Source organism: Stenotrophomonas sp. PFBMAA-4 (assembly GCF_030053215.1).
Taxonomy (GTDB): Bacteria; Pseudomonadota; Gammaproteobacteria; order Xanthomonadales; family Xanthomonadaceae; genus Stenotrophomonas.
This window is the reverse complement of sequence record NZ_JASGBW010000018.1, coordinates 1-100175: the sequence shown is the minus strand read 5'-3', so window position 1 is coordinate 100175 and position 100175 is coordinate 1. Positions and strand designations below refer to the sequence as shown.

The following is a 100175-nucleotide window of genomic DNA, read 5'->3' as shown; positions in this document are numbered from 1 at the left end:
GCTTACCGCCGCCCCGGGCCCCCTTTTTCTTTGCTCTGGCTCTATTGGGCGGTTTTTCCTGCCTCCCTTCCTCGGGGGGCCCCCCCCCCCCCCCCCCCCACCCTCGACTCTACAAATAAAGAACGGGCGCCCTGGGCGCCCGTTTCTCATTTGAACTTGTAGACCACGTTCATCGTGGTCAGCGTATCGGTCCGGCGCTTGTCGTCGGCCACATCGCTGTTGTAACGGGCCTGCCAGCCGGCCTTCAGGGCCAGGTGTTCGTTCATGCTCACCGACACGCCGAAATCGTTCTGGCCGAAGGTGTTGTACGAGCCCGATTCGACCAGCAGGTTGTTGACCAGGTCGGTGTTGCCGGTGATGGCGAACTTCAGCTCGAACTGGCCCTGGCCGATCAGGCCGGTGCGGGTGCGGTCGTCCTCGGTGCTGTGGGTGCGGCTGACACCCGGGCCCAGCAGGGCGTCGAAGGAGAGGCGCTCGGTGTTGATCAGGCGGGTACCGTAGCCCAGGCCGAACGAGCTGCGGCGATCATAGGTGGCGAAGTCATCGCGCTCGGTACGCACCTTGGCGAACAGCTGGCGGTGTTCGCCCAGCTGCAGCGCACTGCCGGCGGCGCCGGTATAGCGGTTGGCCGTGGTGTTGTCGCGGCGGGAGGTGCTGCCGTCGTCGTTGGTCTCGGTCACCTTGGAGCTGGAGCGCAGGCCGAACAGGTCCATGGTGTGCACCCAGTCGCCATCGGTGTAGCGCAGGCGCAGGGCGCCGTTGAAGCTCTCGGTGCTGCTGTTGCCGCTGGCTGCGGCAAAGCCCAGTTCGCCACCGCTGCCGCTCCACGGCGAAGTCATCGCCGCCAGTTCGGAGGCATCCTGGGCATACGCCAGCGGCGCGCACAGCAGGAGGGGCACAAGCAGGGTCACGCGCAGGGACATCAAGGCTTCTCCGAAGCGGTTAACAACCCGTGATGATACTGGATGCGCCATAGCCGCCAGAACCGGTCGGAAGCACCGCTTCAGCAGGCGTTACCGCCATCGCCCATTCAGGGGCGCTCGATGCGCAGTGCCGGGTCGTTGAAGCGCGAGTAGCGCAGGCGCAGCTGGTACGGACGCCCCTGGTTGCTGCCGCTGCGCACGATCTGCCGCGGCAGCCCCTGGTCGTCCACCCAGTATTCCAGCCGCTCGCCGGCCTCGCCCAGCAGGCGGTAGTGGCGGGTATCCACCCCGTCCAGCGACTGCCGGCCCAGGTCCTCGGCCCGCAGCTCGGCTGCGGGGGCATCCTTGGGCAGCGGGCTGCGCCACTGCTCCATCAGGCCCGGCGGGGTCGGTACCTGCTGGATGGCGCTGCCGGCCTGCAGGAACATGGTGTCGCCGATGATCGTCTGCTGGCCGGCCGGGGTCTGCACCCGGAAGCGGTCGGGCGCGACGAAGTCCATGGCGCTGCGCACCGGCTGCGCCGCACCCTGCAGGTCCAGTTCGGCGTGGAAGCTGCGCAGGCCGGCCAGGCGCTCGCTGGCGGCCAGCACCGCGTGCGCCGGCTCGGCGGCCGGTACCGGGGCGTCGGCGGCCGCCGGAGCGGGGGCGCGATCACAGGCGGCCAGCAGCAGGCAGGCCAGCAGGGGCAGGGCAGGCAGGCGGCGCATCGGGCGCTCCATGGGGCGGGGGGCGCCCACGATAGCCCAAAGCCCCCACACAACGCCCGCGACTCGGACATAATCAGGGGCATGGACCGATACGAACGCATCACCGCCCTGCATCGTCTGCTCAAGTCCGCGCGCTATCCGGTGACGGTGGCGACCCTGCAGGACAAGCTCGGTTGTTCCCGTGCCACCGTCTACCGTGATCTGGCCTTCCTGCGCGACGCGCTGATGGCCCCGATCGAGGGCGACGGCGAGGCCGGCTTCCGCTACATGGCTGACGAGAGCGATCGCTTCGAGCTGCCCGGGCTGTGGCTCAGCTCGGAGGAGCTGCACGCCCTGCTGGCCTCGCAGCACCTGCTGGCGCGTACCGGCGGCGGCGTGCTGTCGTCGGTGCTGGCCCCGCTGCAGCAGCGCATCGAAAGCCTGCTGGCGGCCCAGGCCGGTGTCTCCAACTGGCCGGTGGACCGGGTGCGGGTGATCCCGCACCGCGGCCGCAAGTTCGATGAAGGCAGCTTCCGCACCGTTGCCTCGGCCGTGCTCGAGCGCAAGCAGCTGGCGTTCGAGTACCGCGCCCGCTCCACCGATGAGTCGACCCGGCGCACCGTCTCGCCGCAACGCCTGACCCACTACCGCGACAACTGGTACCTGGATGCCTGGGACCACGACCGCGAAGCCCTGCGCAGCTTTGCCGTGGACCGCGTGCACAAGGCGCGGGTGGTCGACAGCGGTGCCCGCGACGTGGCCGAATCCGAGCTGGACGAACAGCTGGGCGCCAGCTACGGCATCTTCTCCGGCCAGCCCAAGGGCTGGGCGACCATCCTGTTCAGCGCCAAGGCCGCGCGCTGGGTGGCCGACGAGCACTGGCATTCCAAGCAGCAGGGCCGTTTCCTGCCTGATGGCCGCTACGAGCTGAAGGTGCCCTACAGCGTCTCGCGCGAGCTGCTGATGGACGTGCTGCATTACGGTTCCGATGCCGAGATCGTCGAGCCGGTGATGCTGCGCGAGCAGGCCAAGGCGCTGCTGGACCTGGCCCTGTCCAACTACGAAAACCCCTGATCCTCCCCCCGAGAGACCCGTTGCCCCCATGAAGAAGACCCTGTTGCTGCCCCTGTTCGCCGCTGCGCTGGCCCTGACCGCCTGCGGCAAGTCCGGTGAGCCTTCGCAGAAGCTGGTGGTGGCCGCCACCGCCGTGCCGCACGCGGAGATCCTGGAGGTGGTCAAGCCGATCCTCAAGGAGGACGGTGTGGACCTGGACGTGCGCGTGTTCAACGATTACGTGCAGCCCAACGACCAGCTCGTGCAGAAGCAGGTGGACGCCAACTACTTCCAGACCGAGCCGTATCTGGATGCCTACAACCGCGACCGCAAGACCGACCTGACCAAGGTGATCGGCGTGCACATCGAGCCCTTCGGTGCGTACTCGCGCAAGGTGAAGTCGCTGGCCGACCTGCGCGAAGGCGCCGACGTGGTCATTCCCAACGACCCGAGCAACAACAGCCGCGCGCTGATCCTGCTGCACAAGGCCGGCGTGATCGAGCTGAAGGACCCGAGCAACGCCCTGTCGACCCAGCGCGACATCATCGCCAACCCGAAGAAGCTGAAGTTCCGCGAGCTGGATTCGGCGATGCTGCCGCGCGTGCTGGACCAGGTCGACCTGGCCCTGATCAACACCAACTACGCGCTGGATGCGGGCCTGAACCCGACCCAGGACGCGCTGGCGATCGAGAGCAAGGACTCGCCGTACGTGAACTTCCTGGTCGCGCGCCCGGACAACAAGGACGACGCCCGCGTGCAGAAGCTGGCCAAGGCACTGACCAGCCCGCAGGTGAAGGCCTTCATCGAAACCAAGTACAAGGGCGCGGTGCTGCCGGCGTTCTGATGTTGGGGTAGCGCCGGGCCATGCCCGGCGGAATGGGTGTTCGCCGGGCATGGCCCGGCGCTACCGCCTTCAATCGACGTGGAAGGCGAGGGTGGCGGCCACGGCCTGCTGCCACCCGGCATACAGCCTCTCGCGTCGCGCCGGGTCCATCTTCGGCTCGAAGCGCTGGTCCAGGCCCCACTGCGCGGCAATCTGCTCGCGGCTTTCCCAGAACCCCACCGCCAGGCCGGCCAGGTAGGCCGCCCCCAGCGCGGTGGTTTCGGTCAGCCGTGGTCGCAGCAGCGGTACGCCGAGGATGTCGGCCTGGAACCCGGCCAGGAAATCGTTGCCGATCGCACCGCCATCGGCGCGCAGTTCGCTCAGGGCAATGCCCGCATCGGACTGCATCGCATCGAGCACGTCACGCGTCTGGTAGGCCATCGCCTCCAGCGCAGCGCGCACGAAGTGCGCCTTGCTGGTGCCCCGGGTCAGGCCGAACATCGCCCCGCGCACATCGCTGCGCCAGTACGGCGCGCCCAAGCCGACGAAGGCCGGCACGAGATAGACCCCGCCGCTGTCGTCCACCTTCGCTGCCAATGCCTGGCTGTCGCTGGCGTGGTCGATCATGTGCAGCCCGTCGCGCAGCCACTGCACCACCGATCCAGCAATGAAGATCGACCCTTCCAGCGCATATTCCACGCGCCCGCCGATGCCCCAGGCGATGGTGGTCAGCAGGCCGTTGCGCGAGCGCACCGCCTGCGTGCCGGTGTGCATCAGCATGAAGCAGCCGGTGCCATAGGTGTTCTTGACCATGCCCGGCTGGAAGCAGGCCTGGCCGAACAGCGCCGCCTGCTGGTCACCGGCGATGCCGGCGATCGGGATCGGGTGGTCGAAGAAGAACTGGGGCCGCGTATGTGCGTACACCGCGCTGGAATCGCGCACGCTGGGCAGCATCGCGCGCGGGATGTCCAGCAACGCCAGCAGGTCGTCGTCCCATTGCAGGGTGTGGATGTTGAACAGCAGGGTACGCGCGGCGTTGCTGTAGTCGGTCACGTGGGCCTGGCCGCCGCTCAGGTTCCAGACCAGCCAGCTGTCGATGGTGCCGAACAGCAGTTCGCCACGTTCGGCGCGCTGCTGCGCACCGTCCACGTGGTCGAGGATCCAGCGCACCTTGGTGGCCGAGAAGTAGGCATCGATCAGCAGGCCGGTGCGCTCGCGGATCAGGGCTTCATGGCCATCGGCGCGCAGCCGCTCGCAGATGGCCTGGCTCTGCCGCGACTGCCAGACGATGGCATTGTGGATCGGCTGGCCGGTGGCGCGGTCCCACACCACGGTGGTTTCGCGCTGGTTGGTGATGCCCAGTGCGGCAATCTGCCGTGGGTCGATCTGCTCGCGGCTGAGCAGTTCGGTCATGGTTGCGTAGACGCTGGTGAGGATCTCGCGCGGATCGTGTTCCACCCAGCCCGGCTGCGGGAACACCTGGCTGAATTCACGCTGCGCGCTGCCGACGATGTTGCCGCCACGGTCGAACAGGATCGCGCGCGAACTGGTGGTGCCCTGGTCGATGGCCAGCACGTAGCGGGGCGTCATGGGGCGTCTCCGGTGGTGGTGTTGGTAGAGTCGAGCTTGCTCGACTGGATCTTGCGTCAGTCGAGCAGGCTCGACTCTACCGTTTCTGCATCCACGCCTGCAGGCGTGCCACCTGCGCTGCGTCCAGGCGCAGGCCCAGCTTGCTGCGTCGCCACAGCACGTCCTCGGCAGTCCATGCCCATTCGTGCTGCTGCAGCCAGGCCACCTCGCGCGCGTACAGGCCGCTGCCGAAGTCTTCCCCCAGGTCGGCCAGCGCGCTCGCGCCATCGATCAACGCCGCGCTGCGGCTGCCATAGGCTTCGGCCCAGCGCCGGGCGAGCGGGGCGGGCAGCCAGGGGGCGAGCCGCTGCAGCTGCCCACACGCCGCACCAGCATCGCCCCAGTCACTGCCGGGCAGGGCATCGCCGCGTGCCGTCCAGGCCGGGCCCATGCCGGGCAGGTGGGGACGCAGCAGATCCAGGGCTTCTTCGGCCAGCACGCGGTAGGTGGTCAGCTTGCCGCCCAGCACGTGCACGGCCGGTGCGCCACCGCCCTGCAACTGCAGCCGATAGTCGCGGCTCAGCTTCGCCGCCTGCGGATCGGTGGCGGCCAGCAGCGGGCGCACGCCGGCAAACTGCCAGACGACATCGGCGGCGCGGATCGGCTCGCGCAGGTAGCGGTTGGCGGCCGCGCACAGGTACTCCACTTCCGAGGGCAGGACGCTGCAGCGTGCCGGGTCGCCGCGGTAGTCGGTATCAGTAGTGCCCACCAGCAGGTGGTCGTGCGCGAATGGCAGCAGGAACACCACGCGTCCATCCGGCTGCTGCAGCAGGCAGGCACTGTGCGTGGGCCAGGGCCGGCGCAGGACGATATGGCTGCCCTGCACCAGGCGCAGCGCGGGCGAGCCGTCGCCCGGCAGCATGCGCTGCAGCAGGCCACCGGCCCACGGCCCGGCCGCGTTGGCCACGGCGCGGGCCTGCACGGTGTGGGTCCGACCGTCGCGGTCTTCCAGCGTCGCCCGCCAGTGCGTGGGTGTCTGCTGCAGATCCGTGCAGCGCGTACAGGTGAGGATGCGTGCGCCCCGGCCGGCGGCATCCAGCGCGTTGAGCACCACCAGCCGCGCATCGTCCACCTGTGCGTCGGCATAGCTGAAGGCCTCCTGCAGGTGCGGAGCCAGCCAGCTGCCGAGTGCATCGCCGGGCAGCTGCAGCGAGCGCGAGGCGGGGAAAGCCGGGCTGCGCCGGCCCAGGTGGTCGTACAGCCACAGGCCCGCGCGCAGCATCCAGCGCGGCCGCAGGTGCGGTTCCCACGGCAGCACGAAGCGCAGCGGATGGACCAGGTAAGGCGCCTGCCGGCGCACCGTCTCACGCTCGCCCAGCGCCTTGCGCACCAGGCCGAACTCGCGTTGTTCCAGGTAGCGCAGGCCGCCGTGGACCAGCTTGCTGCTGGCACTGGAGGTGTGCGCGGCCAGATCATGCTGTTCACACAGCAGCACGCGCAGGCCGCGGCCGCTGGCATCGCGGGCGATGCCGGTGCCGTTGATGCCACCGCCGATCACCAGCAGGTCGATTTCGTGCACGGTGCCCCCCATCCCTCGGTGAAATCGACCGGTAGAGTCGACTGCTAGTCGACTGCTCCTCAACGGCAGTCGACTAGCAGTCGACTCTACCAGCCGAATCCGCGGTGGCGGAAACAACAACGGGCCCCGCAGGGCCCGTCGTTTCAACACAGTGGAGCGGGGAACCGCTTAGAAGCGTGCGCCGATGCCGAAGCCCACGGTCCACGGGTCAAGCTTGGCTTCGCCAACCTTCTGGCCGGCAACCTTCAGGTCCGGGCGCGAGTGCATGTAGCGGGCATCGGCGCGGGCGAACCAGGTGGAGTTGATGTTCATGTCCACGCCCACCGTGCCGATGGCACCCTTGGCATCCTTCAGGCGGATGTCATCGCCGCCGGCGAAGTTTTCATTGCTGAAGGCCGACTGGAAGTAACCCACGCCCACGAACGGACGGAACACGTTGTCAGCCTGGCCGAAGTGGTACTGGCCGCTCAGCGCGACCGGCTGCTGTTCGACGCTGCCCAGGCGGGCATTGCCCGGACCCTTGACGCGGTGGTCGAACTTGTCGGCAGCGCCCCACAGCTCAACGGCCCAGTTGTCGTTGACGTAGTAGCTGAAGCTGACGGTCGGCGCCGGGCCGCCGTCGACCTTCTTGATGCCGTCGATCGGGTCATTCTTCGGCTGCAGCAGCGACACGCCGCCAACCACGGCAAAATGCTTGCCCGAGGCGGTGTCGGTGGCGCTGCTGTCCTGCGCGAATGCAGCAGGTGCGAAGGCAGCGGAGGTCAGCAGGGCGAGGCTCAGGATACGGATGGAACGCATGGGGGAATCTCCTGTCGTTTCTTTTTTTGGGCCCCCGGTTGCGGGGCGATGTCACCGTAGTCGCCCCAACATGAATCGAATCCGACGCGCGTTAAAATTTGGTTCCAACTGTTCAGCGGGCAGCGCGAAAACGCTGTTTTAAAGGGGTTTTGGATAGATGCGATCGTTCATGCAGTTGGAGGAAACGTGAGCAGCGATGCGTTGTGCATCGGCCTGCCTGCGCGCGTGGAGGTCGATTGCCGCGTGCTCGTGCTCGGCTCGATGCCCGGTGTCGCGTCGCTGCAGGAACAGCAGTACTACGCGCATCCGCGCAACCGCTTCTGGCCGTTGCTCGGTGATCTGTGCGGGTTCGATCCGGCGCTCGCATACGAGGCGCGGCTGCATGCGCTGGCCGACGCCGGTGTCGGCCTGTGGGATGTGATCGGCCAGTGCCAGCGGCGCGGCAGCCTGGATGCGGACATCGTGCGCGGGTCGGAAGTGCCCAATGCGCTGCCCGCACTGATCGCCGGCCTGCCGGGGTTGCGCCTGGTCGCCTGTAATGGCGGCGCGGCCTGGCAGGCACTGCAGCGCTGGGTTGTGCCGGATCTGGCGGCATCGCCGGCCGTGCTTGCGCTGCCGTCCACCAGCCCGGCCAATGCCGCGTGGTCCCTGCCGCGCCTGCGCCAGGCCTGGCAGCCGCTGGCTGACGCGCTGGCGACATGAAGCGGACATCGTCGGGACAATACGCTACCGACTGGAAGTGCCCGCAGGCCTTTGGCAACAGCGTGTCCCGGCGGCGTGCGTACTGAAAATACCTGTAACGGTTGGCGCTGGCCCCCTCTGGCCGCACAATAGACGTTTCCCTACACCAGATTGCCGGAGTTATCCCCATGGCCGAAATCAAGGAAGCACTTGTCCCCGATATCGGTGACTACAGCGATATCCCGGTAATCGAGGTGCTTGTCGCCGTCGGCGACACGGTCAAGAAGGACCAGGGCCTGGTGACGCTGGAAAGCGACAAGGCCACGATGGAAGTGCCGTCCTCGGTCGCCGGTGTGGTCAAGGAAATCAAGGTCAAGGTCGGCGACAACCTCTCCGAGGGCAAGGTCGTGGCCCTGATCGAAGTGGCTGAAGGCGAGGCTGCCAAGCCCGCCGATGCCGCCCCGGCCCCGGCCAAGGCCGCTGCCCCGGCTGCCGCCACCCAGAGCGCCCCGGCCCCGGCCGCTGCAGCGCCGGCCGCCCCGGCTGCCAGCGGCGGTGCCGTTGAAGCGCTGGTGCCGGACATCGGCGATTACACCGACATCCCGGTCATCGAAGTGCTGGTCGCCGTCGGCGACACGGTCAAGAAGGACCAGGGCCTGGTCACGCTGGAAAGCGACAAGGCCACCATGGAAGTGCCGTCCTCGGTCGCTGGCGTGGTCAAGGAACTGAAGGTCAAGGTCGGCGACAACCTGTCGCAGGGTGCCGTGGTCGCCATCATCGAGGCCGAAGGCGCTGCCGCGCCGGCCCCGAGCAAGGCCGCCGCTGCCGCTGCCCCGGCCGCCGCCGAAACCGCCACCAAGGTCGAGCCGGTCGCCGTTCCGGCCCAGCCGGACAAGCTGGCCGCCCGCGAGATCGCCTCGGCCGGCACCCCGGCCAGCCCGCCGGTGCAGTTCAACGCCGATGGCGTGCTGCCGGCCAAGGTGCCGTATGCCACCCCGGCCGTGCGCGTGTTCGCCCGCGAACTGGGCGTGGACCTGCTGCAGATCAGCGGCACCGAGAAGGGCGGCCGCATCACCAAGGGTGACGTGCAGAAGTTCGTCAAGGCCGCGCTGAGCGGTGGCGTGCCGGCTGCTGCCGGTGCTGCCGTCGCCGCCGGTGGTGGCCTGAACCTGCTGCCGTGGCCGAAGGTCGACTTCAGCAAGTTCGGCGAGACCGAAGTGCAGCCGCTGTCGCGCATCAAGAAGATTTCCGGTGCGAACCTGGCCCGCAACTGGGCCATGATCCCGCACGTCACCCAGTTCGAACAGGCCGACATCACCGACCTGGAAGGCCTGCGCGTGGCGCTGAACAAGGAGAACGAGAAGGCCGGCATCAAGCTGACCATGCTCGCCTTCCTGATCAAGGCCAGCGCCGCGGCGCTGAAGAAGTTCCCGGAATTCAACGCCTCGCTCGATGCCAGCGGTGAAAACCTGACCCTGAAGAAGTACTTCCACATCGGCTTCGCCGCCGATACGCCGAACGGCCTGGTCGTGCCGGTCATCCGCGACGTGGACAAGAAGGGCGTGGTGCAGATCGCGCAGGAAACCACCGAACTGGCCAAGAAGGCACGTGACGGCAAGCTGGGCCCGGCCGACATGAGCGGCGGCTGCTTCTCGATCAGCTCGCTGGGCGGCATCGGCGGCACCGCGTTCACCCCGATCGTCAACGCACCGGAAGTGGCCATCCTCGGCGTCTCCAAGTCCGCCATCCAGCCGGTCTGGAACGGCAAGGAATTCGCACCGAAGCTGATGCTGCCGCTGTCGCTGAGCTACGACCACCGCGTCATCGATGGCGCCCTGGCCGCACGCTTCACCACGTACCTGTCGCAGGTACTGGCCGACATGCGCCGCGTGCTGCTGTAAGGCACCGCTTCGCCCCCACCGTGCGGCCGCTGCCCCCTGGCGCGGCCGCGTGAACAGATGCAGTGACAGCCCGCCGGCGCCGCCGGCCGGGCACGAGGAAAACCACCATGGCCACGATTGAAGTCAAGGTTCCCGACATCGGCGATTACAGCGATGTGCCGGTGATCGAAGTGTTGGTCGCCGTCGGCGATACGGTGAAGAAGGATCAGGGTCTGGTGACCCTGGAATCGGACAAGGCCACCCTGGAAGTGCCGTCCTCGGCCGCCGGCGTGGTCAAGGAAATCAAGGTCAAGCTGGGCGACACCCTGTCCGAAGGTGCCGTGGTCGTGGTGCTGGACGCTGAAGGCGCCGCCGAAGCCCCGGCCAAGGCCGCTGCACCGGCCCCGGCCGCCGCCGCCCCGGCCAGCAAGCCGCCGGTGACCCCGTCGCACCGCGCCCCGGCCGAACCGGCTGCGCCGAAGCCGGCGCTGTCCAGTGGCAAGCCGGCCGACATCGAATGCGAAATGGTCGTGCTGGGCTCGGGCCCGGGCGGCTACACCGCCGCTTTCCGCGCCGCCGACGTCGGCCTGGACACCGTGCTGGTCGAGCGCTACGCCAGCCTTGGCGGCGTCTGCCTCAACGTGGGCTGCATCCCGTCCAAGGCCCTGCTGCACGCCGCAGCGGTCATCGACGAAGTGGCCCATGCCGGTGATTTCGGCGTCGAGTTCGGCAAGCCGACCATCACCCTGGACAAGCTGCGCCAGTACAAGGAAAAGGTCGTCAACCAGCTGACCAAGGGCCTGGCCGGCATGGCCAAGCAGCGCAAGGTCCGCAGCGTGCAGGGCGTCGGCAGGTTCATCTCGGCCAACGAACTGGAAATCACCGCAGCTGACGGCAGCACCCAGCTGCTGCGCTTCCAGAAGTGCATCATCGCCGCCGGTTCGCAGGCGGTGAAGCTGCCCAACTTCCCGTGGGACGACAAGCGCGTGATGGATTCCACCGACGCGCTGGAGCTGGCCGAAGTGCCGGGCTCGCTGCTGGTCGTCGGCGGCGGCATCATCGGCCTGGAAATGGCCACCGTGTATGGCGCGCTGGGCAGCAAGGTCACCGTGGTCGAGTTCATGGACCAGCTGATGCCGGGCGCCGACAAGGACCTGGTCAAGCCGCTGGCCGACCGCCTGAAGAAGCAGGGCATCGAAGTGCACCTGAAGACCAAGGCCTCGGGCGTCACCGCCGATGCCAAGGGCATCACCGTCACCTTCGAAGCCGCCGAGGAAGGCCAGTCGCCGGCCCTGGCGCAGGGCACCTTCGACCGCGTGCTGGTGGCCGTGGGCCGCTCGCCGAACGGCAAGAAGATCGATGCCGAGAAGGCGGGCGTGCAGGTCACCGAGCGTGGCTTCATCCCGGTCGATCGCCAGATGCGCACCAACGTGCCGCACATCTTTGCCATCGGCGACATCGTCGGCAACCCGATGCTGGCCCACAAGGCCACGCATGAGGGCAAGCTGGCTGCCGAAGTGGCCGCCGGCCACAAGAAGGAATGGGTCGCCCGCGTGATTCCGTCGGTGGCCTACACCAACCCGGAAATCGCCTGGGTCGGCGTCACCGAGACCGAAGCCAAGGCCAAGGGCCTGAAGGTCGGCGTGGCCAAGTTCCCGTGGGCCGCCAGCGGTCGCGCGATCGGCATCGGCCGTACCGAGGGTTTCACCAAGCTGATCTTCGACGAAGAGACCCACCGCATCATCGGTGGTGCCATCGTCGGCGTGCACGCCGGTGACCTGCTGGCCGAGATCGGCCTGGCCATCGAGATGGGTGCCGAAGCCGAAGACATCGGCCACACCATCCATGCCCACCCGACGCTGAGCGAATCGGTGGCGATGGCGTCGGAAATCTACGACGGCACGATCACCGATCTGTACATGCCGAAGAAGAAATAACGCGCCTGCGCGTTGCATGCGAAAAACCCGGCGAATGCCGGGTTTTTTGTTGCCCGCACGGGGGCGGGTGCATGAAAAAACGCGGCGCCGGTTGCCCGGGCGCCGCGATGGAGAGAGCTCTTTAACGCTCGATCAGAAGGTCAAGCTGATGCCGGCAATCGGACCCTTGAACTCCTGCTTCAGGCCGACCACGCCGTCGCTGCCCTTCTGGTCAACGTCCAGCTTGAACCAGTCGTAGCCGGCGAACACGCCGAAGGTCTCGGTGAAGCGGTATTCGACGATGGCGTTGGCACGGCTCAGGTCGCCGTCGTAGTCATCGAAGCTGCCCCACTTCGTGTTCAGATACTGGCCCTGGATGTTGATCAGCCAGCGGTCGGCCGGGTTGAAGGTCAGGCGGGCACCGACCACCGGGGCCACACCGCTCTCGCTCTCGTCCAGGAAGCGGCCGTTGTAGACGTTGCCCAGATCAGCAAAGCCCTTGGCGCTGACCTTGGCCCATTCGGCACCCAGCTGCAGGCCCATGTCGAACTTTTCGGTGTCCACCACCGAGTAGTCGTACACGAGGCTGGCGACCTGGTACTTCAGCTCGGCCTTGACGAAGCTGCCTTCCGGCACGTTGATCTGGCCGAAGGCGATGCCGTCATCCAGCGTCTCGCGGCGGTCCTTGTCCCACTTGAAGTAGTCGAAGATCAGGCGCTGGCGGTCGCTGACGCGGAACACGCCGTCAACGCGCGGCTCCCATTCCTTGCCGCCCATCTTGAAATCTTCGCTGACGTTGACATCCTGGCCGGCGACAGTGGTGTTGCCGCGGATGGTGTTGTCGTTCTCGATGTTCATCGCACCCACGCGCAGCGTGAAGCGCGGATCGCCTTCCGCAGCGTGGGCAGCATTGGCAAACGACGCGCCGGCGGCGAGCAGCGAGAGGGCGAGCAGGGTGGGTACGGGGCGCATCGCAGAGTCCTTGCAGTGGTTAATTCGGAATGAAGTCCACTGTGCCGGACGTGCACGTCCACCCTACGTGAACGTATGGTCCACGTTGCGTGGACGGTTCAGCGCCGTCATGCCGCTGCAAAGAAGATGGCCCCGGAGCGGACTACGGGGCCATCCTGGGACCTGCGGGGCGAAGCGTCGACGAGGTTGCTGCAGACAGGTCGAAAGGTAGGACAGGGCGCGCGCGGGAAAGTTCCGCAGCCTGCGACCAAAGTTGAATGCGCTGCGCTGCAGCATGGTGCGGACGCTATTGTCCCCCCTGTGGGCCGTAAAAATCCTGCCGATTCGGCAACTTGCGGCTCCGGGGATGAACAGGCAGCGGTTGTCTCACAAATTGTCCCATTGCTATAATTTGGCGGCTCGATGAGGCACGCACGCTGTAACGGCCTCCGCCCTTCACAAGAACCATGTGGGACATACTGTGCTGAACTCCGTTGAAGCGGGTCGGCGACTGATGCTGCGCGCCGCGGTCTATCCGCTGGTCGCAGTGGCTGTCCTGGCCCTGGCATTCCTGCTGCTGGCGGGGCAGAAGGCCGCACTGGGTGCGCTGCTGTCCGGCGTGGCGGTCTCGGCCGGGGGTTGGGTGGCGGCGCGGATGGCACTGAGCGGGGGTGCGGTCGCGGCAGGTTCGGCGATGGCTCGCCTGATCATTGCCGTGGTAGCGAAGTGGGCAGTCGTTTTCGGCGTCCTGCTGGCGGGTTTCCTGGTCTTCAAGCTGCCTGCATTGGCGCTGTTGGCCGGTATCGCCGTCGGTTTGATGTTCCAGGTCCTGGCTCTGGCCAGGCGTTGACAGAATTCAATTAACTAAGGTTCCGGACACATGGCGGGCGAGGCTCTAACCCCTACCAGCTACATCCAGCATCACCTGCAGAACCTGACCGCACCGGTCGGCAACGGCGAAGGGATGTTCTGGCACATCCACGTCGATACCTTCCTCACCGCCGTCCTGATGGGCCTGGTGATCGTGGTCGCGTTCTGGATGGGTACCCGCAAGGCCACCGCCGGCGTGCCGGGCAAGTGGCAGGCGTTCGTGGAAATCTGCCTGGAGTTCGTTGACCGCCAGGCCAAGGACACCTACCACGGCAAGAGCAAGCTGGTCACGCCGATCGCCATCACCATCTTCTTCTGGATTCTGCTGATGAATCTGCTGAAGATGATCCCGGCCGATTTCATCGCCAAGCCGCTGGAAATGGCCGGCGTGCACTACTGGAAGCCGGTTCCGACCGCTGACGTCAACGCCACCCTGGGCATGGCCTTCAGCGTGTTCTTCCTGATGCTGTTCTTCGCGCTGAAGTCGAAGGGCCTGCTGGGCTTCATCAAGGAATTCCTGACGGCGCCGTTCGGCAAGTGGATGATGCCGTTCAACCTGATCCTCAACATCGTCGAGTGGCTGAGCAAGCCGATCTCGCTGGCGATGCGACTGTTCGGCAACATGTTCGGCGGCGAAATCGTGTTCCTGCTGATCTGGGTGCTGGGTGGTGCCGGTTTCTTCGGTGCCATTGCCGGTGGTGCATTCGGTCTGGGCTGGATGCTGTTCCACCTGCTGGTGATCCCGCTGCAGGCCTTCATCTTCATGATGCTGTCGATCGTGTACCTGAGCCTGTCGGAAGACGCTCACTGAGTTTCAAGCTTCAACCAGTTTCACCTTCATCCGTTTCATCACCCTTAGCAACTTAGTTCCTGGAGATAACCATGTACTTCGCCGTCCTGACCAACTTCGCGCAGATTCAGAGCTCCACCGCCCTTGCCGTCGGCATCATGATCGGCCTGGCCGCGCTGGGCGCTGGCCTGGGTCTGGCCATCATGGCTGGTAAGTTCCTGGAGTCGGCCGCCCGCCAGCCGGAACTGATCCCGGTCCTGCAGGTCCGCATGTTCATCACCGCCGGCCTGATCGACGCCGCGTTCATCATCTCGGTCGCCGTCGGCCTGCTGCTGGCCTTCGCCAACCCGCTGTCGGCTGCCTTTGCTGGCGCCGTCACCAAGGCTCTGGCCGGCTGATACAGCGGTTTGAGACGACCGGGTGCTGATGCACCCGGTTTCGGATGAAGGCCGGATGCGCCGCTTCGGCGGCGCTTCCACCCCGAAACCAGCGATCGAGCTAACCATGAATATCAATTTCACCCTTCTTGCGCAGGCGCTCGCCTTCGCTGGTCTGATCTGGATCATCGCGACCAAGATCTGGCCGCCGCTGATGAACGCGATCGAAGAGCGCCAGCAGAAGATCGCTGAAGGCCTCGCTGCTGCCGACCGCAGCCAGAAAGATCTGGCCCAGGCGCAGGAGAAGGTCAACGAAGCGCTGAAAGAAGCACGCACCAAGGCCAACGAGATCATCGACCAGGCCCACGCGCGCGCCAACCAGATCGTTGATGCTGCCCGTAACGAAGCGATCACCGAAGCCACCCGTCAGAAGGAACTGGCCCAGGCTGAGATCGACGCCGCCGCCAACCGTGCCCGTGAAGATCTGCGCAAGCAGGTGTCCGCGCTGGCCGTGACCGGTGCCGAAAAGCTGCTCAAGCGCGAAATCGACGCCAACGCCCACAAGGCGCTGCTCGACGAGCTGGCCTCGGAGATCTAAGGATGAGCCAGGCCCTCACGCTTGCCCGCCCGTACGCCCGCGCCGCCTTCGCGACCGCGCGTGACGAAGGCACGTTCGCGCCGTGGTCGGACGCCCTGGCGTTCTCCGCCCACGTCGCCGCCGACCCGCGCGTGGCGGCCCTGCTCGCCAACCCGGAGCTGGGTCGCGACGAAGCCGTCGCACTGCTGGCACCGGAAACCCACGGTGAGACCTACTCGCGTTTCCTCGCCGTGCTGGCCGAATCGCATCGTCTGCCGCTGCTGCCGGAAGTCGCTGGCATGTTCGACGCCCTGCGCGCCGAAGCCGAGCACGTGGTCAAGGCCACGGTGACCTCGGCGGCCGAACTGTCGGCCGGTGAGCTGGACGCGATCAAGGTCGCGCTGCGCAAGCGCTTCAACCGCGAGGTCGAAGTGACCACCGCGGTCGATGCCTCGCTGATCGGCGGTGCCGTCATCGACGCCGGCGACGTGGTCATCGATGGTTCGCTGAAGGGCAAGCTGGCCCGTCTGCAGACCGCGCTCGCTAACTGAATTCATTTAACGTCCGGCCCCGCTGCCGGCACTAGGACTTGACGATGGCAACCACGCTCAACCCCTCCGAAATCAGCGAACTGATCAAGAACCGCATCGAGAAGGTCAAGCTGGCCGCGGAATCGCGCAACGAAGGCACCGTGACCAGCGTGTCCGACGGCATCGTGCGCATCTTCGGTCTGGCCGACGTGATGCAGGGCGAAATGATCGAACTGCCGAACAACACCTTCGCCCTGGCCCTGAACCTGGAGCGCGACTCGGTCGGCGCCGTGGTCCTGGGTGACTACGAGCACCTGCGCGAAGGCGACGTCGCCAAGACCACCGGCCGCATCCTGGAAGTGCCGGTCGGTCCGGAACTGCTGGGCCGCGTCGTGAACGCGCTGGGCGAGCCGATCGACGGCAAGGGCCCGCTGGGCACCGACCTGACCGCTCCGGTGGAGCGCGTTGCTCCGGGCGTGATCTGGCGCAAGTCGGTCGACCAGCCGGTGCAGACCGGTTACAAGTCGGTCGACTCGATGATCCCGATCGGCCGTGGCCAGCGCGAGCTGATCATCGGCGACCGCCAGACCGGCAAGACCGCGATGGCCATCGATGCGGTGATCAACCAGAAGGGCACCGGCATCAAGTGCGTGTACGTTGCGATCGGCCAGAAGGCTTCGACCATCGCCAACATCGTGCGCAAGCTGGAAGAAAACGGCGCACTGGCCCACACGGTCGTCGTTGCCGCCACCGCTTCCGAATCGGCTGCCATGCAGTACATCAGCGCCTACTCGGGCTGCACCATGGGTGAGTACTTCATGGACCGCGGCGAAGACGCGCTGATCGTGTACGACGATCTGTCCAAGCAGGCCGTGGCCTACCGCCAGATCTCGCTGCTGCTGAAGCGCCCGCCGGGCCGTGAAGCCTACCCGGGTGACGTGTTCTACCTGCACTCCCGTCTGCTCGAGCGCGCAGCCCGCGTGTCCGAGGAATACGTCGAGAAGTTCACCGAAGGCAAGGTCACCGGCAAGACCGGTTCGCTGACCGCGCTGCCGATCATCGAAACCCAGGCCGGCGACGTGTCCGCCTTCGTTCCGACCAACGTGATTTCGATCACCGACGGCCAGATCTTCCTGGAAACCGATCTGTTCAACGCCGGCATCCGCCCGGCCGTGAACGCCGGTATCTCGGTGTCGCGCGTCGGTGGCTCGGCCCAGACCAAGATCATCAAGAAGCTGTCGGGCGGCATCCGTATCTCGCTGGCCCAGTACCGTGAACTGGCTGCGTTCGCGCAGTTCGCCTCGGACCTGGACGAAGCGACCCGCAAGCAGCTGGAGCGTGGCCAGCGCGTCACCGAGCTGATGAAGCAGAAGCAGTACGCGCCGATGTCGATCGCCAACCAGGCGCTGTCGATCTACGCGGTCAACGAGGGTTACCTCGACGACGTGCCGGTCAACAAGCTGCTGGCCTTCGAAGAAGGCCTGCATGCCCACTTCGCCAACACCCAGGGCGAGCTGGTCGGCAAGGTCAACGCCACCGGCGGTTGGGACAACGACATCGAAGGTGCCTTCAAGAAGGGCATCGCCGAGTTCAAGACCACCGGCAGCTGGTAAGACAGACGTGTGGCGGGGCCAGGCCCCGCTACACCGTTGATTGCAGCGGGGCATCGCCCCGCTCTACGGGAATCAAAGATGGCAAGCGGACGCGAAATCAAAACCAAGATCAAGAGCGTGCAGAACACCCGCAAGGTGACGCGCGCCCTGGAAATGGTCTCGGCCTCCAAGATCCGCAAGGCGCAGGATCGGATGAAGACCTCGCGTCCGTACGCGCAGGCGATGAAGCAGGTGATCGGCCACCTGGCCCAGGCCAGCACCGATTACCAGCATCCGTTCCTGGTCGAGCGCGAGCAGGTCAAGCGGGTCGGGTTCATCGTGATCTCCTCCGATCGCGGCCTGGCTGGCGGCCTCAACAACAACCTGTTCCGCAAGATGCTGGGCGAAGCCAAGGCATGGCAGGACAAGGGTGCTGAAGTGGACCTGGTGACCATCGGCCAGAAGGCATCGACCTTCTTCCGCCGCGTGAAGGTCAACATGGTCGGCAGCGTGACCCACATCGGCGACGTGCCGAAGCTGGAATCGCTGATCGGTGTGATCAAGGTCATGCTCGACGCCTTCACCGAAGGCAAGATCGACCGCGTGTACCTGGTCTACAACCGCTTCGTGAACACCATGGTGCAGAAGGCCAGCTTCGATCAGCTGCTGCCGCTGCCGCCGGCTGAAAAGCAGGTCGCCCACCATGACTGGGACTACCTGTACGAACCCGATGCCGCGACCGTGCTGGAGCACGTGATGACGCGTTACATCGAATCGCTGGTGTACCAGGCACTGCTGGAAAACGTCGCCTCCGAACATGCCGCACGCATGGTCGCGATGAAGGCGGCGAGCGACAACGCCAACAAGCTGATCGGCACCCTGCAGCTCGTCTACAACAAGGCGCGCCAGGCAGCGATCACCCAGGAAATCTCCGAAATCGTCGGCGGCGCGGCAGCAGTCTGACCGCGTTCGTTCAAAGCACACATTTAGAGGATGCAGCAATGAGTCAGGGCAAGATCGTTCAGATCATCGGCGCGGTCGTCGACGTCGAATTCCCGCGTGAGTCGGTGCCGAAGGTGTATGACGCACTGAAGGTCGAAAACACCGAAATCACCCTCGAAGTCCAGCAGCAGCTGGGCGACGGCGTGGTGCGTACCATCGCCCTCGGTTCCACCGACGGCCTGAAGCGCAACCTGGTGGCCGTCAACACCGACCGCGGCATCTCCGTGCCGGTCGGCGCTGGCACCCTGGGCCGCATCATGGACGTGCTGGGCCGTCCGATCGACGAAGCCGGCCCGGTGGCCGCCAGCGACAGCTGGGAAATCCACCGCGCAGCCCCGTCGTACGAAGACCAGTCCCCGGCCACCGAGCTGCTGGAAACCGGCATCAAGGTCATCGACCTGATGTGCCCGTTCGCCAAGGGCGGCAAGGTCGGCCTGTTCGGCGGCGCCGGGGTCGGCAAGACCGTCAACATGATGGAGCTGATCAACAACATCGCCAAGGCGCACAGCGGTCTGTCCGTGTTCGCCGGCGTGGGTGAGCGTACCCGTGAGGGCAACGACTTCTACCACGAAATGAAGGACTCCAACGTCCTCGACAAGGTGGCGATGGTGTACGGCCAGATGAACGAGCCGCCGGGCAACCGTCTGCGCGTCGCCCTGACCGGCCTGACCATGGCCGAGTACTTCCGCGACGAGAAGGACGAAAACGGCAAGGGTAAGGACGTCCTGCTGTTCGTCGACAACATCTACCGCTACACCCTGGCCGGTACCGAAGTCTCGGCACTGCTGGGCCGTATGCCGTCCGCCGTGGGTTACCAGCCGACCCTGGCCGAGGAAATGGGCGTTCTGCAGGAGCGCATCACCTCGACCAAGAACGGTTCGATCACCTCGATCCAGGCCGTCTACGTTCCCGCGGATGACTTGACCGATCCGTCGCCGGCGACCACCTTCGCCCACCTGGACTCGACCGTCACCCTGTCGCGTTCGATCGCCTCGCTGGGTATCTACCCGGCCGTCGATCCGCTGGACTCCACCAGCCGCCAGATGGACCCGCTGGTCATCGGCCACGAGCACTACGACACCGCCCAGCGCGTCCAGCAGACCCTGCAGAAGTACAAGGAACTGAAGGACATCATCGCCATCCTGGGCATGGACGAACTGTCCGAGGAAGACAAGCAGGCCGTGTCGCGCGCCCGCAAGATCGAGCGCTTCTTCAGCCAGCCGTTCCACGTGGCCGAAGTGTTCACCGGTTCGCCGGGCAAGTACGTGTCGCTGAAGGACACCATCCGTGGCTTCAAGGCCATTGTCGATGGTGAGTACGATCACCTGCCGGAGCAGGCGTTCTACATGGTCGGCAGCATCGAAGAAGCGGTCGAGAAGGCCAAGAAGATGGCTGAGAAGGCCTGATCATGAGCACCATCCGTTGCGACATCGTCAGCGCCGAGCAGGAAATCTTCCGTGGTGAAGCGACTCTGGTCGTGGCTACGGGTGAGCTCGGCGAACTGGGCATCGCGCCCAAGCACGCACCGCTGATCACCCGCCTGAAGCCGGGCAAGGTGGTGGTGACCACGCCGAACGGCGAGCAGCTGGATTTCGCCATTTCCGGCGGCATCCTGGAAGTGCAGCCGCAGGTGGTCACCGTGCTGGCCGACACCGCGATCCGTGCGCAGGACATCGACGAAGCCTCGGTCCGCAAGGCCAAGGAAGAAGCCGAGCGCATCCTGGCCAACCGCGGTGAAGCCATGGAAGTGGCCGAGGCCCAGCAGAAGCTGGCCGAAGCCGTGGTGCAGCTGCAGGCGCTGGAGCGCCTGCGCAAGACCCTCAAGCACTGAGGTTCGCGCCACCCTGCAGAAACGCCGGCCATGTGCCGGCGTTTTTGTTTGTGCCGTCAGCGTTGGTAGAGTCGACCGTTGGTCGACTGCTCTTCCGGATGGCCCGCGAAAACCCCGCGCTGCGCGCGATGGTCGACCAACGGTCGACTCTACCGGGCAGGTTTTCCCGCGGCCCCGACGGGTAGAGTCGACCGTCAGCGATACACCACGTAGCGCATCAACAGGAACGACACGCCGGCCAGGCCGCCTTCCACCAGCGGCTTGGCCAGCCAGGCGTATTCCAGCCCCAGCGTATGGTCGGCGGTAGACACCAGCAGCGTGCTCGCCGCGGTCAGCAGCAGCCACAGTGGCAGGAAGCGGGCAAAGCGATGCCAGCCCAGCCGTTGCCGGCCCTGTGCATCGGCGAAGGTGATCCGCCCGTTCAACCAGAAACCCAGCAGCATGCCGGCCACGCGCCCGGCGATGTTGCCCGGCACCACCGGCATGCCCGCCGCCGTCAGGGCGACGAACACCAGCCAGTCCAGCAGCAGCTGCAACAGGCCGATGATGATGTAGGCACTTCCCTGGCGGAGCAGGCTCATGGCGGCAATAGAGACGGGCAGGCCGCCATGTTAACGGCCGACGCTCTAGAATCAGCGGCAACGAACCACGGACCGCTGCCCATGACCCAAGCCCTGCACGTCATCATCCTCGCCGCCGGCGCTGGCAAGCGCATGAAATCCGTGTTGCCCAAGGTGCTGCAGCCGATCGCCGGCCAGCCGATGCTGGCCCACGTGATCGCCGCGGCGCGGGAACTGCAGCCGTCCGCCATCCATGTGGTGTACGGGCACGGCGGAGAAGCCGTCCGCCAGCGCTTCGCCGACCAGACCGACCTGCTGTGGGCCGAACAGGCGCAGCAGCTGGGCACGGGCCATGCCGTGGCACAGGCCATGCCGGAGGTGCCCGATGCCGCGCAGGTGCTGGTGCTGTACGGCGACGTGCCGCTGATCCGTGCGGACACGCTGCGCCACCTGCTGGCCCAGCCAGGCCGCCTGGCGGTGCTGGTGGCCGAGGTTGACGACCCGACCGGGTACGGCCGCGTGCTGCGCGATGCTGAAGGCCGGGTCGGTTCGATCGTCGAACAGAAGGATGCGAACGACGACCAGCTGCGCGTGCGCACCATCAACACCGGCATCATCGCCGCCGAATCGACGGCGCTGCGCCGCTGGCTTTCGCAGCTGTCCAACAGCAACGCGCAGGGCGAGTACTACCTGACCGATGTGTTCGCCTTCGCCGCACACGAGTACACCCCGGCGGAGATGGCGCTGGTGTCCGATGCGCAGGAAGCCGAAGGCGCGAATGATCCGTGGCAGCTCTCGCAGCTGGAACGTGCCTGGCAGCGCCGCGCGGTGCGTGCCCTGTGCACGCAGGGTGCGCGCGTGCTCGATCCGGCGCGCCTGGATATCCGCGGCGAGGTCACGGTCGGCAGCGACGTGCTGATCGATGTCGATGTGATCCTCGAAGGCAAGGTGGAGCTGGCCGATGGCGTGACCGTCGGCCCGTTCACCCGCCTGAAAGACGTGCGCCTGGGACCGGGCACCGAAGTGCGCGCGCACTGCGACCTGGAAGGCGTGGTGACCGAGGGTGCCGCGCAGATCGGCCCGTTCGCGCGCCTGCGCCCGGGCACCGTGCTGGCCGACGGCGTGCACGTGGGCAACTTCGTGGAAACCAAGAAGGTCACCCTGGGCGTGGGCAGCAAGGCCAACCACCTGACCTACCTGGGCGATGCAGTGATCGGCAGCAAGGTCAACATCGGCGCCGGCACCATCACCTGCAACTACGACGGGGTGAACAAGTCGACCACGACCATCGGCGACCACGCCTTCATCGGCTCCAACAGCGCGCTGGTGGCACCGGTGACGATCGGGCAGGGCGCGACCATCGCGGCCGGTTCGGTCATCACCCGCAATGCGCCGGATGGCAAGTTGACCCTGGCCCGCGCACGACAGGAAACCATCGATGGCTGGAAGCGGCCGGTGAAGAAGTCCTGAGGCACCGCCGCTATCCACGCATGGCGTGGATCTACTGGTAATGCCATCCACGCATGGCGTGGATCTACTGGTAATGCCATCCACGCATGGCGTGGATCTACTGGGGAATGTCCGCCAAGGTAGCGCCGGGCCATGCCCGGCGGCAGTAGATCCACGCCATGCGTGGATGCGGCCAACCGATCAACCCACCGGCAGCAGGATCGACACGCACAACCCGCCGTCACCGCGGTTCTGCAGCGATACGCGGCCGCCGTGCGCTTCAACGATCTCGCGGGTCAGCGCCAGGCCCAGGCCGGTGCCGTTGCGCTTGGTTGAATAGAACGGCATCAGCGCGTTCTGCAGCACCTGTTCGTTCATGCCCTTGCCGCGGTCCAGCACGTCCAGGCGCAGCCACTGCGGCAGCCGCGTCAGCTGCACCTGCACATCGTCGTTGGGCGGGTCGGCTTCGGCGCAGGCTTCGTGTGCGTTCTTCAGCAGGTTCAACAGCGCCTGGCCGAACTGGGCGATGTCGATGCGGCTGCTCAGTGTCTCGTCCGGCTCGCGGTCCATGCCGAAGGGAATCTGCTGGCGCAGGCTGGACAGGAACGGCGCCCAGTGCACGGTCTGCAGCTGCGGCTGCGGCAGCTTGGCAAAACGCGCATAGCCGCGGATGAAGCCTTCCAGATGGCGCGCGCGATCCTCGATGGTGCTGAAGATTTCCGGCAGGCGGTCGAAGCGTTCGCGCTTGACCAGCTCGCCACCGGAATGGGCCAGCGAGGCAATCGGTGCCAGCGAGTTGTTCAGTTCATGGCTGATCACCCGGATCACCTTCTTCCAGGTCTGCACTTCCTGGCGGCGCAGTTCGGCGGTCAACTGGCGCACCAGCAGCAGATCGTGCGGGCGACCATTCAGATGGAACGCGCGCCGCGACAGATGGTAGACCTGTTCGTCATCCTCGTCGGGCTCGACGCCGTCCTCCACTTCCGCACGCACCGCGAACAGGCTGTCGCCACCCCGCGCGATGGCATCGCGCAGTTCCACCGGCAGCTGTTCCAGTACCTCTTCCATGCGCTGGCCTTCCAGCTTCCAGCCACCGTGCAGCAGCTTGCGCGCAGCCAGGTTGGAAAACACCACGCGGGAAATGCCGTCGCCACCGGCGGCGATCAGCAGCATCGCCACCGGCGTGTTCTGCACCATGGTGTCCAGCAGCAGTTCGCGCTGCACCAAGCCCTGGCGCTGCTCGCGCAGCACGTCGCCCAGCTCGCGGTGTGCCTGCACCAAGTCGCCCAGCTCGTCGTTGCCCGGCCAGTACACACCGAAGTTGAACTCGCCATCGCGGTAGCTGCTGGTGGTGCCGGCCAGGGCACGCATCAGCGATCGCACCGGTGCCGTGGCACGGCGCAGCGACCACCACATCAGCGACAGCAGCACGACCGAGGAGATCGCTGTCACCCACCAGCCGTGGTTCATCCAGTAGGCCAGCAGCCACGGCAGCGCAGCCGCCAGCGCCAGCACCGGCAGCAGGCGCAGGAACAGGCGGAAGGTGAAGGAGCGCCGTTTCATTCGCGCGGGATGCCGTGGCGGTCCATGCGGCGGTACAGGGCCTGGCGGCTCAGGCCCAGCTCGGCCGCCGCCTGGGCGATGACGCCGTGGTTGCGCGCCAGCACGTCCTCGATGCGCGCGCGGTCGGGATCGTTGCCGGTGCTGGGCGCCGGTCGCGGTGCGGCCGGGGCACGCGGCAGGTTGAGGTCGGCCACCTCGATGCGGTTGCCGCTGGCCAGCAGCTCGGCGCGCTGGATCACGTTGCGCAGCTCGCGCACGTTGCCCGGCCACGGGTGCCGCTGCAGTGCGGCGGCCGCAGCGGTGGACAGTGGCTTGCCCGCCGTGAGAAAGCGCTCGGCCAGCGGCACGATGTCGCCCGCGCGCTCGGCCAGCGGCGGCAGCGCCAGTTCCACCGTGTTGAGGCGGTAATAGAGGTCTTCGCGGAAGCTGCCATCGCGGATCATCGCCGGCAGATCGGCATTGGTGGCACTGACCACCCGCACCTTGACCTGGCGCTCGCGGTTGGAGCCCAGGCGCTCGAAGCGGCCGGTTTCCAGTACGCGCAGCAGCTTCATCTGCCCGCCCAGCGACAGGTTGCCGATCTCATCCAGGAACAGCGTGCCGCCATCGGCGGCTTCGAACTTGCCCTCACGCGCCTTGTTGGCACCGGTGTAGGCACCGGCCTCGGCGCCGAACAGTTCGGCCTCGATCAGTTCGGAGGGCAGGGCACCGCAGTTGACCGCGACGAACGGCCCCTTGGCCGCCAGCGAGTTGGCCTGGATGATCTGCGCGATCTTTTCCTTGCCGGCGCCGTTGGGGCCGGTGATCAGCACCGGCAGCTCCGAGCGGGCGACCTGGCAGGCCAGGGCGATGACGCGCTCGCTGGCGGGATCGGCGAACACCGCACCGCAAAGTTCGTACTTCTCTTCAAGAGCGTTGCGCTGGCGTTCCTCGCGTGCGCGCCGCTGGTCCAGCTCGCGGCGGGCTTCGGACAGTTCCAGCAGGTTGTTGACCGTGGTCAGCAGCTTGCGGTCATCCCAGGGCTTGGCCAGGTAATCGGCGGCGCCGGCCTTGACCAGGTCCACCGCGCTGCTCAGGTGGGTCCATGCGGTCAGCAGGATGACCGGCAGGTCGGGGTGGCGCGCGCGGATCTGCGCGAACAGGGCCTCGCCTTCCTCGCCGGAGGTGGTGTCCTCGGTGAAATTCATGTCCTGGATGACCAGGTCGACCGCGTGGCTCTCCAGCATCGCCAGGCCATCGGCCGGGCTCTGCGCCTGCAGCGTGTCGATGTCATGCAGGGAAAACAGCACGTCCAGCGCGGTGCCGACGCTGGCGTTGTCATCGATGATCAGGATCGCAGGCATGGTTCGAATATAGGTAGCGCCGGGCCATGCCCGGCGGATTCAGGAGCAGCGTGGTTGGCAGAGCCGCCGGGCATGGCCCGGCGCTACCGTGACCTCGCCAATATAGCCAAACCGGTGGCCCCGCAGGGGCCGGGGAAGGTCAGCGCGGCGGCGGTGGCGGCGCCGGTGAGGGCGGTGCCGGCGGTGGTACCAGCACGGCCTTCCAGGTGGCCACCGCAACCGGCACGCTGAACGTGCGGCTGTCGCGACGCAGCAGCAGGTAGGCCTGCGTCCTGCCTGCGGCGTCGGCCTTGCGCAGGGCGGTGGCCAGCTGGTCGATCTGCCGCACCGGGGCGTCGTCCACGCGCAGGATGCGGTCGCCCCGGCGCACGCCGAAGCGCGCCTCGGGGCTGGCTGCATCGACCTGCACCTGGCCTTCGGTGGAGCGCAGCGCCAGCCGCGCGCCTTCCTGCTGCCAGTTCATCGTCTGCACCGTGCTGCTGCCGGCAAGCACCGGCAGCGGCAGCGCCACGGTCATCGCAACCGCCAGGGCCAGGGCGCGCATCTCACGCGCCCCGGGTGGCAACGGCCGGCGGCACGGCAGCGGCGCGGCGGGCCGGGCCGAACACGGCCACCTGGCCCAGCACCCACAGCAGCACCGCACCCAGCGGCAGGTACAGCAGCGGCATGCGCGGCAGCTCGTACATGTTCATCAGCGCCAGGTTGATCGCGTATGCAGCCAGCATGCCCAGCACGATGCCCAGCGTGGCCAGCAGGAAGTTCTCGGTCTGGAAGTAGCGCAGGATCTGCCCGCGGGTGGCACCCAGCGCACGGCGGATGCCGATCTGCTTGCTGCGCTGCTGCACCCAGAAGCTGGCCAGGCCGATGATGCCCAGCGCGGTGACCACCAGCAGCGCGATGCACACCGTCACCAGCAGGCCCACCATGGCGCGGTCGTTCTTGAAGTAGTCCTTGCGCTGATCCTCGTAGGTCTTCTTGTCGCGCATCAGGCGGTTGGCATCGTTGCGCTCCAGCGCGGCGACGGCCGCCTTGAGCACTTCATCGCGGCGCTCCGGTGCGGTGCGCAGCATGTAGGTGCCGCCCTCGTCGAAGCCGCGGCGCAGCGGCATCAGCATCGACTCGTTCCAGTTGTCGGCCCAGCCGGTGGGCGTGGTGAGGGTGTCGACGATGCCGATGACGTGCAGCGGCTGCTTGCCCATGTAGTAGGTCTTGCCCAGCGCGCTGCCGTCCGGTTCCATCTTCGCTGCGGTGGCCTGGCTGAAGATCACCGGGATGGCCGTGTCCTTGGAACCGGCCTTGGAGACGGTGGCGTAGTCCATGTACTCGTCGGGCAGGAAGTCACGCCCGGCGATCACGTTGATGCCCATCGTGCGGATGCCATCCTCGGACATCGTGTACATCGATGCCTCGGTGGTCGGCCGTTCCTGGTCCTGCTGGCGCTGGATGCTGCTGCTGGACGAGCCGCCGCGGAACGGCACCTGGTTGATGATGGTGGCACTGGTGACGCCGGGAATGGCGCGCAGCGACGCCAGGTCCTCGCGGGTGCGGGCCATGCCGTTGGTCTGCTTGCCGATGCCGCTGACGCGGACCATCACCAGCTCGTTCTCGGCGATGCCGCTGGGCATGCTGATCTTTTCCACGCGCTGGCTGACCAGGAACAGCGCGTTGCAGACGATGGCGCAGGTCAGGGCGACTTCCAGCACGATCAGGGCGGCGGCGGTCTTGTGCCGGCGCAGGGTGCTGAGGATGGGGCGGATGTCCATGGGAGTCCTCGTTCCGGTACTTACTGCGACTTGAGCTGGATGGCCGGGGTGACCTGCATCGCGCGCCAGGCGGGCAGGAAACCAGCGGCAACGCTGGCAAACAGGGTCAGGCCGATGGCCAGCAGCAGCATGCTGCCGTCCAGGTGGGCCAGCTTGGCGTAGTCCACCGGCTGCTGGCGCACGGCGAACAGGCCGAGCAGGGCCACGCCGATGCCCAGCACGCCACCGACCACGCCCACCGCACCGGCTTCCACCAGGCACTGCAGAAAGATCTGGCCGCGGCTGGCACCCAGTGCGCGGCGCACGCCGATCTCGCCGCTGCGGCGCAGGAACTTGGCCAGCAGCAGGCCCACGGTGTTGACCAGGCACACGCCCAGGAAGCCCAGCGCCAGCCACAGCTGCAGGCGCACATCGCTGGGCACTGCACCGTTGAAGTCCAGCCACTGCATCACGTTGCGCAGGCGCACGTTCGGCGGGCGCTCGAAGCGGCCGGCCTCACGCTGCTGGCTGGAATAGTTTTCCAGGTAGCGGCGGTAGTCATCGGCCTTGCCCGGGTCCATCTCGGCCCAGTACTGCAGCCAGGTGCAGGGCGCGTTCAAGGTGTAGCTGTCGCCGTCGGGGTTCTCGCCGAAGCAGTTCATGTTGCCGCTGCTGCCCAGCTTCAGGTCCATCGACGTGGACATCGGCAGCAGCAGATCCTCGTCCTTGCCGTAGCTGCCGGTGGTGAGGTCGAAGAACTGCGGCTCGGGGTTCCATTCCTTCATCACGCCCACGATGCGGAAGCTCTGGCCATCCATGCGGATGTCCTTGCCCACGCTGTTGCCGCCCTGGTACAGCTTGTCGTTCAGCGCCTTGGAGATGACCACCACGCGCGCGCGACCGTCGTCATCCTGGCGGGTCCAGGCACGGCCGTACTGCATCGGCACGTTGAACATCGGGAAGAAGTCGGCCGAGGTCCAGCGGGTGTCGATCGAGAACGGCTGCAGCGTGCTGCCCTCCGGCTCGATGGTGCCGCCGCCGCCGCTCATCAGCGCCTGGCGTTCGGCCTTGGCTTCGCGCAGCAGGGCCTCGCCATCGAAGCGGGTCATCTGCGTATTGGGTTCCTCGCCGGGCACGTAGCCGCCACGGGGGCCCGGGTCCAGCTGCACGTAGAACAGGCGGTCGCTCTTGTCCGGGATCGGATCGCCGGAGAGCACGTGGAAGACGGTCAGGGTGGTCATCGAGGCGCCGATGCCCAGCGCGATGGCGACCACCATCAGCGCGGTCAGGACCTTGTTGCGGCGGAAGCTGCGCGCCGCCAGACGGGCGTAGTAGGCGAACATGGTCGGGCCCTCACTCGTTGACGGCGACGATGCGGCGCGGCGTGGCCAGCACCGGCTCACGCACCAGGTCGGTCACCTGGCCATCGACGATGTGCACGTTGCGCTGCGCGCGCGCGGCCAGTTCCGGGTCATGGGTGACCATGACGATGGTGGTGCCGGCCGCGTTGATCTCTTCCAGCAGCTCCATCACGCCACGCGCCATCTGCGTGTCCAGGTTGCCGGTCGGTTCGTCGGCCAGCAGCAGGCGCGGGCTGCCGGCCAGGGCGCGGGCGATGGCGGCGCGCTGCTGCTGGCCGCCGGACAGTTCGTTGGGGTAGTGCTTCATGCGCGAGCCCAGGCCCACCTGGTTCAGCGCCTTCTCGATGCGCTCGCGGCGCTCGCCGGCGCCCATCCTGCGGTAGCGCAGCGGCACGTCCACGTTGTCGAACAGGTTCAGGTCGGGGATCAGGTTGAAGCCTTGGAAGATGAAGCCGATCTTCTGGTTGCGCATGCGGCTGCGCGCATCATCGCCCAGCGTGCTCACGTCCTCGCCGTCCAGCAGGTAGGTGCCGCTGGTGAAGGTTTCCAGCAGGCCGGCGATGTTGAGGAAGGTGGTCTTGCCGGAGCCGGACGGACCGGTGACGGCGACGAACTCGCCTTCCTTGACCTGCAGTTCCAGCGAGCGCAGTGCGTGGGTTTCCACCTGTTCGGTACGGAATACCTTGGCGACCGAACGCATTTCGAGCATGTACATGGGGTGTCCTCTCTCCAGGATGTGTCAGTTGACGGAGACGCGTTCGGCGTCCTTGAACAGGTCGCTGCCCGAGACCACGATGCGGTCACCTGGCTGCACACCCGACTTGATTTCCACTTCGCCCAGGCTGCTGACGCCCAGTTCCACCGGCCGGCGCACGGCAGTGCGGCCGTCCATCACGTAGGCTACGCCGTTGCCCTGTTCGACGAACGGGCCACGCTCGACCTTCATCACGTTGCGGCGGGTATCGAGCAGCACGCGCACCGACATGCGCTGGCTCTGGCGCAGGCCTTCCGGCTGCGCAGCGGCAAAGCGCACGCGGGCATTGACCTCGCCGTTGACCACTTCCGGCGAGACCGCGCTGATCTCGCCCGGGAACGGCTTGCCGTTGCCGCCGGTCAGCTGTGCGGGCATGCCGATCGCCAGGTCACGGGCGAAGCTCTCCGGCACCTTGATCTCCACTTCGAACTTGGACAGGTCGACCACGCCCAGCACCGGCGCGTTGGCCGCCAGGTTGGTGGCCTGGGTGGCCTGCACCTGGCCGACCTGGCCATCGAACGGCGCGCGCAGGGTCAGCGCATCCACCTGGCGCTGCACTTCGGTTACCACCGCCTTCTGGCGGTCGGCCAGCAGGCGCTTGTTGCGTGCGTCCAGGTCGGCGCCCTGGCTCTGCAGGCGCGCATCGGTGGTCGCGTTGGCCAGGGTGATGTCGGCCTTCTTCAGCGAATCCTGGGCCTTGGCCAGGTCGATCTGCGGCACCGCGCCGCCGTCGTAGCCGCGCTGGTAGCGCTGCAGGTCACGGTCGGCGGCCTGCCGTTCGATGCTGGCCTGGTCGGTTTCCTTGCGCGACTTGGCGCGGGCCAGGGTAGCGTCCAGCGCCGCGCGGCTGGCTTCGGCTTCCAGGCCGGCCAGAGTGGCCTGTTCCTGGGCCAGCTTGCTGCGCAGTTCCGGGCTGTCGATGATCGCCAGCTCCTGGCCCTTCTTGACCACGTCACCGGCCACCACCTTCAGGTCCACCGTACCTGCGGAGATGGCGTACAGAGTGGGGCTGTTGGCGGCGATGACGCGGCCGTCGGCGGCGATGTCGCGCACCAGGTCGCCACGCTGCACTTCGGCGATGCGCACCCGGCTGCTGTCGAAGGAGCGGCTGGCGTTGGACCAGGCATGCACGGCCCAGCCGATGGCGGCCAGCAGGGCAATGGCGCCCAGGGCCGGCCAGCGGTAGCGCTGCCAGGCCGCACGGGGGGCGCTGGCGGAGGGGGCGGAAACGATCTGGTCCTGGGCAGAGGTGTCGCGGATCATCGGGAGCATGCCTTTCGGTGGTGCCAAAGACCAAGCACGCTCCGTGCCAACTTTTTTTCACGCCTTTTCAATGGTTTGCGACTGGGTTCTCCGTGTCCGGGTGTCCGCGGACACTGTTGCGGACACTTTCATTAAGCGGACAGGAGGGACGGCACGGGCACCCACGCTAGAATGCGGCGACCGTCTTCAAGGAAAAGCGCGACATGTGTGGAATCGTGGGTGCGATCGCTGATCGCGATGTGGTGCCGGTGCTGATCGAAGGACTGAAGCGGCTGGAGTATCGCGGCTACGATTCCTCCGGCATCGCGGTGATCGACCGTGCAGAGCGCCCGGACGTGCGCCGCGTGCGCCGTACCGGCCGTGTCTCGGAAATGGCCACCGCCGCCGAAGCCGAAGGCTTCCATTCCCAGCTGGGCATCGGCCATACCCGCTGGGCCACCCATGGCGGGGTGACCGAGGCCAACGCGCACCCGCACATCAGTGCCGGCGTGGCGCTGGTGCACAACGGCATCATCGAAAACCATGAAGAACAGCGCGAGAAGCTGCGCGCGCTGGGCTACACCTTCGAGTCGCAGACCGACACCGAAGTGATCGCCCACCTCATGCACCACCACCTGAAGGGCGGCGACAGCCTGCTGGGCGCGCTGCAGCGCACGGTGAAGGAACTGACTGGCGCCTACGCGCTGGCCGTGGTCAGCCGTGCCGAGCCGGACCATTTCGTCTGCGCACGCATGGGCTGCCCGCTGCTGGTGGGCCTGGGTGAAGGCGAGAACTTCGTTGCTTCCGATGTCTCGGCGGTGATCTCGGCCACCCGCAAGGTCATCTTCCTGGAAGAGGGCGACACCGCCGACGTCCGCCGCGACGGCGTGCAGGTGTTCGACGAGCACGACCAGCCGGTCGAGCGTGACGTGCACCTGTCCGACGTCTCGCTGGCCTCGCTGGAGCTGGGCCCGTACCGCCACTTCATGCAGAAGGAAATCCACGAGCAGCCGCGCGCGCTGGGCGACACCATCGAAGCGGCCATCGACGCCGGTGGTTTCCCGGCCGAGCTGTTCGGCAAGAGTGCCGAGGCCGTGCTGGCCGGTATCGAAGGCGTGCAGATCCTGGCCTGCGGCACCAGCTACTACTCCGGCCTGACCGCCCGCTACTGGATCGAATCCATCGCCGGCTTGCCGTGCAGCGTGGAAATCGCCAGCGAGTACCGCTACCGCGCGGCGTACGCCAACCCCAAGCACCTGATCGTGACCATTTCCCAGTCCGGCGAAACGCTGGATACGATGGAAGCGCTGAAGTACGCCAAGTCGCTGGGCCACAAGCACACGCTGTCGATCTGCAACGTGCCGGAAAGCGCGATCCCGCGTGCCAGCGAGCTGGTCTGCTACACCCGTGCCGGTGCCGAGATCGGCGTGGCCTCGACCAAGGCCTTCACCACCCAGCTGGCCGCGCTGTTCCAGCTGACCGTGGTGCTGGGCAAGCTGCACGGCCGCGTCGATGCCGCGCAGGAAGCCGATTACCTGGAGCAGCTGCGCTTCCTGCCGGGCAGCGTGCAGCACGCGCTGAACATGGAACCGCAGATTGCCGCCTGGGCCGAGCGCTTCGCCCGCAAGAGCAGCGCGCTGTTCCTGGGCCGTGGCCTGCATTACCCGATCGCACTGGAAGGCGCGCTCAAGCTCAAGGAAATCTCCTACATCCACGCCGAGGCCTACCCGGCCGGTGAACTGAAGCACGGCCCGCTGGCGCTGGTGGACGAGGACATGCCGGTGGTGGTGATCGCGCCCAACGACAGCCTGCTGGAAAAGGTGAAGTCGAACATGCAGGAAGTGCGCGCCCGCGGCGGCGAGCTGTTCGTGTTTGCCGACCAGGACAGCAATTTCAGCGAGTCCGAAGGCGTGCATGTCATCCGCACCCCGCGCCATGCCGGCGTGCTCAGCCCGATCGTGCACACCATTCCGGTGCAGCTGCTGGCTTACCACACCGCGCTGGCGCGCGGCACCGATGTGGACAAGCCGCGCAACCTGGCCAAGAGCGTTACGGTGGAGTAAGGGCAGGGCCCGGGTTCTCCGGCCCGGCAGCTGGGCCATGGTGGATGAAGAAGGCGGGGCGCGCAGGCGTTCCCGCCTTTTTTTTGTTTCCTGCACGTGGCAGTTGACAGGGTAGAACGATCGTTCTACCTTGGCGTCGTGGACACCATCACCAACGACACCAAGCAGAAGATCCTGGCGACCGCCGAGGCCCTGATCTACCAGAACGGCATCCATGCCACCGGCATGGATCTTCTGGTAAAGACCTCCGGCGTGGCGCGCAAGAGCATCTACCGCCATTTCGAAAACAAGGACCAGGTCGCCGCCGAGGCGCTGAGCGCGCGCGATGTGCGCTGGTTGGACTGGTTCAGGCACGAGTGCGAGAAGGCCGACAGCGCCGAAGCGCGCCTCCTGCGCATGTTCACGGTGCTCAAGGGCTGGTTTGAATCCGAGGATTACCGCGGCTGCGCGTTCATCAACACAGCGGGCGAGGTCGGCAACCCCGATGATCCGATCCGCCGGATTGCCAGGCATCACAAACAGAAGTTGCTCGATTACACGCTGGAGCTGACCGGGCAACTGGGTATCGAGCAGCCAGCCGCCCTGGCGCGGCAGTTGCTGGTACTCATGGAAGGTGCCATCACCGTATCCCGCGTCATGGGCGACTACGGCGCTGCAGACCATGCCAGGGACGTGGCGCAGGTGTTGTTGAAACAAGCCCGGCGATAACGCCCGGGCAACGCCCATCCGCTGAAGTAACCCGCGTATCCATCCCCATTGGAGGCCCCACCGTGTCCGCTGAACCGTCCCGTCCGCCGCTTCCTCCGTTCACTCTTGAATCGGCCACCCAGAAAGTCCGTCTGGCCGAAGACGGCTGGAATTCCCGCGATGCCGACAACGTCTCGCTCGCCTATTCGCTCGACACCCAGTGGCGCAACCGTGCCGAGTTCACCAGCGGCCGCGAAGAAGCCCGCCAGTTCCTTGCGCGCAAGTGGAAGAAAGAGCTTGAGTACCGCCTGATCAAGGAGCTGTGGGCCTTCACCGAAAACCGCATTGCCGTGCGCTACGCCTATGAATGGCATGACGACTCGGGCAACTGGTTCCGTTCCTATGGCAACGAGAACTGGGAATTTGGTGCAGATGGCCTGATGGAGCGCCGGTTCTCGTGCATCAACGACATGCCAATCAAGGAGAGCGAGCGCAGGTTCCATTGGCCGCTGGGGCGTCGCCCGGATGATCACCCCGGGCTGTCCGATCTGGGCATGTAAGGGTGGCTGGCCATTGAAAGTCCAAGCCCCGGCGCAGCGCACGGTAACCGCACACCACGCCGGGGCATCACGGCTTACCAGCCGATACCCACGCCCACGCCCATGCTGCGCTCACCACTGTTGGTGAAGGCACCATTGAGGCTGAAGGTGGCCGAACCCTTCTCGTTCAGCACGCGCTGGTAGCCCACCGCCATGGCCGATTCGCCTTCGGCATAGCCCACGCCCGCACCCAGGCGGTTGTACGTGGCCAGGCCGGCGGTGTTCATCGCCATCGCGGTCTGCGCGCTGCTCATCGCCGCCATGCGGTTGAAGCGCTTGTCCATCTTGTTCAGGCGCGCATCCACTTCGCGGGCGATGCCATCGCTGTAGTCGTTGGCACGGGCCAGCATCTTCTCCAGTTCGGCGGTGTCGACCTGCGGCTTCGGCGATTCCGGCGCCTCTGCCTTGGGCTGCGGCGAGGACCTCGGCGCGTTGCCGGTGTTGGCGGCGACCTTGTCGTCGTTGCTGGCGGGCGGCGCCGGCTCTTCAGCCACGGGCGGGGTGGCAGGCGTGCCCGACTCATTGGAAGCCAGCGCCATCATGCGCGACTGTGGCTGGCCGTCGATGCGCTGTTCCAGGCCATCCATGCGGCCGTTTAGCTGCTGCTGCATGGAATGCAGCTGGCCGCCGTTGACCGCATCGCGGCTGCCGGCCGCGATAAGGCCGTTGCCCACGTTGGACAGGATCATGCCGTTGGCGCCGGCCAGGGTGATCTGGTTGAGGCCGTCGGCGCGGGCGGTGGGGGTGTCCTGGAAGATGGAGCGGAGCTGGCCTTCGACCCCGTCCATGCGGGAGGTAGTGCGCACCACCGCGCCATCGAGGATGGTCAGTGCATCGCCGACGGTGTGCTGGCGGGTGTTCTGTACGGTGTAGGTGGGAGCGGTCACGTTGCCAGTTGCGTCGAGCTTCGCGCCGCCGCCGAGGACGGCAAGGGTGTCGTTCAACTGGCCGACGGTGGTGGCGTTGTGGTCGGCGGTACCGCGGGCGAGGTTGGTAAGGCGGCGCTGGAGCGCGCCATCGCCGAAGGATGCGGTATTGCTCTCCGCAGCAGTGGAAGAATCACCGATGGCGACCGCATTCTTCGCCCCCTTCTTCACAGAGCTATCAGCGCCCAGTGCCAAACCTCCCTGCTCACCTACTGCGGACCCAGTACCCAAGGCAAAGCCGCCATCCGCTCCATCCTGAACCCAAGCAGCGCGGCCAAGTGCAACAGAGTTCTCACCGAGGGCTCTTGAATAGCTGCCGAGGGCAACGGCGCCATCCTTGGTGGGTGATGCAAACGCAGAGTCACCCATGGCAACGCCGAGACGTCCCGCCTGCGCCTTCTCGTCATCCAATGGTGTGCCCACCGCAATGTACCTGGATCCAGCCTCCATGCGCGCCTGCACGTCAGCGATCGACTTCTCAGCACCGGCCACTTTAGCGTTGGTTGCCGCCAGCTGCCCGCCCGTCACAGCTTCGGTGCTACCAGCAACAAGCGCGCCTTCCGCAACCCCAGTGATCTTCCGCTTGCCATCACTCTTGTTACGAACATCCAGCACGGAACCGGAATTGTTTCCACCCAGGCGAACACTGCCCGACGGTCCATCCTCTCGCACCAGCCCCTCCAGCACCGTTACCTTGGCCACTGCATTGTCCGCAGCGGTTGCCGCGCCCTGCGCCAGGGTTTCGGCACCACGGGCCATCTCGTCGACGGCGAACAGCTGCGCGCCCGTTACCGCCTCAGTACTGGTCGCTGACAGCGCGCCCCGAGCCACATTTACGATCCTGCGTAGCGTCCCGGCGCTGCTGTTCCCCACCGAAACCTGATCGACCCCGTCCGTCACCGAGCCGTCTCCCAGCGCCACCGATCCACTGTGTGCAGCATTGGCAGATGCGCCGATCGCCAGGGAGTTGATGCCGTCCGCCCGTGCGCGGTAGCCGATACTGACCGCGCCAGTTCCCCCAGCTCTGGCCGAATGGCCCACTGCCGTGCTCGCCGCCCCAATAGTTGCGCTATTGCTTCCCAACGCTGTGCTATGCCTTGCAAATGCATCAGCGCGGCTCCCCACTGCCACAGACTCAGGCTGCTTGGCCTCGGAGCGACTGCCCAAGGCGACCGAATCCTGGCCTGCAATGGCATTTCCGCCTACAGCCGTCCCCGAATTGACGTTCGCACTTGCCCCTTGGCCAAGTGCCAACGAGACGCCATCAAGCCGGGACGTCGCTGCCTGCGCTGTCTTCAACGCCTCCGTCGCAGCTGTTTTGCCTTGGCTGGCGAGTTCGTGGGTCATGTTCAGCTGGCGGCCATTGACCGCCTCACGGCTGGTCCCGCTGACCTGCCCATCCGCAACGCCTCCGATACGGCGGTCGTTGCCACCGTTGTTGCGAATGTCAATCAGCGATCCGCTGTTGCTCCTGCCGATTCGAATCTCACCCGAGCTGCCCGCGTGGTCGATAAGGCCCCGTAGGGTGACGGTAGTGCTCAAAGCACTGTCAGCCTTCACCAGCGCACTATCGGCAGTTCTCTGGGAACTTTCAGCACTGGTGTAGGCAAGATCGGCGCGTCGCTGTGCGGCCGTTACCTTTTCTCCGGTCTCGAACAGTTGATGCCCTGTCACGGCGTCGTTGCTCCCACTTGAGATTCTGCCCTTCTCGACATTCACAATGCGGCGCTTGATGTCACTGCTGCCAACCGACACCGTTCGGTACTCCGTTGCAACGGAGCTGGTGCCGAGGGCTACGCTGTCCCAGCTGCTCGACCTGGCGTTGTAGCCCAACGCCAAGGAATTGTCCTGGGCACGTGAGCCCGCACCTATGGCGACGGCGCCCTTGGTGGCGTTCGTTCCAGCCATGGCGTTGTATCCGATTGCAATGGCTTCATCGGCGTCGCTGTAGGTAATGCTTGCACTACGACCCAGCGCGATGCTGTTGCGACCTCTTGCATATGCATTGGCGCCGAAGGCCGTAGCCCCATGGGACATGGCACTGGCACCGAAGCCCATAGCGGTGCCGTAGCCACGCGCCTCAGTTGACGCGCCGAACGCCGAATTGTGATCCCCACTCGTACTTGCGTTGCCATACAACGTATCACCAGTGGCAAGAATGCCAGCGACGAAGGGCGGAGCGAAGAACGCCACACTGAGCGGATCGTCGTGAATCCCCGTCGGCTCATCGCGATTCACGCAGATGACATCACTTCCGGTGCAGTCGGGTTCGCTGGCGGCGTGGCTTATCGCCGCAAATGGAATCAGCACAAGCCCCGCGACGCAGGCGGCGCTTCTTGAACTGCGCGCAGGCTTGCCACGCGGCGAACTCAGTTCACTGGCCACCACCCAGCAGCGCCGGGTGGCATTCCAGATACGTCGATAGATGCGGTTCATTGAAGCTCCTTAGCAACACGGGGAAAAGTTCGCCCGCGCACCTGCGCAGGACAGAGATGGAATCGGATCAGCCTGCCGACGCGGAGACGGTCTGCACGTGCTCGCGGTAGCCGTCGCGGGTGAGGCGATAGCGCAGCTGCAGGGTGTTGCCGGGCTTCGGCTGGAACGGAAGTTCCAGTGCGGCATCCGGGTACAGGCTGTGGGTGATGTCATGGGCGGTGCAGGCACCGGCGCGCGTGCACTCGGCCACGCTGGTAATGCCTACGCGCAGGCTGCCGGTGTTATGCAGCGTGCTGCCCTGCAGCTGCAGCGCCACCTCGCCATCGGTGGGCAGCACGTTCACCAGTGCGCCCCAGACCAGACTGACGCCTACGTTGGCTTGGGATCCGGTTTCGCCTTCCACTGCGGTTTCTTCCGGCCCACGCACGCCCTCGAAGTACACGCGGTAGGCGGTTTCCTTCTGCACGGGCTGCAGCGGAATCACGCGGATCAGGCGGTTGCCGCCGCCAGCCAATGCGAACTTGCCGGGCGTCACGGCGATGGCGGCCTCGTGCGGCTCAACTTCGCTTTCCTGCTCGTCGGCGCTGGCAGGGTTGTCGATGCGACGCAGCGTGGCCTGCACGTACTGCGCCTGGGTGGACTGCGAGTACACACGGATCTGCGTGCTGCGCTTGCCCTCCACAGACGAGCGCATCGGGTGGACGGTGAGATTGGCGTGGGCTGGCGCTGCAAGCAGCAGCGCCACCGGCAACAGCAGGTAGATGAATTTGTTCACGAGTATCTCCTTAGGAATCAGGGCCGGACGGTGGGCACGCGCAGTTCGACCTTCAGCTCACCGGTGTAGACGCCTTCGCGCTTGCTGCTGGCTGTAAAGGCCGGTGTTTCAAGGGTGATCGGTGTCGGTACGCAATAAACGGGCTGGTCGAGCTTGGGTAGCTTCACCAGCCGCAGCGCGGTCTTGTCGACGCCCAGCAACTGCTCTTCCACGCCGTTGCGCATGCGGCGCTTGCTGCCGGCATAGTTCAACCAGACGTTGAAGCTCACGCGCTCGCGTTCGTCGCCGGTCGCATCGCGGTGCCAAAGCGAGTAGTCGTCGCCAGTACTGGGGTTTGAGCCTGTATCCCGCACGGTGACACCCAGGTATTCGCTCTGCGAACCCAGGCCGTCGTACAGGCACATGTCGACGTCCTTGCTGCCAGCGATATTCCCGATGCTTATGCGCGGATCGTAACGAAGATCCATGTTGACGTTGGCATTGCCGTTTTCGAACCCGGGCAGGTAGATCGCAACTGCGTCGTAGTCGGTGATCGTGAAATCGAAGTTGAAGACGTAGGTGGCGAGATGCTCGGACGGGGGGCGGCGCAAGCGAAGTTCGAGGGTGCCCTTCCAGTGGCCTGCGGTGAGGCGCTGGAGGCTCTTTTCGTTCAGCAGGAGAACTCCTCCCATTCCAACCTGCTCCAGCCCGAAGCACCCATTGCCTGATGACGAATGCGGCCAGTAGATGGTGCTGCGCCAGTAGTCCGCAGAACAGGAACCCGTCGCGTCGATTCTCTCGATCGCTGATGAGACCCAGGTGTCATAGCGGAGCCCGGTCCTTTGCTCAGTGAACGCTACGGCAATCTCACTGAATGCGCCCTTGGTTGTGTCATGCGTGTCCTCGACAGCACACCGTCCCGTAGCCGAGTCACTGGCTGATACACATGTGAAGAAAAGTGCGCCGTACTGCTTCGACGGATCAAGGTGATCGTGGGCGATCAGCGTCCTTCGCGGCCACAGCTCGATGCTTGCCGGAATCGCCGAGCGATCCCAACTCATCACCACGTCCTGGGTAATCACCCCGCTCGGCGGGTCCATCTGCGGCGGCCTCTGCGCCCACGCCTTCGGCACCACCACGGCCAGCGCACTCACCAGCATCCACACAAACAACACGCGCCGGCTCATGGCGTCTCTCCTGCAGCAGCGGTCTGGGGCACAACGGCAATCAGCGCCTGTTCCTGCAGCAGGCGGGTCACGCGGGCCTGCTGGCGTATTTCCGGCGGCAACAACGCCACGGCTAGCGGTTCGCACTGCACCGCGCCCACCAGCAGCACCACGCTGCGGCGTTCGCGTATCTGCAGGGGGCACTGCAACAGGCGGTCGTCCTGCAGCAGGTAAAGCGTCTTCTCAAAGCGCGGGAACTCGGCGACGAAGCCGCCATTGGCACTGGTGCCAGGTACCGGCGCGTTGAGAATGCGGGCGCCGCCCAGCGGCAGCCCGGCCACATCGCGCGCACTGCCGATGAAGGTGTAGGTCACCTCGATCGGCACCGGCATGCGCACCAGCCGGCCTGGCGAGAGGAACAACGGCCGCATGCCGGATGCACCGGTTACCCGCACCGAGGCGATGCCTTCCAGCGTGCTGGCGTCCTGCAGCTCGGCACGGTGGCTCTGGTAGGCCTGCAGCGGCATCAGCCGGCGCTCGCCCAGCTTCAGGCGCTGGCGGCGTGCGCCGCCCACCTGCAGCTCGGCGGCCAGGCCGCTCAGGTCCAGGTCGTCGGTGTCATCCACCTGCACGGCCAGGCCGGCATCGGCGGTGGCGCCGCCGCCCCAATACAAGCCGCGACGGCTCAGTGCAAAGCTGGAGGCGTGGTTGGCGCTATAGGAATACGTGTTGCTGCCCGGCTGGCGGTAGCCGGCCAGCGTGGCGCCGGTCTGGCCCCACGGGTTCTGCAGCTGCGCACCCAGCGTGGCGCTGTAGCGGTCGTTGTTGGTGGCACGCAGCTCGCCGGTCACCTCGCGGTAGTTGGCGTCCACGTCCTGGCGCAGGCTCTGGGCCACGCTGTAGGTCACGTCGGGGCGCTGGTGTTCGGGTTGGCGCGCATCCACGGCGTAGCGGCGCTGCGAGGTGCCGCGCTCGCCCTGCTGCAGCCGGCTCAGGCTGAGGCTGAGGAATACGCCGCGGTCGCGCGTTGCCGCTGTACCCACAGCGGCGTCGTTGCGCTGCTGCCACACGCCCGTGCGGGTGGAGACGGTGAACTCGCCCCAGCGATGGGTACGGCTGAAGCTGGCCTGCCAGGTGCGGCTGCGCTGGGCCTCGCGCTGCGGGCGCAGCGGGTCGGGCGGCAACCACGGCAGCAGCCCCTCCAGCGGGTCATCGCCAAAGCCGGGCAGGTCGCGCGCGGGCCGCCAGGTCTGCCGGCGGGTATAGCCCACATAGGCACTGCCGCCGGCCACCGGCAGCGACATCGACGCGCTGAGCGAATCGCTGCAGCCCAGTCGGTCGCGCGTATCGTCCTGGAAGCGGCAGGCGTTGCCGCGCATGCGTTGCTGGTAGACGTTCCATGCCGCCGTGCGGCGGTAGGACAGCTGATGCTGCTGGCCACTGCTGCCATCGCTGCCGCGCAGTACGCTGAACGCACCGCGCACATCCTGGGTGGAGAACTGGCGCCGTACATCCAGCCGCACTTCGCCATAGGTGAAGCCGGCAATGTCGGCCATGCCCGCGGTGACGGCCATATCGCGCACCAGCGGCACGCGTACGCCGGCATGCAGGGCCTGGTCGCCGTCAAACGTGTTCCTGCGGCGCTCATCGCGCTGGCCCAGCTGCACGAACCACTGCATGCGGCTGTCGGTCCAGTCGCCGCCCTTGTCGAACGGCGCGTCCTCGCTGCGCACCAGGATGCCGTCCTCGTAGATACGCAGGGTGACGTTGTAGCTGCCCATCGGGAAGTTGCGGGTGTCGAGCTGGTTCACGCCCGCCTGCAGGTAGAAGGTCTGCAACAGGCGCGCGCCGTCGAAGGCGTCCACCCGCGCATCGCGCGCCAGCAGCACGGTCAGCGGGGACGCCTGCACGGCGCCGTCGGCATCCACGTAGGCATAGGTGGTGCCGAAACGCATGCCGCGGAAGCGGTCCAGCGGCAGCATGCCGAAGGCGAAGGTGCCACCCTGGGTGCTGGAGAGGTTGCGGCGGTCCATCAGGCCGGCCTGCACGTAGTGCTCCTGGCCGAGGTCGTACCGGTAGTAGGCGCTGTCCAGCTGGAAATCATCGCTGCTGCCGCCGTGGCGGTACTGTTGGCGGTTGTAGTTCCACTCGCCTGCCAGGTGGCCACGCTCGAACACGCCCAGCGTGCCTGCGCCCTGTGCGCTCAGTGATTGGTAGTCGCGGCCACCGCTCATGTTGAACGTCTGCCGGTGCAGCCACGCGTTCTCGGCGTTGGGGGTGACACTGTGGAAGCGATGCGGCTCGCGCACTTCACCGGGAATCCATTGGCGGGCCACGAACAGGCGCACCGAGCCTTCGCCCTCGTCGTAGAGCGCGCTGACGGCAGTGGGCTCCTCGGGCGGTGCCATGTAGCCACAGCCGGCCGCAGCGCCACCGTAGCGGCAGGCCAGATGGCTGTTGCGCGGCATCGGCTGCGAGAGCGCGGGAAGGAGGGCGGCCTGCGCTTCGGCGGACAGGCCCAGTGCCTCAGCAACGCGCTGCGGGTCCAGAAGCTGCACGTCCTCCAGCGTCACCCGCACCGGCGACAGCCCGGCCGACTGGCCAAGCAGGCTGACGTCCAGCTGCTCGGTCTGGCCTTCAACCAGATCTTCGAAACCGGCGGGGACGGTGCGCGCATCGCATAGCGCGGGGGCCAGCGCCAGGGCGAGCGCCATCGCCAACCGGGAAACGGCGGGGGCGGGAATGTTCATGCAGGCGGGAATCTAATTGGGGGCCGGCCCGCGAGCGCGGGCCGGCGGGTGGTGCTTACGGCTTGTGGCGCATCACAATGGTGGCCATGCCTTCATAGCTGCCGGTCTTCAGCGGGCCGGCGGTAGTCTGCGTGATCGCCAGTTCCAGCGGCTTGGAGACGCCTGGGATAGCGCCATCGAAGAGATCGGTTGCAGCCAGATCCTGGCTGGTGGCGGTCAGCTCAAGGCCATGCAGAGTCACGGTCATCGGCACCGGCGTGGCACCAATGACGCCAATGGTCGGTACCAGCTCCAATGCGTTCTGCAGGCTCACTTCAATGTTCTTGGAATCGTCGTTGGTGAAGATGCGGGTATTCAACTTCCAAGGCTCCAGACCACCAGGGCGCCCGGTGGTGAAGTCGGGCAGGTAGTTCATGGTGATGCTGTCCGGCAGCGGGCTGCCGTCTTCCTGCTGGAAGGCCAGGGTGGTGTCCACGTTCGCGTAGACGGAGATGCGGGTGTCGATGGCAAACGCAGACGAGGATGCGGTGACCAGCGCTGCAGCGAGCGCGGCCTTCTTGATGATCGAGTTCATGGAGGTTGTCTCTCTCGGACAATGATTGGAATGGTTCCCGTCCTGCTGTGGAAGCGCAAAGAAGGGGCGTCGCCCGCGTGAGGGTGCTTGGCGACGGAGAGAATGTTAGGAATCCATCAGACGGAAAACCATGCAAACATTCAGATAATTGAATACATCGTTGGTTTTTTCTGCCGCGTGGATTATCGCGCGTGTGGTTTTTTGAAACGTGTTGCATGCGTTGCGTACGACGGTCACATCACATTGTCGCTTTGTCGATCTTCGCACGCCTCGAGCGGGGTGCATGGCAATCCTGTGCCCTCGGGCTGCACAATGCAGTTTCATCCGTCTCATCAGGTGTCCCACGTGAGCCAGCGCACCATTGCCTGGGGGTTTGTCGGTTGCGGCAGCGTCACCGAGAGGAAGAGCGGGCCTGCTTTCAGCCAGGTGCCCGGCTCACGCGTGGTTGCCGTCATGCGTCGAGATGCCGCCAAGGCGCAGGACTATGCACGGCGACACGGCATCAGCCGCTGGTATGACGATGCCGACCGACTGATCAATGACCCTGAGGTCAATGCGGTCTACGTCGCCACGCCACCTTCCACGCACATGCTGTATGCGCTGAAGGCCATTGCCGCAGGCAAGCCGGTCTACATCGAAAAGCCGATGGCGATGGATCACCGGCAGTGCGCCCGTATCCTGGCCGCCAGTGAGGAAGCTGGCGTGCCGGTCTTTGTTGCCTACTACCGGCGCGCGTTGCCCAGGTTTGTCCAGGTGCAGCAGCTGCTCAGCGCTGGCACCCTTGGCGCTCTCCGCACGGTTCGCACGGCGCTGTACCGCACGCACCATCCGGAGTCGCAGTCGCCATCGTTCTGGCGCACACAGCCCGGCATCGCTGGCGGCGGCCTGTTCATGGATCTGGGCTCGCACACGCTGGACCTGCTGGATTTCCTGCTGGGTCCGCTGACGTTGCAGGGAAGTACCGCCGGCAATCTTGGCGGTTGGTATGAGGCGGAGGACACGGTGTCGCTGTGCTTCCAGGCGGCCAATGGCGTACAGGGCGTGGGTCAATGGGGATTCAGTTCGTTCCGGGCGCTGGATGAGGTCGAGATCACCGGCGATGCCGGTGTCATGACGTTTTCGACCTTCGGCGACGGCCCTGTAGTGGTGACAACCGCAGAAGGCACGCGGGTGCTTGAGTTCCTCAACCCGCAGGCGATACAGCAGCCGTTGATCACCCAGGTGGTGGCGGAGCTGCAGGGCGTCGGCCGCTCACCCTCCACGGGGTACTCGGCGGCACGGACCAGCGCGCTGATGGACGGCGTGCTTGCGGACTATCGCAGCGGGCGTTAGGCGGGGGCCAGTGCTGGCGGCCCGAATGCAATGTCGGTTCAGTAGATCCACGCCATGCGTGGATGAGCCGCCCCAAACAGCATCCACGCACGGCGTGGATCTACCTTGTCGGTTCAGTAGATCCACGCCATGCGTGGATGAGCCCCCGAACAGCACCCACGCACGGCGTGGATCTACCTTGTCGGTTCAGTAGATCCACGCCATGCGTGGATGAACCGCCGCATCCACGCACGGCGTGGATCTACCTTGATACAACGAAGGCGGCCAGTGGCCGCCTTCGCAGGGTGCATCAGTACTCGATCCAGGCATCCCGCCAGGCCGAGCCGGTGCCCGGGCGGTAGGGCTCTGCATTGATGTTGCACCACGCACCCTCCGGGAACGGGCGGCAGGCGTACAGCTTGCCATCGGTTCCCTTCACCACCGTCTGGCCGGGGATATAGCTGCCAAGCCCGGCAGGGTAGACGTAATCATAGTCACCCGGCGGTGGATCGATCGGATCAGGATCCGGCACGCGCGTATCGAGCTGGAAGCGATGGCCCGGCGTCAGGTACACGCGGTTCTCGGTGGCCGATGCCACCGGCGTGATCACGCCGTTCTCCAGCACGCCGACGCGCGCGTGGCGGGCACTGGCATTGACCTTGCGGGCCAGCGCCAGCGGCCACTGCGTGGCACCGGTCTGGCCGGCCGCCAGGGTGATCTCCGGGCGTTCCACATCATTGCCGTTGGCATTGAACACGCGCAGGCTCAGGGTGGTGCCCACTTCCAGCGCGCCACGCGCGGTGACCGGGCCGCCATCCTGCCACTGCGGCGGCGGGTTGACGCCGCCACCGCCTTCAAAGCGGACATCGGCGCAGGTGTAGAACGCCTCGGCCGAATCCGAGCGCTGCCAGGTGTTGTAGATCACGTGCTGGCCGGTGCGCTTGGGCAGCGGGCAATCCAGCTTGTAGACATCACCAGAGAGCGGCACGTTGCCGAGGGTGCAGAATTCTTCCAGGTCCGCCCAGCGCAGCGGGCTGCCCGGCTGCCAGCCTTCGCGGGTGACATAGAACTTCCAGTCGCGCGTGGCGTGCGGCGCCGGAGCCTTGTATTCGAAGGTGTAGCGGCCGCGCGCATCGCCACGGATGGGCGTGGTCTGCCAGTCGCTGCGGTTCAGGTCCAGGCCGCGGTACTTGCTGTTGCCGCCGCTGCACAGTTCGCCATCGGGCACGACGGCCTGGTGGTTGCCGTTGGCGGCCGCCTGGTTGATGCCTGCCCAGTCATAGAAGGGCTGTGCACCGCCGATGGCCTTTGCTGCAGCACAGGCCGGGTTGGTCGGGTTTTCCGGGTTGCCCTGGTAGCAGGAATAGACGCGGCTGGAGGGCTTGGACAGCGTGCCGTGGGCGAAGGCGGTGCCGGAGGCGGCTACGCTGCCGAGAATGGCCAGCGCGAGTGCGGCCCGGTGGGAGTGACGCATGGAGAATCGCCTGTGGGTGGTGGAACCCCACGGAGTGTCGATGCGAGTGCCTGCGGTTGCCATGCAACTACTTGGATATTGCGCAGCTAAGAGCGTGTCGACCAACGGTCGACACCTACCAAAACGGATCGTGGCGTGTCGACCAACGGTCGACACCTACCAAAACGGATCGTGGCGTGTCGACCAACGGTCGACACCTACCAAAACGGATCGTGGCGTGTCGACCAACGGTCGACACCTACCAAAACGGATCGTGGCATGTCGACCAACGGTCGACACCTACCAAAACGGATTCTGGCGTGTCGACCAACGGTCGACACCTACCAAAACGGATCGTGGCGTGTCGACCAACGGTCGACACCTACCAGAGCGGATCGTGGCGTGTCGACCAACGGTCGACACCTACCAGAGCGGGGCTGCTGGCAGGTGCCAACCTGCTGGGATTACCAGCTGTAACTCACGCCCACCTGGGCCGCGTTCTGGTGGTAGCCACTGGCGCGCTGCAGCGACAGTCCACCCCAGATGCCCATGCCGTTCGCGTACCGGATCGTAGCGCCTGCGCTGAACTCGCCACGGCTTCGCGGGATGCGCGCATCCACCACTTCGTCATCCATGCGGATCTGCGATTCGGCGCGGGTGTGCAGCCAGTTGGCGGCAACATACGGCTGCACTTCCGCGGTACCGTTGCCCCAGCGGGTCACGCCGGACAGGCGCAGGCCCGCGCGACCGAACATGCCATCGGCGTCTTCGGTGCCAACCACGGTGCCGTTTGCCTCGGTATGGCGGTTGCTGTCCCAGCGGTTGTAGCCCACCTGCAGCTGCGGTTCCAGGAAGATGCCACCATTGCTGGCACCGCCCAAGCGGAACGCATAGCCGGTTTCCACTGCACCCTGCCACGCGCGGCTGTCGTAGCGCTCCTCGGCCAGGCCAACGCCCTGCACGCGGTTGCGGAACTGCACACGCTGCACCGAACCATCCACATAGAAGCCTGCATAGGGATCTGCGCCGTTGCCGCCGCGCCAGGTGCCATAGATGCCCAGCGCTTCGCCCTTCACCTTGCCGCGGGCGTAGTACTGGGTCGCTTCGTTGACAGAGGTACTGCTGGCATTGCCGGTGGACAGCATCACGCCCACGCTGCTGCCCGAATCGTGACGCCACACATCGGCACCGACGGTCAGGGCCTGGCTGTTGCCACGGATGTCCAGCTGCTGGCTGACCGCATCGAAGCCGTTACGCGAGCCATCTACGCGGGCCCAGGCGCGGCCGCTGTTCTGGCCGGCGTGGCGGTCGTGGTAGCCCATGCGGAACATGGTCTGCGCAGCCTGCAGATTGGCCAGGTAGGCGCCCACTTCAGGGCGCAGCACAGGCACAGGGTCCACCGGATCGACCGGATCAACCGGATCGATCGGCTGGCACCCAGGCAGCGAAGGATCGGCATCGCACGGGTCCGGCTGGGTCGGCAGCACCGAGCGCAGGTACCAGTTGCCATCGGCACCGGTGCCCTTGTGCAGGAAGTACTCGTATTGGCCGCCGACCGCGCGGCCAGCCAGGTTGAACTGGCCGTTGGAGGCGCCGCCCACAGTGATCAGCTCGATGCCGTTGACCGTCTGCGCCCCTGCGCCGCCGACGTTGTTGACGCGCACGTTCGCGGTGCCGCTGGTATCACCGCCGATGACCAGCTTGTCGCTGGCCGCATCGTCGCCGGCCAGCACGGTGTTGAACAGGAACGTGCCATCGTTGCCGGTGAAGTTGCCGGACACGTTGAGGGTGTGGAAGGCGGAGCCATCGCCCAGCGCGATCTCGCCGCCACTACCAAGCGACAGGCTGCCGGTGCTGCTGTCGCCGCTCAGCTGCCAGCGCGCCGTGTCCACCGCCATCGAGGTGATGTTCTGGGTGCTGCCGAGCAGAGTGGCGTTGTTGGTCAGCGCCACGTCCACCGTGCTGCCGCCGGTGTTGATGATGTTGCCGGTGAGGTTGGAATTGTCGATGGTGAAGCCGATGGTGGCGGCGGCGGCGTTGACTTCAAGCAGGTTGCCATTGCCGCCCACAAGCTGGGCGCCATTGCGGGCAGTAAAGCTGATCTCCGGGTCCAGGAGGTTGGGCGCTCGTCGGGGGCTTACCAGCAGCGCGGCGCCGGATACACCTTCCACGCGCGAGGCATCGATCACAACGGTGCTGGGATTGCCCACAGCCTGGTTGCCGAGGGAGTAAATGCCATTCAGCCCACCGGTGATGACGCTGCCATTGCCGATCAGTACATCGGAACCTTCAAGCACCGCGATGCCGTGGCCGCGGTTGATCTCCAGGCTCGCACCGCTGTTCAACTGCCCTGTAACGGTTGTGTTGTCCAGGTTCAACACCGCGCGAAGCCCAGGCAGGCTGGCGGACACGCTGATGCCCAACCCCAGGCCGGTGATCTGGCTGTTGGTAATGTCTGCGCGGGATGCGGGGAGCAGACTGTTGCGGTTCAACGCAAGCGATATGCCTCGACCACCAGTGTTGGTGACTGAGGAACCAGTAATCGTTGCTGTACTATTGATCAATTGAATGCCAGCATCGTTTGCACCAGTAGATGCTGAAACCTGCGCACCTGAGATTTCCATGTCGGATCCTTCCAGTGCACTGAGCCTAAGCGTCGCGGCCCCAGGATTTACGATCAGCGTGTTCTGACCAGGTAGCGACCACGATTCAGGCATATCCCCCGGCTGCACGGTGGCAGACTGCCCCGGGGTCAGGGTGGCAGCATATACCGGCGTGACAGCCATCACGCCTGCAATGGCGAGATAAAGCGAACAACGAGCGGAAATATTCATGACTCAGGACTCCATTTAAGAAGGCGTACAGGTAATGAACCGCGTTCACTTCAAGCTGTTAATAAAAACCGTACATCCGGTGATGCCAGCGTGATTGCGGTCGAATGGGTGGTGCAACGCAGAGCCCTTCGGTTTGGCGGTGACGTCCCTATCGGATGCTGCTGCGCTGCACCATTGAAGCTATGGGTGCCATTCTGTACGCCCGGGTATGGGCGAGAAATACAATTAGTTGCATATGAATCCAGACAACTTTTGTCGTGTTTGCAACTGTTCAGGTGCCGCCAACAGGTGTAGGCGCTGCCCGTGTGCCAAGCGCCGCACACCACCCGGGTCGTCTCAGATCGCGATGCGCCGCGCGGCGCGACAGGAATAGGGCTTGCCCGAGTGCCGGGGTATGTAATGGGGGGCTATCGATTTCCGGCGGCTCGACCCTGGCTGGCACACGCACGTGCGCGCCTGAAGGGAGCAATGCCGGACTTACTGATCTCGCGGAGTTCCAGCCTGGCTGAAACTCACGCCCACCTGCGAAGTATCCGGGTGGATGCCACTGACACGCTGCAGCGACAGAGGAGAACTTAAGGAAACGAGCCGCGTTCATTGCGCAGCGATCGCATCCCATCAAGGGGAGGCGCAGTGAAGAAGTTATCCATTCCAGTCCCGACGGTCCGCGTCGTTGCCCCTTCACTGCGCCATTGAAACTACTGCGCCAGTTTCTGCGCTTCGAAACTGCTCGTAAATAGAACTGGTTGCATGTGCATCCGTGGCAATCCATCCATTAACGGGATGGATGCCATTGCCGGACGCGCGCTCTTACACGTGCGGCACAGGCGCGCCAAAGCGGTTGTCGCCCGGGGTGCTCGCCAGCAGCGTGAAGACCAGCACTGCCAGGTTCGCGAACGGTACGAGCAGCAGCAGGTACCACCAGCCGGAACGGTCGGTGTCATGCAGGCGGCGCACAGTCACCGAGACCAGCGGCACCAGGATCGCCAGCCACACCACCACGCCCAGGCCGGTCGATACCCATGCCAGCGCCTCCGAGCCGATATAGCCGGCAATGAAGCTCAGCACATGCAGCGGCATGAACACGATGAAGATGAACAACTGGAACCACCAGTATTCACTGCGGCTGGCGCGCCCGCTGAACTGCGCATAGCGGGTAAGCGGAATCATCATCTTGTGCATCGGTACGCTCTCCAAAAAGAAGCGCGCACTATCGCTGGGGTGGGGGAGCGTTCACCATGCAATTTATTGCAATTGCAGCGCGCAGTTCTGTAGAGCCGAGCCCACGCTCGGCTCCGCGTGTAAGCGCGTGTCGACCAACGGTCGACACCTACCGGTGGTGCTCAATGCGTGACTTTCGCCTCGGCATCGCGTGCGGTGCCGTAGTCATCCAGCCACTGGAATTTCAGGTTTCCCGGCACGGATGTACCCGACGGCAGCAGAAGGTTCAACCGCTCGCCCGGTGCCACCATGTCCACCTCGACCACCTTGCCATCGGGCAGCGTCAGCCGGCTCAACGTCACGTGGTAGGCGCTCGGGTTGTACACCTGCAGTGCCTGCCCTTCGGCACGCCACTGCAACCCAGCCGCCGCGTCACGCGCATGGCCAGGCAGGCCGGCCGGACGATAGAACAGTTTCACCCGCGTGCGGATGGCGAACTGCAGCAGGTTCTGGCCTTCCGCCACTTCGGGCTTGGGCGGAATATCCAGCAGGTTGAAGTACAGCAGCGACTCGCGGTCGCTGGGCAGCGCGGCCCCGGCCATTGGCGCATACGTCAGCCGGAACGCCTGTGCGTGGCCCGCCTCGATGCGGCGCGTGGTCGGTGTCAGCACGAACGGCAGCTTCTGGCTGCCGGCCTTGGCGCTGGCATCGCCATCGTCCAGCCACACCTGGGCCAGGGCGACCTTGTCACCGCGGTTGTTGGCATTCACCGTTACTGCACCCTTGCTACCGTCGTAGACCACGCGGGTGCCCTGCAGGGTCACCGCCGCTGCGGCAGGCAGCGCGGTGCCTGCGCAACCCAGTGCCAACATCAATGCGCATGCGCGAATGTTCATGGGGAATTCCTCGGGAAGAACCGCCCGGCAGCACGCCGCCGGGCGGGGTGCGCTTACTTGTAGACGATGTCCATCTGCGCGGTGGCGTTGGCCTTGCCAGCCACCACATCGTCGGCAACGCCGGTCTTGGTGTACCAGACGCTGTGCTTGATGGTCTGGCCCGCGGCGCTGGTCACGTTGACGAACTGGGTCGGTGCGTTGTTGATCTTCAGCAGCGTATCGGTGCTGTCATAGATCTTGTACGCAACGCCTTCGGCATCACTCGCAGCAGTCAGCGCCAGGGCGCCATCGGCAGTGGACGAGCCGCTGAACTTCACGGCCACATCGTGCGAACCGGCAGCGCCCGGACAGGCCACGGCCACGTCCAGATCGCGGCGGCCGATGCGGTCGGCAGCCTTCAGGTCTTCCAGATCCATCTTGCCCATGGCCACGGCGACGCCGCCGTTGATGGTGGCGGTGCAGGTGGTTTCGACAATCTCACCAGAAATGGTCAGGTCAGCAGCATTCACGGCCGGCGCAGCGGCCAGCAGGATGGCCAGGGCCATCGGGGTCTTCAGATTCTTCATGGGTGTGCTCTCTACTAGGTGATGGAAAATCGGGATGCTGCCGAAGCCAACGTGGCGACAGCAGCGGTGTGCGGGTTCAAGGGCGATGCCGGCTTGCGATCCAGGAATCGGCGCGTGGTTCTGCGGCCCTGTGGGTTCTCGCACCGGCGCATCATCCGGCAGCGTTGCCACGCCATCCATGCAACTTGTTGCAAACGGCGCTTTCCCTATCCGCATTTGCAACAACTTGCATGTTCGGCACGGTGGTCGCCGCCTACGCTGCACGCCTCCCATTACTACCGGGGCTGCACTGCGGCCACGCCCGACGCCATGCGCCTGTCTTCCTCAACCTGTTCCAGCGCTGCGCCTAGCTGCCTGCGACGCACTACGCTTGCCGCTGCCATTGCGACCACGCTGGTGCTCGCGGGCGTGTCTGCCGCGCACGCACGCACCGGCGGCGAAGTGGAATTCAGCGAAGGCTTCGCAACCGGCTTCGGTAGCGACGACCTGGCGCGCTTCAGCGTGGGCAACCCGGTGGAGCCCGGTCACTACAACGTCGATATCCATCTCAACGGCGAGTTCGTCCGCCGTGATGACATCGAGCTTGTCGAATCCGATACGCCCTATGTGGCAACGCCCTGCGTGCCCGCCCAGCTATTGCTGGCACTGGGCCTGAGCGATGCCGCGCGCGAAGCCGTTGAGGCGGCCGACAACCCGCAGTGCATCGATCTGCAGACAGTCATCGACGGTGCACGCGTCACCTACGATGACAGCCAGCTGCGGCTGGACATCTCGCTGCCGCAGGTGGCGCTGCAACGCCAGGCGCGCGGCTATGTCGCGCCGGAACTGCGCGACCACGGCATCACCGCTGCGTTCTTCGGCTACACCGTCAACCACTACCGCAGCCAGGGGCAGCAGAACAGCTATGCGGGCATCACCAGCGGCGTGAACCTCGGCGCGTGGCGGCTGCGCCACCGCAGCTCCATCAGCCACAATGCGCAGGGCACGCACTTCAGCGCGCTCAACAGCTATCTGCAGCGCGATCTGCCGCGCTGGAACAGCCAGTTCACGCTGGGCCAGAGCAACACCGGTGGCGAGCTGTTCGACAGCGTCGGCTTCACCGGCGTGCGCGTGGCCACCGATGAACGCATGCTGCCCGATTCGCTGCGTGGTTACGCCCCGGTGGTGCGCGGCGTGGCGCAGGGCAATGCGCGCGTCACCATCCGCCAGAACGGCGCGGTGCTGTACGAAACCACCGTAGCGCCCGGCCCGTTCGCCATCGACGACCTCTACCCCAACGCCGGCAGCGGCGATCTGGAGGTGGCCGTCACCGAGGCCGACGGCCGCGAAGAGCGCTTCACCGTGGCGTTCTCTGCCGTGCCGCAGGCTCTGCGCGAAGGCAGCCAGCGTTTCAGCATCACCGCCGGTGAGCTGCGCAACACGGGCCTGTACCAGCAGGCGCTGCGCTTCACCGAAGGCACCTATGCGCGCGGCGTCAGCAACCGCATGACGTTGCTGGGCGGCGTGCAGGTGGCCGAGCACTACCAGGCCGGTTTGGCAGGCGCAGCGTTCAACACGCCGTTCGGTGCCATCGGTGCCGACGTCACCCATGCCCGCGCCAACGTGCCCGGCCTGCCCGCGCAGTCGGGCCGCAGCTACCGCCTGAACTACCAGCGCAGCGTGGCGCGCACCGGCACCAACCTGGGCCTGGCTGCGTACCGCTACAGCACCGAGGGCTTCCTTACCCTCACTGATGTCTCGCAGCTGTCGTTCGACCGGCCACAGGCGGCCGATGCGTTCGTGATGCGGACGCGCCAGCGCTTCCAGATGAACTTCTCGCAGCGCGTCGGCACGCGCGGCCAGCTGTACCTGGCCGGTGGCCATGTGACCTACTGGAACCGCGCGGGCAAGCACAACGATCTGCAGCTGGGCTTCCACAGCAGCTACCGCAGCGCCAACTACACGGTTTCCGCCACGCGCTACCGCATGGCCAGCGGTGCGCCCGATACGCGCCTGTCCTTCATGCTCAGTCTGCCGCTGGGCCGCGCCACCAACGCGCCGCGCGCCACCGCCACCTACAACGACAGCCGCCTGGGCAGCCAGCAGCAGCTGGGCATCAACGGCAACCTGGGCGAAGACCGCGCGCTGTCCTACAGCCTGTCGGGCAACCGCGGCCAGGGCGGCAGCGGCTACAACGCCTATGCCAGCTACCAGGGCAGCCGTGCCGATCTCAGTGCCGGTTACAGCCATGCCAACGGCAGCAGCAGCGTCAATGCCGGCGCCACCGGTAGCGTGGTACTGCATCGTGGCGGCATCAACTTCGGCCCGGCGCTGGGCGACAGCTTCGCGCTGGTGGACGCGCAGGGCGCACAGGGCGCCACGGTGGGCAGCGGCCGCAACGTCACCGTGGCGGGCAATGGCTACGCCGTGCTGCCCTATACCAGCCCGTACCGCTGGAACCAGATCAACCTGGACACCGCGCACCTGCCGCTGGATGTGGAAGTTCAGGCCAGCTCGCAGCGCGTGGCGCCCAGCGCCGGCAGCATCGTCAAGGTCAGTTTCCAGTCGCGCAATGAACGCCTGTGGCTGATCGACGCCAGCCATGCCGACGGCACCCCGCTGCCCTATGGTGCGCAGATCATGCACGCCGATGGCCGCACTTTGGGCCAGGTGGGGCAGGGCGGCGTGGTTGCTTTGCGCGGTCTGGAGCAGACCGGCTTCGTGCACGTGCAGACCGAGGACGGCATCGCTTGCCGCCTGCACTACGCCATGCCCGAAGCGCCGGATGCGCACGGCCAGTACTGGGCGCAGGCGCAGTGTGTGGCCATACCGCCGGAACTGCTGGCCGACGATGTTTCTTCCTCAGCTACCGGAGCGTCCCAATGAAGGCCCAGCACCTGGTGTTGGTTGCGCTGCTGTTCGGTGCCGCCACACGCGCCCACGCCGACTCGGCCACGCTTACGTTCACCGGCAACGTGTTGCCGGGCACCTGCACGGTGACGCCGAACGTGGCCGTCACACTGGACGACATCCAGCTCCCCGAGCTGCGCCCGGGGAACGTCAACCTCGACCATCAGAAGCCTGCGGTACTGCATTTCACCAATTGCGTAGGCGTGAGCACCGTTGAGGTGACCTTCGATGGCACGGCTGACCCCACGCAGGGAGGCCAGTGGAAAAACCTGGCCGTGGGTGGTGCCACCAATGTGGCCGTCATATTGCTGGAAGGCGCAAGCGGCAACACAACCCTGAGCAAGGGCATGAAGAGGATGGTCGCCATCGGCGGCGCAGCCATCGGTCGCCTGGATATGCGTACCAGCTACTACAACCACCCCGGAACCGTGCCGACGCCAGGTGATGTCACTGCGCAGATCACGGTGATCGCTGATTACAGATGAGGAATGCCTGCGCTGCGGCAGCGCGATCCACGGGCATCCCATCCAACGACCCTCTCTCTCTTCAACCTTTGGAGTCTCCCCATGAAAGCCCAACCCATCATCCTGGCTGTGCTGATGCTTGCCGCTGTTGGCCAGGCCCATGCCGATTCGGCCACCATCGACGTGACCGGCAAGGTGTTGCCCGGCACCTGCACCATGGCCAACGTACCGGTCACGCTGGCCGACATCGATGCCACCGATCTGAAGACCGGGCATGACAATGGCCTGAAGCCAGCGGTACTGAACTTCACCGGCTGCGTGGGCGTGACCAGCGTTGATCTGACCTTTGATGGTGCCGCCGATGCCGCCCAGGATGGGCACTGGCTCAACCAGGCCGCCAGCGGTGCGACCGGTGTAGCCGTGGCGCTGCTGGAAGGCGCCACCGATGATTTCCTGAAGAAGGGCGACAAGAAGACCGTCACCATCAACGGCGCCGCCACCGGCAAGCTGGACATGCGTACTGGCTACTACCGCAAGGCAGGCACGCTATTGAAAGCGGGCGACGTCAGTACGCAGATCACCGTGACGGCAGGTTACAGGTAACACAGGAGCCCAGCATGATGCGCCCAACACCCGGTGAACAAAGAAACGGCAAGGCGCTGGCAACCTGCCTGGGCCTTTTGCTCGCCGCCTTGGCAGCCCCTGCGCTGGCCTGCACCTCTTCTGGTGTGGGCACGGTGTACCTGACGGCAGACTTCAAGGCGTCCGATCCGCCGGATCGGGTCGTGATTGTCAGTGGCCGGGCTACCTGGATGCGCGAATGCAGTATCACGCGTGCACATCCCATGGACGTCTCACTGGAGCCCAATGGGCTGACGCCGGTATCCACCATCGATTATGATGGAAAGACCTACGTGACCTATCAGCTGAGCGCAACGTCGCCGCTGTTCTTTTTCCCGGTCAATGTAAAGACCTCTGATCCAGGGGTTGGAGGCGGATACGAGCGCATTCCCGCCAGCGATCGTGCGGCGACGCCGGTCGTGTCCTACGCAACAGGGAGCGAGGAGTTGTTGACCTACCCGCACCTGGGTGTGGTGGCGCGCACGGGTATGCAGTCGGTACCGCAGACACTGCTGGGCGTGGAGGTAGTGCAGCACACGCAGTTTCCGCACTCCAACCGCCACACCGTCTTTGTCACGGTGAACGTTGAGCAACCCACCTGCGCGCTCAGCAGTGCAGGCTTCAGCCTGGATGACATCTCGGCAGACGTACTGGGTGCTGCAGGCAGCAGCAGCCGCGAGCAGACCTTCCAGGTGGCCATGCGCTGCGATGCTGCAGGCATACCGGTGAAGCTGACCCTGGCCGACGCCAACGCGCCCACGGCAACCGGCAGCCTGTTGAAGCCCACGGCCAATGCCACCGCGCAGGGCGTGCAGGTGGAGCTGCTGCGTAACGGTGTACCGGTCGTGCTGGGGCAACAGTGGAACCACGGAGCGTCGAGCGCAGGTATGCAGAACATCGATCTGCAGGCGCGCTATACGCGTGTGCCGGGCAGCTTCAGCATTGGCGAAGTGGAAGGCCAGGCGGTGCTGACGGCGGATTACCGATGATGGCGCACGTGCGTGCGCGGCGCGCGAGAGGAACGTCTCTCATGAACATGAACCTCAATAAGCGCCATGGTCGCGCAGCGGTGCTCGCGGCCTTGGGTCTGCTGGCCTCGGCATCAGTGATGGCCTGCACCGAGCAGCGCGACGCAGGCTCACCCATCCACCTCACCATTGATGCCTGGGACGATGCCGAGCAGGACAAACTGATTGGACAATGGACTGTGGCGGGCAATGCAAACTTTCTTGCCAATTGCGGGCGCGACGACATTCCATTTGACATAACGCCCTCGCTGGCGGGGCTGGAGTTTGTACGCAATGTCATGGTTGATGGTCAGGTCTACCCAGCCTTTGGACTGACTGCCTACCCCCGCTCGCCCCTGCTGATCTTCAAGCATCTGATCTGGGCAGGCGTCAGTGGGATACCCGAGGTTGAAACGCCATTGGATGTGCGCAAGGTGAACCACGCCTCCTCCGGCCCCATGAGGAGCGGCGTTCGCGGCTCAAGGGTGCTTATTGCTGCAGTATCCCGCGGCGGCATCATGCAGCCAGTTCCCACGACATTGCTGGGACCAATCAGTCGCGTCTCGCCGCTCTATCCGATGTGGGTGAAAGCCGACACTTTCTCCGTCACCGCCAATCTGAAGGTGCCCACCTGCTCGTTTGCCGATACCGCCTTCACCCTGAAGGACGTAGCGGCCGCGGATCTGCCCGCAGCAGACACCGCCGCCGGCGAAGAGACCTTCAACGTGGTGATGAACTGCAACGGCCAGTTCCCGGTCACGATGAAGCTGACCGATGCCAACGCAGCGGGCAACACCGGCAGCCGCCTGACGCCCACCGGCAATGCCACCGCGGGCAGCGTGCGCGTGCAGTTGCTGCGTGAGGGCGCGCCGGTGGTGCTGGGCCAGGCCTGGTCCATCGCGCAGAGTCAGATGGGCAACCAGAACATCGCGCTGTCGGCGCGCTATTACCGCGAAGCGGGCACGTTCCACAGTGGTGTGGTGGAGGGTAAGGCGGTGATCGAGGCGACGTACCGCTAAGACGGTTGAGGCGCAGTGGCCCACTGCCGGCTGAACCGCGCAGTCGGCCCAGCGTTTTTTAAAACTTTTCGTATGGGAATTGCGGGGAGCCGGTGCGTTGAATGGCGGACGTCATTCCGCCGTCGCATGCGCGCAGGCGGAGCCCACGGCCAATATGGAGCCCCGCCCATGCCGTTTCAGTTCAAACGCCTTACCCCGCTCATGCTGCTTTCGCTGGTCGCAGCCTGTTCGCCCTCCGCGCCAGAGGATGCCGCCGAGCTTCTCCCGGTGCAGGTCCATACCCTGCAGCCCGAAGACGCCGCACTTCATGTGGTCCTTCCTGGCCGGGCCGTAGCCGCCCACGAAGCCGAGGTACGCCCGCAGGTGGATGGCATCGTCGCCCGGCGCCTGTTCGAGGAAGGCAGCGAGGTCCAGGAGGGGCAGCCGCTGTATCAACTGGACGACATAAAGCTGCGTGCGGGCCGGGATGAAGCCAAAGCGCGCTTGAACCATGCCTACGCCACCTGTGGCGCGGCCCGCGAGGAAGCCCGGCGTCTGGCGCAGTTGGCGGATTCGCAGCTGGTAAGCCAGCAGGACAAGGACCGCTCAGCGGCGGCCTACCAGCGCGCCGAGGCGGAAATACAGATGGCGATGGCCTCGCTGCAGACCGCCAAGGTGGCCCTGGACCACGCGCGCATCGCTGCGCCCATCAGTGGCCGTATCGGGCGTTCCAACGTGACCGAAGGTGGGCTGGTCACCTCGCATCAGCCCGAAGCGCTTACCACGGTGCGCGGCCTTGACCCGATGTATGTGGACCTTTCGCAGTCCGCTGCCGAGTGGTTGAAGCTCAGGCGGGATATCGCCGATGGGCGGCTGCGGGACAACCGGCAGCTGCCGGTGGACGTCCACCTGGAGGATGGCAGCCGCCTGCAGCAGACCGGCACCCTGCAGTTCTCCGACGTGAGCGTCGACCCGGCCACGGGCACGTACGCGCTGCGGGTTCGTGTTGCCAACCCTGATGGCGTCCTGCTTCCGGGCATGTACGTATCGGCCTCCATCGGCGCCGGCGTGCGCCGCGATGCGCTGCTGGTGCCGATGCAGGCCGTCTCGCGCGATGCCACCGGCAAGACGCACGTCATGGTGGTCGACGGTGAGGGCACGGTCACCAACCGTGCCGTCCAGCTGGGCCGGGCGCTGGGCGAGCGCTGGCTGGTGGAAGACGGCCTGCAGGCCGGCGAGCGCGTGGTGGTGCAGGGCCAGCACAAGCTGCAGCCGGGCATCCGCATCACCCCGGTGGAAGCAAGCGCGCCCGCGCGGGGCGCTGAAGGCTGATGGCACGTTTCTTCATCGATCGCCCCATCTTTGCCTGGGTCATCGCGCTGCTGATCATGCTGGTGGGCGGCTTGGCCCTGGTGCGCATGCCGGTCGCGATGTACCCGGACGTTGCACCACCCACCATCACCATTACCGGCATCTACCCCGGTGCGTCGGCCAGCGTCATCGAGGAAACCGTGGTGCAGGTGGTGGAACAGCAGCTGGCGGGCCTGGACGGCATGCTGCACTTCTCATCGCAGAGCTACTCGTACGGCGGCTACGCGATGATCAACGTGGTCTTCAGGAACGGCATCGACCTGGACCAGGCGCAGACCCAGGTGCAGGGCCGGGTGCAGCTGGCCATGCCCTCGCTGCCCGAGGCGCTGCAACGCCGCGGGTTGGCGGTGACCAAGTCGAACGGCGGCTATCTACAGATGCTGGCCTTCGTCTCTGAAGACGGGCGGATGAATGAAGCCGACGTCTCGGATTACGTGGGCTCCACCGTAGCCGACGCCATCCGGCGGGTGCCCGGGGTAGGGCAGGTGCGTGAGTTTGGCGGCAAGTACGCGATGCGTATCTGGCTGGACCCGGTGAAGATGGACCGCTACCAGTTGTCGGTCGATGAACTGGTCAGCGCCATCGGCGCGGAGAACCTGCAGGTGCCGCTGGGTGAGATCGGCGGCGCGCCCGCGGTGCAGGAACAGCAGTTGAGCGCGTTCATTGAAGGTGCGTCCCCCAAGCGCACGGCGGCCGAGTTTGCCCAGGTCGTCATCCGCAGCAAAGAGCACGGTGGCGTACTGCGGCTGGGCGATGTGGCGCGCATTGAACTGGGTGCGGAGAGCTACGACTTCGGCAACCGACTGAACGGCAAGCCCGCCGCCGGCATCGGCATTTCGCTTGCGCCGGGCGCCAACGCGCTTGAAACCCGCGCGGCCATCGACAAGGCGGTGGAAGCACTGGGCCCGGGCACGCCGGCGGGGGTGAAGGCGGTGGTTCCGTATGACACGACGCCCTTTGTACGGCTGTCCATCAAGGGTGTGGTCAAGACCCTGCTGGAAGCGGTCGTGCTGGTGTTCGTGGTGATGTACCTGTTCCTGCAGAACCTGCGGGCGACCCTCATCCCCACCATTGCCGTGCCGGTGGTGCTGCTGGGCACGTTCGGCATTCTGGCGTTCCTAGGCTTCTCGGTGAACATGCTGACGATGTTCGCCATGGTGCTGGCCATCGGCCTGCTGGTGGACGATGCCATCGTGGTGGTGGAGAACGTCGAGCGCATCATGGCCGAGGAAGGGCTCTCGGCACGCGATGCCACGCGCAAGTCGATGGACCAGATCACCGGCGCTCTGGTGGGCATTGGCGTGGTGCTGTCGGCCGTATTCGTGCCGATGGCCTTCATGCAGGGGGCCACGGGTGTCATCTACCGGCAGTTCACCGCCACGCTGGTCTCTGCCATGGCGCTGTCGGTCATCGTGGCGATCATCCTCACCCCGGCACTGTGCGCCACGTTGCTGAAGCCCGTTGCCCACGGCGCTGGGCATGCCGTGCAGGCCGGCGTGCTTGGGCGGCTGTTCGGCGCCTTCAACCGGCGGTTCGACAGCGCCAGTTCGGCCTACCAGCGCGGCGTCGGTGGAGTCCTTGCCCGGCCCCGGCGCTTCCTGCTGGCCTTCCTGGCACTGGGTGCGGTGATGACCGTGCTGTTCGTGCGCCTGCCCAGCTCGTTCCTGCCCAACGAAGACCAGGGCACGCTGGTGGTGCTGGTACAGACGCCGGTGGGTTCCACGCTGTCGCGAACCCAGGACGCGCTCGCGTTCGTGGAGAACTACTTCCTGCAGGAAGATCCCGTGGTCGAATCGATGTTCACCGTCGCCGGTTACAACTACTCCGGCATGGGGCAGAACTCGGGCCTGGCGTTCCTGCGCCTGAAGGACTGGTCCGAGCGACCGGCGGCAGATTCGGCCGATGCCATTGTGGCCCGCGCATCCAAGGCCCTGGCCAGGCACGGCGACGCCAGCATGTACGTGCTCTCGCCGCCGCCCGTGCCCGGCCTGGGCGAGGTCTCCGGTTTCAGCTTCTTCCTGAAGGACGACGCGGGGCACGGGCATGCGGCCTTGGCAGCAGCACGTGACCAGCTGCTCGCCGCCGCCGCAGAGAATCCAGCGCTCGCCCGGATGCGCGCCAACGGCATGGCAGACGCGCCCACCCTGAAGATCGACGTGGACACCGCCCGTGCGCGCTCCCATGGCCTGGACCCGGCCAACGCACTGGGCACCCTCAGTGCGGCGTGGGGTGGGCGCTACGTGGCCGATTTCGTGGACCGTGGCCGCACCAAGCGTGTGTACGTGCAGGCGGATGCGCCCTTCCGCATGAAGAAGGACGATCTGAACCTGTGGTCGGTGAAGAACGCGCAGGGCAGCATGGTGCCTTTCGCATCGTTTGCGCGCGCGGACTGGTCGCACGCATCGCCACGTCTGGAGCGGCAGAGTGGTGTGTCCGCCATGGAGATACAGGGTGAGCCGGCGCCGGGCGTTGCATCGGGGCGGGCGATGGCGGAAATCGAGCGGTTGGCGGCAGACCTGCCCGCAGGGTTCAGCCTGGAGTGGACCGGCGCGGCGGTGCAGGAGCAGGAGTCGCGCGCCCAGGCCTTGCTGCTTTTCACGCTGTCCATCGTGGTCGTGTTCCTGTGCCTGGCCGCCCTGTACGAGAGCTGGGCAGTGCCGACGGCGGTGTTGCTGGTTGCGCCCTTGGGCATCCTCGGGGCGGTCCTGGCCAACACGGTTGCCGGGCTGGAACGCGACATCTACTTCCAGGTGGCCATGCTCACCACGGTGGGCCTGACCAGCAAGAATGCCATCCTCATCGTCGCCTTCGCGCGGGAGCATCTGCAGAACGGTGCTGAGCTGATCGACGCCACGCTGCACGCCGTACGCGACCGCCTGCGGCCGATCATCATGACCTCGCTGGCCTTCGGGCTGGGCGTGCTGCCGCTGGTGCTGGCCAGCGGCGCAGGGTCGGGCGCGCAGCGGGCCATCGGCACCGGCGTGCTGGGCGGGATGGTGGTGGGCACCTTGCTGGGGCTGGTGTTCGTGCCGCTGTTCTTCGTGATCGTCATGCGTACGTTTGGGCGTCGATAGCGCCGACCCGTTGTAGAGCCGAGCCCACGCTCGGCTGCATGTCGTACAGACACCTCAGCCGAGCATAGGCTCGGCTCTACAGGAATCTACAGGTAGCGCCGGGCCACGCCCGGCGGAATTGCATCCGGTAGCGCCGGGCCATGCCCGGCGGAATTGCATCCGGTAGCGCCGGGCCATGCCCGGCGGAATTGCATCCGGTAGCGCCGGGCCGCGCCCGGCGGAATGCCTCAGGCCACCTGCACCTGCTCATCCACATACTCAGACAACCCACGGCAGGCCAGCAGCAGGCCCTCGCGCACGTCGTTGCCGATCTGCTGCGCCTCATCGCCGTCCTCGCGCACGCGCTCGCTGGCGTGCAGCAGCTCCAGCAGCACGGTCAGCCCGGCGTTTGCCCGGTTGATGCGCGCCAGCGCCATGCACTGGCCGGTGTTGCGCCCTCTGCGCCGCAGCGGCTGGCCATCGGCGCCTTCCACCTGGCGGATGCGCTGCAGGCTGCCCAGCAGGGTGACGCCTTCTGCGGACTGCTGGGCGGCAAGGGTGGTTTCCAACGGCTGGGCGAGTTCATCGGGCAGCGTGTTGGCGGCCTCGCCCAGGGTGGCGAAGAGGTAGGGGTAACGTGTAGTGCTCATGGAGGCTTCCTTATGCATGCGGCAAAGAGAAGCCACCCTGCTTGACAGCGAGGGCGGCGGACGGTGCGTGGTTGCAATACCGGAGGCTGATGCAAACGCCGGCGGGCACGAGGCCCCCACGCACCGCCCGCCATAGTCGCGGGCAGAATGCCTGCCGACGCCACCCACAGGGGATGGGCGACGCCGGCAGGCAAGCGTAACCAACACATCAACCTAACGGGATTGCAAGCCCGTGCCACCCGTTTTCGGTGGCGGTACATGATTCGCACTGGGCGCCCGTGCTGCCAATGAGGAAAGTTTCAAAATAGAAAAAATACGAATGCTTGCAGCAAAACTGCGAAAGCTGTCAGAACGTGCTGATTGCGACAAATATGTAGAGCCGAGCCCATGCTCGGCTTGTCACGTGCAGCCGAGCATAGGCTCGGCTCTACAGAAGCGAATGCAGCCGAGCGTAGGCTCGGCTCTACAGGAGTCAATGGCGCTGCACCGACTGCGACGACAGTTCCGGAACTGTGTCGCAAAAAGCGAATATCCAAGTAGTTGCATTGAATTATTGCGCCACTGGGAAGAAGGTTGCAGCACCGCTGGAACGTGCCTAGGGAGAGCGCCGTGTACAGAGTTGTCGTTGCTGATGATCACCCTGCCGCGCGTCTTGGAATGAAACTGGTTGCGGAAATCTGGGGGCGGTGCGATGTGGTGGCGGAGGTCGCAAACGGCCGGGATCTGGTCGAGGCCATCGAGGCGGAATCTGCGGATCTGGTCATCACGGATCTGAGCATGGCGCAGGCGGGATCCACGGACGGCCTGGCCCTGATCAAGCTGCTCAGGCGCCGCTACCCAAGAGTGAGGGTGGTGGTGCTGACGATTTCGGGCAGCGCGGTGATCGTCGATGCCCTGGTCGGGCTGGGCGTCAGTGGCGTGGTGTCCAAGCGCGACGAAGTTGATGAGCTGCTCGAGGCGCTGCGCAATGTGGAACGTGCCGGTACGCATGTCGGAAAAAGTTTCCAGGGTGAAGACCTGATCCCTGACGTCTCGCTTCCCGAAGCGGAATTGACCAAGGCCGAGATCGACGTGCTCAGGCAGCTCGCAAACAACCTTTCGGTCACGGCCATTGCCGCGCGCAGCTCGCGCAGCGTGGCGACCATCAGCAAGCAGAAGACCAGTGCGATGAAGAAGCTGGGCCTGGTCGACACCATGCAGCTCTATACCTATCTGAGATCGCTGCGAGGGGGCGTCCGCACCGGCTGACTGCCGTGCCGGCAGCGGTGACCGTCCATCTACCCCAGCAAGGAGAAAACTGGCTTGACCCGGAGACTTGTGGCGGCGCTTGCTGCCCTGTTCCTGCTGTGCGTGCTTGCACCACCTGCGGGTGCGCGCGGTGAAGAACCCTCTGCTGCCGGCGGCCACGCCTCTTCGGCCATACACCTCAGCCCTGCCCAACAGCGGTTCATTGCCGAGCGGCCGGTGGTGGTGGTGGGGTTCGTGGGGAACTGGCCTCCGTTCGAGAGTGTGGAAGACGGTCAGCCCGCAGGACTTTCGCCAGAGCTGCTTGCCAATCTGGCGAAGCGGTTGGGGCTGACGCTTCGATTCGAGCGGTTCAGTGGTTTCCAGGAGCTTCTGGCTGCCGCCTGCTCAGGCCGTGTCGACGTGCTGATGAACGTCTCGTTGAGCGCCAGCCGCACCCGCTGCCTGGTCTACACGGACCCCTATGCAGAGGCCCCGGTCGGGCTGATCGCGTACCCCCATGACCCCCAGCTGCGCGCCGACCCCGCGCTGGTGGGCGTGCGTCTGGTGACCACGGCGGGTGCTGCAACGGAAGAATATGCGAAGAAGCGGTTTCCGCAGGCTGTGCACATCGGCGTTTCAGCGCCCCTGGAGGCGATGGAACTGGTCGCCGAGGGAAGCGCTGATGTTTTCCTGGGCGACGCGCAGGTGGCAACGCGCCTGCTGCAGAACCCGCGCTTCCAGGCGCTGGCGCTGATACGACCGAGTGGGCTGCCGAACGATCTGCTGCATTTTGCGGTGCCCAATGCGAAGCAGCCGCTGGTGGAAGCCTTGAATGAGGCGCTCGGTTCGCTCAGCGCTGCCGAGCGGCAGGCGTACCGCGACCGCTGGCTGGCCCCGCTTGCCTGGAACGAACGGGGCGAATTCGCCTTGAGTGCCGAGGAAGTGCAGGCGATGCGCCACACGTTGCGCGTGGGGTGGCCCAGCGATTTTGCGCCGATTGCGTTTGCCGACAGGACCGGGCGCCCCTCGGGGCTGGCCAGCGAATACCTTCGCAAGCTGCGGGTGATCGGCGCTCAGTTCAGCCCGGTGCAGCCGGCGCCGTGGGACGACATCCGCGAGGCGATACGCGACGAGGCCGTCGACGTGGTGGTGGCCGTGCCGCGTGATGGCACGTGGCTTGGCGAGGATTGGATCTACAGCCAACCCTTTGCAACGGTCGCCAACGTGGTCGTCGCTGCACGGGATGGGGTCGACGTCCGTTCGCTGAGCGATCTGAACGGGTTGCGCGTTGCTTCGTCCGACCCGGAGCGGCTTGCCGGGTACGTGCAGTCGGTTGCACCACGGGCGCGGGTGGTGCCGGTGCCGAGTACGGAGCGCGGCCTCCAGGACGTCGTTGCGGGGCGTGCGGATGTCTATGTTGGCAACCTGGCCGCCATCGACGCGGTGATCCGCGCCCGGCATTCGGGGCAACTGGAGGTGGTGGCCACGACCGGGCTCTCCGACGAGCTGAGTTTCGCGGTGCAGCGCCGGCATGCGCCGCTGGTGGCGGTGATGGATCGCATGCTGTCGCAGATGGATCCAGGGGAGAAGCAGGATCTGCGCAGCAAGTGGATTGCGGTGAGCTACGGCAACGGGGTGGACTGGGCCACGCTCTGGCGCTGGCTGGTACCGGTGCTTGGCATCCTGCTGACCGCCATCCTGGTGCAGGGCTGGAACCAGGTGCGGCTTGCACGCGAGGTGCAGCGGCGCAAGGACACCGAGGTCGAGCTGGAACGGGCCAGGGCGCTGGCGGAAAGGGCGGCCGAGGCGAAGGCCGGGTTCCTGGCGACGATGAGCCACGAGATCCGTACCCCGATGAGCGCCATCATGGGCATGGTCGAAATTCTGGATGGCACGGAACTGACGCCGGACCAGACGGACATCCTGGCCATCGTCGGCGAGGCCACCCGCACCCTGCGGCTGCTGCTGGACGATGTGCTGGATGTTTCGCGGCTGGAGGGCGGTGGCATGCAGCTCAATCCGGCCGCGACCGATGTGACCGCGCTGATGTCGGGCATCGGCGAACTGATGGAGCCTGACATCTGGCGCAAGGGCGTTGAGCTCAACATCCGGATTGATCGTGACCTTGCGCCGGCGTACCTGCTGGATGAGCTGAGGCTGCGCCAGATCCTGTTGAACCTGGTGGGCAATGCCACGAAGTTCACGGCGCAGGGCTCCATTGACCTGTCCGTTGACGTGCTTGCGCCGCGGCCCGGGGAAGCGACGCAGCGGCTGCGCTTTGCCGTTGCCGATACCGGCATCGGCATGAGCACTGAACAGTTGCAGGGTGTGCTGGAGCCCTTCGTGCAGGCTACCGCTGCCACGGCACGGGAGCACGGTGGCACCGGCCTGGGCCTGGCGATCGTAAAGGGCCTGGTCGAGTTGATGGGCGGAACCGTGGTCATCAACAGTGCGCTCGGCCGGGGCACCGAGGTGAGCTTCGTCCTCGAGGTGCCGCCGGCACAGCGGCAGGCCGGGGAGCACCCGGGGGAAGCGACGCCGCCCATGCCCCGCCGCTGGCGCGTGCTGGTGGCCGAAGACGATGCCGCGAACCGGCTGATGATGCAGTACCGGCTGGATATCCTGGGCCAGGACGTTGTTGTGGCCGCCGACGGTGCGCAGGCGTTGGAGAGGTTGAAGCGCGCGGGCGACATCGATCTGCTGCTGACCGATTGCCAGATGGCCGGCATGGATGGCTATGCGCTGATGCGGGCCGTGCGCGGGTCGGACGATGCAGCCATGGCGCGGCTGCCGATGGTGGCGATGACGGCCAGCACGTCCGACGCGGTCATGCAGGCATGCACTTCGGCCGGGGCGGACGGTGTGCTGCTGAAGCCGTTTGATATCGCGGCGCTTCGTTCCACGATGATGCGGCTTCTGGAGGGCGAGGGGGCTGGGCCGTCATCGGGCCGGATGCAGCCGCTCGGGGGGCACGCCTGCAACACCGATGCCCCAGGCGAGCTGCAGGCTGCGGCGGACCATGCCTGGCAGGCGCTCTGCCGCCAGTTGGGGGGCGCGGCGGTGGCCGTGCAGATGGTCGATGTTCTCGCCGTCGCGTTCGGGGAGGACGCGCCCGCCCTTCGGCAGGCACTGCGGGCGGGGGATGCACAGGAAGCGTGCCGGCGCATCCACCGCATCACCGGTGGACTGGCGGTGACCGGTCTGATTGCGTTGGCCGACGAAGGAAAGCGCCTTGAGGAGGCGTACAACGGCGGCTGCGCGCTGCACCCGCAGGTAGAGGACTTCCTGCAGGCGGCGGGTTCCGCGATAGCGCAGCTGTCGCTGTGCGCGCGTGCAGCGTTGCACGCGCCAGCCCCGCTGTGACGGAGCCGGCGCGCGCCTGGCAGGTGCCTCAGGGTTCCTGGTAGCCGCGCTCGTCGTAGCCGCCATAGACCAGGCAGGTCAGCTGTGCCGAGCCGTCCTGGGCGATCGACAGCACACCCATGCTGGTATCGCGCTCGGGCTTGCGGCCGAGCTTGGAGGCGGTGCGTACCGCGGCGGCGTTGGCCGAGAGCTGGGCGGTGTAGCTGGCGCCCAGTTCACCATCGGGATCGATGTAGACCGACACCGAGCGGACGTGCAGGCCGAACACGGTGAACGGCACCGGCGGCTTGATCGGTTCGTCGGTGCCATCCAGTTTGCTGGACAGGCCTGCCAGGGCCTTGGCGGCGGCGTCCGGGTCGGCGCGGCATTCCAGCGCGGCCTGCAGGGTCGGTGCCAGCTTCTGCCAGTGCGCCGCGTCGATGGTGGTGGCGGCCTGTGCCGCCGGCATGGCCAGCAGGGCAGCGATGATCGGGGCGAATGTGCGGGTGGGGGACAGCGTCATTGCAGTCATTCCTTTGCGTGCAGGCCGGGAATTCTACGCAAAGCCACCTGCATGAACAGCGCCATATTGCGGCGCAGCATCGAAGGCGTACAATCCGCCTCGGCCAGTCGGCTGCTGTAACCCGCCTCCCGCCGTACCCCCCTGCAACGCACAGTGCCGGGGCGTTCCGGGGACGTCGCTACGGACCAGCGCACTCCCCAGGACCCACGCGTCCGCATGACCTGCCTGTCCCGCTGTCGGGGCCGGGCGCATCGCTGCGCGTGCCTTTCAACCGAAACGCCCTTAGTTGTCGTCGCCCCCATGTACGGCTTCCGCGCCCTGCGCGCCTCCGCGTCACCCCATCTTCCCACCCTCATCGGCGCCAGCGCCGTGCTGCTGTGGAGCCCGGTCCTGGGCATGCTGCGCACGATCACCGAGATCTTCGGTGCGGTCGGTGGCGCGGCGTTGGTCTTCACCGCTGCCGCGGTGTTCTCGGCGCTCATCCTGGGCGTGCCGCGCCCCTCGCAGCTGCCGCGACGCTACCTGCTGATCGGCGGTGCGTTGTTCATCGGCACCGAGATCTCGCTGTCGCTGTCCATCGGCATGGCCCACCACCGTGGGCAGGCGCTGGAACTGGTGATGATCAATTACCTGTGGCCCTGCCTGACGGTGCTGCTGACCGTGCTCACCCGCATGCAGCGCGGCAACTGGCTGCTGCTGCCGGCCACCGTGCTGTGCCTGCTGGGCGTGGTGCTGGTCATCACCGGCGAAGGCGCGTGGTCGCCAGCGATGCTGCTGGCCAACCTGCGCAGCAACCCGCTGGCGTACGCGCTGGCGCTGGCGGCCTCGTGCATGTGGGCCACCTATTCGGTGGTGACCAAGCGCATCGGTGGCTCGCGCAATGCGGTGCCGTTGTTCATGGTCGCCACCGCCGTGGTGCTGTGGCTGAAGTACGCGCTGGGCGATGCGCCGCCGCTGCACCTGCACTGGGGCGGCCTGGCCCAGGTGGCGGTGTTCGGCCTGCTGACCGCCACCGCCTACTCGTGCTGGAACCATGGCCTGCAGCACGGCAATGTCACCTCGATGGCGATCTTCTCCTACTTCGCGCCGGTGCTGTCGGTGCTGTGGAGCAGCGTGTGGCTGTCGCTGCAGCCGGGCATGGGCTTCGTGCAGGGCGTGGCCTGCGTCACCGCTGGTTCGCTGCTGTGCTGGTGGGCCACCCGCGCGCGGCCGCTGCCGCCGCCGGCACCGCCGGCCGCACATACCGCCTGACGGCCTGCCCGGACCGGCCTGACTTTGCACGGTCAGGCGGTTGCGCGTGCGTCGGCCGCGCGGCGGCGAACTTGAGCCGCTTGAAAGCGCTGTATTCAGCGCCGGTTTTGCCGCGGGTGCGATTCTCGGAATCGTCGACAGGTTCCACGACGAAGCGTCCCATCGGTGCCGGTAGTGGCCGGGCAGGGCAGTCGTAGAATCGAATCGTCCGAGGCCCCTGCGGGTTGCCCTTCACCGGCCTCGTTCGCGTTGCAGCACCGTGCTGGCCGATGCAGTCCTGCGGCCACCCCGTGCGCCAGACGTGCGCTGAAAGGTCTGTTCCCGGGGAGGGGGCGATTCGGAAGAGCACACTTTTTTGACTTCAGTGACCTGCACCAGGAAACAAGAATGAACGTCCGCGAACTCCTGCAATCCAAGAAAGAAGCTGTCATCACCATCGATTCGGAAGACACCATCGGTGCCGCCGCCCACAAGATGAGCGCGAATAGAATCGCTGCCCTGGTGGTGATGAAGGACGAGGTGCCGGTCGGCATCATCTCCGAGAAGGACATCGTGCGCAGCCTGGCCGACGACGGCCCGCAGGCCGGCCGCCGGGTGATTTCCACCGTGCCGACCACCGGCCTGGAAGGCATCGCGCCGGAGGCCACGCTGAAGCAGGCCATGTCCCTGATGACCTACTCGCGCCGCCGCCACCTGATGGTCACCGATGGCAACCGCCTGATCGGCATCCTCAGCCTGGGCGATATCGTGAAGAACGTGCTGGGCGAGCTGGAGCTGGAAAAAGCCGTGCTGCAGGACATCTACATGGCGGCCCACTGAGGCAGCCACGCAGGACGAACGAAGCCGGGCACTGCCCGGCTTCTTCGTTGTTGGCCCCGGGCACTGCCCGGTTTTTCTGGTGGGTAGCGCCGGGCCAGGCCCGGCGAGCGCGGAGCGCTGGACTCAGAAGCTGACCTTCACCGAATCCGCGCTGTACGTGGCTGGGCCGTGGTAGACCACTTCGATGTTGTTGCCGTCCGGGTCGAGCACGAAGGCGCCGTAGTAGCCCGGGTGGTAGGGGCGTTCGCCCGGTGCGCCGTTGTCGGTGCCGCCGGCGGCCAGGGCAGCGGCGTGGAAGGCATCGACCGTGGCCGCATCGCGTGCCTGGAAGGCCAAGTGGTGGCGGCCGGTCAGCTGGCCGGCGGCGGCGTCGCTGCTGGCGGTGGAAATGAAAAGCTCGTCGGCCCAGAAATAGTCCGGGCCTTCACCGGCAATGGGAATGCCGATGCTGTCGAACACCGCCTGATAGAAGCGGCGGCTGGCGGCCAGGTCGCGCACCACCATCTGCAGATGATCGATCAGGCGCCCGCGATGCAGTTCCATCGTTTCCATGCGTACCTCTACAAGAAGGGGACCGCTGTGGTAGCGCCGGGCCATGCCCGGCGAGCGCCTGGCGCGGCCGGTCAGGCGTTGGCGATGATCTCGACCCAGTAGCCGTCCGGGTCCTTGATGAAGGCGATGTTCTTCATGCGGCCATCGGTCAGGCGCTTCTGGAACGGCACGCCGAGGTCTTCGAAGCGCTGGCAGGCCGCTTCCAGTTCCGGCACCGACACGCAGATGTGGCCGAAGCCGCGCGGATCGCTGTTGCCGTCGTGGTAGACCGGGCCGTCCTGGGTCTCGGTACCGTGGTTGTGGGTCAGCTCCAGCACGCCCGGCAGGCCGGCCATCCACACGCGGCGGGTGGCATCGTCCTCCGGCACGGCCACGCCGGCCGGCACGTAGGCCAGGAAGTACAGGCTGAACTGGGCTTCGGCGAAATCACGCTTGTCGATCAGCTGGTAGCCGAGCACGCGGGTGTAGAAGTCCAGCGAGGCGGTGATGTCCTTGACCCGCAGCATGGTGTGGTTGAACACGAAGCCGTGGGTTTCGGCCGGGGCCTGGGCAGCCACGCCGGGGATATCGCGCAGGGCGGGAAGGGTCATGGGGGAAGGTCCTTCAGACAGGGCCGTGTTGGCCGGATGGGGCCATTCTACCGGCCGCCACCTGACGGCACTGCGACGTACAATGGACGGATCGCACCGTTCCGTCCTGACAACGATTGCCCGCCATGTCGCAGCGTGAATGGGTGGCCGCCGCCATCCGCAAGATCGAAGCCGATTTCAACCGTTCCGCCGATACCCACCTGATCCCGCTGGCGCTGCCCGGGTTCGAGGGTATCGACGTGTACCTCAAGGATGAATCGAGCCACCCCACCGGCAGCCTGAAGCACCGGCTGGCACGCTCGCTGTTCCTGTACGCGCTGGCCAATGGCTGGCTGCGCGAGGGGCGGCCGGTGATCGAGGCCTCCAGCGGCTCGACCGCGGTGTCCGAAGCCTACTTCGCGCGCCTGCTGGGCCTGCCGTTCATTGCGGTGATGCCGGCCACGACCTCGCCGGAGAAGATCGCCGCGATCGAATTCCACGGCGGCCGTTGCCACCTGGTCGAGCGCGCCTGCGACCTCAACTGCGATTCGGAACGGCTGGCCCGCGAGACCGGCGGCCACTTCATGGACCAGTTCACCTATGCCGAGCGGGCCACCGACTGGCGCGCCAACAACAACATCGCCGAGTCCATCTTCAAGCAGATGGCCGAGGAGCCCAGCCCGATCCCGGAGTGGATCGTGTGCAGCCCCGGCACCGGTGGCACCGCGGCCACGCTCGGCCGTTACGTCAGCTACCGCCGGCACGACACGCGCATCCTCTGCGCGGACCCGGAAGTATCGGTGTTCTTCGACGGCTACCAGGCCGCCGTGGCGGGCGAGCCGGACTGGCGCGGGCTGACCTGCAGCGGCGGTTCGCGGGTGGAAGGCATCGGCCGGCCGCGGGTGGAATCGAGCTTCATCCCGACCAGCGTGGATGCGATGGTGAAGGTGCCCGATGCACTCAGCCTGGCGGCGATGCGCCATGTCAGCCGCCAGATCGGCCGCCGTGTCGGCGGTTCCACCGGCACCAATTTCATCGGCGTGCTGCAGGCGGCGCAGTGGATGCGCGAGGCCGGCCACCAGGGCAGCATTGTCAGCATCCTGTGTGATGCCGGCGAGCGCTACGCGCACAGCTATTACGACCCGGCGTGGTATGGCCGGCAGGGCATCGATGTGGACGGTGCCGACGCGCAGCTGGCCGCAGCCGTGGCCGGGCAGGGCCTGCCCGCGCTGCCGTGGTGCAGCCTGGAAGCGTTGTAACGCGGCCGGCTGCACGAGCCTCGACCGGTAGAGTCGACTGTTAGTCGACTGCTCTCTGCTCAGACCGCGAAAATCCCGCGTTGCACGCGATAGTCGACTAACAGTCGACTCTACCGGTCACCGGTCACCGGTCACCGGTCACCGGTCACCGGTCACAGGCCCCTCGGCGCTCAGTACCCCGCATCCATGTAGGCATCCAGCAGGATGTCGCGCAGTGCGTCGGGCAACGCCTCGATGTCCATCGCGCGGTCGTCCTGGTGCAGGTGCGGGTCCAGCACGCTGGCGCGGCCCTGGGCCAGCGCCTTCAGCCACAGCAGCACGCAGATCACGAACTCGCGCTCGTGCCCGGGCTGCAGGCGGCTGGCACCGCGTTCGATCACTTCGAACGGATACCATTCCTGCGTTTCGCTGAGCCGGCCGCCCTGGCGTTGCAGGGCTTTCAGCTGGGCCAGGTGGCGCGGCGCATCGTCACCGGCATCGCACAGCGCGGCGATCCATGACAGCTCGTCCGTGGTGGCCGTCAAGGCCAGCGAACGGGCGGATGAAGCGGTGGTGCTTGGAGCCAGACCTTCCATGTGGGGCCTCCTCGTGACGTACCGCTGCGGTCTCCCCCGCACCGCCAGCTTCGGCGCGGGCCCGTAAGGCCGACGTGAATGCCGGGGTTCCGTGGAAAGCTCCATCCACGCATGGCGTGGATCTACTGGAAGCGCCCGTAACCTCTCCCACCCCCTTGTCTGGCGGCCGCGCCAGCGCCATATCGACAGGGCTGCCCGCCTGCCGGGCCCGTAACCTGGAGACCTGCCGTGACCGCTGCCAACCCCTTGCTCGATGCTTCCGGCCTGCCGCGCTTCGAGGCGATCCGCCCCGAGCACGTGGGGCCGGCGCTGGATGTGCTGCTGGCCGAGGCCGAAGCCGCCGTCAGCGCCGCCGAGCAGGTGCAGCCGGTCCGCTGGGAGACCTTCGTGACCCCGCTGGACGATGCCACCGAGCGCCTGTGGCGCGCCTGGGGCCTGGTCGGCCATCTGCAGGGCGTGGTCAACACCCCCGAACTGCGCGAGGCCTACAACAGCAACCTGCCGCGGGTCACCCGCTTCGCCAGCGCGCTGGGCCAGAACCTGGCGCTGTACCGCCAGTACCAGGCACTGGCCGCCAGCCCGGACGCGGCCGGCTTCGACGAGGCCCGGCGCAAAGTGCTGGACAACACCCTGCGTGATTTCCGCCTGGGCGGTGCCGAACTGGACGCCGACGCCCAGCAGCGCTTTGCTGCGATCAAGGAGGAGCTGTCGGCGCTGTCGGCGAAGTTCTCGCAGAACGTGCTCGACGCCACCGATGCCTGGTCGCTGATCGTGGAAGACGAAGCGCGCCTGGCCGGCGTGCCGGACGACGTCAAGGCCGCTGCGCGTGCCGCCGCCGAAAAAGACGGCAAGACCGGCTGGAAGCTGACCCTGCAGATGCCGTGCTACCTGCCCGTGCAGACCTGGGGCGAGGACCGTGACCTGCGCGAGATCCTGTACCGTGCCAGCGCGCAGCGTGCATCCGAATTCGGCGACGAAGCGCTGGACAACGGTGGCAACATCGACCGCATCCTCGCCCTGCGCGCGGAACTGGCCGCACTGCTGGGGTTTGCCTCGTACGCGGATTACTCGGTGGCCACCAAGATGGCGCAGGACCCGGCCGAAGTGCTGGCCTTCCTGCGTGACCTGGCCACCCGTGCCAAGCCGTTCGCCGGCAAGGACCGCGCCGAGCTGGAACAGTTCGCCCGCGAGCAGCTGGGCATCGACAGCCTGCAGGCCTGGGACCTGGCATTCGCCGCCGACCGCCTGAAGCAGGCGCGCTACAGCTATTCCGAGCAGGAGGTGAAGCAGTACTTCACCGAGCCGAAGGTGCTGGGCGGCCTGTTCTCGGTGATCGAGCAGCTGTATGGCCTGCGCGTGCAGGACGACAGCGCGCCGGTGTGGCACGAGGATGTGCGTTTCTTCCGCCTGGTCGATGCGCAGGGCGCGCTGGTGGGCCAGTTCTACCTGGATCTGTACGCGCGCGAAGGCAAGCGCGGTGGCGCGTGGATGGATGATTGCCGCAACCGCCGCGAGCGCGCCGATGGCAGCGTGCAGACGCCGCTGGTCTACCTGGTGTGCAACTTCGGCCGCGGTGCCAACGGCAAGCCGGCCACCTTCAGCCACAACGAAGTGACCACGCTGTTCCATGAAATGGGCCATGGCCTGCACCAGTTGCTGACCCGTATCGGCGAGCTGGGCGTGGCCGGCATCAACGGCGTGGAATGGGATGCGGTGGAGCTGCCCAGCCAGTTCATGGAGAACTTCTGCTGGGAATGGGACCACCTGCAGGGCATGACCGCGCACGTGGACACGGGCGAACCGCTGCCGCGCGCGCTGTACGAGCGCATGCTGGCCGCGCGCAACTTCCACAGTGGCATGGCGACCGTGCGCCAGCTGGAATTCGGCCTGTTCGACATGCTGGTGCACAGCCAGTTCGAACCGGCGCAGGACAGCGTGCTGGCGCTGCTGGACCGCGTGCGCAGCGAAGTGGCGGTGAACCATCCGCCGGCCTGGAATCGCTTCCCGCACCAGTTCAGCCACATCTTTGCCGGTGGCTACGCGGCGGGTTACTACAGCTACAAGTGGGCCGAGGTGCTCAGCGCCGATGCCTATGCGGCGTTTGAAGAAGCGCCGCAGGCACTGGCTGAAACCGGCGCGCGGTTCCGCGACGAGATCCTCTCGCGCGGTGGCAGCCGCCCCGCGGCGGAGAATTTCAAGGCGTTCCGCGGCCGCGCGCCGCAGATCGATGCGTTGCTGCGCCATTCGGGCATGGCGTAACCGCTCTGGCGTCATCCACGCATGGCGTGGATCTACTGGAACCTGCCTTGGTTGGCACGTCGCCGCCATCCACGCATCTGCCGGCCAGCGGCCGGCACTACCGACCGCGGGCGCGACAGACGGTGCATCCCGGTAGCGCCGGGCCATGCCCGGCGAGCGCGCAGCGCGGCCCTGCAGGAAGAGCCGCCGGGCATGGCCCGGCGCTACCTCACACGTGCGTGCCGCAGATCGATGCGTTGTTGCGCCATCCGGGCATGGCGTAAATGCAAAAAAAAGGCGGTGAATCCGGTAGCGCCGGGCCATGCCCGGCGAGCGCGCAGCGCGGCCCTGCAGGAAGAGCCGCCGGGCATGGCCCGGCGCTACCGCACAGCGGTCATTCGGCGTAGATCATCTTCCGGGTCATGCCGCCGTCGACGATGAAATCTTGGCCGGTGCTGAAGCCGGACAGCGGCGACAGCAGGTACACCGCCAGTGCGCCGATATCTTCGGGTTCGCCTACGCGACCGACCGGGTGCTGGCCGTGGTCGGTGGCCGAATAGTCCGGCGCATGCCGGCGCGAGGGCGCCTGCCAGGCCGTGGTGCCGATCCAGCCGGGGCTGATGCTGTTCACCCGCACCGCGGGGCCAGCGCTGATCGCCAACGCATGGGTGAAGGCCACCAGCCCGCCCTTGGCCGCAGCATAGGCTTCGCTGTTCGCTTCGGACTGCCAGGCGCGGGTGGAGGCGACGTTGATGATCGAACCGGCCGCGCTGGCCTTCAGTGCAGGCAGTGCATGCTTGCTGCACAGGAACGCGCCATGCAGCGAGGACAGCCGCCGCTGCCACTCGTCCCAGTCCATGTCCTGCAGCACGGTGCCGTGCGGGCCGGCGATGCCGGCATTGTTGACCAGGCCATCGATGCGGCCGAAACGCTGCTGCGCCACGCCGATGAAGGCGCGCACGCTGGCTTCGTCGGCGATGTCCAGGCGCTGGAACGCGGCATCGTCGCCCCGCTGCCATTCGTCCAGGCAGGCCTGGCCTGCTTCCACGTCCAGATCGCCGATGAGCACGCGGCCACCGGCACCCAGCACGGCCTGGGCGATGCCACGGCCGATGCCGTTGGCGCCGCCGGTGATCAGCACCACCTTGCCCTGCAGCGGTGCCGCCGGCCACGCGGCGATGGGCGGGGCCGCGCTCATGACAGGTCTTCGCCGCGCAGGCGACGGTGCCAGCCGGCCACACCGATGCGGTCCAGGGTCTGGATGTTGCGCTCGACGATCACGTCCGGGTCCGGGAAGGCGTCCACGGCGCGCTCCACGCTTTCCTCGCGCAGCAGGTGCAGGGTGGGGAAGGGCGCGCGGTTGGTGTAGTTGCTGGCATCGTCGGCGGCCACGCCATCGAACTGGTAATCCGGATGGAAGCTGGCCACCTGCAGGATGCCCTGCAGGTCCAGCGCCTCGATGGCGGCGTCGGCGTTGTCCAGGAAATCGTTGTAGTCGAGGAAATCGGTCAGCACCTGCGGGTGCACGATCAGCGTGGTGTCGATCTGCTCGGCCGGGGTATCGCGCAGCAGCACCAGCTCCTCGGCCAGCTGTTCCACCAGCGCTTCGGGCGTGGTGGCGTCGCTGAGCACGAAGCGCACCTGGTCCTTCACGTACACCGCCTTGGCGAACGGGCACAGGTTCAGACCGATCACGATCCGCTCCAGCCACAGGCGGGTGGCGGCGATCGGATCGTCGGTGGGCAGGGCGGTGTCGGTCATGGCGGGCGCTTCGGCTGGCGGGGGCCGCCATTGTAGGCAGTCGCCCGGCGTCGCGGCGTTCACTGTCCACGCACTGGACAGTAGCGATGCTGGAAAGTCCCATCCATTCAAGCGCTTGCCGATATCGCACCGATGGCCGATTGCCTGCGCCGCGGGCCAGGCGTGCAATGGACGCACGACACAGGAGGACACCCCATGATTGCATCTTCCCCGTGGCTGCCGGACGAACTCTGGTCCGGCGCCTTCTTCGACGGCCAGTGGCAGGCCGCCACCCAGCGCCAGCCGGTGATCGAACCGGCCACCGGCCAGACGCTCGGCGAGGTCGGCCTGGCCGACGCCGCCCAGGTCGCCACCTCGGCCGCCGCTGCGGCGCAGGCCCAGCAGGCCTGGGCGGCCGCCCCGTACGAACAGCGCGCCCAGGTGCTGCGCCAGGCCGCGCGACTGGCCGAAGACAACATCGACACCCTGGTGGACTGGCTGGTGCGCGAAAGTGGCTCGACCCGCCTCAAGGCCGGCTTCGAGGCCAAGGTGACCATCAAGGCGCTGCACGAAGCGGCCGCGCTGCCTTCGCGCAGCACCGGTGAAATCCTGCCGTCCGAACCGGGCCGGCTGAACCTGGCCCGCCGCCGCCCGCTGGGCGTGGTCGGGGTCATTTCGCCGTTCAACTTCCCGCTGTACCTGGCCATGCGCGCGGTGGCACCGGCCATTGCGCTGGGCAATGCCGTGGTGCTCAAGCCGGATCCGCGCACGGCGGTCTGCGGCGGTGCGGTCATCGCGCGCCTGTTTGAACAGGCCGGGCTGCCGGCCGGCGTGCTGCACATGCTGCCTGGTGATGGCGCCGCCGGTGCCGCGCTGACCAGCGACCCGCACGTGGCGATGATCCAGTTCACTGGTTCCACCGCCGCAGGCCGCAAGGTCGGCGAAGCGGCCGGCAAGCACCTGAAGAAGGTCTCGCTGGAACTGGGTGGCAAGAATTCGCTGATCATCCTCGACGATGCCGACCTCGACCTGGCCGTGGCCAATACCGCCTGGGGCGTGTACCTGCACCAGGGCCAGATCTGCATGGCCACCGGCCGCGTACTGGTGCACAGGAAGATCCATGCCGCATTCCTGGAAAAGCTGGTGGCCAAGGCGAAATCGCTGAAGGTAGGCGACCCGGCACGCGAAGACGTGGCGATCGGCCCACTGATCAACGCCACCCAGCGTGACCATGCCGCCCGCGTGGTGGCCGACGCGGTGAAGGCCGGTGCCACGCTGGAAGCCGGCGGCACCCACCAGGACCTGTTCTTCGCGCCCACCGTGCTCGGCAACGTGGCCGCTGACAACCCAGCGTTCAACGAAGAGATCTTCGCGCCGGTAGCGGTGGTGGTGCCGTTCGATGATGACGACCAGGCCGTGCAGCTGGCCAACGACAGCGAGTACGGACTGTCGATGGCGATCGTGTCCAGCAACGTCGGCCGCGCGCTGAAGCTGGGCGAGCGCCTGCGCACCGGCCTGCTGCACATCAACGACCAGACGGTGAACGACGAAGTGATCAATCCCTTCGGCGGCGTCGGTGCGTCCGGCAACGGCACCAGCATCGGCGGCCCGGCCAACTGGGAAGAGTTCACCCAGTGGCAGTGGCTGACCGTCAAGGGCGAAGCGCCCGCCTACCCGATCTGATCGAAGGAACCATCACGATGAACGACAACACCGCAACGCGTGAGATCACCGCCGCCGTGGTCCGCGGCAAGGAACAGCCCTTCGTCATCGAGCAGGCGCGGCTGCGCGGCCCGCAGGACGACGAGGTGCTGGTGAAGGTGGTGGCCACCGGCCTGTGCCATACCGATCTGATCGTGCGCGACCAGTACTACCCCGTGCCGCTGCCGGCGGTGCTCGGCCATGAAGGCGCGGGCATCGTTGAAGCGGTGGGCCCGAACGTGCGCGACCTGAAGGTGGGCGACCACGTGGTGCTGACCTACGGCGCCTGCGGCCACTGCAACCCCTGCCGCGGTGGCCACGGGGCCTATTGCAAGGATTTCTTCGGGCTCAACTTCGGTGGCGATGATGGCCATGGCCACACCGCCATCACCGATGCGCAGGGCCAGCCGCTGCACGATCATTTCTTCGCGCAGTCCTCGTTCGCCACCTTCGCCATCGCGCGCGAGATCAACGCGATCAAGGTGCCCGACGATGCGCCGCTGGAACTGCTGGGCCCGCTGGGCTGCGGCATCCAGACCGGTGCCGGGGCGGTGCTCAATTCGCTGAAGGTGCGCTCGGGCAGCAGCTTCGCCAGCTACGGTGCCGGCGCGGTGGGCCTGAGTGCGGTGATGGCGGCCAAGGTGGCCGGCGCCACCACCATCATCGCCATCGACGTGGTGCCTTCGCGCCTGGAGCTGGCGCTTGAACTGGGCGCGACCCACGTGGTCAACAGCCGCGAAACCGATGTGGTGGAAGCGGTGCGTGCGATCACCGGTGGCGGTGCGGACTTCGCGCTGGAATCCACCGGTCGCCCGGAGGTGTTGTCGGCCGGCATCGAGGCGCTGGGCGGGCTGGGCATGATGGGCGTGGTGGGTGCGCCGAAGCTGGGCACCACGGCCAGTTTCGATGTGAACAACCTGCTGCTGGGCGGGCGCAGCATCCGCGGCATCGTCGAAGGTGACAGCGTGCCGCAGGTGTTCATCCCGCAGCTGGTGACGCTGTTCCTGCAGGGGCGGTTCCCGTTCGACAAGCTGGTGAAGTTCTATCCGCTGGAGCAGATCAACCAGGCGGCCGAGGACAGCACGCGCGGCATCACCCTGAAGCCGATCCTGCGGATCGCCGCATAACCCCCGGTAGTGCCGGCCGCTGGCCGGCACCTCTGCTGTTGGTGGGTGCCGACCGTTGGTCGGCACGGCTGCAGTTGGTGGGTGCCGACCGTTGGCCGGCACCTCTGCAGTTGGTGGGTGCCGACCGTTGGTCGGCACCTCTGCTGTTGGTGGGTGCCGACCGTTGGTCGGCACGGCTACGCGGGCATGGCATGCGCGGGTGTACTCTGCTTCCATGATGGCCACGACAGTCGGGCAACAACAGCTGGTCGCCGCGCGCGCTGCGTTCGCGGAAGGCGATGCACGATCCTTGGCGGTGTTGCCGCTGCCGCTGCAGCATTCCTGGCAGCGTTCACGCGCGGCCGGCGTGCAGCCGGGGCAGGAGCCTTACTACCCGCCGCTGCAGGGCGATGGCCTGCGCCTGCGCGATCCCGAAGACCGGCGGCTTGCGCGCTGCGTGCAGCCCGAGCTGGAACAGCTGTGGGCCGCCTTCGGCGGCCGTGGCTGGACGATGTTCTGCGCCAACCGCGAGGGCCTGGTGATCGCGCAGCAGGCGCATGGCCTGGAAGATGCGCCGCTGCTGCGGCCGATCCAGGTCGGGCGGCGGTTGGGTGAGGCCGAGATCGGTACCACCGCGCCGGCGGTCAGCCTGGCCGACGATGTGCCGGCGCTGGTGCGCGGCAACGAACATTACCTGCAGCGCTTCGCGCCGGTGTTCTGCCTGAGCGAGCCGCTGCATGACCTCGATGGCCAGGTCTGTGGGGCGATCGACATCACTGGGCTGGGCGAGCGTGATCCGGCGCTGCTGCAGGGCTACTTCCGGCAGGCCGCGCTGGCCAGCGAGAACCGGCTGTTCCAGGGCTTGGCTGATGTGCACCTGCTGGCCGTGCAGCACGATCCGCGCTGGCTGGCCACGCCGCTGCAGGGGCTGCTGGCGGTGCAGGATGACGGGCAGCTGCGCGCCGCCAACCGCGTGGCACGCCGCCTGCTGGGCCTGCCGCGCCGTGGGCCGTTGCCGCTGCTGTCGATGCAGGCGGTGTTTGCCGGCGCCAGTGCGGCGCAGCGCCGCCGCCTGCTGCAGCCCGGGCCGGCGCATCGGGTGCGGCTGGGCGAGGGCAGTGCGGTCTACCTGCAGCACCTGCGTGCACCGCGTGCACCGCGCACCCGGGCAGCGGCACCGGTGGCCGTGGCCGACGTGCCACTGCGCCAGCAGCAGCGCGAAGCCGCACGGCGTGCGGCGCAGGCGGCCGAAGGCAATCTCAGCCTGGCCGCCCGCCAGTTGGGTATTTCGCGCACCACGCTGTACAAGCTGCTGCGCGATTAAGCGGGCAGTCCGCCGGGCATGGCCCGGCGCTACCGCGGCGGCCCGGGGCGCGCCGGGTCATCAATCGCGCGATCCCCCGGGTAGCGCCGGGCCATGCCCGGCGGCATCCATCAATCGCGGAAGTTGTTGAACTGCAGCGGCAGCTCGAACTTGCCGGCCTTCAGCACGGCGATGGCGTCCTGCAGGTCGTCGCGCTTCTTGCCCTGCACGCGCAGCTTGTCGCCGTTGATCTGGCTTTCGACCTTCAGCTTCGCTTCCTTCAGCGCAGCGGCGATCTTCTTGGCGATCTTCTGCTCGATGCCCTGCTTGACGGTGATCTTCTGCCGGGCCTGGGCCAGGTTGGTCTCGATGTCGCCGAACTCCAGGCTCAGCACGTCGATGCCGCGCGCGGCCAGGCGGGCGCGCAGGATGTCGTTCATCTGCTTGAGCTGGAACTCGGTCGGCGCGGTCTGGTTGATGACATCGCCCTCGCGCTCGAACTTGGCTTCCACGCCCTTGAAGTCGAAGCGGGTGGCCAGTTCACGGTTGGCCTGGTCGATGGCGTTGGTCAGTTCGTGGGTGTCGACTTCAGACACGACGTCGAAGGAAGGCATGGGCGTGGCTCCGCGGAATTCAGTGGCCGCCATTCTATCGCGGCGCCCATGCCCGGCGCCGGCCGGGCACGCGGTCGGCGATAATGGGCCATGAACGCGCAACGCTCCCCCTCTCGCGCGGTGACCTGGATGGTCGCCGCCGTGGCCTGCTTCTCGCTGATGGACGCCGGCATGAAACAGCTGTCGGCCAGCTATCCGTCGCTGGAAGTCACTTTCCTGCGTGGTGCCGCCTCGCTGCCCTTCGTGCTGGTCTGGGTGCTGGCCAGCGCCGGCCCGCGTTCGCTCATCCCCCGCCGGTGGGGCCTGCACCTGCTGCGCGGCGGCCTGGGCATGGCGATGATCGGCTGCTTCGTGTTCGCCCTGCGCGATCTGCCGCTATCCACCGCCTACAGCATCTACTTCGTGGCCCCGCTGCTGATCGCCGCCCTGTCGGTGCCGCTGCTGGGCGAGCGGGTCGGGCCGCGGCGCTGGGTGGCCATCGGCGTCGGCCTGCTGGGGGTGATCATGGTGCTGCGGCCGGGCGTGGATGGTTTCATCTCCATCCCCGGCCTGATGGTGCTGGCGGCCGCTACGGCCTATGCCATCGCCGCGATCACCGTCAGCCTGCTGACCCGCACCGATACCTCGCAGTCGATGGTGGTCTGGTTCCTGGTCATCATGGCCATCGGGGCCGGCCTGTTGGCATTGCCCGGCTGGGTGCCGCTGCAGCTGGCCCATGCGCCGCTGATCGCCGGCATGGGCCTGGCCGGTGCGCTGGGGCAGATCGCCCTGACCCGCGCCTTCCAGCTGGGCGAGGCGTCGATGATCGCGCCGCTGGAATACAGCGGCCTGGTCTGGGTGATCGGCTGGGACCTGGCCTTCTGGGGCCAGCTGCCCGACGGCTACACCTGGGCCGGCGCAGCCATCATCGTGGCCTCGGGCCTGTACCTGCTGCACCGCGAGCGCCTGAACCGGGTGCAGCCGCCCAAGCCGCTGGACCACCCGTAGAGTCGAGCTTGCTCGACTGCTTCGGTGGCCGGACGCAAAGCAGTCGAGCAAGCTCGACTCTACTGACCCCCGACATCATCCCCGGTACACGCGACTTAGAACCAAAAGGAATAACATTCTGGCCCAAGGCGCAGGCGCGCAACCGCCTGCGCTGGTAGGCTGCACGCCCCTTCCATCGCCCCGCCGGTGAGCCACGCCCGTGATCGAGTTCCAGCGCCTGCACAAATCCTATGCCGTTGCCGGCCGCCAAGTCAGCGCGCTGCAACCGCTGGACCTGACCATCGAGGCCGGCGAAGTGTTCGGCATCATCGGCCATTCCGGCGCGGGCAAGTCGACCCTGATCCGCATGATCAACCGCCTGGAGGAACCCAGCGGTGGGCGCCTGCTGATCGGCGGCGAAGACATCACCGCGCTGGATGCCGACGGGCTGCGCGCGCTGCGCCGGCGCATCGGCATGATCTTCCAGCACTTCAACCTGCTGTCCTCGCGCACCGTGGCCGGCAACGTGGCCTTCCCGCTGGAACTGGGCGGCATGGCCAGGGCCGAGATCGACGCGCGCGTGGCCGAGCTGCTGCAGACCGTGGGCCTGCAGGACCACGCGGCGAAGTATCCGGCGCAGCTGTCCGGCGGCCAGAAGCAGCGCGTGGGCATCGCCCGGGCGCTGGCGACCCGCCCGCAGATCCTGCTGTGCGACGAGGCCACCAGTGCGCTCGACCCGCAGACCACCGCGTCGGTGCTGTCGCTGCTGTCGAAGATCAACCGCGAGCTGGGCCTGACCATCGTGCTGATCACCCACGAGATGGACGTGATTCGTCGCGTCTGCGATCGCGTGGCCGTGCTGGATGCCGGGCAGCTGGTGGAAACCGGTCCGGTCACGCAGGTCTTCCTGCACCCGCAGCACCCGACCACGCGCCGCTTCGTCAGCGAATCGGAGCATGTGGACGAGGGCACGCTGCACCGTGATTTCGACGTGGTCGGTGGCCGCATCGTGCGCCTGACCTTCCTCGGCGGCGATACCTACGAGCCGTTGCTGGGCAGCGTGGCGCGGCAGACCGGCGTCGACTACAACATCCTGTCCGGCCGTATCGACCGGATCAAGGACACCCCGTATGGCCAGCTGGTGGTCGCCCTGGTGGGCGGTGACCAGTCCGCCGCGCAGGCCGCGTTCGTGGCTGCCGGCGTGCACGTTGAGGAACTGCGCCGATGATCGTCGCCACTGCTGAAGGTTTCTTCCGCCACCTGGATGCGGACAAGTGGGTGGATATCGGCAAGGCCACCATCGAGACGCTGCTGATGATGGCCGGCTCGCTGCCGCTCACCCTGGCCATCGGCCTGCCGATGGGCGTGCTGCTGTACGTGTTCGGTGCGCCGCAGATGAAGCGCCGGCCGCTGGCCTATGGCGTGCTGGCGATCGTGGTGAACCTGCTGCGCTCGGTGCCCTTCATCATCCTGATGGTGGTGCTGATTCCGGTGTCGCTGTGGTTGATGGGCCAGTCGATCGGCGTGCTCGGCACGTTGCCGGCGCTGGTGATCGGTGCGGCGCCGTTCTATGCGCGCCTGGTGGAAACCGCGCTGCGCGAAGTGGACCGTGGCGTGGTCGAGGCGGCGCAGTCGATGGGTGCCACCACCTGGCAGCTGGTGACTCGCGTGCTGCTGCCCGAAGCCCGTCCGGGCCTGATCGCGGCCGCTACGGTCACCACCGTCGCCCTGGTCGGCTTCACCGCCATGGGCGGCGCGATCGGTTCGGGTGGCCTGGGCGACCTGGCGCTGCGCGAAGGCTACCAGCGCAACCGCACCGACGTGGCCCTGGTCACCGTGGTGGTGCTGCTGATCCTGGTGCAGCTGCTGCAGATGCTCGGCGACCGACTGGTCGCGCACTACACCCGCAAGTAACCCGGTGCCGGGCGTCGCCCGGCGTCGTTCGGGAAGCGCCGGGCCATGCCCGGCGGCGGCGTGACACAATCCGTCCATTGAAAACCTGAATCGCCGAACCGGGACTGGCAGCACATCCAGCCTCTTGGTATATTCCGTTTCGCGTAATACGTTTCGCGGAATGATCCGGTCCTTCCGCTGCAAGCACACCCGCGCCTTGTTTGAAGGCCACTGTCTACGCGCCTGGCTGCCGATTCGACGGGCAGCGGAACGCGAGCTGCAGATGCTCGACTCGGCACAGACGCTGGCGTTCCTGCGCAGTCCGCCCGGCAACCGGTTGGAGGCGCTGGCTGGTGACCGCAGGGGGCAGCACAGCCTGCGCATCAATGATCAGTGGCGGTTGTGTTTCATCTGGACCGACAGCGGCCCTGAATCCCTGGAAATTGTTGACTACCACTGAGGCATTCGCCATGAAGCCAACCGACAACCGCATGCGGGCCATCCATCCCGGCGAGATCCTGCGCGAGGAGTTCCTTTCCCCGCTGGCCCTGAGCGTGAATGCACTGGCGAGGGCATTGGATGTTCCGGCCACCCGCCTGCATGCCATCGTTCACGGCGAACGTGCGATCACCGCTGATACCGCTGCCCGGCTGGCGCGCCATTTCGGCGGGGATGCTGCATCGTGGCTGGCGCTGCAGGCGGCCTACGACCTGAAGACGTTGGCCACCCTTGGCGAGATCGAGCGCCGCGTGCAGCCGCGGGCCGCGTAGCGCGTGGCAGTTAGCGCCGGGCCATGCCCGGCGGCGCTTTGCTCAACGCACGTTCGGGACTTCGTAACCCAGCTTGCCCACCTGATCGGGGTGCTGCGGCACGCGCTTGAGCTTGTCGGTGTTGACGCCGTACTCGTCGCGCAGGCGCTCGGCCAGCTCCTTGTACAGCGCTTTGTCCATGTCCGGCTGGCGCGCGAAGATCCAGGCCATTTCCCGGCCCGGGTAGCCGATCATCGCCCACGAATAGTCCGGGGCCACTTCCAGCACGCGCGAATGGGTCGGCACGATCCGGTAGAACCAGGTGCGCCAGGCGTGGTTGCCGCTGTCGGCGTCGACGCTGGCGCGTGCGCGCACTTCCTGCTGGGGCGCACTGAAGCCTTCGCGGTAGCGGTAGACGATGCCCACCTTGTTGTCTTCGCGCAGCGTGTACTCGTTGACGCTGGCCACGTGCCCGCGTTCGATGAAGTTCGGCACGCGGCCGATCACATACCACGTGCCCATGAAGCGCTGCAGGTCGATCGGCGCACCATATTCGGATGCCCCCGATGCGCTGGCGCGGGGTGACGGCGGGTCGCTGGCGGCCAGTGCGGGGCCTCCAAGGGACAGAGCCAGCAACACGGCGCAGAACGGGCGGATCGAGGACATGCGGGAGCGAGCTCCATTGGGTGCCCAAGCATGGTCGACTGTGTGTGCTCGATCCGTCAATGGTGTCGCAGCTCTTGAGAAGGCGGCGCGCCAAGCTGGCCACCATCGAATCGCCGAGAACGCCCATGAACGCTCGCTCTTCCCGTCGCAACCCTGCTGAACGCGACAGCTTCGCATCCGACCGCCGCCTGCTGCGCAGCGTGCAGCAGCTGGCCCTGGCCGGCCTGGCCCTGGTGCTGGTGTGGCCGGCCGCGCGCGGCAGCAGTGTCTGGCTGGGCTGGCTGCCGCTGTGGCTGGTGGGCATGCCGCTGGCGGCCTGGTGGGCGCTGCTGGGCTGTCCGTTGCCGTTGCGGGCGTGGCTGCGCCGCCTGCGCCAGCCGGGGGTACAGGCCCGTCGCCTGCCGGCGCGCGCGCGTCGCACGCGTACCGCCGCGGCCTGACCTTCGACACGGGGGCGGGCCCGGGGATCCGTGCTAGCGTTCCAGCGCTTATGACTGCCTGGAACCGCAATGTCACGACTCGCTTCCGCCTGCCTGTTGGCCGGCATGATGACCGCTGCTTCGGTGGGGACCGCCGTGGCCGCTGAAGAAACCGACCGTTACGCCTGGCTGGAGGACGTCACCGGCGACAAGCCGCTGTCCTGGGTCAAGGAACAGAACGCCAAGTCCGAGGGCCGCCTGGCGCAGACCCCGGCCTTCAAGCAGATGGAAGCCAGCATCCGCGAGGTGCTCGATTCGGACGCCAAGATCCCCGGCGTGCAGAAGATCGGCGACTACTACTACAACTTCTGGAAGGACCAGCAGCACGAGCGCGGCCTGTGGCGCCGCACCACCCTGGCCGAGTACCGCAAGGCCTCGCCGCAGTGGGAAACCGTGCTCGACTTGGATGCACTGAACAAGGCCGAGGGCGAGAACTGGGTCTGGCACGGTGCCGACTGCCTGCGTCCGGATTACAGCCGCTGCCTGATCGCGCTGTCGCGCGGCGGCGCCGATGCCGATGTCACCCGCGAATTCGACTTGGCCAACAAGACCTGGATCAAGGACGGCTTCTTCCGCCCCGAATCCAAGGGCGGCCTGGGCTGGATCGACCGCGACTCGGTGTTCGTCTACACCGATTTCGGCGCCGGTTCGATGACCACCTCCGGCTATCCGCGCGTTGCCAAGCTGTGGAAGCGCGGCACGCCGCTGGCGTCGGCCAGCGTGGTCTATGAAGGCAAGCCGGAAGACATGTACATCGCGGCGATGCACGATGACACCCCGGGCTTCGAGCGCAACCTGGTCAGCCGCACGCTGGCGTTCTACAACAACGAGGTCTACCTGCGCGCCGACAACGGCACGCTGACCAAGATCGACGCGCCGAACTCGGCGGAAAAGGGCCTGCACAAGCAGTGGCTGACCCTGGAACTGCGCGACCCGTGGACCGTGGGCGGCAAGACCTACGCCTCCGGTTCGCTGCTGGCGACCCAGCTGGACGATTTCCTGGCGGGCAAGCGTGATTTCGAAGTCCTGTTCACCCCGACCGCGACCACCTCGCTGGCCGGTGCGACCTGGACCAAGAGCCACCTCGTGCTGAACGTGCTGGATGACGTCAAGAACCGCCTGTCGGTGCTGACCCCGGGCGCCAGCGGCTGGCAGAAGAGCGAGTTCGTCGGTGCGCCGGCCTTCGGCACCCTGGCCGTGGGCGCGGTGGACAGCAACGACAGCGATGCGGTGTGGCTGACCGCCACCGATTACCTGACCCCGACCACCCTGGCCCTGGCCGAGATCGGCAAGGCCCCGGAAACGCTGAAGACCATGCCGGCCTTCTTCGACGCCGAGGGCAAGGTGATCGAGCAGCACTTCGCCACCAGCAAGGACGGCACCCGCGTGCCGTACTTCGTGGTGCACGACAAGGCGATGAAGCTGGACGGTTCCAACCCGACCCTGCTGTACGGCTACGGTGGCTTCGAGATCTCGCTGACCCCGAGCTACTCCGGTGGCATGGGCCGCGCCTGGCTGGAGAAGGGCGGCGTGTACGTGGTCGCCAACATCCGTGGCGGTGGCGAGTACGGCCCGCGCTGGCACCAGGCGGCACTGAAGCAGAACCGTCACAAGGCCTATGAAGACATGGCCGCGGTGGCGCAGGATCTGGTCAAGCGCAAGATCACCACCGCCAAGCACCTGGGCGTGCAGGGCGGCAGCAACGGTGGCCTGCTCACCGGCAACATGCTCACCCAGTACCCGGAACTGTTCGGTGCGGTGGTGGTGCAGGTGCCGCTGCTGGACATGAAGCGTTACAGCCACCTGCTGGCCGGTGCTTCGTGGATGGCCGAGTACGGCAACCCGGACACCAGCGACTGGGAGTTCATCAAGACCTTCTCGCCGTACCACCTGTTCGACCCGAAGAAGACCTACCCGCCGGTGCTGTTCACCACCTCCACGCGCGATGACCGCGTGCACCCGGGCCACGCCCGCAAGATGGCGGCGAAGATGATCGACGCCGGCAAGGACGTGACCTACTACGAGAACATCGAAGGTGGCCACGGCGGCGCAGCCAACAACGCGCAGGCCGCACACATGTCGGCCCTGGCCTACAGCTTCCTGTGGGAGCGGTTGGGCGGCAAGTAAGCAGAACGGAAAACGCCGCCCTCGAGCGGCGTTTTTCATTGGGTCCACCTATCCACGCATGGCGTGGATCTACCCCTGAACGTCACGCATGGCGTGGATCTACCAGTAGAGCCACGCCATGCGTGGATGCCGTTCGCGCCGGGCGATCAGGCGCCCCAGCTTTTCAACCCACGCGCAATGCGCTCCACCGCCTCCTGCAACCGCGGCACTTCCTGCGTATAGGCCAGCCGCACATGCTGGTTCGCGCGATGGAAGCCGAAATCAAGGCCCGGGGTGAACGCCACGTGCTCGGTTTCCAGGAAGTGCGCGCAGAACGCCTGCGCATCATCAGTGAAGGCGCTGACATCGGCATACAGGTAGAACGCGCCCTGCGGCTCCACCTCGATGCGGAAGCCCAGCTCGCGCAGTGCGGGCAGCAGGAAATCGCGGCGCTGGCGGAACGCCTCGCGACGCTGCTCGAAGATCGCCATTGATTCCTCGCTGAAACAGGCGAGGGCGGCATGCTGGGCGATGCTCGACGCGCTGATGTACAGGTTCTGCGCCAGCTTCTCCAGATCAGGCACGGCCGCCGGCGGTGCCACCAGCCAGCCGAGCCGCCAGCCGGTCATGCCGAAGTACTTGGAGAAGCTGTTCAGCACGAAGGCGCTGTCATCCACCTGCAGCACGCTGGGCGCATCCAGGCCATAGGTCAGGCCGTGATAGATCTCGTCCACCACCAGGTGGCCACCGCGCGCATGCAGCGATTTTGACAGCGCCGCCAGTTCGTCGGCCGACAGCACCGTCCCGGTCGGATTGGCCGGAGAAGCGACCAGCGCACCGACGCTGTCGGCGTTCCAGTGCTGTTCCACCAGCGAGGGCGTCAGCTGGTAGGCCGTATCGGGGCCAACCGGCACCAGCTGTGCGCCGCCTTCCACCAGGCGCAGGAAGTGGCGGTTGCAGGGGTAGCCGGGGTCTGCCAGCAGCCAGTGGCGGCCCGGGTCGACCAGCAGGCTGCTGGCCAGCAGCAGCGCACCGGACCCACCCGGGGTGACCAGGATGCGTTCGGGGTCGATATCCAGCGCGTAGTGGCTGCGATAGAAACCACTGATGGCCTGGCGCAGGGCGGGCAGGCCGCGTGCGGCGGTGTAGCGGGTGTGGCCGGCGGCCAGTGCGGCCTGGCCGGCGCGCACGACCGGCTCGGCGGTGGTGAAGTCCGGTTCGCCGATCTCCAGGTGGATCACATCGTGGCCCGCCTGTTCCAGCGCCTGCGCGCGGGCCAGCAGGGACATCACGTGGAACGGGGCGATTTCATGGCTGCGCCGGCTGTAGCCCGGCGTGTGGGGCAGGGTACTCATGCGCCCATGGTACGCCGGGCGGCAAGGGTGCGCCGCAGCGGTGGTAGAGTCGAGCTTGCTCGACTGCGGTTGCGGTCAGTCGAGCAAGCTCGACTCTACCTATGCCACGGACGCCATTGCGTAACCGCACCAGGACCCCTATCTCATGAAATCCACCCTCTGCCTGTTGCTTGCCAGCCTGATGACCAGCACCGTTACCGCCGCCACCCCGCCCGTTCCGCCGGATGCCGCCAAGCACCCGCACGTGGTCAAGGCGCCGTTCGGCGCCACCCGCAACGACGACTACTACTGGCTGCGCGACGACAAGCGCGAGAACAAGGACATGCTGGCCTACCTGCAGGCCGAGAATGCCTACACCGACCAGCTGCTGGCGCCGCTGAAGCCGCTGGAAGACACCCTCTACAAGGAAATCGTCGGCCGCATCAAGCAGGACGATGCCAGCGTGCCGGCGCGCGAGCGCGGCTACTGGTACTACAGCCGCTACGAGACCGGCCAGGATTACCCCATCCACGCGCGCCGCAAGGGCAGCATGGAGGCCGCCGAGGAAATCCTGCTGGACGTCAACACGATGGCCGCCGGCAAGGGCTACTTCAGCGTCGGTTCGATGGAAGTGAGCCAGGACAACCAGCTGCTGGCCTGGGCCGACGATGATGTCGGCCGCCGCCAGTACACGATCCGCTTCAAGGACCTGGCCACCGGCAAGGTGCTGCCCGACGTCATCACCGGCAGCTCCGGCGACCTGGTCTGGGCCGACGACAACCGCACCGTGCTGTATGTCGAGAACGATCCGGAAACGCTGCTGACCGTGCGGGTGAAGAAGCACGTGCTGGGCACCCCGGCCAGCGCCGACACCGTCGTCTATGAAGAGAAGGACGACAGCTTCTACATGGGCATCGGCCGCACCCGCGACGATCGCTTCATCACCATCGGCGTGCACAGCACCGTGTCCTCGGAAGAGCGCTACGCGCCGGCCAGCGACCCGACCACCTTCACCGTGCTGGCGCCGCGCCAGCGTGACGTCGAGTACGACGCCGACCACTACGATGGCCGCTGGGTGATCCGCACCAACGATGGCGCGAAGAACTTCAAGCTGGTCACCGCACCGACCGATACCACCTCCCGCGCGCAGTGGAAGGACTGGATCGCGCACGACGATGCGGTGTTCATCGAAGGCTTCGAGCTGTTCGATGCGTACACCGCCATTGCCGAGCGTTCCGAAGGCCTGGAGCGCATCCGCCTGCTGTTCAAGGATGGCCGCAGCGACTACGTAAAGGCCGACGAGCCGGCGTATTCGATGGGCCTGGGCGACAACACCGAGGCCGATACGCCGTGGCTGCGCTACGTCTACACCTCGATGACCACCCCGACCACCGTGTTCGAGCTGAACACCGCCACCGGCGAGCGCCGCCAGCTGAAGGTGCAGCCGGTGATCGGCTATGACGCCTCGAAGTACGAAACCGACCGCGTCTGGATCACCGCGCGCGACGGGGTGAAGGTGCCGGTGTCGCTGGTCTACCGCAAGGGCTACCAGAAGGACGGCAAGGGCGCGCTGTTCCAGTACGCCTACGGCAGCTACGGCATGTCGATGGACCCGTACTTCAACCAGACCGCGGTGAGCCTGCTCGACCGTGGCGTGGTGTATGCCATCGCCCATATCCGCGGCGGCCAGGAGATGGGCCGCGACTGGTATGAGAACGGCAAGCTGCTGCACAAGCAGAACACCTTCAACGACTTCATCGACGTCACCCGTGGCCTGGTGGCGCAGGGCTGGGCGGCCAAGGACCGCGTTGCCGCCTCCGGTGGCAGCGCCGGCGGCCTCCTGATGGGCGCGGTGGCAAACCAGGCCCCGCAGGATTACCGGGTGATGGTGGCGCAGGTGCCGTTCGTCGACGTGGTCACCACCATGCTCGACCCGACCATTCCGCTGACCACCAACGAGTACGACGAGTGGGGCAACCCGGAGCAGAAGCCTTACTACGACTACATGCTGTCCTACTCGCCCTACGACAACGTCAAGCAGCAGGCCTACCCGGCGCTGTTCGTGGGTACCGGCCTGTGGGATTCGCAGGTGCAGTACTGGGAACCGGCCAAGTGGGTGGCCAAGCTGCGTGACGACAACACCGGCCACTACCCGATCGTGTTCCGCACCAACATGGAAGCCGGCCACGGCGGCAAGTCCGGGCGCTTCCAGCGCTACCGCGAGCTGTCCGAGTCGTACGCGTTCGTGCTGCAGCAGCTGGGCATCGTCCAGCCGTGATCGCGACAGGGTGCCGGGCACTGCCTGGCACCCTGAACCGGTATCCTTGCGGCCATGACCGCACCTGCGCCACCGCCTCCGGATGACACCCCGCCACCGCGCGTGGTGCGTTTCCGCTGGGCGTGGTGGCTGCTGGCCTACGCCAGCCTCGGCACCGGCATCGTCGGCATCTTCGTGCCGGGCCTGCCGACCACCGTATTCATCCTGATTTCGGCCTGGGCCGCCTCGCGCGGCTCCGAGCGCCTGCACAACTGGCTGCTGCAGCACCCGCGCTTCGGCCCGGCCATCGCCAACTGGCAGGCGCACGGCGCCGTCAGCCGCTACGGCAAGTGGATGGCCACGATCACCATGGCCGTGTGCGCCGGCATCATGCTGTGGTGCGTGCCGATCGCCTGGGTGAAGTGGTTCTCCATCGGCAGCATGGCCGTGGTGGCAATCTGGCTGTGGACGCGGCCGTTGCCCCCGCCGGCGGGGTAGAGTCGACCGTTGGTCGACTGCTGTCCCGGCCGCCGGCGAAAACCCCGCGCTGCGCGCGATAGTCGACCAACGGTCGACTCTACCTACCGCTCAGCCGCCAATGGCTATACTCGGGCGCATGAAGATCCCCCATCGCAACGCCATCCTGATTCCGCTGGCAGCGGCCTCGCTGCTGTTCCTGTCCGCCTGTGGCAACAAGGGCCCGCTGGTACTGCCGCAGAAGCCGGTGCCGGTGGAAGAGACGGTCGAACCGGCCGTCGCGCCCGAAGCCAGCCCGGAAGCCACCCCCGCCGCGACCCAGCCGACCAGCGACGGCAGCCCCTCGGTTACCCCGGACCCGATCAAGCCGGTGGACGGTGGGGATGAGTAAGGCCGGCTCCACGGCCCTGCGCTTCAGCAAGATGCACGGCGCGGGCAACGATTTCGTAGTGATCGACCTGCGTGACGGCACGCCGCCGCCCACCCCTGAAGTGGCCGCGCGCCTGGCCGACCGCCACACCGGCGTAGGCTGCGACCAGATCCTGACCATCGAGGCCCCGCGCGCGGAAGGCTCGGTGGCGTCCTACCGGATCTGGAATGCCGATGGCTCCAATTCCGAACAGTGCGGCAACGGCGCGCGCTGCATCGCCGCCTGGCTGGTGCGCGAGGGCAGTGCGCAGGGCGAGCGCTTCGTGATCGACAGCCCGCTGGCCAGCCACGACGTGCAGGTGCTGGGCGATGGCCGCTTCTCGGTCGCCATGGGCGTGCCGGCGTTCGAGCCGGCGCAGGTGCCGCTGGTGGGCTTCGCCCATCCGCGCGATGAATACCTGATGCCGCTGCAGGGCGAAACCGTGCGCTTCTCGGCGGTGTCGATGGGCAACCCGCATGCGGTCATCGAAGTGGGCCTGATCGATGCCGCGCCGGTCGAGCGCGTCGGCGCGCTGCTGCAGCAGCATGCCTCGTTCCCGCAGTCAGTCAACGTGGGCTTCGCCCAGGTGATGGGCCCGGACCATGCGCGCCTGCGTGTGTACGAACGTGGCGTCGGCGAGACCCTGGCCTGTGGCAGCGGTGCCTGTGCGGCCGCCGTCACCCTGATGCAGCGCGGCCGCCTGCAGGGCGATGCACGCATCAGCCTGCCCGGCGGCGAGCTGCGCATCCAGTGGCCGGGCGACGGCCAGCCGGTGGTGATGGCCGGCCCGACCGCATTCGTCTTCGAAGGGGAGTGGACCGCATGAGTGAGACCGTCGACAAGCTCGGGGGCCATGACGTCGCTGCGTGGTTGCGGCGCCATCCCGGCTTCCTCAAGCAGTTCCCGGACCTGGCCCTGACCCTGGTGGTGCCGCGCGATGACGGCCCGACCGCGTCGCTGGCCAGCTACCAGCTGGAAGTGCTGCGCGAGAAGAACCGCGAGCTGGCGCGACGGTTGGCCGACCTGGGCGCCACTGCCCAGGTCAACGAGCGGTTGGCGGTGCGCACGCACCAGCTGACCCTGGCCCTGATGAAGCAGGACAACGCCGCCGACACCCTGCGTGCGATGGCGGCGTCGCTGCAGGAAGATTTTGCCGGTGACCTGGTGCGGCTGGTGGTGCACACGCCGGTGGCGGGCCTGGAGCAGGCCGAATGGCTGCAGGTGATTGCCGCCGACGACGCGCAGCTGGGCCCGTTCCGCGATTGCCTGAAGGACGGCGAGCCGATCTGCGGGCGCCTGCAGCCGGAAAAGAACGCGGTGCTGTACGGCGCGCGCAGCGACGAGGTGCAGACCACCGCACTGCTGCCGTTGTCCGGCATCGGCCTGATCGCCGTCGGCAGCCACGATGCCAACCGCTTCTACCCGGGCATGGGCACGCTGTTCCTGCGCATGATGGGTGATGCCCTGGTCGCCGGCCTGAAGCGCTTCGAGCGCTGAGCCGGGCCGCACGACGATGAGCGCGGTACAGCACTTCCTGCAGCACCTGCAGGTGGAACGGCGGATGTCGGCGCATACGCTCGACGCCTACCGTCGTGACCTGGACGCGCTGTCGGTGTGGGTGGAACCGCGCGGCGTGGCGGTGGAGGCACTGGATGCTGAAACGCTGCGCCAGTTCGTCGCCGACGAGCATCGTCGCGGGCTGTCGGCCAAGAGCCTGCAGCGCCGCCTGTCGGCCTGCCGCAGCTTCTATGCGTGGCTGCTCAAGCATGGACGCATCGAAGTGAGCCCGGCCGCGACCCTGAAGGCGCCCCGTGCGCCGCGTCGCCTGCCGCAGGTGCTCGATGCCGATGAAGCGGTGCAGCTGGTCGAACTGGAACCGGAAGGTGAGCTCGGCCGCCGCGACCGCGCGCTGCTGGAACTGTTCTATTCCTCCGGCCTGCGCCTGAGCGAAGTGTGTGCGCTGACCTGGCGCGACCTGGATTTCGACAGTGGCCTGGTCAACGTGCTGGGCAAGGGCAACCGCCAGCGCCGGGTGCCGTTCGGCCGCCCCGCACGCGAAGCGCTGCTGGCCTGGCGCGCGGAAAGCGGCGGTGGCCCGGCCACGCCGGTGTTCCCCGGCCGCAACGGGCCGATCAGCCAGCGTGCGGTGCAGATCCGCATCCGCCAGCTGGCCCAGCGCCAGGGCCTGTTCAAGCACGTGCACCCGCACATGCTGCGGCACAGTTTCGCCAGCCACATCCTGGAATCGTCCGGCGACCTGCGGGGCGTGCAGGAGCTGCTTGGCCACGCCGACATCGCCACCACCCAGATCTACACCCACCTGGATTTCCAGCACCTGGCCAAGGTCTACGACGCCGCGCACCCGCGCGCCAAGCGCCGCAACAAGGACGGGTAGCGCCGGGCCATGCCCGACGGTCGCGATGGCTTCCGGTTGAAAGGACGGGTAGCGCCGGGCCATGCCCGGCGGGCGCGATTGCCTCCGCTTGATCTGCATCAGGGCAGGGCGGGGCGCAGTGGCGCATCGTGGCCGCAGGCCACGAGGAACCGCCGCCATGGCAAAGCCCATTCCGCTGCATCCCAAGCATCCCGAGCGTATCTGCTGGGGCTGCGACCGCTACTGCGCGGCCGACGCGCTGGCCTGTGGCAACGGCTCGGGCCGCACCCAGCACCCCATCGAAACCCAGGGCGAGGACTGGTACATCGCCTGGGGCATCGAGCCGAATCCAGAGCGGCCTTCGCATGCCAAGCGCTGAACGGCAGCCATCCGCGCAGGCTTGATCGCTCCCGGCGCTGTCCCCATGTCCCGTGAACAGCTATCGGAGGCCGCATGGACCCCAGTCAGAATCCCAATGTTTTCCACGCCACCACCATCGTCTGCGTGCGCCGCGGCGACCACGTGGCCATTGCCGGTGATGGCCAGGTCACCCTCGGCCACACGGTGATGAAGGGCAATGCGCGCAAGGTGCGCCGCCTCGGCCGCGATGGCCAGGTGCTGGCCGGCTTCGCCGGTGCCGCCGCCGATGCCTTCACCTTGTTCGAGCTGTTCGAGGCCAAGCTGGAAAAGCATGGCCAGCTGCAGCGCGCCGCCGTCGAGCTGGCCAAGGATTGGCGTACCGAACGCCGCCTGGGCAAGCTGGAAGCCCTGCTGGCCGTGGCCGACAAGGAAACCTCGCTGATCATCAGCGGCACCGGTGATGTGATCGAGCCGGAGGACGGCATCATCGCCATCGGTTCCGGTGGTTCCTATGCCCTGTCGGCCGCGCGCGCATTGATGGCGCACACCGAACTGGATGCGCGCACGATTGCCAGCGAAGCGATCGGCATCGCCGGCGACATCTGCATCTACACCAACCGCAACGTGGTGGTCGAGGAGCTCTGACGCTCCCTGATCCGCCGGGCATGGCCCGGCGCTACCGACAACGAATTCGTGAGCACATCCATGTCGAAGATCGAAGTTTCCTCCGCCACCATGACCCCGCGCGAGATCGTGCAGGAACTGGACCGGCACATCGTCGGCCAGCACGACGCCAAGCGCGCGGTGGCCATCGCCCTGCGCAACCGCTGGCGCCGCATGCAGCTGGTGCCTGAGCTGCGCAATGAAGTGATGCCGAAGAACATCCTGATGATCGGCCCGACCGGCGTCGGCAAGACCGAGATCGCCCGCCGCCTGGCCACCCTGGCCAACGCGCCGTTCGTGAAGGTCGAAGCGACCCGCTTCACTGAAGTGGGCTACGTCGGCAAGGACGTCGAGCAGATCATCCGCGACCTGGCCGATACCGCGGTCAAGCTTTACCGCGAGCAGGCCAAGGTGCGCGTGCGTACCCAGGCCGAAGAGCGCGCCGAAGACCGCATCCTCGATGCGCTGTTGCCGCGCCGCAGCGGCGGCATCGGTTTCGACCCGGAAGTGGCCCGCAACGAGCCGTCGGCGCAGGACAACGAGACCCGCATCAAGTTCCGCAAGATGCTGCGCAACGGCGAGCTGGACGATCGCGAGATCGAGCTCGACCTGGCGGCCAACGTCAGCATGGACATCATGACCCCGCCGGGCATGGAGGAAATGGGTCAGCAGCTGAAGTCGATGTTCGCCAACCTCGGCGGCGGCGCCAAGGCGCACAAGCGCACGCTGACCATCAAGGCCGCGCGCCCGCTGCTGGTGGAAGAAGAAGCCGGCAAGCTGGTCAACGAGGACGATATCCGCACGGCGGCGATCGAAGCCTGTGAACAGCACGGCATCGTCTTCATTGATGAGATCGACAAGGTCGCCAAGCGTGGCGATAACGTGGGCGGTGGTGATGTCTCCCGCGAAGGCGTGCAGCGCGACCTGCTGCCGCTGGTGGAAGGCTCCAACGTGTCCACCAAGTACGGCACGATCAAGACCGACCACATCCTGTTCATTGCCTCGGGCGCGTTCCACCTGGCCAAGCCCAGCGACCTGATCCCGGAGCTGCAGGGTCGTTTCCCGATCCGCGTGGAACTGGGCGCGCTGAGCAAGAACGACTTCGTGCGCATCCTGACCGAGCCGAAGGCCGCGCTGACCAAGCAGTACGAAGCGCTGCTGGGCACCGAGGGCGTCAAGGTCAGCTTCACCGCCGATGCCATCGACCGCCTGGCCGAGATCGCCTTCCAGGTGAACGAGCGCCAGGAAAACATCGGTGCGCGCCGCCTGCACACCGTGCTGGAGCGCCTGCTGGATTCGCTGAGCTACGAAGCACCGGACCGCGACGGTGAAACCCTGGCCATCGACAGCGCCTACGTCGATGCGCACCTGGGTGAACTGGTGCAGGACCCGGACCTGAGCCGCTACATCCTGTAACACCAGGCGGGGTCGGATCCCTCGCACCAGCGAGGGCTCTGACCCCAAGCCCAGCAACAGAAAAGGCCGCCGAAAGGCGGCCTTCTTCGTTTGCGCGTACGGCATCCACGCATGGCGTGGATCTACTGCAGCGCTGCCTGCTCACACCGCCCCGGTAGCGCCGGGCCATGCCCGGCGGATCCAACCCTACGGCAGCGGCTCGGGAATCGAGCCCGGCACGAACACGCCTTCCTTCACGTAGGCGGCCAGGGTCATGTCCAGCGCGAGCATGCCGTCGCGCTTGAGGTCCATCAGTTCCGGTTCGACCATCGCTCCGTGCAGCACGCCCAGCACGGTGGCGTGCAGCATGCGCGCGGCGATCTTCGGGTCGGCGCCGTCGCGCAGCTGGCCCAGGTCCTGGGCACGGCGCAGGGCACGCTCCATCCGGTCCAGCGCGTCGCGGAACCCGGACTGCTGCAGCTCGGCCAGCGCCCGGCTTTCCGAGGAGGCATCGCTGCGCAGCATGATTTCCATGGTCTTGCGCAGGCGCTCGTCCTCGGACAGTTCGATGAACGAGTAGATCATCACCGCGCGCAGGTCGTGGATCGGCGTCCGCCGTTCGTCGCTGGAGGTGCGCTCCAGTTCCTGCATGAAGGGCAGGTGCACCCGCTGGATGATCGCGGCCAGTACCTCGGTCTTGTTCTTGAAGTGCCAGTAGACCGCGCCACGGGTATAGCCGGCGCGGGCGCCGATCATCTCCAGCGTGGTCCGGGCCACGCCGTGTTCATGGAAGCAGGCCTCGGCAGCATCAAGGATGCCTTCGCGGGTTGCCTGGGTGTCCTCTTTCGTCTTGCGCGCCATGGGTCCGTGAGTGGGTACGAGTGCCGGTGAAACCTGGCTGAATTGTACCCCTTTACAAACAAACAATCATGTATGTATATTTCGCCCCCATGCTCCCCGTCGTGTATGCGCGCTGGCTGATGCCTGCGCCATGCGCGGGGATGCCTGCCCGCTGCGACATCCGCGCCCCCGGACCGGGACGCGGCTGCGTATCACGGCAAGCTGAGAATCTTTTCCCTTCCCCGAGCCCCAGCCCCATGCCCCTGACCCGAATCCGCCCCTTCCTGCTGTCGCTGGCCATCGCCGCGACCGTGGCCGCCTGCGGTGGCCAACCCGAACAGCCCGAGCAGGGCCCCGGCCAGGTGACCGTGGTCACCCTGAAGTCGGAAAGCGTGGGCCTGACCCGCGAACTGCCGGGCCGCACCAATGCTTTCCTGGTGGCCGAAGTCCGCCCGCAGGTCAGTGGCATCGTCGCCAAGCGCCTGTTCACTGAAGGCGGCCTGGTGAAGGAAGGGCAGCCGCTGTACCAGATCGAAGACGCCAGCTACCGAGCCCAGGCCAACAGCGCCCGCGCCCAGCTGGCCCGTGCCGAGGCCACCGCCAACGCCGCGCGCCTGAGCGCCAAGCGCATCACCGAGCTGGCCAAGGTCGATGCGGTCAGCCAGCAGGACCTGGAAAACGCCGTCGCCACGCAGAAGCAGGCCGAGGCCGACGTCGGTGCCGCCAAGGCCGCGCTGGATGCGGCCAACGTCACCCTCGGCTATGCCCGCATCACCGCGCCGATCAGCGGCCGCATCGGCAAGTCCAGCGTCACCCAGGGCGCGCTGGTCAGTGTCGGCCAGGCCGACGCGCTGGCCACCGTGCAGCAGCTCACCCCGATCTACGTCGACCTGACCCAGTCCTCGGCCGAGCTGCTGCAGCTGCGCCGCGAACTGGCCGCCGGCCGCCTGCAGGACAACCAGACCCTGCCGGTCACCATCCTGCTGGAAGACGGCAGCGAGTTCCCGCACAAGGGCGCGCTGGAGTTCTCCGAAGTGAGCGTCGACCCGACCACCGGCAGCTACGCGCTGCGGGTGAAGGTGGACAACCCCGAGGGCCTTCTGATGCCGGGCATGTACGTGCGCGCGGTGATCGGCGGCGGCGTGCGCGCCGATGCCGTGCTGGTGCCGATGCAGGGCATCGCCCGTGATGCCAAGGGCGATACCAGCGCCATGGTGGTCGGCAAGGACAACAAGGTCGAAGTGCGCCCGGTGAAGGTCAGCCGCGCGCTGGCCGACAAGTGGCTGGTCGAGGACGGCCTGCAGCCGGGTGACAAGGTCATCGTCGAAGGCCTGCAGAAGATCGGCCCCGGCATGCCCGTGCAGGCCACCGAGAAGGGCGCCGCCCCGGCACAGCCGGACGCCGCCCCGCAGCCTGCCGCCCAGCCGGCCGGCGAAGCGAAGTAAGCGGAGAATTCCATGGCACGTTTTTTCATTGATCGACCCATCTTCGCGTGGGTGATCGCCATCATCATCATGCTGGCCGGTGCGCTGGCGGTGATGAAGCTGCCGGTGTCGATGTATCCGGAGGTCGCCCCGCCGGCCGTCGAGATCAGCGCCACCTACCCGGGTGCATCGGCCAAGGTGGTCGAGGACTCGGTGACGCAGATCATCGAGCAGAACATGAAGGGCCTGGACGGCCTGATCTACTTCTCCTCCAACAGCTCGGCCAACGGCCAGGCCACCATCACCCTCACCTTCGAAGCCGGTACCAACCCGGATATCGCCCAGGTGCAGGTGCAGAACAAGCTGCAGCTGGCCATGCCGCTGCTGCCGCAGGAAGTGCAGCGGCAGGGCATCAACGTGGCCAAGTCGAGCAGCGGCTTCCTGCAGGTGCTCGGCTTCGTGTCCAACGATGGCAGCATGGATGCCAACGACATCGCCGACTACGTGGGCTCCAATGTCGTCGACACGCTCAGCCGCGTGCCGGGCGTGGGCAACATCCAGGTGTTCGGTGGCAAGTACGCCATGCGCATCTGGCTGGATCCGAACAAGCTGCACACCTACAAGCTGTCGGTCGATGAAGTGACCGCGGCGATCACCGCGCAGAACGCACAGGTGGCCATCGGCCAGCTGGGTGGTGCGCCGTCGGTGAAGGGCCAGCAGCTCAACGCCACCATCAACGCGCAGGACCGCCTGCAGACCCCGGAACAGTTCCGCAACATCCTGGTGCGTGGCGGCACCGATGGCAGCGAACTGCGCCTGGGCGACGTCGCCCGTGTCGAACTGGGTGCGGAAAGCTACGACTTCGTCACCCGCTACAACGGCAAGCCGTCCACCGGTATCGCCATCACCCTGGCCACCGGCGCCAACGCGCTGGCCACGGCCGAAGGCGTGCGCACCGCGCTGGACGAAATGAAGGCCAGCTTCCCGGCCGGCCTGGAAACCGTCGTGCCCTACGACACCACCCCGTTCGTGCAGGTCTCGATCAAGGGCGTCATCAAGACCCTGATCGAAGCGATCGTGCTGGTGTTCGTGGTGATGTACCTGTTCCTGCAGAACTTCCGCGCGACCCTCATCCCGACCATCGCCGTGCCGGTGGTGCTGCTGGGCACCTTCGGCGTGCTGGCCATGCTCGGCTTCTCGGTCAACATGCTGACCATGTTCGCCATGGTGCTGGCCATCGGCCTGCTGGTGGACGATGCCATCGTGGTGGTGGAGAACGTCGAGCGCATCATG

87 protein-coding genes and 1 pseudogene are annotated in these 100175 nt (G+C 66.6%); 53 read left to right on the top strand and 35 right to left on the bottom strand.

Annotation, left to right across the window (positions count from 1 at the left end; genetic code table 11):
* Positions 1–146: 146 nt before the first annotated feature.
* Both QMZ26_RS12805 and QMZ26_RS12800 read right to left on the bottom strand, forming a co-directional pair.
* On the bottom strand, positions 147–923 hold the full coding sequence (locus QMZ26_RS12805) for a DUF481 domain-containing protein (RefSeq protein ID WP_108758930.1): 777 nt from the start codon (positions 921–923) through the stop codon (positions 147–149).
* A 107-nt stretch (positions 924–1030) separates the two neighbouring features.
* The gene (locus QMZ26_RS12800) at positions 1031–1630 is read right to left on the bottom strand and encodes a hypothetical protein (RefSeq protein ID WP_108747438.1); all 600 of its coding nucleotides are present in this window, start codon (positions 1628–1630) and stop codon (positions 1031–1033) included.
* Between the two features lie 81 nt (positions 1631–1711).
* On the opposite strand from QMZ26_RS12800, the gene QMZ26_RS12795 reads away from it, so the two are divergent.
* Positions 1712–2683: a YafY family protein gene (locus QMZ26_RS12795; RefSeq protein WP_200733160.1), complete on the top strand. Its 972-nt coding sequence runs from the start codon at positions 1712–1714 to the stop codon at positions 2681–2683.
* A gap of 28 nt (positions 2684–2711) precedes the next feature.
* A complete protein-coding gene (locus QMZ26_RS12790; protein WP_283221671.1) occupies positions 2712–3506 on the top strand; it encodes a MetQ/NlpA family ABC transporter substrate-binding protein in 795 nt (264 codons plus the stop codon).
* A gap of 69 nt (positions 3507–3575) precedes the next feature.
* On the opposite strand, the gene glpK is transcribed toward QMZ26_RS12790, so the two are convergent.
* The 3 genes from glpK to QMZ26_RS12775 all read right to left on the bottom strand — a co-directional run bounded on the left by glpK (position 3576) and on the right by QMZ26_RS12775 (position 7431).
* Positions 3576–5075, bottom strand: coding sequence for a glycerol kinase GlpK (gene glpK, locus QMZ26_RS12785; RefSeq protein WP_079223575.1), 1500 nt, complete (start codon positions 5073–5075; stop codon positions 3576–3578).
* Between the two features lie 76 nt (positions 5076–5151).
* A complete protein-coding gene (gene glpD / locus QMZ26_RS12780; RefSeq protein WP_283221670.1) occupies positions 5152–6633 on the bottom strand; it encodes a glycerol-3-phosphate dehydrogenase in 1482 nt (493 codons plus the stop codon).
* A gap of 168 nt (positions 6634–6801) precedes the next feature.
* Positions 6802–7431: an OmpW family outer membrane protein gene (locus QMZ26_RS12775; RefSeq protein ID WP_079223573.1), complete on the bottom strand. Its 630-nt coding sequence runs from the start codon at positions 7429–7431 to the stop codon at positions 6802–6804.
* A gap of 186 nt (positions 7432–7617) precedes the next feature.
* On the opposite strand from QMZ26_RS12775, the gene QMZ26_RS12770 reads away from it, so the two are divergent.
* From QMZ26_RS12770 to lpdA, 3 genes are all read left to right on the top strand, one after another.
* Positions 7618–8133, top strand: coding sequence for a DNA-deoxyinosine glycosylase (locus tag QMZ26_RS12770; RefSeq protein ID WP_283221669.1), 516 nt, complete (start codon positions 7618–7620; stop codon positions 8131–8133).
* 167 nt (positions 8134–8300) lie between these two features.
* Complete coding sequence (gene aceF / locus QMZ26_RS12765; RefSeq protein WP_283221668.1) at positions 8301–10013, top strand: dihydrolipoyllysine-residue acetyltransferase; 1713 nt, start codon at positions 8301–8303, stop codon at positions 10011–10013.
* A gap of 107 nt (positions 10014–10120) precedes the next feature.
* The gene (lpdA, locus tag QMZ26_RS12760) at positions 10121–11929 is read left to right on the top strand and encodes a dihydrolipoyl dehydrogenase (protein WP_283221667.1); all 1809 of its coding nucleotides are present in this window, start codon (positions 10121–10123) and stop codon (positions 11927–11929) included.
* A gap of 132 nt (positions 11930–12061) precedes the next feature.
* Here the strand turns inward: lpdA and QMZ26_RS12755 are convergent, their stop codons facing one another.
* Entirely contained in the window at positions 12062–12880 is an 819-nt protein-coding gene (locus QMZ26_RS12755) for a hypothetical protein (protein WP_283221666.1), read from the bottom strand.
* 493 nt (positions 12881–13373) lie between these two features.
* Here QMZ26_RS12755 and QMZ26_RS12750 point away from each other — a divergent pair, with 493 nt between their 5' ends.
* The 9 genes from QMZ26_RS12750 to QMZ26_RS12710 all read left to right on the top strand — a co-directional run bounded on the left by QMZ26_RS12750 (position 13374) and on the right by QMZ26_RS12710 (position 20428).
* Positions 13374–13709 (top strand): hypothetical protein, encoded by a 336-nt coding sequence (locus tag QMZ26_RS12750; RefSeq protein ID WP_079223564.1) that lies wholly within the window; start codon positions 13374–13376, stop codon positions 13707–13709.
* Positions 13710–13739: 30 nt separating this feature from the next.
* On the top strand, positions 13740–14540 hold the full coding sequence (atpB, locus tag QMZ26_RS12745; protein WP_079223562.1) for a F0F1 ATP synthase subunit A: 801 nt from the start codon (positions 13740–13742) through the stop codon (positions 14538–14540).
* A gap of 71 nt (positions 14541–14611) precedes the next feature.
* Positions 14612–14917, top strand: a complete 306-nt coding sequence (atpE, locus tag QMZ26_RS12740; protein WP_005411133.1) for a F0F1 ATP synthase subunit C — start codon at positions 14612–14614, stop codon at positions 14915–14917.
* Between the two features lie 106 nt (positions 14918–15023).
* Positions 15024–15494: a F0F1 ATP synthase subunit B gene (locus QMZ26_RS12735; RefSeq protein WP_005419512.1), complete on the top strand. Its 471-nt coding sequence runs from the start codon at positions 15024–15026 to the stop codon at positions 15492–15494.
* 2 nt (positions 15495–15496) lie between these two features.
* Positions 15497–16024 carry a F0F1 ATP synthase subunit delta gene (locus QMZ26_RS12730; RefSeq protein WP_283221665.1) on the top strand — a complete coding sequence of 176 codons (528 nt, stop codon included), beginning with the start codon at positions 15497–15499 and terminating at the stop codon, positions 16022–16024.
* Positions 16025–16068: 44 nt separating this feature from the next.
* Positions 16069–17616 (top strand): F0F1 ATP synthase subunit alpha, encoded by a 1548-nt coding sequence (gene atpA, locus QMZ26_RS12725; RefSeq protein WP_108747433.1) that lies wholly within the window; start codon positions 16069–16071, stop codon positions 17614–17616.
* Between the two features lie 78 nt (positions 17617–17694).
* Positions 17695–18558, top strand: coding sequence for a F0F1 ATP synthase subunit gamma (gene atpG, locus QMZ26_RS12720; protein WP_005411129.1), 864 nt, complete (start codon positions 17695–17697; stop codon positions 18556–18558).
* 38 nt (positions 18559–18596) lie between these two features.
* Positions 18597–20003 carry a F0F1 ATP synthase subunit beta gene (gene atpD, locus QMZ26_RS12715; protein WP_079223556.1) on the top strand — a complete coding sequence of 469 codons (1407 nt, stop codon included), beginning with the start codon at positions 18597–18599 and terminating at the stop codon, positions 20001–20003.
* Between the two features lie 2 nt (positions 20004–20005).
* The gene (locus QMZ26_RS12710) at positions 20006–20428 is read left to right on the top strand and encodes a F0F1 ATP synthase subunit epsilon (protein ID WP_005411127.1); all 423 of its coding nucleotides are present in this window, start codon (positions 20006–20008) and stop codon (positions 20426–20428) included.
* 194 nt (positions 20429–20622) lie between these two features.
* On the opposite strand, the gene QMZ26_RS12705 is transcribed toward QMZ26_RS12710, so the two are convergent.
* Entirely contained in the window at positions 20623–21009 is a 387-nt protein-coding gene (locus tag QMZ26_RS12705; protein ID WP_283221664.1) for a GtrA family protein, read from the bottom strand.
* Positions 21010–21090: 81 nt separating this feature from the next.
* Here QMZ26_RS12705 and glmU point away from each other — a divergent pair, with 81 nt between their 5' ends.
* The gene (gene glmU, locus QMZ26_RS12700) at positions 21091–22458 is read left to right on the top strand and encodes a bifunctional UDP-N-acetylglucosamine diphosphorylase/glucosamine-1-phosphate N-acetyltransferase GlmU (protein ID WP_283221663.1); all 1368 of its coding nucleotides are present in this window, start codon (positions 21091–21093) and stop codon (positions 22456–22458) included.
* Between the two features lie 180 nt (positions 22459–22638).
* Here the strand turns inward: glmU and QMZ26_RS12695 are convergent, their stop codons facing one another.
* The 7 genes from QMZ26_RS12695 to QMZ26_RS12665 form a co-directional block, all read right to left on the bottom strand.
* The gene (locus tag QMZ26_RS12695; RefSeq protein ID WP_108747429.1) at positions 22639–24000 is read right to left on the bottom strand and encodes a HAMP domain-containing sensor histidine kinase; all 1362 of its coding nucleotides are present in this window, start codon (positions 23998–24000) and stop codon (positions 22639–22641) included.
* The gene (locus QMZ26_RS12690) at positions 23997–25343 is read right to left on the bottom strand and encodes a sigma-54 dependent transcriptional regulator (protein WP_283221662.1); all 1347 of its coding nucleotides are present in this window, start codon (positions 25341–25343) and stop codon (positions 23997–23999) included. Before QMZ26_RS12690 ends, QMZ26_RS12695 begins: the two co-directional genes overlap by 4 nt.
* Positions 25344–25482: 139 nt before the next feature.
* Positions 25483–25887 carry a PDZ domain-containing protein gene (locus tag QMZ26_RS12685; protein ID WP_283221661.1) on the bottom strand — a complete coding sequence of 135 codons (405 nt, stop codon included), beginning with the start codon at positions 25885–25887 and terminating at the stop codon, positions 25483–25485.
* 1 nt (position 25888) lies between these two features.
* The gene (locus QMZ26_RS12680; protein WP_283221660.1) at positions 25889–27106 is read right to left on the bottom strand and encodes an FtsX-like permease family protein; all 1218 of its coding nucleotides are present in this window, start codon (positions 27104–27106) and stop codon (positions 25889–25891) included.
* Positions 27107–27126: 20 nt separating this feature from the next.
* Complete coding sequence (locus QMZ26_RS12675; protein WP_108747426.1) at positions 27127–28428, bottom strand: ABC transporter permease; 1302 nt, start codon at positions 28426–28428, stop codon at positions 27127–27129.
* A gap of 10 nt (positions 28429–28438) precedes the next feature.
* Positions 28439–29161, bottom strand: a complete 723-nt coding sequence (locus QMZ26_RS12670) for an ABC transporter ATP-binding protein (protein ID WP_079223539.1) — start codon at positions 29159–29161, stop codon at positions 28439–28441.
* Positions 29162–29185: 24 nt separating this feature from the next.
* Entirely contained in the window at positions 29186–30463 is a 1278-nt protein-coding gene (locus QMZ26_RS12665) for an efflux RND transporter periplasmic adaptor subunit (RefSeq protein ID WP_200733145.1), read from the bottom strand.
* Between the two features lie 203 nt (positions 30464–30666).
* On the opposite strand from QMZ26_RS12665, the gene glmS reads away from it, so the two are divergent.
* From glmS to QMZ26_RS12650, 3 genes are all read left to right on the top strand, one after another.
* Positions 30667–32505: a glutamine--fructose-6-phosphate transaminase (isomerizing) gene (gene glmS, locus QMZ26_RS12660; protein WP_283221659.1), complete on the top strand. Its 1839-nt coding sequence runs from the start codon at positions 30667–30669 to the stop codon at positions 32503–32505.
* 138 nt (positions 32506–32643) lie between these two features.
* Positions 32644–33213, top strand: a complete 570-nt coding sequence (locus tag QMZ26_RS12655) for a TetR family transcriptional regulator (RefSeq protein WP_283221658.1) — start codon at positions 32644–32646, stop codon at positions 33211–33213.
* A 62-nt stretch (positions 33214–33275) separates the two neighbouring features.
* Positions 33276–33752 (top strand): nuclear transport factor 2 family protein, encoded by a 477-nt coding sequence (locus QMZ26_RS12650; protein ID WP_200733142.1) that lies wholly within the window; start codon positions 33276–33278, stop codon positions 33750–33752.
* A gap of 74 nt (positions 33753–33826) precedes the next feature.
* On the opposite strand, the gene QMZ26_RS12645 is transcribed toward QMZ26_RS12650, so the two are convergent.
* The 5 genes from QMZ26_RS12645 to QMZ26_RS12625 all read right to left on the bottom strand — a co-directional run bounded on the left by QMZ26_RS12645 (position 33827) and on the right by QMZ26_RS12625 (position 42397).
* Entirely contained in the window at positions 33827–37153 is a 3327-nt protein-coding gene (locus QMZ26_RS12645) for an ESPR-type extended signal peptide-containing protein (protein WP_283221657.1), read from the bottom strand.
* Positions 37154–37220: 67 nt separating this feature from the next.
* On the bottom strand, positions 37221–37928 hold the full coding sequence (locus QMZ26_RS12640; RefSeq protein WP_283221656.1) for a pilus assembly protein: 708 nt from the start codon (positions 37926–37928) through the stop codon (positions 37221–37223).
* Positions 37929–37945: 17 nt separating this feature from the next.
* Positions 37946–39094, bottom strand: a complete 1149-nt coding sequence (locus tag QMZ26_RS12635) for a CfaE/CblD family pilus tip adhesin (protein ID WP_283221655.1) — start codon at positions 39092–39094, stop codon at positions 37946–37948.
* Positions 39091–41823, bottom strand: a complete 2733-nt coding sequence (locus QMZ26_RS12630) for a TcfC E-set like domain-containing protein (protein ID WP_283221654.1) — start codon at positions 41821–41823, stop codon at positions 39091–39093. Before QMZ26_RS12630 ends, QMZ26_RS12635 begins: the two co-directional genes overlap by 4 nt.
* A gap of 55 nt (positions 41824–41878) precedes the next feature.
* On the bottom strand, positions 41879–42397 hold the full coding sequence (locus QMZ26_RS12625) for a CS1 type fimbrial major subunit (protein ID WP_200734597.1): 519 nt from the start codon (positions 42395–42397) through the stop codon (positions 41879–41881).
* 345 nt (positions 42398–42742) lie between these two features.
* Between QMZ26_RS12625 and QMZ26_RS12620 the strand changes: the two genes are divergently transcribed.
* The gene (locus tag QMZ26_RS12620; protein WP_283221653.1) at positions 42743–43729 is read left to right on the top strand and encodes a Gfo/Idh/MocA family oxidoreductase; all 987 of its coding nucleotides are present in this window, start codon (positions 42743–42745) and stop codon (positions 43727–43729) included.
* A gap of 289 nt (positions 43730–44018) precedes the next feature.
* On the opposite strand, the gene QMZ26_RS12615 is transcribed toward QMZ26_RS12620, so the two are convergent.
* From QMZ26_RS12615 to QMZ26_RS12595, 5 genes are all read right to left on the bottom strand, one after another.
* Entirely contained in the window at positions 44019–45182 is a 1164-nt protein-coding gene (locus QMZ26_RS12615) for a lytic polysaccharide monooxygenase (RefSeq protein WP_283221652.1), read from the bottom strand.
* Positions 45183–45625: 443 nt separating this feature from the next.
* Complete coding sequence (locus tag QMZ26_RS12610; protein ID WP_283221651.1) at positions 45626–47653, bottom strand: autotransporter outer membrane beta-barrel domain-containing protein; 2028 nt, start codon at positions 47651–47653, stop codon at positions 45626–45628.
* Between the two features lie 1152 nt (positions 47654–48805).
* Positions 48806–49177, bottom strand: coding sequence for a DUF805 domain-containing protein (locus tag QMZ26_RS12605; protein ID WP_283221650.1), 372 nt, complete (start codon positions 49175–49177; stop codon positions 48806–48808).
* A 161-nt stretch (positions 49178–49338) separates the two neighbouring features.
* The gene (locus tag QMZ26_RS12600) at positions 49339–50052 is read right to left on the bottom strand and encodes a fimbria/pilus periplasmic chaperone (RefSeq protein ID WP_283221649.1); all 714 of its coding nucleotides are present in this window, start codon (positions 50050–50052) and stop codon (positions 49339–49341) included.
* A gap of 53 nt (positions 50053–50105) precedes the next feature.
* Positions 50106–50618 carry a fimbrial protein gene (locus QMZ26_RS12595; protein ID WP_283221648.1) on the bottom strand — a complete coding sequence of 171 codons (513 nt, stop codon included), beginning with the start codon at positions 50616–50618 and terminating at the stop codon, positions 50106–50108.
* Between the two features lie 408 nt (positions 50619–51026).
* On the opposite strand from QMZ26_RS12595, the gene QMZ26_RS12590 reads away from it, so the two are divergent.
* The 7 genes from QMZ26_RS12590 to QMZ26_RS12560 all read left to right on the top strand — a co-directional run bounded on the left by QMZ26_RS12590 (position 51027) and on the right by QMZ26_RS12560 (position 61042).
* Complete coding sequence (locus QMZ26_RS12590) at positions 51027–53483, top strand: fimbria/pilus outer membrane usher protein (protein WP_283221647.1); 2457 nt, start codon at positions 51027–51029, stop codon at positions 53481–53483.
* Positions 53480–53992: a fimbrial protein gene (locus tag QMZ26_RS12585; protein ID WP_283221646.1), complete on the top strand. Its 513-nt coding sequence runs from the start codon at positions 53480–53482 to the stop codon at positions 53990–53992. The genes QMZ26_RS12590 and QMZ26_RS12585 overlap by 4 nt, the downstream gene beginning before the upstream one ends.
* Positions 53993–54073: 81 nt before the next feature.
* Positions 54074–54574 carry a fimbrial protein gene (locus QMZ26_RS12580; protein WP_283221645.1) on the top strand — a complete coding sequence of 167 codons (501 nt, stop codon included), beginning with the start codon at positions 54074–54076 and terminating at the stop codon, positions 54572–54574.
* A 14-nt stretch (positions 54575–54588) separates the two neighbouring features.
* Positions 54589–55581, top strand: a complete 993-nt coding sequence (locus tag QMZ26_RS12575) for a fimbrial protein (RefSeq protein ID WP_283221644.1) — start codon at positions 54589–54591, stop codon at positions 55579–55581.
* Positions 55582–55622: 41 nt separating this feature from the next.
* A complete protein-coding gene (locus tag QMZ26_RS12570) occupies positions 55623–56618 on the top strand; it encodes a hypothetical protein (RefSeq protein WP_283221643.1) in 996 nt (331 codons plus the stop codon).
* Between the two features lie 72 nt (positions 56619–56690).
* A complete protein-coding gene (locus tag QMZ26_RS12565; RefSeq protein ID WP_345782674.1) occupies positions 56691–57929 on the top strand; it encodes an efflux RND transporter periplasmic adaptor subunit in 1239 nt (412 codons plus the stop codon).
* Complete coding sequence (locus QMZ26_RS12560) at positions 57929–61042, top strand: efflux RND transporter permease subunit (protein WP_283221642.1); 3114 nt, start codon at positions 57929–57931, stop codon at positions 61040–61042. The genes QMZ26_RS12565 and QMZ26_RS12560 overlap by 1 nt, the downstream gene beginning before the upstream one ends.
* Positions 61043–61269: 227 nt before the next feature.
* Here QMZ26_RS12560 and QMZ26_RS12555 read toward each other — a convergent pair whose 3' ends face one another.
* A complete protein-coding gene (locus QMZ26_RS12555) occupies positions 61270–61671 on the bottom strand; it encodes a hypothetical protein (protein ID WP_283221641.1) in 402 nt (133 codons plus the stop codon).
* A 609-nt stretch (positions 61672–62280) separates the two neighbouring features.
* Here QMZ26_RS12555 and QMZ26_RS12550 point away from each other — a divergent pair.
* Together QMZ26_RS12550 and QMZ26_RS12545 are read left to right on the top strand one after the other, a co-directional pair.
* A complete protein-coding gene (locus tag QMZ26_RS12550; RefSeq protein ID WP_200733457.1) occupies positions 62281–62919 on the top strand; it encodes a response regulator transcription factor in 639 nt (212 codons plus the stop codon).
* Positions 62920–62973: 54 nt separating this feature from the next.
* Complete coding sequence (locus QMZ26_RS12545) at positions 62974–66261, top strand: transporter substrate-binding domain-containing protein (RefSeq protein ID WP_283221640.1); 3288 nt, start codon at positions 62974–62976, stop codon at positions 66259–66261.
* Between the two features lie 28 nt (positions 66262–66289).
* Here QMZ26_RS12545 and QMZ26_RS12540 read toward each other — a convergent pair whose 3' ends face one another.
* A complete protein-coding gene (locus QMZ26_RS12540) occupies positions 66290–66763 on the bottom strand; it encodes a hypothetical protein (RefSeq protein ID WP_283221639.1) in 474 nt (157 codons plus the stop codon).
* 300 nt (positions 66764–67063) lie between these two features.
* Between QMZ26_RS12540 and yddG the strand changes: the two genes are divergently transcribed.
* Together yddG and QMZ26_RS12530 are read left to right on the top strand one after the other, a co-directional pair.
* Positions 67064–68014: an aromatic amino acid DMT transporter YddG gene (yddG, locus tag QMZ26_RS12535; RefSeq protein ID WP_283221638.1), complete on the top strand. Its 951-nt coding sequence runs from the start codon at positions 67064–67066 to the stop codon at positions 68012–68014.
* Between the two features lie 387 nt (positions 68015–68401).
* Positions 68402–68833, top strand: coding sequence for a CBS domain-containing protein (locus QMZ26_RS12530; protein WP_283221637.1), 432 nt, complete (start codon positions 68402–68404; stop codon positions 68831–68833).
* Between the two features lie 123 nt (positions 68834–68956).
* On the opposite strand, the gene QMZ26_RS12525 is transcribed toward QMZ26_RS12530, so the two are convergent.
* Both QMZ26_RS12525 and gloA read right to left on the bottom strand, forming a co-directional pair.
* A complete protein-coding gene (locus QMZ26_RS12525) occupies positions 68957–69385 on the bottom strand; it encodes a VOC family protein (RefSeq protein WP_283221636.1) in 429 nt (142 codons plus the stop codon).
* Positions 69386–69456: 71 nt separating this feature from the next.
* A complete protein-coding gene (gene gloA / locus QMZ26_RS12520) occupies positions 69457–69975 on the bottom strand; it encodes a lactoylglutathione lyase (protein ID WP_079223476.1) in 519 nt (172 codons plus the stop codon).
* A 125-nt stretch (positions 69976–70100) separates the two neighbouring features.
* On the opposite strand from gloA, the gene QMZ26_RS12515 reads away from it, so the two are divergent.
* Positions 70101–71213: a PLP-dependent cysteine synthase family protein gene (locus QMZ26_RS12515; protein WP_200733463.1), complete on the top strand. Its 1113-nt coding sequence runs from the start codon at positions 70101–70103 to the stop codon at positions 71211–71213.
* Between the two features lie 170 nt (positions 71214–71383).
* Here the strand turns inward: QMZ26_RS12515 and QMZ26_RS12510 are convergent, their stop codons facing one another.
* Positions 71384–71788 carry a hypothetical protein gene (locus QMZ26_RS12510; RefSeq protein ID WP_079223472.1) on the bottom strand — a complete coding sequence of 135 codons (405 nt, stop codon included), beginning with the start codon at positions 71786–71788 and terminating at the stop codon, positions 71384–71386.
* Between the two features lie 228 nt (positions 71789–72016).
* Here QMZ26_RS12510 and QMZ26_RS12505 point away from each other — a divergent pair, with 228 nt between their 5' ends.
* Entirely contained in the window at positions 72017–74047 is a 2031-nt protein-coding gene (locus QMZ26_RS12505) for a M3 family metallopeptidase (protein WP_283221635.1), read from the top strand.
* A 373-nt stretch (positions 74048–74420) separates the two neighbouring features.
* On the opposite strand, the gene QMZ26_RS12500 is transcribed toward QMZ26_RS12505, so the two are convergent.
* Together QMZ26_RS12500 and QMZ26_RS12495 are read right to left on the bottom strand one after the other, a co-directional pair.
* On the bottom strand, positions 74421–75224 hold the full coding sequence (locus QMZ26_RS12500; RefSeq protein ID WP_283221634.1) for an SDR family oxidoreductase: 804 nt from the start codon (positions 75222–75224) through the stop codon (positions 74421–74423).
* Positions 75221–75787: a DUF1415 domain-containing protein gene (locus QMZ26_RS12495; RefSeq protein ID WP_079223466.1), complete on the bottom strand. Its 567-nt coding sequence runs from the start codon at positions 75785–75787 to the stop codon at positions 75221–75223. The genes QMZ26_RS12500 and QMZ26_RS12495 overlap by 4 nt, the downstream gene beginning before the upstream one ends.
* 195 nt (positions 75788–75982) lie before the next feature.
* Here QMZ26_RS12495 and QMZ26_RS12490 point away from each other — a divergent pair, with 195 nt between their 5' ends.
* From QMZ26_RS12490 to QMZ26_RS12480, 3 genes are all read left to right on the top strand, one after another.
* Positions 75983–77449 (top strand): benzaldehyde dehydrogenase, encoded by a 1467-nt coding sequence (locus QMZ26_RS12490; protein ID WP_200733466.1) that lies wholly within the window; start codon positions 75983–75985, stop codon positions 77447–77449.
* 17 nt (positions 77450–77466) lie between these two features.
* The gene (locus tag QMZ26_RS12485) at positions 77467–78594 is read left to right on the top strand and encodes an NAD(P)-dependent alcohol dehydrogenase (RefSeq protein WP_079223462.1); all 1128 of its coding nucleotides are present in this window, start codon (positions 77467–77469) and stop codon (positions 78592–78594) included.
* A gap of 217 nt (positions 78595–78811) precedes the next feature.
* A complete protein-coding gene (locus QMZ26_RS12480; protein ID WP_283221633.1) occupies positions 78812–79897 on the top strand; it encodes a helix-turn-helix domain-containing protein in 1086 nt (361 codons plus the stop codon).
* A 110-nt stretch (positions 79898–80007) separates the two neighbouring features.
* Here QMZ26_RS12480 and QMZ26_RS12475 read toward each other — a convergent pair whose 3' ends face one another.
* Entirely contained in the window at positions 80008–80490 is a 483-nt protein-coding gene (locus QMZ26_RS12475; protein WP_108747403.1) for a YajQ family cyclic di-GMP-binding protein, read from the bottom strand.
* Between the two features lie 90 nt (positions 80491–80580).
* Here QMZ26_RS12475 and QMZ26_RS12470 point away from each other — a divergent pair, with 90 nt between their 5' ends.
* The 5 genes from QMZ26_RS12470 to QMZ26_RS12450 all read left to right on the top strand — a co-directional run bounded on the left by QMZ26_RS12470 (position 80581) and on the right by QMZ26_RS12450 (position 84119).
* Positions 80581–81477, top strand: coding sequence for a DMT family transporter (locus QMZ26_RS12470; RefSeq protein WP_283221632.1), 897 nt, complete (start codon positions 80581–80583; stop codon positions 81475–81477).
* A 199-nt stretch (positions 81478–81676) separates the two neighbouring features.
* Positions 81677–82684 carry a methionine ABC transporter ATP-binding protein gene (locus QMZ26_RS12465; RefSeq protein ID WP_079223455.1) on the top strand — a complete coding sequence of 336 codons (1008 nt, stop codon included), beginning with the start codon at positions 81677–81679 and terminating at the stop codon, positions 82682–82684.
* Positions 82681–83370 (top strand): methionine ABC transporter permease, encoded by a 690-nt coding sequence (locus QMZ26_RS12460; RefSeq protein WP_079223454.1) that lies wholly within the window; start codon positions 82681–82683, stop codon positions 83368–83370. Before QMZ26_RS12465 ends, QMZ26_RS12460 begins: the two co-directional genes overlap by 4 nt.
* 160 nt (positions 83371–83530) lie before the next feature.
* Entirely contained in the window at positions 83531–83809 is a 279-nt protein-coding gene (locus tag QMZ26_RS12455) for a type II toxin-antitoxin system RelE/ParE family toxin (RefSeq protein ID WP_283221672.1), read from the top strand.
* Between the two features lie 10 nt (positions 83810–83819).
* On the top strand, positions 83820–84119 hold the full coding sequence (locus tag QMZ26_RS12450) for a HigA family addiction module antitoxin (protein ID WP_283221631.1): 300 nt from the start codon (positions 83820–83822) through the stop codon (positions 84117–84119).
* A gap of 42 nt (positions 84120–84161) precedes the next feature.
* On the opposite strand, the gene QMZ26_RS12445 is transcribed toward QMZ26_RS12450, so the two are convergent.
* The gene (locus tag QMZ26_RS12445; protein WP_283221630.1) at positions 84162–84764 is read right to left on the bottom strand and encodes a lipocalin family protein; all 603 of its coding nucleotides are present in this window, start codon (positions 84762–84764) and stop codon (positions 84162–84164) included.
* 125 nt (positions 84765–84889) lie between these two features.
* On the opposite strand from QMZ26_RS12445, the gene QMZ26_RS12440 reads away from it, so the two are divergent.
* Together QMZ26_RS12440 and QMZ26_RS12435 are read left to right on the top strand one after the other, a co-directional pair.
* Complete coding sequence (locus tag QMZ26_RS12440; RefSeq protein ID WP_108747401.1) at positions 84890–85204, top strand: hypothetical protein; 315 nt, start codon at positions 84890–84892, stop codon at positions 85202–85204.
* Positions 85205–85273: 69 nt separating this feature from the next.
* Positions 85274–87370 (top strand): prolyl oligopeptidase family serine peptidase, encoded by a 2097-nt coding sequence (locus tag QMZ26_RS12435; protein ID WP_283221629.1) that lies wholly within the window; start codon positions 85274–85276, stop codon positions 87368–87370.
* Positions 87371–87516: 146 nt separating this feature from the next.
* Here the strand turns inward: QMZ26_RS12435 and QMZ26_RS12430 are convergent, their stop codons facing one another.
* Positions 87517–88704: a pyridoxal phosphate-dependent aminotransferase gene (locus QMZ26_RS12430; protein ID WP_283221628.1), complete on the bottom strand. Its 1188-nt coding sequence runs from the start codon at positions 88702–88704 to the stop codon at positions 87517–87519.
* A 145-nt stretch (positions 88705–88849) separates the two neighbouring features.
* Between QMZ26_RS12430 and QMZ26_RS12425 the strand changes: the two genes are divergently transcribed.
* From QMZ26_RS12425 to hslU, 9 genes are all read left to right on the top strand, one after another.
* Positions 88850–90961 carry a S9 family peptidase gene (locus tag QMZ26_RS12425; RefSeq protein WP_283221627.1) on the top strand — a complete coding sequence of 704 codons (2112 nt, stop codon included), beginning with the start codon at positions 88850–88852 and terminating at the stop codon, positions 90959–90961.
* Positions 90962–91015: 54 nt separating this feature from the next.
* The gene (locus tag QMZ26_RS12420; protein ID WP_079223441.1) at positions 91016–91438 is read left to right on the top strand and encodes a YbaN family protein; all 423 of its coding nucleotides are present in this window, start codon (positions 91016–91018) and stop codon (positions 91436–91438) included.
* Positions 91439–91556: 118 nt separating this feature from the next.
* Positions 91557–91808, top strand: coding sequence for a lipoprotein (locus QMZ26_RS12415; protein ID WP_200752693.1), 252 nt, complete (start codon positions 91557–91559; stop codon positions 91806–91808).
* Positions 91801–92652 (top strand): diaminopimelate epimerase, encoded by an 852-nt coding sequence (dapF, locus tag QMZ26_RS12410; protein ID WP_283221626.1) that lies wholly within the window; start codon positions 91801–91803, stop codon positions 92650–92652. Before QMZ26_RS12415 ends, dapF begins: the two co-directional genes overlap by 8 nt.
* Positions 92649–93323: a DUF484 family protein gene (locus tag QMZ26_RS12405; protein ID WP_283221625.1), complete on the top strand. Its 675-nt coding sequence runs from the start codon at positions 92649–92651 to the stop codon at positions 93321–93323. Before dapF ends, QMZ26_RS12405 begins: the two co-directional genes overlap by 4 nt.
* A 16-nt stretch (positions 93324–93339) precedes the next feature.
* Positions 93340–94221 carry a tyrosine recombinase XerC gene (xerC, locus tag QMZ26_RS12400; RefSeq protein WP_283221624.1) on the top strand — a complete coding sequence of 294 codons (882 nt, stop codon included), beginning with the start codon at positions 93340–93342 and terminating at the stop codon, positions 94219–94221.
* 157 nt (positions 94222–94378) lie between these two features.
* A complete protein-coding gene (locus QMZ26_RS12395; RefSeq protein WP_200733973.1) occupies positions 94379–94579 on the top strand; it encodes a DUF3079 domain-containing protein in 201 nt (66 codons plus the stop codon).
* Positions 94580–94653: 74 nt separating this feature from the next.
* The gene (hslV, locus tag QMZ26_RS12390; protein WP_079223431.1) at positions 94654–95205 is read left to right on the top strand and encodes an ATP-dependent protease subunit HslV; all 552 of its coding nucleotides are present in this window, start codon (positions 94654–94656) and stop codon (positions 95203–95205) included.
* 60 nt (positions 95206–95265) lie between these two features.
* Positions 95266–96639 carry an ATP-dependent protease ATPase subunit HslU gene (hslU, locus tag QMZ26_RS12385; RefSeq protein ID WP_283221623.1) on the top strand — a complete coding sequence of 458 codons (1374 nt, stop codon included), beginning with the start codon at positions 95266–95268 and terminating at the stop codon, positions 96637–96639.
* Between the two features lie 186 nt (positions 96640–96825).
* Here hslU and QMZ26_RS12380 read toward each other — a convergent pair whose 3' ends face one another.
* Positions 96826–97479, bottom strand: a complete 654-nt coding sequence (locus QMZ26_RS12380) for a TetR family transcriptional regulator (protein WP_200733975.1) — start codon at positions 97477–97479, stop codon at positions 96826–96828.
* Between the two features lie 236 nt (positions 97480–97715).
* On the opposite strand from QMZ26_RS12380, the gene smeD reads away from it, so the two are divergent.
* Both smeD and smeE read left to right on the top strand, forming a co-directional pair.
* Positions 97716–98903 carry a multidrug efflux RND transporter periplasmic adaptor subunit SmeD gene (gene smeD, locus QMZ26_RS12375; protein ID WP_108747396.1) on the top strand — a complete coding sequence of 396 codons (1188 nt, stop codon included), beginning with the start codon at positions 97716–97718 and terminating at the stop codon, positions 98901–98903.
* A gap of 12 nt (positions 98904–98915) precedes the next feature.
* Positions 98916–100175 (top strand): annotated as a pseudogene (gene smeE, locus QMZ26_RS12370) (multidrug efflux RND transporter permease subunit SmeE); the annotation flags it as partial.

Excerpts from the sequence above, each read along its gene's own strand:
- QMZ26_RS12570 (WP_283221643.1), top strand. The coding sequence starts at position 55,623 with ATGAACATGAACCTCAATAAGCGCCATGGTCGCGCAGCGGTGCTCGCG.
- QMZ26_RS12565 (WP_345782674.1), top strand. The coding sequence starts at position 56,691 with ATGGGAATTGCGGGGAGCCGGTGCGTTGAATGGCGGACGTCATTCCGC.
- QMZ26_RS12530 (WP_283221637.1), top strand. The coding sequence starts at position 68,402 with ATGAACGTCCGCGAACTCCTGCAATCCAAGAAAGAAGCTGTCATCACC.
- QMZ26_RS12600 (WP_283221649.1), bottom strand. The coding sequence starts at position 50,052 with ATGAACATTCGCGCATGCGCATTGATGTTGGCACTGGGTTGCGCAGGC.
- QMZ26_RS12695 (WP_108747429.1), bottom strand. The coding sequence starts at position 24,000 with ATGAAACGGCGCTCCTTCACCTTCCGCCTGTTCCTGCGCCTGCTGCCG.
- QMZ26_RS12435 (WP_283221629.1), top strand. The coding sequence starts at position 85,274 with ATGTCACGACTCGCTTCCGCCTGCCTGTTGGCCGGCATGATGACCGCT.
- QMZ26_RS12665 (WP_200733145.1), bottom strand. The coding sequence starts at position 30,463 with ATGATCCGCGACACCTCTGCCCAGGACCAGATCGTTTCCGCCCCCTCC.
- smeD (WP_108747396.1), top strand. The coding sequence starts at position 97,716 with ATGCCCCTGACCCGAATCCGCCCCTTCCTGCTGTCGCTGGCCATCGCC.
- glpK (WP_079223575.1), bottom strand. The coding sequence starts at position 5,075 with ATGACGCCCCGCTACGTGCTGGCCATCGACCAGGGCACCACCAGTTCG.
- QMZ26_RS12470 (WP_283221632.1), top strand. The coding sequence starts at position 80,581 with ATGAACGCGCAACGCTCCCCCTCTCGCGCGGTGACCTGGATGGTCGCC.
- QMZ26_RS12630 (WP_283221654.1), bottom strand. The coding sequence starts at position 41,823 with ATGAACATTCCCGCCCCCGCCGTTTCCCGGTTGGCGATGGCGCTCGCC.
- QMZ26_RS12510 (WP_079223472.1), bottom strand. The coding sequence starts at position 71,788 with ATGGAAGGTCTGGCTCCAAGCACCACCGCTTCATCCGCCCGTTCGCTG.
- glmS (WP_283221659.1), top strand. The coding sequence starts at position 30,667 with ATGTGTGGAATCGTGGGTGCGATCGCTGATCGCGATGTGGTGCCGGTG.
- QMZ26_RS12605 (WP_283221650.1), bottom strand. The coding sequence starts at position 49,177 with ATGCACAAGATGATGATTCCGCTTACCCGCTATGCGCAGTTCAGCGGG.
- QMZ26_RS12575 (WP_283221644.1), top strand. The coding sequence starts at position 54,589 with ATGATGCGCCCAACACCCGGTGAACAAAGAAACGGCAAGGCGCTGGCA.
- QMZ26_RS12615 (WP_283221652.1), bottom strand. The coding sequence starts at position 45,182 with ATGCGTCACTCCCACCGGGCCGCACTCGCGCTGGCCATTCTCGGCAGC.
- QMZ26_RS12515 (WP_200733463.1), top strand. The coding sequence starts at position 70,101 with ATGTCGCAGCGTGAATGGGTGGCCGCCGCCATCCGCAAGATCGAAGCC.
- QMZ26_RS12560 (WP_283221642.1), top strand. The coding sequence starts at position 57,929 with ATGGCACGTTTCTTCATCGATCGCCCCATCTTTGCCTGGGTCATCGCG.
- glmU (WP_283221663.1), top strand. The coding sequence starts at position 21,091 with ATGACCCAAGCCCTGCACGTCATCATCCTCGCCGCCGGCGCTGGCAAG.
- atpG (WP_005411129.1), top strand. The coding sequence starts at position 17,695 with ATGGCAAGCGGACGCGAAATCAAAACCAAGATCAAGAGCGTGCAGAAC.
- atpE (WP_005411133.1), top strand. The coding sequence starts at position 14,612 with ATGTACTTCGCCGTCCTGACCAACTTCGCGCAGATTCAGAGCTCCACC.
- QMZ26_RS12595 (WP_283221648.1), bottom strand. The coding sequence starts at position 50,618 with ATGAAGAATCTGAAGACCCCGATGGCCCTGGCCATCCTGCTGGCCGCT.
- atpA (WP_108747433.1), top strand. The coding sequence starts at position 16,069 with ATGGCAACCACGCTCAACCCCTCCGAAATCAGCGAACTGATCAAGAAC.
- QMZ26_RS12460 (WP_079223454.1), top strand. The coding sequence starts at position 82,681 with ATGATCGTCGCCACTGCTGAAGGTTTCTTCCGCCACCTGGATGCGGAC.
- QMZ26_RS12755 (WP_283221666.1), bottom strand. The coding sequence starts at position 12,880 with ATGCGCCCCGTACCCACCCTGCTCGCCCTCTCGCTGCTCGCCGCCGGC.
- QMZ26_RS12450 (WP_283221631.1), top strand. The coding sequence starts at position 83,820 with ATGAAGCCAACCGACAACCGCATGCGGGCCATCCATCCCGGCGAGATC.
- QMZ26_RS12750 (WP_079223564.1), top strand. The coding sequence starts at position 13,374 with ATGCTGCGCGCCGCGGTCTATCCGCTGGTCGCAGTGGCTGTCCTGGCC.
- QMZ26_RS12645 (WP_283221657.1), bottom strand. The coding sequence starts at position 37,153 with ATGAACCGCATCTATCGACGTATCTGGAATGCCACCCGGCGCTGCTGG.
- QMZ26_RS12690 (WP_283221662.1), bottom strand. The coding sequence starts at position 25,343 with ATGCCTGCGATCCTGATCATCGATGACAACGCCAGCGTCGGCACCGCG.
- QMZ26_RS12585 (WP_283221646.1), top strand. The coding sequence starts at position 53,480 with ATGAAGGCCCAGCACCTGGTGTTGGTTGCGCTGCTGTTCGGTGCCGCC.
- QMZ26_RS12735 (WP_005419512.1), top strand. The coding sequence starts at position 15,024 with ATGAATATCAATTTCACCCTTCTTGCGCAGGCGCTCGCCTTCGCTGGT.
- xerC (WP_283221624.1), top strand. The coding sequence starts at position 93,340 with ATGAGCGCGGTACAGCACTTCCTGCAGCACCTGCAGGTGGAACGGCGG.
- hslU (WP_283221623.1), top strand. The coding sequence starts at position 95,266 with ATGTCGAAGATCGAAGTTTCCTCCGCCACCATGACCCCGCGCGAGATC.
- QMZ26_RS12380 (WP_200733975.1), bottom strand. The coding sequence starts at position 97,479 with ATGGCGCGCAAGACGAAAGAGGACACCCAGGCAACCCGCGAAGGCATC.
- QMZ26_RS12415 (WP_200752693.1), top strand. The coding sequence starts at position 91,557 with ATGAAGATCCCCCATCGCAACGCCATCCTGATTCCGCTGGCAGCGGCC.
- QMZ26_RS12540 (WP_283221639.1), bottom strand. The coding sequence starts at position 66,763 with ATGACGCTGTCCCCCACCCGCACATTCGCCCCGATCATCGCTGCCCTG.
- QMZ26_RS12440 (WP_108747401.1), top strand. The coding sequence starts at position 84,890 with ATGAACGCTCGCTCTTCCCGTCGCAACCCTGCTGAACGCGACAGCTTC.
- QMZ26_RS12395 (WP_200733973.1), top strand. The coding sequence starts at position 94,379 with ATGGCAAAGCCCATTCCGCTGCATCCCAAGCATCCCGAGCGTATCTGC.
- QMZ26_RS12805 (WP_108758930.1), bottom strand. The coding sequence starts at position 923 with ATGTCCCTGCGCGTGACCCTGCTTGTGCCCCTCCTGCTGTGCGCGCCG.
- lpdA (WP_283221667.1), top strand. The coding sequence starts at position 10,121 with ATGGCCACGATTGAAGTCAAGGTTCCCGACATCGGCGATTACAGCGAT.
- QMZ26_RS12685 (WP_283221661.1), bottom strand. The coding sequence starts at position 25,887 with ATGCGCGCCCTGGCCCTGGCGGTTGCGATGACCGTGGCGCTGCCGCTG.
- QMZ26_RS12790 (WP_283221671.1), top strand. The coding sequence starts at position 2,712 with ATGAAGAAGACCCTGTTGCTGCCCCTGTTCGCCGCTGCGCTGGCCCTG.
- QMZ26_RS12425 (WP_283221627.1), top strand. The coding sequence starts at position 88,850 with ATGAAATCCACCCTCTGCCTGTTGCTTGCCAGCCTGATGACCAGCACC.
- QMZ26_RS12490 (WP_200733466.1), top strand. The coding sequence starts at position 75,983 with ATGATTGCATCTTCCCCGTGGCTGCCGGACGAACTCTGGTCCGGCGCC.
- QMZ26_RS12730 (WP_283221665.1), top strand. The coding sequence starts at position 15,497 with ATGAGCCAGGCCCTCACGCTTGCCCGCCCGTACGCCCGCGCCGCCTTC.
- QMZ26_RS12405 (WP_283221625.1), top strand. The coding sequence starts at position 92,649 with ATGAGTGAGACCGTCGACAAGCTCGGGGGCCATGACGTCGCTGCGTGG.
- QMZ26_RS12775 (WP_079223573.1), bottom strand. The coding sequence starts at position 7,431 with ATGCGTTCCATCCGTATCCTGAGCCTCGCCCTGCTGACCTCCGCTGCC.
- QMZ26_RS12580 (WP_283221645.1), top strand. The coding sequence starts at position 54,074 with ATGAAAGCCCAACCCATCATCCTGGCTGTGCTGATGCTTGCCGCTGTT.
- hslV (WP_079223431.1), top strand. The coding sequence starts at position 94,654 with ATGGACCCCAGTCAGAATCCCAATGTTTTCCACGCCACCACCATCGTC.
- atpB (WP_079223562.1), top strand. The coding sequence starts at position 13,740 with ATGGCGGGCGAGGCTCTAACCCCTACCAGCTACATCCAGCATCACCTG.
- QMZ26_RS12500 (WP_283221634.1), bottom strand. The coding sequence starts at position 75,224 with ATGAGCGCGGCCCCGCCCATCGCCGCGTGGCCGGCGGCACCGCTGCAG.
- QMZ26_RS12670 (WP_079223539.1), bottom strand. The coding sequence starts at position 29,161 with ATGTACATGCTCGAAATGCGTTCGGTCGCCAAGGTATTCCGTACCGAA.
- QMZ26_RS12675 (WP_108747426.1), bottom strand. The coding sequence starts at position 28,428 with ATGTTCGCCTACTACGCCCGTCTGGCGGCGCGCAGCTTCCGCCGCAAC.
- QMZ26_RS12485 (WP_079223462.1), top strand. The coding sequence starts at position 77,467 with ATGAACGACAACACCGCAACGCGTGAGATCACCGCCGCCGTGGTCCGC.
- atpD (WP_079223556.1), top strand. The coding sequence starts at position 18,597 with ATGAGTCAGGGCAAGATCGTTCAGATCATCGGCGCGGTCGTCGACGTC.
- QMZ26_RS12475 (WP_108747403.1), bottom strand. The coding sequence starts at position 80,490 with ATGCCTTCCTTCGACGTCGTGTCTGAAGTCGACACCCACGAACTGACC.
- QMZ26_RS12705 (WP_283221664.1), bottom strand. The coding sequence starts at position 21,009 with ATGAGCCTGCTCCGCCAGGGAAGTGCCTACATCATCATCGGCCTGTTG.
- QMZ26_RS12625 (WP_200734597.1), bottom strand. The coding sequence starts at position 42,397 with ATGAACTCGATCATCAAGAAGGCCGCGCTCGCTGCAGCGCTGGTCACC.
- QMZ26_RS12525 (WP_283221636.1), bottom strand. The coding sequence starts at position 69,385 with ATGGAAACGATGGAACTGCATCGCGGGCGCCTGATCGATCATCTGCAG.
- QMZ26_RS12430 (WP_283221628.1), bottom strand. The coding sequence starts at position 88,704 with ATGAGTACCCTGCCCCACACGCCGGGCTACAGCCGGCGCAGCCATGAA.
- QMZ26_RS12800 (WP_108747438.1), bottom strand. The coding sequence starts at position 1,630 with ATGCGCCGCCTGCCTGCCCTGCCCCTGCTGGCCTGCCTGCTGCTGGCC.
- QMZ26_RS12555 (WP_283221641.1), bottom strand. The coding sequence starts at position 61,671 with ATGAGCACTACACGTTACCCCTACCTCTTCGCCACCCTGGGCGAGGCC.
- QMZ26_RS12455 (WP_283221672.1), top strand. The coding sequence starts at position 83,531 with ATGATCCGGTCCTTCCGCTGCAAGCACACCCGCGCCTTGTTTGAAGGC.
- QMZ26_RS12795 (WP_200733160.1), top strand. The coding sequence starts at position 1,712 with ATGGACCGATACGAACGCATCACCGCCCTGCATCGTCTGCTCAAGTCC.
- QMZ26_RS12480 (WP_283221633.1), top strand. The coding sequence starts at position 78,812 with ATGGCCACGACAGTCGGGCAACAACAGCTGGTCGCCGCGCGCGCTGCG.
- QMZ26_RS12680 (WP_283221660.1), bottom strand. The coding sequence starts at position 27,106 with ATGGACATCCGCCCCATCCTCAGCACCCTGCGCCGGCACAAGACCGCC.
- QMZ26_RS12420 (WP_079223441.1), top strand. The coding sequence starts at position 91,016 with ATGACCGCACCTGCGCCACCGCCTCCGGATGACACCCCGCCACCGCGC.
- yddG (WP_283221638.1), top strand. The coding sequence starts at position 67,064 with ATGTACGGCTTCCGCGCCCTGCGCGCCTCCGCGTCACCCCATCTTCCC.
- aceF (WP_283221668.1), top strand. The coding sequence starts at position 8,301 with ATGGCCGAAATCAAGGAAGCACTTGTCCCCGATATCGGTGACTACAGC.
- QMZ26_RS12635 (WP_283221655.1), bottom strand. The coding sequence starts at position 39,094 with ATGAGCCGGCGCGTGTTGTTTGTGTGGATGCTGGTGAGTGCGCTGGCC.
- QMZ26_RS12710 (WP_005411127.1), top strand. The coding sequence starts at position 20,006 with ATGAGCACCATCCGTTGCGACATCGTCAGCGCCGAGCAGGAAATCTTC.
- QMZ26_RS12495 (WP_079223466.1), bottom strand. The coding sequence starts at position 75,787 with ATGACCGACACCGCCCTGCCCACCGACGATCCGATCGCCGCCACCCGC.
- QMZ26_RS12445 (WP_283221630.1), bottom strand. The coding sequence starts at position 84,764 with ATGTCCTCGATCCGCCCGTTCTGCGCCGTGTTGCTGGCTCTGTCCCTT.
- gloA (WP_079223476.1), bottom strand. The coding sequence starts at position 69,975 with ATGACCCTTCCCGCCCTGCGCGATATCCCCGGCGTGGCTGCCCAGGCC.
- dapF (WP_283221626.1), top strand. The coding sequence starts at position 91,801 with ATGAGTAAGGCCGGCTCCACGGCCCTGCGCTTCAGCAAGATGCACGGC.